A 115343-nucleotide genomic window follows, 5' to 3' on the forward strand; every position below is an offset into this window, starting at 1 on the left:
CAGCCGGACATGCCGTTTCCTTTCAGGCGGCCGATCATTTTGTCCGCCGCGGGGCGGCTGGCATAGGGACCAAGCAGGACGCGGTGCCAGCCACCTCCGCTGGTGATGCGGCTTTCAATCCCGCCAAAGGCCAGCTGGGCCCGTACCGATTCGGCCTGATCCGTGTTGCGGAAGGAGCCGCACTGGATCAGCCATTTCTGGCCGGATGCTTTCTCCGCGGGTTTCTCCACCGGTTTTTCCCGGGCGGTCTGTACCGGTGCCGGCGCGGCGCTGGTCACCGGCGCGCTGCGCTCTTTTTCTCGCTCCCGACTGACGGGCGGCGGGGTTGGCGCCTGGCTGGGGCGCGCGCTGGTCTGGGACTGGGAGAATGGGTTGCGTGGCGCCGGCGCCGGCTGACGCGCTGGCTCCTGATAGGCCGGCTGCGACGCGGGCGTTTGCTGGGCATAACGCTGCTCCGGCAGGCGGCTGTTGTGCGGCGTTACGGTCGGCGGCGTCTGGTCGTTATAGGGCACCTCCGATAGCTGGGTCGGTGCCTGGCGCATGTCGGCCTGCATCTGCTCCAGCAGCTGGCGCTGCTCATCCGTCAGCTGCGGCTGTCCCTGCAGCGTGGCCCCGCCGCTGGGTTCAGTCGGTGTCGTGACGCCAACCTGGCGATTTTCCAGCTCTTTAATATAGCGCCAGCGCTCTTCCGGTTTGGGCGGAAGACCATTTTTAGGGTGCTGCGATGCTACCGGCAACAGCGTATCGCCGTCCGGTTTATGCTGGGTCAGAAAATAGAGGCCACCGGCAAAGGTTGCCAGCACGGCCAGGGCAAGCACCATCATGGTTCTGGATACGCCGGAACCCGAACGCCGCTTTTTACCCCGGCTGTTGCTTTTGCGTTTGGCGCCCGAAGCGCGCCCACGGCTCACATAGTCTCTTTGTGCCACTGTCGTTTCGCTACAACTGAATAGTCAATATCAGGACGCCATGTTACTGAACTCAGATTCAATTCACTAGCGTTTCGGAACAGCCGTACTGCCGCGGATGATGAGCTCGCTGTCCAGCAGGCGCGAACCGCTGACCGTGCGATGGTGATGCAGCTGCTCCAGCAGTAGCAGCATGGCTTCTCGGCCAATCTGATAGCGGGGCTGCGCCACGGTCGTCAGCGGTGGATCGGCGTACTGCGCCAGTCGGATATCATCGAAGCCGATGATAGATAGCTCTTCCGGCACCTTGATCCTCAGTCGCTTTGCCTGCGACAGTGCACCTATCGCCATCACATCGCTGTGACAAAACAGCGCGGTGGGCGGCTGCGGCAGCGCCATCAGCTGCGCCAGCGCCTTAGCGCCGGCCTCGAAGGTAAAGTCGCCATGCGCCACGTAGCCCGTTTCGCTGAGGCCGCAGCGGCGTAGCGCCTGGATATACCCCTGCAGGCGGTATTGGCTCAGCGGCATGTGCTCTGGGCCGGCGAGGCAGCCTATCCGCTGGTGGCCCAGATCGTGCAGATAGAGCACGGCCTTGAAGGCGGCGGTCAAGTTGTCGATATGCACCGTTGGCAGCTCCAGCTCCGGCGCAAACTCATTGGCCATCACCATGGGCGGTAGATTACGCTGCTCTTCCTTACTGGCGTCGAAGGGAATGTTGGACCCCAGCAGCAGCATGCCGTCGATCTGCTTGGTGACGATCAGATTAACGAAGGTTTTTTCCTGCTGCATCTGCTGGGCGCAGTCGCCGAGTAGAACCAGATAGCCGTGCTCGGCGGCGGTGCGTTCGATCCCCTGGATCACTTCGGCGAAAAACGGATCGCAGATATCCGGGACGATCACCAGGATAGTGCGTGACTCGCCGCGCTTGTTGCTGCGGGCCAGCGTATGGGGAGCATATCCGACGGCCAACACCGCCTGTTCGACCTTTTGGCGGGTGGCGGCCGACACCTTCTCTGGATTCATCAGCGCTCGCGATACCGTTGCGGTTGATACGCCGGCATACTCCGCCACATCTTTCATGGTGGCGTTTATTTGCTTCTCTTCCAACGCGTTTCTCCTTGCGTCAGTCCATGCTGGCGCGATGATATGACTTCCCGATCATTATCCCGCGGCGAAGGTAACGATTGCGCCAGCGATAGTTCTGTTCTCTCCGAAGGCAGCCTCGTCCGCCGCCGACACCGGCCGCCGTCAATGGATGGCCGGTGAGTATATGATCACATATTAAACGGAACAGCGGGGGTGATAGTTACTTAATTTGCAGGGAAAGTGTGATGTGAATAGATTTTTTCGATCCCGATCGCACTTCATTTCCACGCCGACGCCCTTAGCTGTCGGTGGGATCGACGTCTAACGACCATTTCACCTTCTTATAGGCCGGCAGCGCGCTGACCTGCGGTAGAACCTCCTGCAACAAGCGCTGCAGTTTGGCGCGCGACGGATGCTGAGCCAGTAGCTGCCAGCGGTAGCGGCCGCCGCGCTTGGGCTGCAGCGCCGGAACCGGGCCAAGCAGCCACAGCGACGCGTCGCACAGCGGGCTGGCTTCTAGCCGTGCGCGCAGCTGTCGCAGAAAGTCGCCGGCGTGCCGGTTGTCGTGATCGTCGGCGCGCAGCATGACATGGTGGGTGAACGGGGGTAGAAATACGCTCTGACGCTCCTGCAGCGCCTGACGGGCAAAGGCGTCATAGCCCTGATGTAGTAGCGTCTGCAGCAGGGGATGGTCGGGGTGGTGCGTCTGCAATAGCACCTCGCCGCGTTTGCCGGCGCGTCCGGCGCGCCCGGCCACCTGGGTATATAGCTGGGCGAAGCGTTCGGCGGCGTGAAAATCGGCGGAGAACAACGCGCCGTCGACGTCCAGCAAGGCCACCAGCGTGACATTGGGAAAATGATGCCCCTTGGCCAGCATCTGGGTGCCGATCAGGATGCGCGGCCCCCCCTGATGGACCTCCGCCAGCTGTTGCTCCAGCGCTCCTTTGCGGCTGGTGGTATCGCGATCGATACGGGTCAGTGGGATCGTGGGGAACAGATCGGCCAGCTCATGCTCCAGCTGTTCGGTCCCCAGCCCGACCGGCACCAGATGGGTGGAGCCGCACTGCGGGCACTGGTGCGGAACCGGTCGCTGGCTGTCGCAGTGGTGACAGCGCAGGCTTCGCTGGCCCTGATGCAGGGTATAGAAGTGATCGCAGCGCGGACATTCGGCTATCCAGCCGCACTCATGGCACAGCAGCGCCGGGGCGTAGCCGCGGCGGTTAAGGAACAGGATCACCTGGTTTCCGGCGTCGGTGTGACGGCGGATACGCTCGATCAGCGGCGGCGCCAGCCCGGCCTTGAGGGGCAGCCCCTTGAGATCCACCAGATGTTGCGCGGCGGGTTTGGCATTACCGGCGCGCTGGGTCAGACACAGCCGCCGGTACTTGCCGACGTCGACGTTATGCAGGGTCTCCAGCGCCGGGGTCGCAGAGCCGAGCACGATAGGGATATCCTCGAGGCGGGCGCGCAGCACCGCCAGATCGCGGGCGTGATAGCGCCACCCCTCCTGCTGTTTGTAAGAGCCATCGTGCTCTTCATCGATAATGATGCCACCCAGGCGGGCGAACGGCGTAAACAGGGCTGAACGGGTGCCGATAACGATCGCGCTTTCGCCGTCGCGGGCGCGTAGCCAGGCCGCCAGCCGCTCGCCGTCGTTCAGTCCGGAGTGCAGCACATCGACCGGCACGGAGAAACGCTGGCGGAAGCGGGCGATGGTCTGCGGTGTCAGGCCGATTTCCGGGACCAGAACCAGCGCCTGACGCCCGCGGGCGAGCAGGTTTTCGATGACGCTCAGGTAGACTTCGGTCTTGCCTGAGCCGGTCACGCCGGCCAGCAGCCAGGGGCTAAAATGGTCATCGTCGGCGCGTATGGCGCCCACGGCGGTGGCCTGTTCTGCGTTCAGCGTCAGGCGCTCGGCGCAGAGGGAAAGGTCGCTGCGCCAGTCGCCGGGGGCGATCGCCTCACTCTCCAGCGCGATCAGGCCCTTACTCTTCAGCGCCTGTAGCGCGGCCGCGCTGAGATCGAACTCCTCCGCCTGATGGCGGTAGATCGCGTGGCGCTGCAGCAGCGCTAGCGCCTGCTGCTGCTTGGGTGCCCGTTTCAGGGAGAGGGGATCGGTTTGCTGCCCGAGAGACGTTAGGCTCCAGCGCCACAGGGGCGTATGGCTGGCCGTCTTTCCCTGGCGCAGCAGCATCGGCAGGGCATGAAACAGCACCTCGCCGATGGGGTGATGGTAATAGTCGGCGGCCCAGCGCAGCAGGCGCCACTGGCTGTCGCTGAACAGCGGCTGTGTATCCAGCAGGTGATTGATGTGCTTTAGGTTTTCCAGCGGAAGCTCACTCTGCTCGCCGATCGCCACCACGATGCCAATCATCTCACGGCGGCCAAAGGGCACGCTGACCCGGCAGCCCGGCAGGGCCGGCATGTCGGAGGGCAACAGGTAGTCAAAGGTGCGGGCCAGGGGTACGGGCAGCGCTACGTGGGCTACGGACATCGCTTTTTCCTGCGGCTTAACGGCGTTACAGTGTACACCGGATAGCGTCTGGATCGATGTAGGTGATTGCGTTAGGCGGCTATTTTCTGTATGATTCGCCGCCTTTGATATAATTTTGTATCAAACCCGATTTTATCAACCACGCGTGGTGTCTGGCGGAAAAGGGCCGGATAGCGACGCGGCCTTAACAGAGGTTTTCCCCATGAAAGAAGGTATCCATCCGAACTACGTTGCCATCACTGCAACCTGCTCTTGCGGCAACGTTATCAAGACCCACTCTACCGTTGGTCACGATCTGAGCCTGGACGTGTGCGACAAATGCCACCCGTTCTACACCGGTAAGCAGCGTGACGTCGCTACCGGCGGCCGCGTTGATCGCTTCAACAAGCGCTTCAACATGGTGGGTTCCAAGTAATTTGGAACCGACGAAAAAGGCACCCTCGGGTGCCTTTTTTATTGCCTGAACAACGCCGCGGTTCGCTCATGCCAAGGCAACGCCCAGGGTGAATGCATCCGGACGCTGCGCGTATCAGTATTCCCAGGTTTCCGGATCGATCCCCAGCTGGCGCATCATTTCTTTGGCCGCCTCCGGGATTTCATTGCTGCGATCTTTGCGCAGATCGTCGTCATCCGGCAGCGGTTGACCGGTAAACGCGTGCAGAAAGGCCTCACACAGCAGTTCGCTATTCGTCGCGTGACGCAGGTTATTTACCTGGCGGCGGGTGCGCTCGTCCGTGAGTATTTTTAATACTTTCAGCGGAATGGATACCGTAATCTTTTTAACCTGCTCACTCTTTTTGCCGTGCTCAGCGTAAGGGCTAATATATTCACCGTTCCATTCTGCAGCCATGAGGAGATACCTTCACAAATAATTATTCCGAGACAACGGGCTATTATGCCTGATTGTATCCCGTATCCCTAACACAATGGCGGGATCAGCGTGGATGATCACGTTTGCCGCGCTGGTATCCAGGGAGGCGATAACCACAAACAGACTGTGCCAATTTTAGCGGTTAATCCTATCTACCTCAATCCATACGCAAAGACTTTTAGATGGCTAGATGTATTGACGTCTATTTTTGCAGCGGTTACGCTCTATCCATTGTTGGCGCTATTTCAGGGAGGGCAATCAGGTGCGCTATCAACCGGCAACTCAGGCAGTGCGCTGTGGGCTGAACGACGATGAGCAGTATGGCAGCGTGGTTCCACCCATCCATCTTTCCACCACCTACAACTTTACTGATTTTAATCAGCCGCGCACGCACGACTATGCCCGGCGCGGAAATCCCACGCGTGACGTGGCCGAGCGGGCGCTGGCGGAGCTGGAAGGGGGGGCCGGTGCGGTGGTGACCGCCAGCGGAATGGGCGCGATCCATCTGATGTGTACGGCGCTGCTCTCCCCCGGCGATCTGCTGCTGGCGCCGCACGACTGCTATGGCGGCAGCTATCGCCTGCTCGACAGCCTGGCGCGCCGGGGGGCTTTCCGAGTGGTATTCGTCGATCAGGGCGATGCGCAGGCGCTGGTCCGGGCGATGGCGCTGCGTCCGAAGCTGGTACTGGTTGAGACGCCGAGCAATCCGCTGCTGCGGGTGGTGGATATCGCCGCGATCTGCGCCGCCGCGCAGCGAGTGGGCGCCCTGACGGCGGTGGATAATACGTTCCTCAGTCCGGCGCTGCAGCAGCCGCTGGCGCTGGGCGCCGATCTGGTGCTGCACTCCTGTACCAAGTACCTGAACGGCCACTCCGACGTGGTGGCCGGGGCGGTGATCGCCAAAACGGCGGCGATGGCGCAGGAGCTGGCCTGGTGGGGAAATAATATCGGGGTGACCGGCGCGTCTTTTGACTGCTATCTGCTGCTGAGGGGGCTACGCACGCTGGCGCCGCGTATCGCGCTGCAGCAGGCCAATGCGCTGCGTATCCTCGACTGGCTACGGGCGCAGCCGCAGGTCGCGCGGCTGTATCATCCGTCGCTGTCGACGCACCCCGGTCACGCCATTGCCGCCCGCCAGCAGCGGGGCTTTGGCGCCATGCTCAGTTTTGAGTTAGAGGGAGATGAGTCCCATCTACGGCGTTTCCTAAAATCCCTGCAACTGTTTACACTGGCAGAGTCTCTGGGGGGGTGGAGAGCCTGATCTCCCATGCCGCCACCATGACCCACGCCGGCATGGCGCCGGAAGCGCGCAGAGCGGCAGGCATTAGCGACAGTCTGCTGCGTATTTCCGTGGGTATTGAGGACGGTGATGATTTAATCGCTGATCTGGAACAGGCATTTCAGGCAGCAGCAACGAGGTAAGCGATGAGTGCACAAGCGGTAACGGGGCAGCAGCAGGCAGAGCGCCAGCTGCATAAGTTCGGCGGCAGTAGCCTGGCAGATGTAAAGTGTTATTTGCGCGTCGCGGGGATCATGGCGGAATACAGCCGCCCCGGCGACATGATGGTCGTGTCGGCGGCGGGCAGCACCACTAATCAGCTGATCAGCTGGCTCAAGCTCAGCCAGAGCGATCGCATCTCTGCCCATCAGGTACAGCAAGCCCTGCGCCGTTACCAGAGCGAGCTGATTGCTGGCTTGCTGCCGCCGGATATGGCGGAGCCGCTACAGACGCACTTTGTTCGGGATCTTGAGCGCCTGGCGGCGCAGCTGGATGGCGAGATCGATGAGGCGGCCTATGCCGAGGTGGTGGGCCACGGTGAGATTTGGTCCGCCCGGCTGATGGCGGCGGTGCTGCAGACGCAGGGCATGGAGTCAGCGTGGCTGGATGCGCGGGATTTCCTGCGCGCCGAGCGCGCCGCTCAGCCGCAGGTGGATGAAGGGCGCTCCTATCCGCTGCTGCTGCAGCTGCTGGCCCAGCATTCTAATAAGCGCCTGGTGGTCACCGGCTTTATCAGCCGCAGCGGCGTGGGTGAAACGGTCTTGCTTGGCCGTAACGGTTCTGACTATTCGGCGACGCAGATCGGCGCCTTGGCCGGCGTGCGGCGCGTGACTATCTGGAGCGATGTCGCCGGGGTCTACAGCGCCGATCCGCGTAAGGTGAAGGATGCCTGTCTGCTGCCGCTGCTGCGTCTGGATGAGGCCAGCGAGCTGGCGCGTCTGGCTGCGCCGGTGCTGCACGCCCGCACGCTGCAGCCAGTGTCCGCTAGCGATATCGATCTGCAGCTGCGCTGCAGCTATCAGCCGCAGCAGGGGTCGACCCGCATCGAGCGGGTGCTGGCCAGCGGCAACGGCGCCAAGATTGTCACCAGCCATGATGATGTCTGCCTGATTGAGCTGCACGTTCCCGCCGGTCATGAGTTCAGCCACGTACACCAAGAGGTGGCGCGTATTCTGACGCGCAGCCAGCTGCGCCCGCTGGCCAGCGGGATCCATCGCGATCGCGGATTGATCCAGCTGTGCTACACCGCGGAGGTGGTCGGCAGCGTATTTAAGCTGCTGGAGGAGTCGGCGATTCCGGGCCTGCTACAGCTGCGCGACGGCTTGGCGTTGGTGGCGATGGTCGGTGCCGGTGTCTGCCGCAATCCACTGCATGCCCACCGTTTTTATCAGCAGCTTAAGGAGCAGCCGGTCGAATTTATCTGGCAGTCGGAGGAGAGCATCAGCCTGGTGGCAGTGCTGCGCTGCGGCCCGACGGAGGCGCTGGTGCAGGGGCTGCACAGCTCGCTGTTCCGGGCAGAAAAGCGCGTCGGCCTGATCCTGTTTGGTAAGGGCAACATCGGTTCTCGCTGGCTGGAGCTATTCGCGCGCGAGCAGGGCAACCTGTCGGCGCGCAGCGGTTTCGAGTTTATTCTGGCCGGGGTGGTCGACAGCAATCGCAGCCTGCTGAGCTATGAGGGGCTGGACGCCAGCCGTGCGCTGGCCTTCTTCGACGATGAGGCGCAGGCGCTGGATGAAGAGTCGCTGTTCCTGTGGATGCGGGCTCACCCCTATGATGATTTGGTGGTGCTCGACGTGACGGCCAGTCCCTCGCTGGTCCAGCAGTACCGGGATTTTGCCAGCTACGGTTTCCACGTGGTTAGCGCCAACAAGCTGGCCGGCGCCGCCGACGGCCATGAATACCGCCAGATCCGCGACGCATTTGAGAAAACCGGGCGCCACTGGCTGTATAACGCGACCGTGGGCGCCGGGCTGCCGGTTAACTACACCGTGCGCGATCTGCGCGACAGCGGCGATACGATTCTGTCCATCAGCGGCATTTTCTCCGGCACCCTCTCCTGGCTGTTTCTGCAGTTTGACGGCTCGGTTCCCTTTAGTGCGCTGGTGGACCAGGCTTGGCAGCAGGGTCTGACAGAGCCCGATCCGCGGGTGGATCTTTCCGGTCAGGACGTGATGCGCAAGCTGGTGATCCTGGCACGCGAGGCGGGATATGACATTGAGCCTGCCCAGGTCCGGGTCGAGTCCCTGGTGCCGGCCGGCGGCGAGCAGGGCTCTATCGATCACTTTTTTGAGAACGGCGAAGCGCTGGACGAGCAGATGCTGCAGCGTCTGGAGGCGGCCAATGAGATGGGGCTGGTGCTGCGCTATGTGGCACGCTTTGACGCCAACGGTAAGGCGCGCGTCGGCGTTGAGGCCGTGCGCCCGGAGCACCCGCTGGCGTCGCTGTTGCCGTGCGACAACGTGTTCGCGATCGAAAGCCGCTGGTATCGTGATAACCCGCTGGTGATCCGCGGCCCCGGCGCGGGGCGCGATGTTACCGCCGGCGCCATCCAGTCGGATCTTAACCGTCTGGCGCGTCTGCTTTAGCGTAATGTCCGCCCGGCGTGCCGGGCGGGGATTTCTCCTTGCGCCCGGCCCCCGGTTGTGGGGTATACTCCCGCCGCATCGATTGGAAGATCATCGTCCCCGGTGGGGCGGCCGGACTTCAAATCCGGTTGGGGCCGCCAGCGGTCCCGGGCAGGTTCGACTCCTGTGATCTTCCGCCAATCAGCCTCTTCTGAACTCTCCCGAGCGCAACAAAATTCCTTTTAATCCTTTATGGCGTTGTTGAATAAATCAGATTTTGGATAAGCAGCCTTGCAGATGGTGGCTATTGTCAGGCAAGACGCACGCTTTCTGGCATTCCTACCTTCGTTATTTTAGCACCATGGCCATAGCCTCCGCGCCCCGACTATCGTAATCACGCAGCGTCTGCAGGAAGCTGAGCTTCTGGCTTCCACGGGAAGCACAGGTGACTCTTACGATAATACTATGGCCGAAAGTATCAACGGTCTGTACAAAGCGGAGGTGACACACCGACAGAGCTGGAAAAACTGGCAGGAAGTGGGGCTGGCCACACTGACGTGGGGGGACGGATACAATAATCGTCGGTTGCTGGAGCGAATCGGTTATCCTCCCCCCTCTGTAGAAGCAGAAAAAGCGTATTACGCTTCTATCGGGGGCAGCCTGAGTTCCCGGACTTAACTCTCTCCCATACAACCGGTACGGTGCATTGCATCATCAGACGACAACCCTGACGTAACCCGATACGATAGGCCGCCAGCAGCCAGGCGACGGCCTCGCGCTTTTGCACCGGCCTTAGAACTTTTTTGATAGCTTTCTGCAGCATCTCTTTGACCAGACTTACATCTGCCATCCGACGTTTTAAGCGTTGATTTTCTTCCTCGCGCTGGCGCAAACGATGCAACCTTTTTTTCAATTGTAAAAAATAGTCCCCAATACTTCCATTTTTCTGCAGAATTCCTCCACTCGAGTATCGGATTTCGGCTTGTTTCAGAGCAAAAGCAACTTGTTTCTCGGTATTATAATGTGCCTTTTTTATGTCAGATAATTTTTTTTCAGGAGAAAAAACGAGCAATCTACTTTACATTGGTGCTGAACAAAGGGGAGAGATCTGGGAAGAGGTCACTGCTATGACGTTTTGCATTATCGAATGTCCGTCAGAGCTTATATGTTGAAGGTCATCGTACAGAATCATTAATGGAGATACAAACCGCTTAAATGGTATTGATAGTTATTATCAATGAATATTGTCGAGATGTGTAATATTTAATTTCCTGATATTACATATATCTACTAGGTGTAAGTTTTTATATCTATTTAAATGCGTGAGAATGGCAATTAAGTCGTGGTGTCTATACCATCATCTATTATAAGACTATTCTATGATTCTTAGATTAGTCTTGTTTATGATTTGGCGATTTGTACTGAACATTATAAAAAAAAGTTTCACAATGCTTTCTTATCGTTTTCGATGTGTATGAAAAGTGATTATCTATTAACTTTTATCACACACCATAGGTTTTCCTGCAAAAATGCATCATAAAACAAAAAAGCTGATATTTTTCATTGTGTTATAATGTTCTATTTTTGTATATTTGATATGTACTTATGTAACACTTTTATTGTTTATTTGTTCTATTTCATGGCGTTACCCGTAACTCTTAATTATCATACTTATAATTATTTTTTTACTTCGTTTTATGAAATATAAGAAAGGTGAATAAATCAATCGATCAAATTTATTTATCGACTCGATAAGCAGTTGTTGTTTTATTAAATTTACGGTAAAGAATATTCTTTAAAAATTACGGAGTAGGCATGATGTGAGGTCATTGATTATAGGTGGTGGAGGCATGCGATATAGTTGTATCAATGCTTTTTAAAACGCGAATAAATTAAGATGCCAGTTGAATAGTTTCAAATTAAACTATTGCTTATAGAGTATTTATAGGTCAGGTAGATATGAATCAAATTGAACATAATATGATCAATAATAAGGTCGCTATGCACAGTGGTAATACTATTGCAAATGTGTTATCGCCGTCTGACAATGGAAAGTATCACTCAGAGTTGGAGTGTTGGATACCAGTATCTCTAATACAATATTGTAGATTTCCTCTATATTTAATTGTTGCTTTGTGGGGGCAGCAGCAGCAACGCTGGATTGATAGGAATGATATTAGTAACGCCTTTAAAATATCCGCCAGAAGGGCCTCTAGTGTATTGTTTTATTTAAGGAATAATAGGTTGATATCCACAAGGACAAAGGAACATGTATACCGCAATGGATATGTTCGTCGGATAGATTACTTTATAGATTCAGTTGATCTACAAAGTTTTTTCCCTCGGCCAGCTGCGGAGAGGATGAATGAAGCGAAGAAAAAGAAAAAGAAATTACCTTTGCATCGTATCAACTATAGCTTAGTTAATAAATTGACTTGGCAGGATGTTTTTACTTTGCGGAAGAGTATTAGGGAGGACATATGAAAAAAAAAGATGCTTGTTTGTTCACCTCAATGGCCTATTTTACAGACGTTAGATATTTTTTGTAGAGATCTATACTATAAATGTAGTGGTGAGTCGTTAGATATAATATCAACGCAGTGTGAGAGTGACGTCATTAATATGTTAAGGGCTAACAACCCTAGTCTATTCATTTGGGATGGTGAGTTACATGCTAACATTTCATTGTTGATTGAAGTTCGCCGTAGTTACCCAAATATGCCAATATTAGTCATTCAGCCATATTTTTTATTTTCAGATAAAGTTATCGCAAAGTTTATGGGGCAAGTGGGTTTACTTGACTATATAGGAGTTATGTCAGATAGTTTTCATGATGTGTTTTTAATGCTGCGTCATAATGTATTTTTTTTGAATTCATCATCATCACTCCAATTTTTTTTAGGAGTGCCTAACATTAATGAGTTTTTAACTCTTACAGAAGATGCGATTATATCTTCATTGAATCACTATCTGATTAATGAAATGTATACGATGGGGATGCCAGCAAAAGTTATAGACGTTGTAATGAAGTGGTTAGTTCATGGTGTTCCGATACGAAAATGTGCCAAGCGAATAGGCTTAAGTGAAAAAACGATTTATCATTATAGGCAGATAATTATCCGTTCGCTAGATATCCACAATGTACCAAGAAACTTTCGCAGAAGTTTGTTAATCCGCAGTAATCGGATGTCAACGGCATTCTCCTGCTCAATTTAGTTATAAGCAGCAAGAGGTCCCGATAATATACTCTAACTCTAGAATTAATGTTAATTTAAATCATATGAGCGATTATATGAGTATTTTCTATTTTATTTATTGCTATTCCTTGCATGACAATAAACATCCAGATTGAATCTCTACGTACGATGGTGATAGATTATTTTGTAATGGTTTATTCAGCGGCTAGCTCAAACTTGTGATATTTATAATGTTCACGGGTTTGTGGTGGTGTATTACGGATAATATTAATTGGCTATAGAGATTTGCAAATCAGATAAATCTCTGATGTGGTACTCTTCCAGTATAAGTAATTGCGTTAATTCAATATCTCATGATGATGAAGGATCTATATAATTAAGGTTATGGATATGAAAAAATATATATTGGTAGTATCGGTGTTGACTTTGAACATTCTGTCTACTGCTGCGATGGCTGAGATTACTCCTGGACAATTGGCCTTTAACTAGCAGGGTGTTGTTCCTACAGGTAGCATAGTTGGAAACGGGTGGGCTTCGTTGATAAACTGGATATGCCCTACAGTGTGGCTCCCGAGCAATTAAACGTTATGCTGGATAGCTTAACAAAAGATATTAGCATTTCGGGGTTGAAGCCTTATGATTTTTTTATCGTTCCAGTTAGTGGCACGGTAACACCTGGTAGTGCGGTGACCCGCGGTACTACGATTAACGCGGTTAAGGCCTATCTCGGTTCTACGTCGATCTCCGGTGGGTTCGTGGGGAATAAACAACTGGCGTTAAGCACCGCCCCTACCGTCATCGCCGAGCAGGCCGCCATACCCCTGAATGGCAAGGTATTGGCTATCACTACTGATCTGATGATAAAGCGCGTATTCAACCTATCGCTCCGGGCTTTACAAGACTTCGTTGATTCAATTTTTAGATTAATGGACCTGCCGCTACACTGTCCTGGCGACTCTTTGGTCAGCAAACGGGCAAAGCACATCAACATCAGCATAAAAACGCCAACCCGCGGTGAAATATCGCATCTGGTCGTCGACTGTTCCGGCCTGAAAGTCTTCGGCGACGGCGAATGGAAAGTCTGACAGCATGGGGAGGACAGGCGAAGGGGGGGAAACTTCATCTGGCTGTAGACAGTGCGATGCATGAGATTATCTGTGCCGATTTATAGCTCAGTGCTACAACAGGTGCGCAGGCACTTCCGGGGCAGATCAACCAGACTTACCATAAAATCAGGAAGGCGTCGGCTGCTGGCGCTTACGATACGCGCTACTGTCATAATGTCTTGCTGAGGAAAAAATCGGCCGCTCATCCCGCCCCGCGAAGCGGTGCACAACACTGGCCTGGAGCGTAACCATGTCGTGGCGAACCAGCACTTGAGCGGTAGCAATGATGTTTGGAACAAGAAAGTGAGTTATCACCGTCGATCAATAGCAGAAACAGCCAATAGCAGAAACAGCGATGTTCCGTATCAAAATCTTGTTGGGCAGTTATCTGAGCCTGCGGGGCTATGGCGCGCAGGTGGGTGAGTCAAAGTGCTAAACCGGATGACATTGCTGGGCCGCACAGCGTGCGTATCGCATAAGCGGTGTGCTCGCGGGAGCCATCCTGTCGGCAATCTCCGATTTATTCAACCGCGTCCCGTATCGCGTTTATGGCAGAATAAAGTAAGGCTGCACTCGGCTACCATCAGCATAGGATACTAAGTAGAGTGAATATTCTCTGTCTTGCGGCAAAAGGTAGCGTGGATGGCGCGTATATTTTGCATTTTCTTGGTCATGTATCAGAGCGGCTGGCGGGTACAATCCAGAAGAAGCTTACGGCGTTTAGCGTATTGGATACCATTCCCAGCGTGCGCAGCCTCAAGATTTTAAATCCCAAGATCTGGGGCTATAAGGGCACGATTTATAAACTGCGAATTGACTGTGGCGCCGAGTCGGCGCGACTCCTGTTTATGCTGGATGCCCATAACGATCTGGTGGTGTTGCATGCGTTCCTGAAGAAAACCCGGAGGACGCCGAAAAAAGAGGCGGAAACGGCGATACGCCACTTTGACGCGGTGTGTGCAAATGCGGAGTTGATGCCTTTATTTCCGTCAGCGTTGGAAAGTCGGCGCTAACGTTTTTCGCTATGGAGCGGAGGCGTCTGTGTCTCTTGACGGCTCTATTGGACAGACTCGCCGGTTTTAGCGCGTGTCTCCCTTTGGCTCCGCGGCGAGAAAAGCGATATATTCCCAGGCGCTAGCACGCTACCCTCTCTGGCAGTGGCATGATAAACCGGCGCGGCGGCAGTCCGTAGAGTGGAGGCAAGTAGATGAGTCATGATCTCTTTGAGCCAGAGATGGAGATAACGCTGGATGATAATAGCGCTATTCACTCGTTTTTTAAGAAGTTTTCTAGGGTGGCTGTGGAGATTAGGGACAATATTTACCGTGAGCTGCCGCAGATTATCCAGCGACGTCCTCATAAGATTAAGGCCGCCTGGGGATTGAAGCATCAAGGGATTACCATCCTGGAGTATAAGGTGGCGCTGAAACCGCAGAGTTTCCGTGCGGCGTACGTTCAGCAGGGAGAGGCGGTTCGGGTGATCTTTATCTCGGATATTCTGATTAAGCGTGATTTTGTTAAGGCGCTGGCCGCGACGTCGCTGGTCAATTGATCGTGCGTCGGATTGGCATCGTGTATCCGGTGCAGGGCTAAGTATATCGCGCGGCGGCGGTGAAGATATAAATAGTAGTTATATTGCCAACGCAATATTTAACACCGCTCTCTAATATGACGCTGCACACGCCGGGCCGGAATTAGCTGTCTGCTTCAGCGCACCGTCTGTCACCTATTGTTATATCACCTCGGCTATTATCTTTATTTGCGGGAAGAGAGGGCGGCATATTTATATGTTATGTCATAAACATTTACTGCATTAAATTTTATAGGTGGGGTGATGGATAATCCTATTGGCGTGACGCTCTCCCTGCGGCAGCAGAATAAAAATATCCTCTGCCTCGCGGCGGCGCAGGCGCTGGCCGGGGCGAATTCGGTAGTGTTTTATGCGATCGGGGCGATTGTCGGCCAGCGGCTGGCGCCTCATGACACGCTGTCGACGCTGCCGATCACGCTGTTTGTGACCGGCATGGCGGCCTGTATCTTGCCCTTTGGCTATTTGGCTAAGCAACGTGGGCGCAAAGCGGCGTTTATGGTGGGCACGGCGCTGGGAACGCTGGCGGGTCTGACGGCTGCGCTGGCCGTATTCATCGCCTCTTTTGAATTGTTTTGCCTGGCGGCGCCGATGGGGGGAGCCTATGCTGCGGTGACCCTTTCGTTTCGTTTTGCCGCGGCCGATGGCGTTGGGCCGGAGCGGCGCGCGCTGGCGATGTCACTGGTGATGGCGGGAGGGGTGGCGGCGGGGGTTCTCGGGCCTAGTCTGATCGGTGGATCCCTCGCGCTGTGGCCTACGTATCCGCTGGTCGCCGCCTTTATCGCTCAGGCGTTGGCCGCCGCGACGGCAGCGCTGGTATTATACCGCGTGACGGTCCCTCCCGTCAGCGCGCCGGCGCCGGCGATGCGTCGATCGCTGCGCAGTATTGCCCGTCAGCCCGGGCTCATACGTACGGTATTTTGTGCTGCGGTCTCCTATACGGTAATGAATTTTCTGATGACGGCCGCGCCACTCTCTATGCATATGCACGGGCTTTCCCTGCACGCATCGACGCTCGGTATTCAGTGGCATGTGATCGCTATGTATACCCCTGGATTTATTACCGGCAGGCTGATCAACCGCTTTGGCGCGGAGTCTATTAGTACGGCAGGGCTGGCGATCACGCTGTTGGCTATCCTGATGGGATTTTCAGGTCAGGAGGTCATGCACTATTGGCTGTCGCTAATCCTGTTGGGGCTAGGCTGGAGCCTAGGATTTACCGGCGCCTCGGCCAATCTGCTCAACTATCATCGCCCGGAGGAGCGGATACGGGTGCAGTCGCTGAATGACTTTACTATTTTTAGCCTGATGATCGTTGGCTCTTTCTTATCCGGCGTGCTGTTGAATCGCGCCGGCTGGCATGCCGTACTGTGGGGATCGCTGATCCCAGTAAGTGCCGCTCTGTGGGTGATGCTGGCTGGAATGGCGCATCGCCGCCGCACCGGCTGAACTGACGGTGAGCTAGCGTCGTCGCAGCGAAACTGACGCCGTAGAAAGCCCATTGTGCGGATGTGGCTCGGTGTGTTTACCGTGCTGCGCGGCAGCTCTCGCACAGGACCGTGGGAGGCGCCGGTCATCGCTGACCCGCGGATATTACTCATCAAAATCGGTGTAGAAGGTGTCGTTGTAGGTACACAGGCCGCAGTCGGCCAGGTTGCCGGCGTTATGATTATGCACCGCCGGGGTATGTGCGCAGCCGCTTAATATCAGTGTGGCAATCAATAAGATGATATATTTCATGATGGACTCCGATTAACCCATTAGGTATTTCTAGCGTAAAATGCCCTGCTCATCATGAGCATTTAAATTCCCTATATTATTTACTGTCGATTATAGCGTGTGTTTTTTGTGCTGTCTCCCCTCTATTTTAACGTAACGTGCGGCACAAAATGTTAAGGCGATATGCAAAGATGGTGCAATAAAAATAAAAAGGTGTTCTGTGTTTTAGCACTCCATACTTTATTCATAAAGGCACCGCTTATAATGAAAAATGGAGAAATAAAGGAGAAAGAGTAAAATAATTTTGCTTTCATTTTGTTTTTATTATTTGTCGTTGGCCGGGCGTCCTACTTGCTTATTCGTAAAGTGAAAGTAAATGGGGTTCACTCGATTGGGGAGACCTTTTGCCAATGCTCGGAGCAGGGGCGGTGCTTATGACATCGCGGGGCGGTTATTTCGCGGCGTTCTCTCTCGTCTGGGCAACATCCCCGGCCGGCGGCATAGGCATACCCCCAGGACGCCACTGCCCGGCCGAAAACGATCGCCAGACTCTGTGGTATCTCACAAAAGCGCGGTGAATTAATTCTGTCTATTCTTATCTGGCAGTATGCTGCACTGAGGGGCCATAGCACCGGGTGCGTGACCGGCTGGCGCCGGTGAGCGTGGCTCGTGCGGGACATGACGTGCTTTGAGAGTGAGCCAGGAGGGGGTTACGATGTACAAGAATATTTTGGTACCTGTCGATATCGAAGAGGATGTACTGACGCAGAACGCATTGGAGCATGTGATTTATATGGCAAAGCTGACGGATGCCGAAGTGCATTTCCTGTATGTGCTGCCGGATGCCCAGGCGTTTGTCACCGCCTACTCATTTGGTATTAAAGAGTTTGAGAACAAGGCCGTCGCTAATGCAGAGGAGAAACTGCTGACGCTGATCGATAGTATCGATCTGCCGCGTGAGCGTATGTCATATACTATCCGCTTCGGGACGCCGCGCGATGAGGCGCTGCAGCAGGCAGAAGAGATGGGGGCCGATCTGATCGTGGTTGGCTCTCATCGCCCCAGCGTGAAGACCTATCTACTGGGCTCCAATGCGGCGGCGATTGTGCGCCATGCTAAGACCAATGTGCTGGTGATCCGCTGAGTGAGGCGTTACGTAGCGCCTAAGACACCGTGTCACCGTACGTGATACGGTGTCTGGCCTGTCGATCGCGAAGGTAAAGCGATGCGCCGGATGGCGCTAACGGCACCGGTGAAATAGCATGATCAGCTAAAAAAATAGCCATTGAGAGTAAATCTCATCGTTGATTAGCCATCTTCTCCATACAATACATTGATATATCTGATTTTTCACTGAACATGCGTTGAGACATGGCATTGCATTAGCCCTGTGCCTGAATGATAATAAAAGAAGTAACGCATAATATGATTTCGTCACGTCATTTTTTTTTCTGATATGACTTATCGATGAATAATATTATGCCATGCCATTTTCGCGCGGGAGCCGTGATCATCGTCCGAAGTGCGGCATTGCGATGACCATTGGCAGATGACGGACGTTTACCGTTGTTCCTGCGTAATAACGGATTATTGTCGGTATTTCTCTGACGATAATGTAGCAAAGACATCGTAGCACAATAATAGCAAAGTAATGATTGCGCGGGGTTATCTCCGCGCTTTTTTCATTTTTATATAAATAATCGTTCTTAAAAAAATATGTTTTTTAGCGAAAAAAGTTCATTTTTCGATAGAAATGTCTCTATTTATATAATAGCGTAAAGATAATGATACATTGATATTGCGTGCGCCGTATTGAAATCACGGCATAATTCGGTATTTTGTTTTGGCATTGGATGTCAGATTTATACCTCTGTTTATGCCTTATTCAATCGTTAGGGTTTGGCTTTGATAAGGCATTTTTACATTTATGTAGGATGTTCTGCTATGAAACTTTGCTGTGATGAGTGTTGTGCGATAGTTTTAACAGAGAAAGATACAGACGTTAGATTTTGCGAGGGGGATGTCGTCAAGTTTGCTGCAAATAATCTGATGTTAGTTTCCATTGAAAATGATTCAATTGATTTTTCTACGCTTGACTCCTCTCTTATTCTCTATATTTCCCGCGATCTAATAAAAGACTATTTGCATTTTTTAAAGAAAGATCTCACTCACTATACGCCGGTATCGCGTGGATTTCCGCCCTATATGATAGAGCCTTGCCGTACGCCCCATGTATTCCGTGAGGCCGCCTACCACTCGGTGATGCGGGATGCCGATGAAATCGAGTTTGAGCGTAAGCGCTCGCTGACGTTTGCCGCTCTATCCATTTTTCTTAATAATAGAAGCTTTATTCCATTCTTAATGAGAATGGTTCGTAATAATATTAGCGCGAATGTATACAACATCATTCAGAGCGATATTCATAAGACATGGAGCTTGACGACGGTCGCTAGCTGCCTGTGTCTGAGCCCGAGTTCGTTGAAGAAGAAATTAAAAAATGAACAGACCAGCTACAGTAAAATCGTGACCGATTGCCGTATGCGCTATGCTGTGGAGCAGCTGTTGGTTTTTAATAAGAATATATCTCAGGTATCGACGCTGTGCGGCTATAGCAGTACCTCTTACTTTATTTCCGTATTCAAAGAGTATTATGGCGTGACGCCGCTGAACTATGTACACCGTTACCGGGATGGCGCCATGCTGTCATAGCTGTCATAGCTGTCATAGCTGTCATAGCTGTCATAGCTGTCATAGCTGTCATAGCTGTCATAGCTGTCATAGCTGTCATAGCTGTCATAGCTGTCCCTTTTAGTCCGATGTCGCCGACAAGGATGTCGTCCCTTTCTCCCGCTCATCCGCCGTCTCCTTTTCTGTCATCCTCCCCAGCCTATCTCGTCTCCGTGAGGTGCGGCGATCGCAGCATGATGACCTCAGTGGATCAGATTTTTATGGCTAAAGTGTTTTCGGGGGCTAAAAAGCCTGGATGCGATCGGGTATGGTAGCCATGCTCGGACGGCGCGCGCTCACGCGGGCTTGGCGTGTCGCCCGGTTTCTAGGGTGTGTTGGGGAGAAAAAGGGGTGATTGAGGTTGTTCTGGTCGATGAGTATGACGTCGTGCAGGGGCATATGGAAAAGCTGGCGGCGCACCGTCAGGGGTGTCTGCATCGCGCGCTGTCTGTCTATATCTTCAATGCGCGCGGCGGCGCGCCGGCTGCAGGAAGAGATGGGGATGCAGTGCGATCTGACTCCTGGGCTGACGTTGCGCTATCGGGTTGATGTCGGGCAGGGACTGACGGAGCATGAGTTAACCCACGTTTTTATCGGCCAGAGCGATCGGATGCCTCAGCTGAACCTGGCCGAGGCGGACGCCTTTGTGTTTCGTGAGCCGACGGCGATCCTACGGCATATGGCGCAGCAGCCAGACTACTATACGCCGTGGTTCCGGGCGTGCCTGACGCCGGTTTTGCAGCATGCCGCGGTGCATCTGCGCTGAGTCTTTGTGGGGGAGGGAGCGACGCTATTGATAGCGTGGTCGCCCTCCTTTCCCTTCTCTGGTGTCACCGTGGGGCGATAAACCGTCACTAATTGAGCGGAGCGGCCATCGTGAGCGTTAACATTATTGGCATCGATTCGGCTAAAGACGTTTTCCATGAACCATGGGGCTGACGCAATCGGACGTTGGCAGAATAACGGGATCAGGTTCGCATCATCCTGACAGTACAGACACTTTCGTGGCAAAACCGAGATCCGGAATCCTCGGCTGGCGCAGGTATCCCGACGCACTGATCGGCCATGGCGCCATCCTTCTCCGGCAGAACGGCGAAGCGATTCAGACATACGCATACGCGACCGCCCCGCGCCATTCCGAGCGTGCTACCCCACCCTCTTGATGGCTAAACAGATATTTCGGTCGATTCAATTTATTATGGATTCTATTCTCGTCCTGATGGGTATTCCGCGTTGTTACAGGAGCATCCGCTAGCGTCCGGTTATTCCCCGCCGATTAAAGAAAATGTGGAGTTATCTTTGCGTAGCCCGGGATGTGCGTATTTATCACCGTATTATTTGACAATATTATTTTTAGACTACGTCGGGCGACCTGTTTTCCAATATTTACGCGTGTAAGGGGCATCGGGTGGCATATTTTTCCACGGCGCTTGGTGGTAGGCTGACACCAGGGTGCCGGCTGCATCGGGCGCGCCTGTCTTAATGATGAATACTGGGCTGGAGGTTGTGTGGAGCAGAAAATCGGGTTTATTGGCTGCGGCAACATGGGCCGGGCCATTCTGGGGGGGCTGCTGGCCAGTCAGTTTGCGCGGCCGCAGGATATTCTGGTGTATAACCGAACCGCTGACAGCGTCAGGGCGATTGTCGATGAATATGGCGTCGGCGCGGCCGCCGGTGCGCCGGCGCTGGCCGCCGCGGTGGATATCGTGGTGCTGGGCGTCAAGCCCAGTGGGATGCGTACGTTGCTGGAGGAGATTAACGGGAGTTTGCGGGCCGAGACGATCGTCGTCTCTATTGCGGCCGGCGTGACGCTTGAGACTCTCCAGGAGGGTCTGCCTGCGCAGCAGAAGGTGATTCGGGTTATGCCCAACACGCCCTCGCTGGTCAATGCTGGCATGTCATCCATCACCCCGAACGGGCGAGTCAGCGCCGAAGAGTGCGCCCGGATCGTCGCCTTGTTCCGCAGCTTCGGGCGGGCGGAGGTCGTGCCGGAGTCGCTGATCCACGCCGTGGTCGGGGTGAGCGGATCGTCACCAGCCTATGTGTTCATGTTTATCGAGGCCATGGCCGATGCGGCGGTTCGCGCCGGGATGCCGCGGGCTCAGGCCTATCAGTTTGCGGCCCAGGCGGTGATGGGCGCTGCAAAGATGGTGCTGGAAACCGGTACGCATCCGGCGGAGCTGAAGGATATGGTGTGTTCGCCGGGCGGTACGACCATTGAGGCCGTGGCCGCGCTGGAGGAGAACGGCATGCGCGCGTCGGTGATCGAGGCCATCTCCCGCTGTATCGCGAAGTCGGAGGCGATGAGCCGCCGCTGAGCAGGGCGGTCTCCCCGGCGCGGCCGCGGCGGCGCCGATTCCTTCCGCGGCCGCGCTGCCTATCCTCTTTTTCCCTGTCTATACGCCGCTGATTTGTTTTATTGTGTGATCTGGCTCAAGTTTTTGTCCCTGTGGCCGATAAATCGAACGCTGACTTAACAGTAAACCTGGCCAAGGGATGATCCCATCATGGCGCAGTATTATTTACAGGGAATAATTAATGAATCAACGAATTACAGTCCGTGGCGGACTGCTTGTCATCATCGTTACCTATACCTTATTGTTGTTTTTTATCAGCAGCATGGGAATTTATTTCTTACGCCAGAGCAATCACTCTCTGGCCGTGGTCAATCAGCTGCAGGCCGCTGAGCTGGGCCCGCTGTCTACCGGCTTTAGCGCAACGCTGCGCGCCCGCTCCGCCGCCGCCGTGGCGGCGCGCCAGCTGACGTTGGAACATATTGCCGACGCCGACAGCAGCCGCCGGACGGTAGAGGCCCTACTGACCGAGTCCAACGAGATTATGGCTCAGTTCTCCGCGTTGAAAAAAGTTACCGTGGAGGGGCAGCGTCTGAGCACTCGCCTCGAGCAGAGCTATAACGCCTATATCCAGGATGGCCTGCAGCCGATGGTTCAGGCTCTGGCGGCGCGCAATCTGGATGCCTACTACGCCCTGCTGGAGAATCAGGTCAGCAGTCACTCCACGGAGTACGACCGCGATTTACGCGAGTTTCGGCAGTTTGCTGATACGCTGGGACGTCAGGCGCTAGAGAAGGCGCAGCGGGATTATCAGCGCGCGATGACCCTGATCATTTCCGCCTGCGTCCTGCTGCTGGCGGTCGGAGGCTTCTGCTGGTATGCCCTGCGCGGCATCATTCTGCGGCCGTTGGCGCAGCTGGATGAGCAGGTGGAGCATATCGCCGCCGGAGATCTGGCCCGCCGGCTGGTGCTGAGCGGTCGTTCGGAGATAGCCCAGCTGGGTCGACAGCTGACGCAGATGCAGCAGGCGTTGGCCGGGACGGTACGCCGGGTACGCGACGCCAGCGAGCAGGTTGACGTCGGCGCCCGTGAGCTGCGCGCCGGCAACCGCGATCTGTCGCAGCGCACCGAAGAGCTAGCGGCGTCGCTGGAGGAGACGGCGGCCAGCATGGAGCAGCTGACGGCGACGGTGCGTCAGAATGCGGCCAATGCGGAGCAGGCCAATCAGCTGGCGAGCGGCGTCTCCGACAGCGCGAATCAGGGCGCGGACATCGTCAATGAGGCGATCGTCGGCATGCGCAGCATCTCTCATAGTTCACAGAAGATCGCCGATATTATCACTGTAATCGACGGTATTGCTTTCCAAACCAATATTCTGGCGCTCAATGCGGCGGTAGAGGCGGCGCGCGCCGGTGAGCAGGGTCGCGGCTTTGCCGTGGTGGCCGGTGAGGTGCGCAACCTGGCGCAGCGTAGCGCCCAGTCGGCGAAAGAGATTAAGCTGCTGATCGAAGATTCGGTGCGTCAGGTGAGCGACGGCGAGCGGCGCGTCAGCGCGGCGGCGGAAACCATGGCGAAGATTTCCGCCGAGGTGGTACGCGTGACGGCGCTGATGGCGGAGATCTCCGGCGCCTCTCAGGAGCAGACCCGCGGTATCGAGCAGGTAAACCAGGCTATCGCCCAGATGGATCAGGTGGCGCAGCAAAACGCGGCGCTGGTAGAGGAGTCCACCGCGGCCACGGCGTCGCTGGAGGCACAAAGCGAACAGCTGATGCAGAGTATGGAGAGCTTTAAGCTCGCCTGATCTGCAGGGCGGTGAGGCGCCAGGAGCGCGCCGTCACCGTCGACGATCGCCGTTTCGGATCGCGCCGCAGGGTTGGTTGCCAGCCCTGTGGGGCGTGCGCCGGAGTTACGCGGGCGGCCCGCGAACCCCGGCCCGCATTTCCCGCCTTGATGAGGGGTTTCTGGCGCGACGCCGTTACGGGAGCCCACCGAGTATGTGTATAATCCGAGCGCTATCGTTATCCGCCGGAGCCCCTCATGACCTACCGCATTGCCTTTATCGATGACCACTATATCGTGCGATCCGGCTTCGTACAGCTGCTGGCGCTGGAGGAGGATATGGCGGTGGTCGGTGAGTTTAGCTCGGCGGCAGAGGCGCGGGCCGGCCTGCCGGGGCTGGATGTGCAGGTCTGTATCTGTGATATCTCGATGCCTGATGAAAGCGGTCTGGATCTGCTGGCCGATCTGCCCTCCGGGCTGGCGGTGATCATGCTGTCGATGCACGACAGTGCGGCGCTGGTAGAGTTGGCGCTGGATCGCGGCGCGCGCGGCTTTCTGTCCAAGCGCTGCCGTCCCGAGGATCTGGTCAGCGCGGTACGCACCGTCGCGCAGGGCGGCGTCTATCTGATGCCGGAGATTGCCCAGCAGCTGGCGCGTACCCGTATCGATCCCCTAACCCGCCGCGAGCGCGAGGTGGCGATGATGCTGGCCCAGGGGCTAGAGGTGCGGGAGGTGGCCGAACGTCTCGGCCTGTCGCCGAAAACCGTACACGTCCACCGCGCCAATCTGTTTGTCAAGCTGGGGGTAAACAACAACGTTGAGCTGGCGCACCGCCTGTTGGGACAGTGATGCAGCGTCTGATCTCCAGCATCGCCATCTTCTTTTGCTATACCATCGCCGGATTTTGCCTGTGGGCTATCGGCGCGGCCCTGGTGACTGCGCCCGTCGACGCGCTGCTGCTGTTTCCCTTCGGTCTGCGGATGGGCATTCTGCTGCAGACGCCGCGCCGCTACTGGCCCGGCATTCTGGCCGGCGACGTGGCCGTGCAGCTGTTTTTGAGCTATCAGTTGGGCGGCGGCGGCTGGCTGTGGGGAACCCTGGGGGGACTGCTGCTGTGCATGGCCCTCGCCTGGGCATCGGGAGACTGGCTGCGGCGTCAGCAGCGGCAAGAGGTTGAATGGCGCTGGCCGCTGCAGCAGGGGGCGCTGGTGGCGCTGGCGGCGCTGCTCCAGGCGCTGTCCTGGTCGCTGGCGACCGGCGCCATGCCGGGGCCGGCGCTACTGCTGGGGCTGTGCGGCGGGTTGACGGTGGCACCGACCTGCCTGCTGATTTGGCACTATTTGGCGCAGCAGATTTGGCTGCCGCTGACGCCGGGGATCCTGCATCGCCCGGTCAACCTGCGCCTGCGTCATATCGGCGGCTATCTACTGCTGTTCGCGCTGAGCCTATGGCTGCAGCACCTGGCACAGCACGCCGATCTGCGCCGCTTTGTCCCTTTCTGTCTGGCGATCCCCATCGTCTTCATGTCGTATCGCTATGGCTGGCAGGGGGCGCTGCTGGCCACGCTGCTGAACGGCGTGGTGCTGATCGCGACGGAGCCGCAGGGCGATGCCCCGCACCGCGATCTGCTACTATCGCTGCTGGCGCAGAGTCTGACCGGGATGCTGTTGGGCGCCGGGATCGAGCGGCAGCGCGATCTGAACCGTCAGCTGGCGCAGCGTCTGGCGGAGAACCGTTCGCTGGCCCGTTCGCTGGTCATGGCGCAGGAGATGACCCGGCGGGAGATCGCCCGTGAGCTGCATGATGAGGTTGGGCAGACCATTACGGTGATCCGCACCCAGGCGGGCATCATTCGGCGGCTGAGCGATGAGCCGCGCCTGCTGGCCAGCGCCGAGGCCATCGAAAACCACGCCCTACGGGTATATGACGGCGTACACGATCTGCTGGCGCAGCTGTGGCCGGCATCGCTGAGCAACCTGCCGCTGTCGGCGGCGCTCTCGGCGCTGCTGCGCGATCTGGCACCGCCGGAGCAGGGCACCACGGCGCGGCTACGCTGGCATATCGACGACGCTGCATTGGACGATACCCTGAAAATTACGCTGTACCGCCTGTGTCAGGAGGGGGTGACGAACGCCTGTCGCCACGCGCGGGCCAGTCATATCGAGGTAGAGGGCTGGCAGGACGCCGATGGCCTGCTGCACGTGAGTATCTGCGATGACGGCTGCGGGGTGGATACGCTCAGCCTGACGCCGGGATATGGACTGCGCGGCCTGCGAGAGCGGATCTGCGCCATGGGCGGGGAGCTGCGCTTGGAGAGCCATCAGGGGACCCGGCTGGCTGTGATCCTGCCCGCAGTTTTATCCGGCGAGGTGGAAAACTAGGAGATTTTCTTAGCGGCGGCGGGGGATTTGTATTAGTTATCCCGCGCGCGCGCGCCGCACCATAGCGGCTACAACGATGAGTTTTCACGCACGAGGTATTTCCCCATGTGGTCTTTTCTGAAAAGCCGCACCGACGCGCCCGAGATCCAGGATAGCGCCAAGGTTGATGCAGCCTATAAATACTGGCGCATCCAGCTGATGTGGGTCATGTATGTTGGCTACGCCGCCTTTTACTTTACCCGCAAAAGCTTCAACTTCATCATGCCGGAAATGATCAGCGATCTGGGACTGAGCATGTCCGATATCGGCATCATGGGTACGCTATTCTATATCACCTATGGCTGTTCCAAGTTCATCTCCGGGATGATCAGCGATCGCTCCAACCCGCGCTATTTTATGGGCCTGGGGCTGATCATGACCGGTATTATCAATATCGTCTTCGGGATGAGTTCGTCGCTGCTGGTGCTGGGGGCGCTGTGGATGGTTAACGCCTTCTTCCAGGGCTGGGGCTGGCCGCCGTGCTCGAAGATCCTGACCAGCTGGTATTCACGCGCCGAACGCGGCAGCTGGTGGGCCATCTGGAATACCTCTCATAACGTCGGCGGCGCGCTGATCCCGCTGCTGGTCGGCTTTATTTCTCTGCACTTCAGCTGGCGCTATGGCATGATCATCCCCGGGATTATCGGTATCGTACTGGGGCTGCTGATGTGCTGGCGCCTGCGCGACAAGCCGGTCACGATGGGGCTGCCGAGCGTCGGAAAATGGCGTAATGACGCACTGGAGCTGGTGCAGGAGTCCGAAGGCAAGGGGCTCTCCAATAAAGAGATCATCAAGCGCTATGTGCTGACGAATAAGTACATCTGGCTGCTGGCCGTCTCTTATGTGCTGGTATATATCGTGCGTACCGCGATCAATGACTGGGGTAACCTGTACCTGACCCAGACCAAGGGCTACTCGCTGATGACCGCCAACTCGGCGCTGTCGCTGTTTGAGGTGGGGGGCTTTATCGGTTCTCTGGTCGCCGGCTGGGGCTCCGATAGACTGTTCCGCGGCAACCGCGGCCCGATGAACCTGATCTTCGCTATCGGGATCTTCCTCTCCGTGGCCGCGCTGTGGCTGATGCCGGGCGGCAGCTATGCGCTGCAGGCCGCCTGTTTCTTCTCCATCGGCTTCTTCATCTTTGGTCCGCAGATGCTAATCGGGATGGCCGCCGCCGAGTGTTCTCATAAGGATGCGGCCGGCGCGGCGACCGGTTTTGTCGGCCTGTTCGCCTATCTGGGGGCGGCGCTTTCCGGTTATCCAATCGCCCGGGTGATGGAGGTGTGGCACTGGAACGGCTTTTTCGTCGTGATTTCCGTGGCGGCCTGTCTGTCTGCGCTGTTTCTGCTGCCGTTCCTGCGCGCGCAGAAGGCCGAGAGCAAAGCGCCGCCGGCGGTGCAGGTTAACGCCTGAGTTCGCTATGGTGCGATAAAAAAGGCATGGCTTCGGCCATGCTTTTTGCTATCTGAAGGCGGGAAACTGTGGCTAAAATGCAGGCAACGGGATGGATTTAGCGTCGGATGGCCGGTTTTCTCAACAAACGGCGGCCGTAATGCAAAAAGGGGGTTGACGGCGGGTGAGGCTAGCAGTAACATGCGCTCCGCATTCGGCGAGTAGCGCAGCCTGGTAGCGCAACACGTTCGGGACGTGTGGGTCGGAGGTTCGAATCCTCTCTCGCCGACCAAATTCCTGAGAAACCCAGCCTTTACGGCTGGGTTTTTTGCGTTATGGCGGCTTTACAGTCAAACGTAAAAAGCCGGGCCTCTGTGGGCGTTAAGGTGTTGACGACGGGTAGCGCTAGCAGTAACATGCGCTCCGCATTCGGCGAGTAGCGCAGCCTGGTAGCGCAACACGTTCGGGACGTGTGGGTCGGAGGTTCGAATCCTCTCTCGCCGACCAAATTCCTGAAAAGCCCAGCCTTTACGGCTGGGCTTTTTGCATTGTGGCCGGGGTGGCGCGGGTCGTCCTTAGCGCTCCTGGCGGCGAATAAAGTCGACGCAGCGCGGCGCGGCGATGCGCCGGTAGTCGGCGCAGTTTAGGATCAGCGAGCGCTCCAGCGTGCCGGCGTTAAAGGCCAGCTCCTCAAAGCGGGTAAACAGCAGCGGATCGGCGACCAGCAGCAGGTCGGGATGCAGGCTGAAGGGAGGGATCGCGCCAAAGAGGCAATCGGTCAGCGTGCTGACCTCTGCCGGACTGGCCAACGAGGCACGGGTCCCGCCGATGCCCTGCGCCAGCGCGCTGAGATCGGCCTGCTGATCGGCGGGCAGCACCGCTAGCACATGCTGCTTTACCCCATTCCCCTTGACGTGGCAGACCAGCGCCTTGGCGCCCTGGCCGAGCTGGGTACCGCGAATTTTGGCCACCTCTTCTGATTTCCCCGCGCTGGGGTGTTCAACGACGCGATAGCGTGCGCCTTGGCTGTCCAGCAGCCGCTGCAGCTGTTCAAACGTTGCCTGTGACACCGTATTTCTCCCATTGATGATGATGCCTGCGATCATAGCGCGAAGGCGTGGCTACGCCTGAGGCCGTTTCCGCAAAAATGGCCGCTGCGACGCGCGGACTCCCGTTTTCAGCAGAATTTTCCCCTGTCTTAATGGCACTTTCCCGGGTTAACTGTGCATATATTCGACATCTGAGATAAATTTTTTCGCCGGCGGCGGTAGGGAGATCGACTGGTAAAATTTTGTTACATGGTGGAATGCACGTCACAATTTCACCGTGGGCAGATTTCGACCTATCTGTGAGGTTTATTTATCCTTTTTTATACAAAAATATTGCCTATTTATTAGGCGATAAATTGTATTTTGTCATATTGACGTCAACCGGAACACTTGAGAGATTGGGGCGTATAAGGTGAAAACAGCGCTTCAGGATTGTGCATCTATTCGCTGATGGACTGCCCGATGAGTCGTTCCTCGCCGGGATATCGTCTACCCACCTTGGCCGCTCAGGCCGCCGCCGGACGGATCGTACAGAAAAAAACAGAGATCCGCCGGTCACACAACATCACAGTATGGAGTTCAATGTTATGTCTTCCAAGAATCACGTATCTACGGGGCGTGGCGCAGGCGTCGTCGCGCTGAAATGGGGCGTCGGCCTGCTCGCGCTGGCGATCGCCGGCAGCCTGCAGGCAAAGACCCTGGTGTACTGTTCTGAGGGATCTCCGGAGGGGTTTAACCCGCAGCTGTTTACCTCGGGTACCACCTATGACGCTAGCGCGGTCCCTATCTATAACCGTCTGATTGAGTTTAAGAACGGGAGCACGGAGATCGAGCCCGGGCTGGCGGAGAGCTGGGAGGTCAGCCCCGATGGCAAGACCTATACCTTCCATCTGCGCAAGGGGGTGAAGTGGCAGGGCAGCAAGCTGTTTAAGCCGACCCGCGACTTCAACGCCGACGACGTGGTGTTCTCCTTCGAACGTCAGCGCGATCCGAACCACCCGTACCACAAGGTCTCCGGCGGCAGCTATGAGTACTTTCAGGGGATGGGGCTGCCGGAGCTGATCGCCAAGGTCGAAAAAGTGAACGATAGCACGGTGCGCATTGAGCTGAATCACCCGGAGTCACCGTTCCTGGCGGATTTGGCGATGGACTTCGCATCGATCCTGTCCGCCGAATATGCCGATGCGATGATGAAGGCGGGCACGCCGGAGAAGATCGATCTGGAGCCGCTGGGCACCGGTCCCTTCCAACTGATGCAGTACCAGAAGGATTCGAAGATCCTCTATAAAGCCAACAAAGACTACTGGGGCCCACAGCCGAAGATCGACCGCCTGGTGTTCTCCATTACGCCGGATGCCTCGGTGCGCTATGCCAAGCTGCAGAAGAATGAGTGTCAGGTGATGCCGTACCCGAACCCGGCGGATCTGGCGCGCATGAAGCAGGATAAGAATATTACTCTGTTGGAGCAGCCGGGGCTTAACGTGGGCTACCTGTCGTTTAACGTCGATAAAAAGCCGCTGGATAACGTCAAGGTGCGCCAGGCGCTGACCATGGCAGTCAACAAACCGGCCATCATTGAGGCCGTCTATCAGAAGGCCGGTCAGCCGGCGAAAAACCTGATACCGCCGACCATGTGGGGCTATAACGACGCGATTAAGGATTATCCGTACTATCCGGAGAAGGCCAAGGCGCTGCTGAAGGAGGCCGGTTTGGCCGATGGATTCAGCATCGATCTGTGGGCGATGCCGGTACAGCGTCCTTATAACCCTAACGCGCGCCGTATGGCCGAGATGATCCAGGCGGACTGGGACAAGATCGGCGTGAAGGCCAAGATTGTGACCTACGAGTGGGGGGAGTACCTCAAGCGCGCTAAAGACGGCGAACACCAGGCGGTGATGATGGGTTGGACCGGCGATAACGGCGATCCGGACAACTTCTTCGCCACGCTGTTCAGCTGCGATGCGGCCAAGCAGGGCTCCAACTATTCCCGCTGGTGCTATCAGCCGTTTGAGGCGGTGATTCAGCCGGCGCGCGCCGAGGCGGACCAGGCCAAGCGCGCCGAGCTGTATCGCCAGGCCCAGGTGATAATGCATGACCAGGCACCGGCGCTGATCATCGCCCACTCCACCGTCTATGAGCCGGTGCGCAAAGAGGTGAAGGGCTATGTCGTGGATCCGCTGGGCAAACATCACTTCAATCAGGTCTCCCTGGAGTAATCCAGCCGCCCCTCAAGGGGGAGGGACTTCGTGAACCGTACCGCCGCATGGCCGTGAGGCCTGGCGGTATCCGGGGCCAGGCGCTGCGCACTCTTGCGCAGCGCAGCGGGCCGGCGGATGGGTGCCGGCCAACTACAGAGAGTTCGGGCTATGCTGCAGTTTATTCTCCGGCGTTTGGGGCTGGTCATCCCAACGTTTATCGGCATTACGTTGCTGACATTCGCGTTTGTTCACATGATCCCCGGCGATCCGGTGATGATCATGGCGGGCGAGCGCGGGATCTCCGCGGAGCGTCATGCTCAGATCATGGCTGAGATGGGGCTGGATAAGCCGCTATATCAGCAATACTTCATCTATATCGACGACGTGCTGCACGGCAACCTCGGTCAGTCCTTGAAGAGCCGAACCCCGGTGTGGCAGGAGTTTGTGCCGCGCTTTCAGGCGACGCTAGAGTTGGGGATCTGCGCCATGCTGTTCGCGGTGCTGCTGGGGATCCCTATCGGGGTGCTGGCGGCCGTCAAGCGGGGGTCGATCTTTGACCATACGGCGGTCGGCGTGGCGCTGACCGGCTACTCCATGCCGATTTTCTGGTGGGGCATGATGCTGATCATGCTGGTCTCGGTCAATCTGGATTTGACGCCGGTCTCCGGGCGCATCAGCGATACGGTCTTTCTGGACGATAGTCACCCGTTGACCGGCTTTATGCTGATCGACACCCTGCTGTGGGGGGAACCGGGGGACTTTAAGGATGCGGTGATGCACCTGATTCTGCCCTCTATCGTACTGGGCACCATTCCACTGGCGGTGATCGTGCGCATGACCCGCTCGGCGATGCTGGAGGTGCTGAGCGAGGACTATATCCGCACCGCCCGCGCCAAGGGGCTGAGCCGCCTGCGGGTGATCGTGGTGCATGCCCTGCGCAATGCGCTGCTGCCGGTGGTGACGGTGATCGGCCTGCAGGTCGGTACGCTGCTGGCCGGAGCCATCCTGACGGAGACCATCTTCTCCTGGCCGGGGCTGGGGCGCTGGCTGATCGATGGCCTGCAGCGCCGCGACTATCCAGTGGTGCAGGGCGGCGTTCTGCTGGTCGCCAGCATGATCATTCTGGTTAACCTGCTGGTCGACGTGCTGTACGGCATCGTTAACCCGCGTATCCGTCATAAACACTAGGAGGCCGCTGATGTCTGAACCAACAACGGCCGCGACGACGGCTACCTCATCCGGTGTCCCGGCACCGCGGCCGATGACGCCGCTGCAGGAGTTCTGGCACTATTTTCGCCGCAATAAAGGCGCCGTCGCAGGGCTTATCTACGTGGCGATCGTGGTGGTGGTGGCGCTGGGGGCCAATGTCATTGCGCCGCACCTGCCGCAGGAGCAGTTCCGCGATGCGCTGCTGCGTCCGCCGGTCTGGGAGACCGGCGGCAGCTGGCGCTTTATTCTGGGCACCGATGACGTGGGGCGCGACGTGCTGTCGCGGTTGATTTACGGCGCCCGTCTGTCGCTGCTGGTGGGCTGTCTGGTGGTCGCGCTGTCGCTGATCCTCGGGGTGGTGCTGGGGCTGCTGGCGGGCTACTTTGGCAGCGCGGTGGATGCGCTGATCATGCGGGTGGTCGATATCATGCTGGCGCTGCCGAGCCTGCTGCTGGCGCTGGTGCTGGTGGCCATATTCGGCCCCTCTATCGTGAATGCGTCGCTGGCGCTGACCTTTGTGGCGCTGCCGCACTATGTCCGCCTTACGCGCGCCGCGGTATTGGCGGAGGTGCATCGCGACTACGTGACCGCCTCCGGGGTGGCCGGCGCCGGTGCGCTGCGCCAGATGTTCGTCAATATCCTGCCCAACTGCCTGGCGCCGCTGATTGTGCAGGCGTCGCTGGGTTTTTCTAATGCGATCCTCGATATGGCCGCGCTGGGTTTCCTGGGAATGGGCGCCCAGCCGCCGACGCCGGAGTGGGGCACCATGCTGTCCGATGTGCTGCAGTTCGCCCAGAGCGCCTGGTGGGTGGTGACCTTCCCCGGACTGGCCATTCTGTTGACGGTATTGGCGTTTAACCTAATGGGCGACGGCCTGCGCGATGCGCTGGATCCGAAGCTGAAGCAGTAAGGAGAGGGACATGGCATTACTGGATGTAGATCAGCTATCGGTGCATTTCGGCGACGATAGCGCCCCTTTCCGTGCGGTTGACCGCATCAGCTACCAGGTTGAACAGGGAGAGGTGGTGGGGATTGTCGGTGAGTCCGGCTCCGGCAAATCGGTCAGCTCGCTGGCCATTATGGGGCTGATCGATTTTCCTGGGCGGGTGACGGCACAGCGACTGAGCTTTAACGGCGCCGATCTGCAGCGTATCTCCGAGCGGGAGCGACGCCAGCTGGTGGGGGCCGAGGTGGCGATGATATTCCAAGACCCGATGACCAGCCTGAATCCCTGCTACACCGTGGGATTTCAGATTATGGAGGCGCTGAAGGTGCATCAGGGAGGTAACCGGCGCACCCGGCGCCAGCGCGCCATCGATCTGCTTACTCAGGTCGGCATTCCCGATCCGGCGTCGCGTCTGTCGGTCTATCCGCACCAGCTTTCCGGCGGTATGAGTCAGCGGGTGATGATCGCCATGGCGATCGCCTGCCGTCCCAAGCTGCTGATTGCCGATGAGCCGACCACCGCGCTGGATGTGACCATTCAGGCGCAGATCATCGAACTGCTGCTGGCGCTGCAGCAGCGGGAAAATATGGCGCTGGTGCTGATCACCCACGACCTGGCGCTGGTGGCGGAGGCGGCGCATAAGATCATCGTGATGTACGCCGGGCAGGTAGTGGAGTCCGGGCTGGCCGGCGAGATTTTCCACACGCCGCGCCACCCCTATACCCAGGCGCTGCTGCGGGCGCTGCCCGAGTTTGCGGTGGACGGCGAGCGTCTGGTGTCGCTGCCGGGGGTGGTGCCGGGTAAGTACGATCGCCCGACGGGCTGCCTGCTCAATCCGCGCTGCCCCTATGCGACCGAGCAGTGTCGGCGCGAGGAGCCGTCGCTGCGCCGCCTGCACGGGCGGGCGGTGAAGTGCCACACCCCATTGGACGACGCCGGGAGGCCGACAGCATGAGTGAAGCCATATTACAGGCGCCGTTACTGCAGGCGGTGGATCTGAAAAAGCATTATCCGGTCAAGAGCGGGCTATTTTCCCAAGAAAGGCTGGTCAAGGCGCTGGATGGGGTCTCGTTCAGCCTGGAACGGGGAAAAACCCTGGCGGTGGTCGGGGAGTCCGGCTGCGGTAAGTCGACGCTGGGACGCCTGCTGACGATGATCGAAGCGCCGAGCGCCGGCGAGCTCTATTATCGGGGCCAGGATCTGCTGCAGCCCGATGCGCAGGCGCAAAAGCTGCGTCGCCAGAAGATCCAGATCGTGTTCCAGAACCCCTACGCCTCGCTGAACCCGCGCAAGAAGGTCGGCGCGATCCTTGAGGAGCCGCTGCGGATCAATACGCCGCTGTCGCGCGATCAGCGGCGCGAACGGGCGCTGGCGATGATGGCGCGGGTCGGTCTAAAGACCGAGCACTACGATCGCTATCCGCATATGTTTTCCGGCGGCCAGCGCCAGCGCATCGCTATTGCCCGCGGCCTGATGTTAAATCCGGACGTGGTGATCGCCGATGAGCCGGTGTCGGCGCTCGATGTGTCGGTGCGTGCCCAGGTGCTCAATTTGATGATGGATCTGCAGCGGGAGCTGGGGCTCTCCTATGTCTTTATCTCACATGATCTGTCGGTGGTGGAGCATATCGCCGATGAGGTGATGGTGATGTACCTGGGGCGCTGCGTCGAGAAGGGCAGCAAGGCGGCGGTGTTCGGCAATCCGCGTCACCCCTATACCCAGGCGCTGTTGTCGGCGACGCCGCGGCTGAATCCGCAGATGCGCCGCGAGCGGATCAAGCTGAGCGGGGAGCTGCCCAGCCCGTTTAATCCGCCGCCCGGCTGTGCCTTTAACGCCCGCTGCCGCTGCGCCTTTGAGACCTGTCGCCAGCTGCAGCCGCCGCTGCGTCGCTATGGCGATCAGATGATCGCCTGTTTTGCCGTGGAGAAGGAGGTGGGGGCCTAGCGGCCCCGGCGCGATAATAAAAAAAAGAGCCGTGAGCCGGCTCTTTTTTTATGGTGGCGTCGCCGTGGCTACTGTGGGTAGGGCACCCAGTCCCCGCCGTTGAGACGTACATAGGGTTTTCCCTGATACATCATGACGATGGCGTTATCGTTTTCCGACACGGCGGCGCTTTGGGGAAGGTTGCTGACCAGCGCCTGCCAGTCGACGCTGGGCTGGGTGAAGATCTTGCCATCCAGGCTGCGAACGACCAGCTCGGAGAGGGCCAGATAGCTGCTCGGCCGATCGACCAATACCGGCGAGGCCGGCGCCGGCGCCTTCATACCGCTGAAGATAACGCCGACCGGCACGTGGGTGATTGACATGCTGGGGATATCGCGGAGTCCGGCCATCTGCATCTTGTCACCGACTACCGCCGCGCCGTGCTCTGGTACGATCACCACCATCACCCGGCGTCCGGATCTCTCCAGATCGTCCAGAAAGCCGTTGAGCTGGTCGAGCAGGGTCTGGGCCCGCGGCTTAAAGTCGGCTCCCCGATTGGCACCGATAAAGCGGTTACCGTCGTGCAGGGCGATCAGGTTGACGAAGCTGGCCGTGCGTGCGTCGCCCAGCTTTTCGGTACTGCTCAACCAGCGTTGGAGCAGCGCCAGATCGTTGGTGATGGGTTCGCCATTGAATGCGGTCAGCTCGACCGGTAGGCCGGCGTTGGCGCTGAGGGGAGCCTGCATGTTGCCAAATTGGCGTAGGTGTGCCAGATAGTCGCCGAAAACCCCGGAATGATCCAGCGCGAGCTCTTGCCGGAAGCCCAGCCGGGCCAGGTTGGCCATCAGATCGCACTGAGTCGGAACGGGGCTGTAGAGCATCTTATGCGAGGACTGACCGCAGCTGGCGCGCATGATGCGGATGGCGGCCGGACCGCTGTAGGCGGTGGCGGAGTTAAAGTCGTTGAACAGAATATCCATCCGTTTCCACAGCGGATGATCCTGCAGGCCGGCGGCGCTGAGATCGCTCCAGGAGAGGGAGCAGATATTGAGGATCAAGAGATCGAAGGGCTGGGCATCGGCCGGCAGGGCCGCGGGAAAATGGGTTTGCCGCTGTTGTTCGCTGGCGTAAAAGCGATCCAGCCAGTCGTTCAGGCTGCTATTGTTGGGCGCGGCGCTCTGCGCCGGGATCTCCGCAGCGCTGACGGCTGAGATCGGTGTATTGCCTGGCGTGGACAGACTGCTCGCCGGGGGGCGGCCGTGGCCGCACCCTGCTGCAGGCTGAGCTGTGGAATGCCAATGCTGCCCAGATTGACCCATACCAGGGCAAGAATGGTAAACGTGGTAATCCGAATCCACTGGGTGAGAAACAGGTAGGCGACGGTGATCACCAGCGCCGCGCCGATCATGGTCCAGTTAATAAAACGCAGCGTTAAATCCCAGGCATAGGCCGCGCTGAAGTGGCTCCACTGATCGCGCTGGTGCGCAATACTGCTTAGCCCCGGTAGCCAGGTGTCGTGGTAAAACAGCGCCACTCCGATGGGGATAGCCAGCCAGCTGCGCCAGCGGTGCAGATGCGCCGAGGGCAGGGGAAACAGCAGAAAGGCTAAAAAGATAATGTTGGCGAAAGGGTGAAAATTAAGATAGCCGTACCACAGTAGCGCCAGCTTCAGTAAAAAATAGAGATTCCAGCCGCCTAGCCCGTGCCAGCGGTAGCCCCGTTCAGAGAAAACGCCCTGCTGCTCAGTGTGTTTTGCCATGCTTATCTACCCTAGCGGAGAGTGGGCGGCGGTGCAGTACCGTCACCCGTTGAAGATAACGGGTCGGGAAAATCGTCCTCCGCAGCGTTCGTAGAGGATGAGGGTAATACTTGTGCAGGTAAAAACCGCCGGGCAGCATGACCAGCGCGCACAGAACGAGGATCTGCAGAATATCCGTAATCGTCATCATGATGAGGGCTCCCGTGACGTCATCCCGAGGGTCAGCCGCCGGGGGACGCGTCGTGGCGGCGGCATCGCTGTATCCGCCGGCGCGCTGACCGGCTGTGGAGGAAGCGACTCGGGCGGCGGCCCTTGCGTGGGCGTCTCACTGCGCATACGCGTCAGCTCCAGCATCAGCTCTGCATCCTGGTGCCATAGGCGGCGGTGGATGAAGAGCTCCTCGACGGGCAGCGGGAAGATAAAGCGCAGTGCGGTGTCCAGTTCATGCGGGCGGCAGTAGGCCAGGAACAGGACCAGAGATTGCCCGTCCAGAGTGACTAAATCGCCGTCACGGCGCAGGTTGCAGAGTTTTAGCACCTGTTCGGCATCTATTCCGGAAACCGGCCGTAAGGAGGCTAGCGTGCCGCGTCCGTCGTGCGGTATCAGCGGGTTGTCCAGGAGGTCGAGCAATAGCGTGCAGAACTGCGCTTTGGTCTGGTAGCCGCGCAGCTTGAGCGGCCGCAGGGCGTCGAGCAACGTGGTGATATTGGCCGGCACGTGGCGTAAAAACGTGTGTCCCTGCAGTCCTTCCAGACTCACCAGCGCGTTGGACAGCGTGGCGTGTAGCGGGATGACCACATTGGCGCCGCAGGCCAGCAGCAGGCGTTCATCGCTGCTGCGCTGTACAACCGCCTGCTCTCGCACTGCTATTTTCAGTGCATTGCCGCGCTGGCGGCGCAGCGTGTGGATTTGCCGCGCCAGATCGTCCACCTGATCGCTTTGCATCAGTGAAAAGACCAGGGTTGCCGCCTGCGCCGCCAGCGCGGCGGTAAACAGTTCATGGTTAGACGTAAACAAGTGCCAGTGCTCAGAGAGCGGGGGGGCGCCCTCCAGGATCGCGGCGTGCGCCAGATAGCTATCTTCATCACTATGGGGCTGTGGCGGTGGCAGGGTGGTTTCTACATTGGCCTGCCAGCCCTGTGACGTGTGGGTTAGCGGAATATTCTGCTGAGCCGAAACGCCCCGCTCATTACACCAAAAGGCGACATCATAGAGCCAGCGATCCAGCTGCCAGCGTAGGCTGGCGAGCCCTGAGACGAGGCGATTCAATGGAGCTAATTGATTTCGTAGGATATCGGTTCCTGCACCGTGGCTGATGACGAGCAGCGTCGCGTTGCAGCGCTGTAGCCAACGATGGATGTGGTTTATCCAGCGGTTTATCCCATCGGCGGAGAGCGTGGTCAGGTCGGTCGCAGGGAGCAGTAGGATAAACAGCGAAGATGCTGGGCCCATTAGACGGGTTAACTCATCCGGCAGCGCCATCAGCGCCGTTAGCGTCGGCGTCAGGCGATAAACAGGCAGAGACGCAGGGCCTTGCGAATAGTCCTCCGCCAACGCTGACGTCACCTGTATATCGTGACCCGCCTCAATAAGCGTGACGTGGGTACTTTCCGGCTGGGCAAGAATCGTTTGACGGCACAGGCCAGACACATCCTGTGTGCGATCGATATTCAGCCAATAAAGGCCGTGCGTTTGCACTGTCTGGAGCTCATCCCACAGGTGTGGGATACCGAGCATAAATGATTGCGCCATGGTATATCGACTTTGTGAGAATAGAGTGTTCCACCATGCCGACATAGGCAAAATAACATTATCTATCAATTAATTATTAGATAGTAATGTGGGTTATCATCCCTCTTTTGCATTATGGCAGCGCCATTTTTCTACCTTGCTATACTCACTTAAACCATAGCTGAATTTTTATGGTTAGCAGAATGAGCGAGCAAACAAAGCATCGAACGGCGCCGACGCCGCCATCGTCGGAAGATCTTGCCGTGTTACAGCGTATCTACGGGATGATGGATATTGATTACGTCAATATCGTGCGGATAGAGCATGTAAACAAGGCGTTGGAACGCTGGCCGCTGTTGGCAGAGTGTCGCCAGCTGGCAGAACGACGGGACTAATCCATATGGTAACGGTAGCGCTACAGGGGATTCGCGGCGGTGTCGGAACTACCGGTACCGCCGCGGCGCTGGGTTGGGCGCTCAATGGTCTGGGACAGCGGGTGCTGGTGGTCGATGCCAGCCCCGGCGCTCAGCTGGGTATGCATTTCAACCTGCCGCTCGCCGATCGCGCGGGCTGGGCGGCGGCGCTGTTGGATGGCAGTGCGTGGCAGGCGACGGCCTGGCGCTATACCGAAGGGCTGGATGTTCTGCCTTTCGGCACGGTGGATCCGGCGCAGTTGCCTGCGCTAGCGGCCTGCGTAAGCCAGGCTGAGTGGCGGGCGTCCTTTGCGTCGCAAAGCGCGGCCTACGACTGGATCATCCTGGATATTGGCAGCGGGCATGCGCCCGTATCTCGGCAAATGGCGGCGTTCAGCGAGCTGTTGCTGCTGTTGATGATGCCGGATGCCAACTGCCATTTGCGCTTGCATCGTCAGGCGCTGCCCGATGATGCGCACCTGCTTATCACGCAGCTGTTACCCGGCAGCGTATTGCAAGAGGATCTCTACCTGCTGTGGAAGCAGACGCTGCCCAGATTGGTGCCGTTGGTTATGCACCGAGATGAGGCCGTCGCCGAGGCTGCCGCAGGTAAACAGCCTCTCGGTGAGTATGCGCCCTATTCCCAGGCGGCGCAGGAGGCCACCAACCTGGCCGCATGGTGCCTATTACAGCGTCTGCCAGGCCAGCGCCCAGCGCGCGCGGAGGCGACATGATACATGCGTTGGATGTGCTGCTGGCGGCGCCGGCCAGGCGGGCATGGACGCAGCGCTATCGGGCGTGCCGCACGCATGGCGCGACGTCGCCGGGTGCGATAAGCGGTTGTTTCTGGCTTACGTTAGCGTGGCTGTTTCTGCATTGGGAGTCGCCGGCTTGGCAGGCTATCCGTCAGCAGCAGGCCGCGTTGTTTCCTCATCTCGATCCGCTGCGGCCCCGTCCACTCGATCCGGTGCGATATGGGCTGCAGGCGATATGGCTATTGTTGACCCGCTGGCCGCATTCCGAAACGTTACTGGGCGCTCTCCGCCGCGTAAGCAGGCATTTCCTGCAGTGGCTGGCGGGGTTACCGGCGCGATGGGGACGGCGGAAGGGCGAATCGGTCTGGTTGGATGAGCTACCTAATGCTTTGCGCCGGGTTGTATTGACGCTGTCGGCGCTGCTGGGGGCCGCACTCGCGTTACTGTGTATTTCTCAGCCGTTTGACCTGCTGTCACAGTGTATCTTTGTGCTGCTGCTGTGGGGATGCGCGATGGTGATCCGCCATATTCCCGGGCGCTTCACCACGCTGCTGCTAGTACTGCTGTCCATTACGATTTCTTGCCGTTACATCTGGTGGCGCTATACCTCAACGTTGAATTGGGACGACCCTTTCAGCCTGATCTGTGGCCTGCTGCTGTTAGCCGCTGAAACCTATGCCTGGGTCGTGCTGCTACTGGGGTATTTTCAATCGGTATGGCCGCTGAATCGCCCGCCGGTGGCTTTGCCCAAGGCGATGGATCAATGGCCTATAGTCGATGTTCTGATCCCCACCTATAACGAAGATCTCAGGGTGGTTAAACCCACCATCTACGCTGCGCTGGGGATCGATTGGCCTCGGGATCGGATCAACATCTATCTGCTGGATGACGGCGGCCGTGACAGCTTTCGCCAGTTTGCCGAGGAGGTTGGCGTTCACTATCTTGCGCGTCCAACCCATGAGCATGCCAAGGCCGGTAACTTAAACTATGCGCTGAAGCGCATCAAAGGTGAGTTTGTTGCGGTGTTTGACTGCGATCATGTGCCCACCCGTACGTTTCTGCAGCTGACCATGGGCTGGTTTTTACACGATGCGCGGCTGGCGATACTACAAACGCCGCACCATTTTTTCTCGCCGGATCCGTTTGAGCGCAACCTAGGGAACTTCCGACGCACTCCGAATGAGGGCCAGCTATTTTATGGCCTGCTGCAGGATGGCAACGATATGTGGAATGCCACCTTCTTCTGTGGCTCCTGCGCGGTGCTGCGCCGGACGGCGCTGGATGAGGTCGGCGGTATCGCCGTTGAGACGGTGACCGAGGATGCGCATACCTCGCTGCGCCTGCACCGTAAGGGCTGGACATCTGCCTATATCCGCATTCCGCTGGCGGCCGGGCTGGCGACGGAGAGCCTGTCGGCACATATCGGCCAGCGTATGCGCTGGGCCCGCGGCATGACTCAGATTTTCCGCCTGGATAATCCCTTTTTGGGCAAAGGGTTAACCCTGGGGCAGCGTTTGTGCTACGCCAACGCCATGATGCATTTTCTCTCCGGTATTCCCCGGCTGATCTTCCTGGTCGCGCCGTTGGCGTTTCTGCTGTTTCACACCTACGTTATTTTTGCGCCGGCGATGGCGATCGTGCTGTATGTGATTCCGCATATGTTTCATTCCAGCTTGGCGCGCATTCGCCTCCAGGGGCGCCATCGTCACTCTTACTGGAATGAGATCTATGAAACGGTATTGGCCTGGTATATCGCCCGTCCGACGCTGGTGGCGCTGATCAACCCGAAGAAAGGGCGTTTCAATGTGACCCAGAAAGGGGGATTGGTCTCGCATAATCATATGGATTGGGTTATTTCGTCGCCCTATCTGTCGCTGGTGTTATTGAGCGTGCTGGGGCTGGTGTTTGGTGCCTGGCGTCTGTTTTTTGGCCCGCAGAATGAGCAACTTACCGTGCTGCTGACTGTCGGATGGGTGATCTACAACCTCGTTATTCTGGGCGGCGCAGCGGCGGTCGCCGTTGAGGTGCGCCAGATCCGTCAGGCGCACCGAGTAGACATCGCGATGCCGGCAATCCTGATGCGCCACGATGGACATCTTTACCCCTGCACACTGCACGATTATTCCGACAGCGGCGTGGGTATTGAGCTGGCGGATGAGCGTCTGTGCCTACGGGAAGGTGAGTCTATTTCTCTGCTGCTGCAGAAAGGGGAAGAGAGTTTTGTGTTTCCGGTTGCGGTAACGCGGGTCGTGGGGCGACGGGCTGGGCTGCGTTTGGATGGACTGAGCGTCGCACAGCATATTGCGTTTATCCAGTGCACCTTTGCCCGCGCCGATACCTGGGCGCTGTGGCAGCAGGCCATCCCAGAGGATCATCTGGGCGGTGGTTTTGTCGGCATTTTACGCCTGGTGGGGCGCGGTTACCGTAGCCTGGCTGAGTATGCCCCGGCACCGTGGCGCATGCCGATCATGGTGGCGGTGTGTTTGGGCGCTTGGCTGGTTTCCTTTGTACCGCGTCCGATAGCGGGACGCCAGACCACGTAGTGTGTATGCAGTATGTGGGCACTAACTTATTATGGAGCAACGGAGATACCCATGATGAAGATGATACACCTGTTGTGGGCTGCCATCGCGCTGGGCTCCAGCACGATGGCGCAGGCACAGTCTCCGTTTCCAGCGGCGTCAGATAGCGCGCCGGCGGCGGATGGCGCAGCGGCACTGGTAACGGCGCATTCTTCGGCTGCACCGGTCTCGACGCAGACGCTGGATTTGACCCGGTTAGCCTCCGGGCCGACAGTACTGCGCGGCGATAATCCCAATGCCTATATGGAGTTCGGGGTGCCGCGCGACCAGCTGGTGACCAATGCGATGCTTAACCTGGTGTTTACTCCGTCGCCGTCGCTGGTGCCGCTGGTATCTCAGGTTAAGGTATTCCTCAACGATGACCTGGTCGGCGCCGTGGCGGTCGATAAAAGTCAGTTAGGGCATGCCAATCAGGTCCAGGTGCCGCTAGATGCCCACTATATTACCGATTTTAACCGCATTCGCCTGGAGTTCGTCGGTCGCTATCAGTCTTACCGCCAGTGCGACAACGAGTGGCATCCGACCCTGTGGCTGGCCATCGGGCAGGGCAGTAGCCTGACGCTGACGACCCAGTCCCTGTTACTGCAAAACGACTTATCCCTATTCCCCCGGCCCTTCTTTGACAGCGCCAGCAAGGTGCCGCTGACGCTACCGGTGGTGTTCGCCGCCGAGCCGGATCTGGCGCAGCAGCAGGCCGCGGCGGTGCTGGCATCCTGGTTCGGTGCGCAGGCGCAGTGGCGCGGTCAGCGTTTTCCGGTGCTGTATAATCAGCTGCCGGATCGGCATGGGGTGGTGTTTGCGACTAATGCGCAGCGTCCAGACTTTTTAGCTGACTACCCGGCGGTTGATGGGCCGACGGTGGCGATGATTTCCCGGCCGGATAATCCTTATATCAAGATGCTGTTGATTATGGGGCGTGACGATCGCGACCTGATGACGGCGGTGCGGGGGATTGCCCAGGGCGATATCCTGCTGCGCGGCGATAGCGCCCGCGTCGATCGGGTCGAGACGCTCGCTCAGCGGCAGCCGTATGACGCGCCCAACTGGGTGCCGACCGACCGGCCGGTCACCTTTGGCGAGCTGCAAAGCTATCGCGATCAGCTACAGTCAAGCGGGGTGCGTCCGGCGCCGATATCCTTAACTTTGAATCTGCCGCCGGATCTGTTTTTGCTCCACAACGCCTATGTGGATATGAATCTGAAGTACCGCTATACCCAGCCGCCGTTTAATGACGGTTCGCGTATGACCGTGAATATCAATAATCAATTTTTACAGGCTTTCCCGCTACTGCCCTCGGAAGATCAAGAGCGTACATTATTACATATCCCTTTGATTCAGGGCTTGTTTGATAAGATGGATGCCGTCACTATCCCCGCGATAAAGCTGGGGGTTCAGAACCATCTGCGCTTCGATTTTGACTATGTGGTGCCCTATCTGACGCCCTCCAACGGCGAGTGCGTCTCTTATCAACCGTTGCCGAATACCGTGGCCATCGGTGACGCCTCGACCCTTGATTTCTCCGGTTTCCGTCACTTTATCGCGATGCCGGATCTGCGCAGCTTCGCCAACGCTGGTTTCCCCTTTAGCCGCCTGGCCGATCTGTCGCAAACCCTGGTGGTGGTGGCGCCTAAACCCTCGCCGGTACAGGTGAGTACCCTGCTGTCGGCGCTGGGGAACATCGGCGCGCAGACCGGCTATCCGGCGCTGGCGGTGACCCTGAGTGACGACGTTGCGCAGGCGCAGGATAAGGATCGCGATATTCTACTGATCGGGCGTATTCCACCGACGCTGCGCGACGCGGATCGGGTTGCGGCGCTGGTGAGCGCGACGCAGAGCTGGCTGGAGAGCCCGATGAATACGACGACGGACAACACGATTCCGGATCCCGGCGCGACGCGCGCCGCCGCGAAAACGACCCTCAGCGCGACGGCGCCGCTGGCCGCCATCGTCGGTTTTCAGTCTCCATTCAATGCGCAGCGTAGCGTGGTGGCGCTGCTGGCAGACGATCAGCCGGGCTATGAGTTGCTTAATAATGCCTTGATTGACAGCGGTAAAACCGAGGCGATGTACGGTTCGGTCTCTATTATTCGCACCTCCGGCGTCAATAGTTTGCGGGTGGGCGACATTTACTACGTTGGCCACCTGCCTTGGTGGGAGCGCCTATGGTATATCTTCTCCTCTCATCCGTTCATTCTGGCGGCCTTGGCGCTGCTGGCGATTGTTCTGGTGAGCCTGGTGCTGTGGCGAGTGCCGCGTATGCTGCGCCGCCGCCGTCTGGATCCCGACGATAGGAGATAAGCGCATGAAGGAGTCGGTCTGCCGTGCACTGATGGCTGCCACATTGCTGTGTGTCAGCGTCGCCGCCGTTGGCGCGCCCTGTAAATGGCATGAGTGGGAACAGTTTCGTCAGGGCTATATCAGCCCTGACGGGCGGGTTATCGATCCCAGCTCTCCCCGCCAGATAACCACCTCGGAGGGGCAAAGCTATGCGCTGTTCTTTGCCCTGGTCAATAACGATCGCGCCTTGTTCGCTAAGCTATTGGCCTGGACGCAGAATAACCTGGCGCGGGGCAGCCTGAGCCAGCGTTTGCCGGCCTGGAAGTGGGGGCTCCATGATGACGGACGCTGGCGCGTATTGGATGACAACTCCGCCGCGGATGCCGACCTGTGGATGGCCTATGTGCTGCTGGAGGCCGGACGTCTGTGGCAGGATACCGACTACCAGCATTTGGGCGTTCAGCTGCTGGAGCGGATTGCCCGGGAGGAGGTGGTCTCCCTGCCAGGGGTTGGCGTGATGCTGCTGCCGGGGCGCCAGGGGTTCCGCTCCGGCGCCCTGTGGACGGTAAATCCAAGCTATCTGCCGCCGCAGATCCTGGCCCGGCTTGCGCCGTTGCATGGGCCGTGGAATCGCCTGCAGTACAGCGCATTGCGGATGTTAGAGGCGTCGTCGCCGCAGGGTATCGTGCCGGACTGGACCAACTGGCAGCGGAATAAGGGCTGGCTGCCGACGCCGGGACGGGCCTATATCAGCGGCTATGATGCTATCCGGGCCTATCTGTGGGCGGGAATGCTGGCCGACGGCGCTCCGGCCAAACGCGCGCTGGTGAAGCACTGGCAGCCGATGGTGGCGCTGAGTGAGCGTCTGGGATATATCCCTGAAAAGGTCAGCGTGCTGGGCGCTCAGCCCCAGGGTGAAGGCAACGTCGGGTTCTCTGCCGCCATGCTACCGTTTCTGGACGCCAGCAACAGCCCGTTGTTGGCGGCGCAGCGCCAGCGGGTAAAAGACAACCTGCCGGGGAACAATAACTACTACAGTTCAGTCCTGACGCTGTTTGGCCTGGGATGGGATCAGCGGCGTTACCGTTTTAATCTACAGGGCGAACTGGTGCCAAACTGGGGTGCCGTATGCGATGTTTCCGACTGAGTCTGACCGCCCTGCCGGTGACGTTGGCGCTGAGCGCGCCACTGTGCGCCAGCGAGGTAAATGCGACTGACTGGCTGCTGCAGCAGGTGCGTATAGGCGAGTCTTCGCAGCGTTACGATCTGGTAACGCAGTCGCTCAACCGTCTGATGATGATCGCGCCCGATGATCCCGAGGTGATCCTGGCGCGTATTCGCATGCTGCTGCGCCAGGGGGATATGGCTGCAGCCAGCCAGCTTGTCGAGACGTCGTGCCGTCCGGCACCGGATGCCGCCGTGTGCCAAACGGCGCGGATGCAGGTGGCGCTGAGTATGCCGGAGGGACATCAGGGGCTGCAGCAGGCGCGCCTGCTGGCGTCCGGCGGCCAGTATGCGGCGGCCGTCGCAGCCTATGACAAACTGTGGCACGGCATGTCGCCTCCGCTGGAGTTTGCGCCGGAGTACTGGCGTACGGTCGCCCGTCTGCCGGGGCAGACTGCGCGGGCGATAGCGGCGCTGCAGGCCGTTAATCAGCGCTATCCCAACAGCGCTGCGCTGCAAACGACATTGATTGGTCTGCTGTTTGCTGACGGAAAAGAGGCGCAGGCCTACGCCTTGCTGACGCAGATGGCGGCAGACGGTGCCACCCGCGATAGCGCCGCCTCTCTGTGGATGGCGCAGATCCAGCGTATGCCGCTGGGCGAGCAGAGCGTGGCGGCCCTGCAGCGTTATATTCAGGTGTTTCACGATGCGCCGCAGGCCGTAGCCGACGCACAGGCTCTACTGCAGACGCAGCAAGCCCAGCTGGCGGATCCGCTGTATCGGGCGCGCAGTACGGGGCTGGCGCAGGCTGCCGCCGGAAATGACAGCAAGGCCCAGCCGCTGCTGCAGCAAACGCTGCGTCAGCATCCCAACGATGCGGAGACGCTGGGCGCGCTGGCGCAGACCTATTCACAGCAGGGCGATCGTCAGCGGGCGATCGCCCTGTTTGAACGCGCTATCGCGGCCGATCCACACAGCGATCAGCTGAGCAAATGGCAAAGCCTGCTGAAGACGAATCGCTACTGGCTGCTGATTAAACAGGGGGATGAGGCGTTGGCGGCGCATCAATACGCCCTGGCGCAGCAGCGATATCGTCAGGCTCAGGCGCTGGATGGCGAGAATGCCTACGGGCCGATCGGTCTGGGGGATGTGGCCGCGGCGCAGGGGGATTTAGCGCTGGCGGAGCACTCATATCGCCTGGCGCTACGGCACGATCCGCTGAATGGCAGTGCGCTGAGAAAGTTAGTGAGTCTTTACCAGCGGCAGTCGCCGGAGAAGGCGCTGGCCTACCTGCAGCAGCTGCCGGCGGCGCAGCGCCGGGCCATGCAGTCGGCGTATAGCGAGCTGCAAAGCGATGCGCTGCAGCAGCAGGCGGCGGCCCTGGCGGGGCGTCAGGCCTGGGGCAGCGCGCTGGAAAAGCTGAATGAGGCGCAGCGTCTGACGCCGGACGATGTCTGGCTGAACTACCGGCTTGCCGGTACGCTGGTCAGCGCCGGACAGCCTGAGCGGGCCGATGCGCTGATGCAGCGCATGGACCAGCGTTTCTCCCACAGCGGCGACCAAGTGTACGCCCGCGCGCTGTATCTCTCCTCCCGAGGTCAGCCCGATCAGGCTCAGGCGGTGCTGCGCCGGATCCCCGCGGCGCAGTGGAGCGACGGCATGCGCGCGCTGGATCTGCGCCTGCAGGCCCAGCATATAGTCGACTACGCCAACGGTCTGCGCGACGGCGGCCATGAGCAGCAAGCGATCGCTTACTTACAGCGCCAGCCCGCCACCACGGCGATTGATCTGACGCTGGCCGACTGGGCGCTGGCCCGGGATGACTATACGGATGCCCTGACGGGATATCAGGGCGTCCTGGCGCGCGATCCGCAGAACAGCGATGCCCGTTTAGGGGTGATTGAAACGCGGGTGGCGCAGGGCGATCGCCGCGCGGCCGAGGAGGCGCTGCGGCGCCGGCCGCCGCAGGCGGCGGCGGACGATCTTAACGTACAGCGCCGGCTCGCCAATGCCTGGGCCGCCAGCGGGGATCCGCAGCAGGCCCGGCGCATCTTTGACTCGCTCCTGCCGGCGGCGCGCCGAACGCCGGGCATGGCGGGGGCGCTGGTGCTGCGTGACGATGCGCGTCTGGCGGTACAGTCGCGCCAAACCGCGCGGGCGCAGAACGATCTGCGTTCGGCCATGGTCGCCACGGGTATCAGTGAGACGCCGCCGCAGGATAATGATGCGTTTACCCGCCTGACGCGCACTGTGCCGCAGGATGACTGGTTAAAACGCAGCGTTCGCGCCGACGGCGCCGATCTCTATCGTCAGCAGGAGGTCCGCTTTACCCTTGAGCACGACTACTGGGGCTCTAGCGGCACCGGAGGCTATTCCAATCTCAAGGCCCATACGACGATGCTGCAGGCCGATATGCCGCTGTACGATGGCCGCCTTTTCCTCCGCGGCGATCTGGTCAATATGGATGCAGGCCGCCTATCGGGCGGCGCCTACCAGGATAAGTTTGGCAGCTGCTATGTTACGGGATGTCCGGCCGGCGAGGGGCAGCGTGGCGCCGGAACCAGCCTAGCCGTTGGCTGGCATAATGGGGCCTGGCAGATGGATATCGGGACAACGCCCATCGGCATGAAGGTGGTGGACTGGGCGGGCGGTATCGCCTACAGCGGTAGCTGGGATCATATTGGCTGGACGCTGGAAGCCCACCGCCGCCCGGTCTCCAGCTCCCTGCTGTCGATGGGGTGGCGTCCGACGCAACGGCGTCGCGCTGAGCGGCAGCTACGATCGCGGCGGGCCGCACGGCCTGTGGGGCACGCTGAGCGCCGACTATCTGGAGGGCAAGAACGTCGAGAGCAACAGCAGCATGCGCTGGATGGGGGGCTACTACTACAAGCTGATCAATGAAGATAACCGTCGAGTCAGCGTTGGGCTCAGCAATATGCTCTGGCATTACGACAAGGATCTCAGCGGTTATACCCTGGGACAGGGCGGCTACTACAGTCCGCAGCAGTATGTGTCGTTCGGGATACCCGTCAACTATCGCCAGCGCACGGAGAACTGGTCGTGGGAGCTGGGCGGATCGGTCTCCTGGTCCTACGCCAACACGGCACGGCAGGCGCGCTACCCGCTGCAGAATCTGGTCGACAGTACGACGGTGCCTGACTATGCCGCATCGGACGACGGCGGCGGCAGCAATGGCTTCGGCTATACCCTGCGGGCGATCGTGGAGCGGCGGCTGAGCAGCCACTGGTTCGTCGGCGCCGGGGTCGATATTCAGCAGGCGAAGGACTATACCCCCAGCCATGCGCTTATCTATGTGCGCTACTCAATGCAGGGGTGGCAGGGCGACATGGATCTGCCGCCGCAGCCTCTGCGGCCCTATGCCGATTTCTAGAGCGGAGGCAGATACGCCGCGCGCGGACGAATAGGCCGCTGCGCGGCGTTTTTTTTACGTAATATTATGTGGATATGGAGCATGATGGTTCTCACTTATCCCAGGGATGGAATGGGAAAGGCGCGAAACGATCTTTTGGTATAGTTAATAACATTGGCTAATCCAGTATACTCGGCCGGTTTGAGGCCTGTGGGCGCCGCCGACGCGGCGGCGGGCCGTCAGCAAATTTTGTGTGCGGAGAGAGAGTTTGCGAGTCAGTCGTTCCTTAACCATAAAACAGATGGCGCTGGTCTCCTCGGTGGCGCTGGTGACCGTCTGTATCTTCACGGTGATTCAGCTGTTTCACTTTGTGCAACAGCGTAAGGATGACTATGGCCAGCAGATGCAGAGTATTGCCCAGTCGGTGCGCCTGCCGCTGGCCGACGCGATGCTGAACATGGATGTCGCCAAGACCCAGCAGATCCTGGACGGCCTGCGGGCGAGCGGGATCCTGGCGCGAGCTGATATCGTATTGCCCCATCATGAGGTTCAGGTGCTGCGCGGTCACTTTCCCGCGGCACGTCCCGTGCCGCGCTGGGCGGGCCGGCTTTTCCACCTGCCGCTGCAGCTCTCTACTCCGCTGTATGGCGTGGATCGCGGCCGTGCGACGCCGGATCATCCGCTGGGCTATCTGATCCTGCAGGTGGACTCGTTCCGTCTGTACCGTTTTATTCTCACGACCTTCGCGACCATGGTGTCGACCTACCTGCTGCTGGCGCTGATCCTGACGGTGGCCGTCAGCTGGTGCATGAACCGCCTGCTGGTGCATCCGCTGCGGGCGCTGGCGCGTGAGCTGCGCAGCATGCCGCTGGAGGCGCCGCACTACCATCAGCTCCCCCTGCCGCCTCACCACGGCGATGATGAGCTGGGGCTCTTGGTGCGTACCTATAACCGTAATCAGCAGGCGCTGGAGAGGACGCGCCAGACCATGGGCCAGCTGTCGACGCGCTATCCCCAGACTAACCTTCCCGGTCAGGCGCTGTTTGTGTCGCTGCTGGAGCAGCAGTGCCAGACCGGGCGTGAGGGACAGTGCGTGATGATGGTCAGCATCCCGACCCTGCAGGAGGCGATGGGGGTGTTGGACTGCGGGCAGCGCGACATGTTGCTGATGACGCTGGTGGAGCGCCTACATGAGGGGATCTCACCGGCCAGTCTGCTGGCGCAGGCGAGTCAGGACGGCTTTTGGATCCTGGCGTGCGATGCGGCGCGCCCGAGTGACGCGATGCAACAGGCGCAGCGTCTGATGAGCCTGCTAACGCAGCCGGTGACTCTGGACAATCTGGCGCTGCGGCCAACGGCGGCGATCGGGATCGCGATGCGCCGGCCGTCGCTGGAGGCGACAGAGGAGGTGGGTGGGCTTAGCCAGACGGAGCGGCTGCTGACGCAGGCTCGCTCGGCGCTGAATATGGCGCTGACGGACGGGAAGAATCGGGTGCTGTTTTTTGAGCCACAGCTGGCGGAGCGTGTTAAGGCGCGCCTCACCCAGGAGAATGAAATTCTGAACGCACTGCGTCAGGGCGATTTTGAGTTGTACCTGCAGCCGCAGATCGATCTGCGCAGCCAGCGGCTAGCGGGGGCGGAGGCGCTGATCCGCTGGCATCGTCAGGACGGCGGCTGCAGCGAGCCATCTCAGTTTATTCCGCTGGCCGAGGAGCAGGGCGGTATCGTGGCGCTGGGCGAGTGGGTGCTGGAAGAGGCGGCGCGGATCTTAGTTGACTGGCAGCGACGGGGGCTGACGATACCGCTGTCGCTGAATGTCTCTGCGCGGCAGCTGGCCGACGTCCGCTTTGGTCAACGCCTGGAGACCCTGCTGCAGCAGTACGCGATTTCAGCGCAGCGTCTGCATCTGGAGATTACCGAAACCGCCTATATCAGCGATATCCACAGGGCGGCCAATACGCTGGATCGCCTGCGTAACCAAGGTGTGCGCGTGGCGCTGGATGATTTCGGCATGGGGTATGCCGGGCTGAACTACCTGCGTCATTTGCCCGTCGATATTCTGAAAATTGATAAAAGCTTTATCGATCAGATCCCGTTGGACGGTGCGCTGGTGCGCATTGTCGGTTCGATTGCCGAGGTGCTCTCCCTGGACGTGGTCGCGGAAGGGGTGGAGACTCAGGGGCAGTGCGATTGGCTGCTGGCCAACGGCATTCACTATGCCCAGGGATATTTCTTCTCGCCGGCGCTGTCCCTGCGTGATTTCCTGGCGAAGTACCCCGTGGCCGCGGCGGCGGCCCCCTCCGTTTAGCGTCGGTGATATCCCTGCTAGAAATAAGGATAACTCTTGCAGGGTCTTATGCGTTTCAGCTCATAGAATTGATTAAATAACTTTTATAATTGAAATACTGCGTTTCCATATTGTTAACTCAATGTTATTTTTAGCCGTATGCAATACCCGCCATTCGGGATGCAGAAGCAGCGCGTTCGTACCCGACCAGGAATACAAATCATGAAAAAAAGCATCTTCACGAGCCTCTATCTACAGGTGTTGGTGGCCATCACTATTGGTATTTTGCTCGGCCATTTCTATCCCGAGCTGGGTGCCCAGATGAAGCCGCTGGGCGATGGCTTTGTCAAACTGATTAAGATGATCATCGCGCCGGTGATCTTTTGTACCGTAGTGACCGGCATCGCCGGTATGGAGAGCATGAAAGCGGTGGGGCGCACCGGCGCCATTGCACTGCTCTATTTTGAGGTAGTCAGTACCATCGCGCTGATCATCGGCCTGGTGGTGGTGAACGTACTGCAGCCGGGCGCGGGCATGAACGTCGACCCGAACGCGCTGGACGCCAAGGCGGTCGCGGTCTATGCCGATCAGGCGGCGCAGCAGGGCATTGTGGCTTTCCTGCTCGACGTGATCCCCAGCAGCGTTATCGGCGCCTTTGCCAGCGGCAACATCCTGCAGGTGCTGCTGTTTGCGGTGATGTTTGGCTTTGCGCTGCACCATCTGGGTGAAAAGGGGCAGCTGATCTTCAACGTGATCGATAGCTTTGCCAAAGTGATTTTTGGCGTGATTAACATGATTATGAAACTGGCGCCCATCGGTGCCTTCGGCGCCATGGCGTTCACCATCGGTAAGTATGGAGTGGGGACGCTGGTACAGCTGGGGCAGCTGATCCTGTGCTTCTATATCACCTGCATCCTGTTTGTGGTGCTGGTGCTGGGCAGCATCGCCAAGGCGACGGGGTTCAGCATCTTCCGCTTTATCGCTTACATTAAGGAAGAGCTGCTGATCGTACTGGGCACCTCCTCCTCGGAGTCGGCGCTACCGCGGATGCTGGACAAGATGGAGAAGGTTGGCTGCCAGAAGTCGGTGGTGGGGCTGGTGATCCCCACCGGCTACTCCTTTAACCTGGACGGAACCTCTATCTATCTGACCATGGCGGCGGTATTTATCGCCCAGGCAACCAACGCCCACATGGATATCTGGCACCAGGTGACGCTGCTGGTGGTTCTGCTACTCTCTTCGAAGGGCGCCGCCGGCGTGACCGGCAGCGGCTTCATCGTCTTGGCCGCAACCCTGTCGGCGGTAGGGCATCTGCCGGTGGCCGGGCTGGCGCTGATCCTGGGCATCGATCGCTTCATGTCGGAGGCCCGGGCCCTGACTAACCTGATTGGTAACGGCGTGGCGACGATCGTTGTCGCCAAGCGCTGCCGTCAACTGGATGAAAAACAGATGCGGGCCGTACTCGGCGGCCGTGACAGTGCGCTGAGGGATCCCGTCGCGTAGCGCCTCTCCCGCGCGGCGACGGGTGTGCGCCGCCGCGTTTCTCCCCATTCCGCCCCTGCCCCCGGCTTTTTGTTACCGGGGGTGAATGTTCGCCCCCTGCGGCTTGATGCTGCCGGGGGCGCCTTTATAATGAGCCCATCTATTTCCCGCCGCGCAGCGTTACGCGGAATTTTTTTTAAGCGTGGGCGACTTTGGCCGTTTTCCGTGGTCTAACGGAACAACGCCTATATGCGTGGGCTATGCTTTTGTCCGATTTGAGTAGGGGTTCACATGCAATACACCAAATTGCGTCTGATGGTTGGTGGGCTGGCGCTGGCCATGGTCGGTACCAGCGTGCATTCTGAAACGCTACAGCCCGATCCTGCCTGGCAGGAGGGCAAGCTGCCAAACGGTTTTTCCTGGCAGATACTGGCGACGCCGCAGCGTCCATCCGATCGTATTGAGCTACGTATGATCGTCAACACCGGCTCGCTGTCGGAGTCTCCTCAGCAGATGGGGTATGCCCACCTGCTGCCGCGCCTGGCTCTGGCGCAGGGCAAGGGGCTTGACGCGACCGCCCTGCAGTCGTTTTGGCAGCAGGCAATCGATCCCGTCCGCCCGATGCCGGCGGCGATCACCTCGTACGATTACACCAGCTATAACCTGAGCCTGCCCAATAACCGCCCCGATCTGATGAAGGATGCCCTGCGCTGGCTGGCCAATACCGCCGGTGATCTGCAGGTGAATGTCGAGACGGTCGGTGAGGCGCTGAAAGGCACCGACAGCCGCGTGATGGCGCTGCCCGGCGAGGCCGGCGATCCCTGGTGGCGCTACCGCCTGAAGGGGTCCAACCTGCTAGGTCATGAGCCGGGGCGGACGGCGGCGGTTCCGCTGGCGCCGGCGCAGCTGAACTCTTTTTATCATCAGTGGTATACCCCCGATGCGATGACGCTGTATGTGGTCGGCAACGTGGATGCCCGGGCGCTGAGCGAACAGATTAATCAGACCTTCGGCCCTCTGAGCGGCAAGCGGGAGACGCCTGCCACCGTGCCGGCGCTGCCGGCGCTGGCCGCGGCACCGGTGAGCCTGATCGCCGATGGCGCCAAACAGGATATTCTGTCGCTGGTCTGGGATACGCCGTGGCAGCCGATCCGTGACTCTCAGATGCTGCTGCGCTATTGGCGTAGCGACTTGGCGCGCGAGGCGCTGTTCTGGCATCTACAGCAGGTGCTGGCCAACAGCGCGCTGAAGGGCAGCGTGAGCCTGAGCTTTAACTGCCAGGTGCAGTATCAGCGCTCGCAGTGCGCAATCCATTTAGAGACGGCCCAGGCATCGTTGAGCAAAACGCTGGCGTTTATCGCCGATGAGATGTCCGCGCTGCGTGACGATGGGATTACCCAGCCGGAGTTTGACACCCTGCTGGGGCAGAAGAGCGAGCAGCTGAGCCACCTGTTCGCCACCTATGCGCGGACCAATACCGATATCCTGATGAGTCAGCGCCTGCGCTCACAGCAAAGCGGCGTGGTGGACATCGCCCCGGAGGCCTATCAGAAGCTGCGTCAGACGTTCCTGAGCGGCCTGTCGTTGGACGATATTAATCAAGAGCTGCATATCATGCTGTCGCGGGAGCCCGCGGTGGTGCTGCGTCAGCCGCGCGGCGAGGCAGAGGAGAACGTCGGCCGGCTGCTGGAGGAGTATAACCGGGTGATGGGGCTCGGTGGTGAAGACGCCGTCGCCGCGGAGGCGGTAGAGCCGCCGTCCCAGCCGGCCGCCGCAGAAAACCCGGCCCACGAGACCACGCCGCCCCAGCCGCTGGCGCAGTAGGTACGCTGCGCTAGGTGCGACAGAACAACGCCGGCTTACGCCGGCGTTGTTCTGTGTGGCCTACCGAGGGGGGTTAGGCGGGCATGACGTCGCGGGGAATGATGGCACCGCGGTGCTGGATCACCGTACTGGCCGTCAGGTGCCCCCGGGCCGCAGCCGTCTGTACATCGCCGCCCAGCAGGCGGACGGACAGATAGCCCGCGCTGAAAGAGTCTCCGGCCGCGGTGGTGTCAATGACCTGCTCTTTGGCCAGTCTGACCGCCGGGATCTCATCGCGCCGGTCGCCGATGGAGACCAGGCAGGCGTCGGCGCCGCGCTTGATGACGACCTCGCTGACCCCCAGGGCGTGAGTGCGCTCCAGTACGGCATCCAGCGGCTGCTGGCCCCACAGTAAATCCTCATCGTCCAGCGTCAGAAACGCGATGTCGGTGCAGGCGAGCATCGCGCGATAGGCACTGCGGGCCTGCTCGATCCCCTGCCACAGGCGCGGGCGATAGTTATTATCAAAGATAACCTTGCCGCCGCTGTTCCGGCAGCGCTGCAGCAGCAGCATCAGGCGCTCGCGGCTGACGTCATCCAGAATGGCCAGGCTGATGCCGCTGAGATACAGGTAGTCAAACTGCGCCAGGCGATCGCAGATGGCATCGGCCTCGACGCTCTGCAGCCAGTAGCGGGCGGCGGCATCATTACGCCAGTAGTAGAACGTCCTCTCGCCGTGCGCGTCGGTTTCGATCACATACAGCCCCGGCAGCTTATCGCTCATGCGCTGAACCAGGCCCGTCTGTAGACCCTCCTGCTGCCAGGCATCGATCATTTCACCGCTGAAGCTGTCGCAGCCCAGCGCGGTGACATAGTGCACGGACAGGCGATCGGCCGGCACCTGACGGGCCAGATAGACGGCGGTATTCAGGGTATCGCCGCCGAATCCGCGCGTCAGATCCGCGCCTTTCTGTGACAGTTCAATCATGCATTCGCCAATAATGGCAATTTTCGCGCTCGTCATGGGAAATCAGCCCGTGGTAACCAGAGAAAATGGCCTCTAGTGTGTCGATGGGAAATACCCTCGTCAATAAAAATAAAACAACGTTCTGTTTTTATATGATTTGGATCTAAAAACCTCCCGCAGAACGGGGGCCAGGGGCCTGCTGCGCCCGGGGTTAAAGCTTTTGTCATACATGCCGATAAACACAGCAGTACGGGAGGATATGCCCCACCGCGGGGCTCCCCGTCGCAGGGGCACAGAGGCTGCCGTTATTCAGAGATCAACGGATGGGAAATGCATGAACATTGGCAATATCGTATCCGGTGGCCCGGGAGCCGTGCCGTTGCTGCACAGCGATGCCTTGGGCAGTGCCTACTGGCAGGCCTGTGAACGGGAATACACTTTTCAGCCGATCTACTCTACCTGCGGCCGCCCGCTGGCCATTGAGCTGCTCACCCAGGTGGTTCACCCGGATCAGCTGACGCGGCGGCTTTCGCCGGAGCACTACTTCGCCAATATTCCGCTGTCGCTGCGTTTACAGGTGCTGCTGGAGCAGCTGCGCCTGATACACCGCTGGCGCGCCTTTTTCGGGCAGCGCGATCTGTTTGTCTCTATCAATGTAGATGGTCAGGCGCTGCATGCGCTACAGAAGAAGGCGGAGGCGGCGACGCTGATCGGCGAACTGCCGTTTTTGCGTTTTGAGGTGCTGGAGCACGTACATGGCAGCGCGCCGATCCAGGGGCTGCCGGATCTGCATCGCCTGTGGCTGGATGACTTTGGCAGCGGCCTGGCAAACTTCTCTTCGCTCATCGATGTTCGCTATGAGTTCGTCAAGCTGGATCGCGCCGTGTTTGCCCTGCTGTGTCAGACCCAGGAGGGAACCGAGCTATTTATGGCGCTGGTGGCGATGATGCGCCAGTATTCACGCGGGGTGATTGTGGAAGGGGTGGAGACGGCTCAGGCCTGGCAGCTGGTGCAACGCTCAGATGCCTGTGCGGCCCAGGGCTACTACCTATCACGACCGCTCCAGTTTGAACGTCTTCCCCTGTTGCCTCAGCGCTTCGCCGGGTAATCGGTGTGCGGTGCCGAGGGGTACAGCTGCGGGCAGCGGTGGTCCTGAATCTCCTCGATCGAGGCCAGACTGCCGCGCCACAGCGACCGGCGGGTCGCCAGCAGGATCAGCTGACCGTCCGGCGCCGGCAGCAGCGCCAGCCCATAGGCCGCCATATTATCGCGCGCCCCGCTTAAGCGGGAGAGCAGAATAAAAGGGCTCTCCCGCGCCAGCGTTTCATTGCTCAATCGCCTTGCCCAATAGGGGTGACCATTGATCCCATTGCTGACCGCCTGCCACTGCGTTCCGAGCGTGGGATAGATTTTCCACAGCTGGGAGACGACCGCCTGACGGGTGCAGGAGATATGGATATGCAGCTGATCCTGGGTACGTCCCGCCCGCGAGTTGATGGTCAGAGAGAGGCGGCTATCGGCTATCGGTTGGCCGTAGCGCTGGCTTAACAGCGGGCGGCTGTACCACGCCAGCGCCATATAGTTGGGCGTCGCCGGGTTGAGCAGCTGCGGGTCGTCGATGCCGCTGCTGCGGACGGTGGGCAGCAGCAGGTACTGCAGCGCCCCCCGGCGATCCTTGAACAGGGCGTAGCCCTGGCGGCGGTCCAGATAGGCACAGAGGGCGGGATCGCCGGTCGTCTGCTGGTGGGGGAGGCACTGCTGGCTGACAATGCGCCACAGCGCATCGCTCTGCGGATGATACAGCAGCAGCGCGACGGCGGCGCCCAGCAGCAGCAGCGTTGCCGCAAGGCCATAGGTGTAGCGGTGACGGATCTGCATGATGTTACCTGTTTACAGCGGTGTAAAATTATGGACGCTCGTCCTACGAGGGCCGCTTGGCGCCGGACGTCGGCGTCTTAATTTATGATACGGATAAATATTCTATTTATCCGCTGTATCAGATTGATGACGGCGCATTTTAACGATGAACTCTGTCGCCCGCATAGGGTAATTGCATAAAAAATAGCATGAATTTACAATGGCCGTTTCAATATGCGGATCCTGCTCGGTAGCCGACCAAAGGTAAAAATATGCTCGATGTTGATGTGAGTGTTATCCGGACTTTTCTGACCGTGATGGATACGCGTAGTGTGACATTGGCTGCAGAGTTGTTGGACAGCTCTACGGCTTCGATTAGCCGCGCTCTGAAAAAAATGCGTGACGCATTTAACGATCCGCTGTTTATCCGGACCAAGCAAGGGTTAGAGCCGACGGCGTTGGCGTACAATATTACGCCTAATCTGGCGCAGGCATTAAATAATATTCAGAACGCCGCGAATCTAACCAATGGTATTCATCAGGGCGATCGTCGTCAGACCCGATTAAAGCTCAGTATGTCCCCGCTGCTGGAGTTTTATCTGACCCGTTTGCTGCAGCGTTACCATTATCCATTTGACAGTGTGGCGCTGATGACGGAAGCCCATGATGGTGATTTAACCCGGGATATCAGTCGGCTGCGCTCGCGGAAAATCGATATCAGCTTTACGCCGCAGAAATACGCAGACTGGATGATTACCAATGTGCCCGTATTCGATGTACAGCCCGCGGTGCTGTGTCGGGTGGGGCATCCCCGCATCGGCCCGGGGTTTACGCTGGAGCAGCTGGCGCAGGAGGACTATCTGAGCTTGACGATGTGGCCATCGCTGTTTGAGGATGATGAGGTGCTTAATCCCCATCGCAAGGCGCCGATCTACTCCAGCTCATCGCTGCTGAATCTGATGATGATGGTGGCCTCCAGCGATTATGTCCTGCTGTGTGGCAAGGGGTTTGCCCAGGAGTTTGCGCGTCTGGTTGAGATTCAGGTATTGGATCACCCCCTGGGACGCTCCACGGGAACCCTATATGCGCACTATCATAAAAGTCGGACGACCGATCCCTGCATTATCGAATTGATAGATATTCTACATACCCGCGGCGGAGAGTAGTTCCCCTACGCAATGAAAAAATAGGCTACCGCCTGTTTTTTCATTTCTTAATGACCCCCATCCTTTTATTTATCCATCTCCTGGCGTGCACCGTCATTACGATGGTGGTTCTGGTTTGTCTAATTTATTATCGGCGCCATAGAAATGGGAAACATTATTATACACTTAATGTTAATCATCGCTGTCAATATGAAGCCCCGTGCGGCTCATGGTTGACTGTTCTGTGTAGGGTTTTATCCGATTAACTCAATCACTTTTCGATTTGTGCAAAGTGTATTTTCGAAAGGGAGTGTTGTTGTATCACGTACGGCTGATTTTAAATAGCATAATAATATGCAGTTAAACGGTATTTGATATCGCGGGTAAAGTAATAGAGATGCATCGATAGAGGATAACAATTGGTGCGATCCCTATATACCCGTTAGTCAAGCTTCACCATTTTGGTCAGTTTATGCCGCTGACGCGCTTTGGCGGTTCTCTCAGCGTCCGATAAGGGTAACTCACCATTCTGGTATCGACAGGGATAAGATTATGCATTCATTATCAACGTGTTTATCTGAAGCGGCAATGATTAACACCGATCGCGCAGCGATTCACATCCTCTCCGGCGATGAGATGTTTATTTCCGGCGTTCGCGCGCTGCTGTCGCACATTGCGCCGAGAGGACAGGGCGCCGTACTGGACGATCGACGTGAAAGAATGCTGTTTATCGATCTGAACAGCCAGAGCCACTCACTGTTTCAGCTGGTGCGCAATTTGGCGGCGCAGTCCGGCTATCAGGCCTATCGGGTGGTGTTTTGGACCGCGCGGCAGCCCGCGCATATCCTTAATTTTCTGCGGCTGATCGATAACGCCAGCTTTATCCATAAAAAGGCGCCCCTGAGCGCCATCGAAGGGGCCCTGCGCCAGATCCTGAGCGGACAGCGGTTCATCACCCCGCAGGTGAGACAGACGTTTATGTCGTCTAATGGACCGGGACGGGTGACGGAGGAGACATTCACCATTCTGGATAATATGATGAGTGGAGTCCGAGTGAAGTGCATCGCGGCCAAGATGCATACGGCCGATAAATCAGTCTACAGCAAGCTTCGTCAGTTCCGGGAGAAGCTGTCGCTGCTGCGTAAGAGCGATTTCTTAAGCTTTATTCACGATATCTCGTAAAAAAAGAGCCTGCAACGCAGGCCCTGAAGCGCAGGATTAGAGGCTGCCCGTCGCCCGGCACAGCTGGCTGTCCGCGCGGTGGCGCTCTAGCGCCAGCTCGATCAGCCGGGTGATCAGCGCCTGGTAGCCGATACCGCTGGCCTGCCACAGCTTGGGATACATGCTGATATTGGTAAACCCAGGCAGCGTGTTGATCTCATTGATAATGACTTCATTCTCTGCGGTCAGGAAGACATCGACGCGCGCCAGACCGCGGCACTCCAGCGCCTGAAACGCGCGTAGGGCAGTATGGCGGACACGCTCGCTGACCTCGGGCGTCATCGCCGCCGGCACAACGACCTGAGCGCCCTGCGCGCTGATGTACTTGCTGTCATATGAGTAAAAGTCGCTGTGCAGGATGATCTCGCCACAGACGCTGGCCTGTGCCGCCTGGTTACCGAGGATGGCGCATTCAATCTCACGCCCAACCACGCCGCGTTCGACGATCACCTTATGATCGAAGCGCAGCGCGTCGGCAATCGCGCGCTGATACTCATCTGCGTTACGAACCTTGCTGACACCGACGGAGGAGCCCTGGTTGGCCGGCTTGACAAACAGCGTCTCGCCCAGCTGGCTGCGCAGCGTTTCATAGTCGTAGTTGGCCTGCGTGGTACGGGTCAGCGTGACGAAGGGGGTGATCGGCAGGCCCGCGTCGCGCAGCAGGCGTTTGCACACTTCTTTATCCATGCAGGCGGCGGAGCCGATGACATCGGAGCCGACGAAGGGCAGGTTCAGCATTTTCAGCATGCCCTGCAGGCAGCCGTCCTCGCCCTGGGTACCGTGTACGATGGGAAAAATAACGTCCAGCGAGGGCAGCTGTTCACCGCTGATGCTATCGATCAGCTGTCCCTGGATCGCGCCGGGGATTACCGCCAGACGGCGTTCTGAATGATTCAGGGCGATGTGCTGTGGATCCTGGGCATGGTTCAGGTAGTCCTGCCCGCCGCACAGATGCCAGTATCCCTGCTTGTCAATGCCGATAAGCGTCACGTCAAAACGTGATTTATCGATCGCTTCAACAATATTTTTTGCTGATTGAAGAGAAACCTCGTGCTCGCAGGATTGCCCGCCGAACACGATGCCAACGTGAATTTTTGCCATTACCCAACCCGTATAACTCACCAAAAATAAAATAGGTTTCACCATATCGCTGAACCGGGTAAACGCCAACCCTTTGTCGCCGCTCCCCGCGTAAATTGGCGCATTTTATGGGCGGGCGCGCCGGAAACGGTACGGAGTGCGCTGAGATTGATACGCGGTTAATCTGCAGTGGCATATGCTGGTGCTGTCGAAATGGTGCGGAGCAGGAGCGAGATATGAGACGATCGGGATGTATGCTGGGATTGGCGATGCTGTTGGCGGGGTGCAGCGATACGACGCCGGAGCCCGCTTTTCGCGGGATGTACAGCGAGGGCTTCGAGGTGAGTGGATTCACGCCCTGCGGCGGCGGGCGCGATGCCTGGCTGTATGACAACGATGACCAGCTGCACGCGGCGAAGAGTCTAATAGCAGGTCAGCGAAACCGGTTCAACCAGCCCTATCCCCACGTGTATGTTGAGTTCGACGGGGTGGATGAGGGGAAAGGCAGCGAAGGCTTTCCGGCTGACTACGATCGGGTGATCCGGGTGACGCGTCTGCGCACCGTCTCTCCTGATGCACCGGCGGGGTGCGTCTATTCCCTCGAGTAAACTGAACGATGAGTGATGGTTTTAATAAATTTAATTATACTTAATTGATTAACCGGATTAAAACCATATGTTTTAGCATAACTTATTGTATTTAAATTGATAATTTTAATGACTTATCCGCCTGCGGTGAGATTATGCCAAGGGCGTTATGCAACCGAATGATTTTTCGGTAAAAACAATATATTACCCTGTTTTTAAAACTAAAAAAAAACACCGAACATGTGTTTATGTGATTAATATCGCGAATTTTCTCCCGCTCCTGCCGATATATCCTTGTCAGATACATACCATTAAAGGACTTAGGAAACGGCATGTTTAAAAACGTCAGGGTTATTACGGGGATTATCGTCTTATTGGCTATATTTACCCTGCTACAGGGACTTTCCGGGCGTCTGTTCTATACGGCGATTGCGCAGGATCGGGACAACTTCTCGCAGTCGCGGGCGCTGAGCTATCAGCAGGAGCAGCTGGCCGATGGCTGGCAGACGCTGGTGATGACGCGAGTGACCATTAACCGGGTCGCGATCCGCTACCTGAAGCAGCAAAATGCCGGGGTGGCGCAGGCTGAAATCGGCCCGTTGCTGGATGCGGCGAACGCGTCGCTGGACAGCGCCGAAGGCTACTTCAAAAACTACCGCGCCGCGCCGCGGCTGCCCGGGCAGGACGCCGCCCTCGCGGCGGAGGTTGAGCGTCGTTTCACGGCGCTGTATAGCCTGCTGCGCGATTCCTCGCGCTATCTGCGCGCCGGCGACTATCCGGCCTACGGCAACCTGGAAACCCAGGCGGCGCAGGATGCCATGGCGGAGATTTATGCGCAGTGGCGCGCCCAGAATCACGGCCTGCTGCAGCAGGGGATCGACGCCAACCAGCGCAGCTTTGAGCGCATGGTGTGGACATTGGCCGGGATCGCGCTGGCGGTTGTGCTGTTAATCATCCTGGCCGGGGCGGCGGCGCGCGGGATCCTGCTGCGGCCGCTGGCCGAGCTGCACGCGCATTTGCGCCGCCTGACCGCCGGCGATCTGTCGGCGACGCTGGCGGGTGGGCGCAACGAGCTGGGGAGCCTGGCGCGCAGCATCAGCGAAATGCAGCAGGCATTGATTTCGATCGTCGGCCAGGTGCGCGGCGGCGCCGATGCCCTGCTGCACGGCAGCGGTGACATTACCGTCGGCAATGCGGATCTGTCGTCGCGCACCGAGCAGCAGGCGGCGGCTTTAGAGGAGACGGCCGCCAGCATGGAGCAGTTAACGGCCACGGTGCGTCAGAATGCCGATAACGCTCGCCAGGCTAGCCAGCTGGCCAGCAGCGCCTCCGCTACGGCGGATCAGGGCGGGACAGAGGTCGGCCAGGTCGTTACGACGATGGGCGAGATCGCCGACAGCTCACGTAAAATCGCCAGCATTACCGGGGTGATTGACTCCATTGCCTTCCAGACCAATATTCTGGCGCTCAATGCGGCGGTAGAGGCGGCGCGCGCCGGAGAGCAGGGGCGTGGCTTTGCCGTGGTGGCCGGCGAGGTGCGCAGCCTGGCTCAGCGTAGCGCCCAGGCGGCGCGTGAGATCCGCACGCTGATCGAGGATTCGGTTCGGCGCATCGATACCGGCTCCCAGCAGGCGACGCAGGCGGGAGAGACGATGCAGTCGGTGGTCGGGGCCGCTCAGCGGGTCACCGGGATTATTGCCGAGATCGCGGCGGCTTCTGACGAACAGAGCCTGGGGATCGCGCAGGTGAGTCAGGCGGTGAGCGAGATGGAGCAGGTCACCCAGCAGAACGCCGCGCTGGTACAGCAGTCCGCCGCGTCCGCCACATCGCTGGAGGAGCGGGCCTGCGGCCTGTCCCAGGCGGTGGCTCTCTTTACCCTGCCGGGGGACAACACCGGCCGCGGAGCCAGGGCCTGATGGCTGCTCTTCACATGAAATAAAACGGGCCGGCATAGGCCGGCCCGTTGATGACGTTCCCCGAGCTTAACGCATGGTAACAAACTCTTCCGAGGCCGTCGGATGGATGGCCACGGTGTTGTCGAAGTCCCGCTTGGTCGCGCCCATCTTCAGCGCCACGGCGAAGCCCTGCAGCATTTCATCCATACCGAAGCCGATCCCGTGGATCCCGACGATCCGCTCATCCGCCCCCTGGCATACCAGCTTCATGCGGCACGGCTGACGGTGCTGGGTGACCGCGCTGTACATGGCGGTAAATGAGGAGGTGTAGGCCTTAATCTGCTCATCGCCGTACTGCGCGCGCGCCTGCGCTTCGGTCAGTCCCACGGTGCCGATCGGCGGGTGGCTGAAGACCACGGTGGGAATATTGCTGTAGTCCAGGTGCTCCTGCGGCTTGTTGTTGAACAGACGCTCAGAGAGGCGGCGCCCGGCGGCGACGGCGACCGGCGTCAGCTCGACGGCGCCGGTATTGTCCCCGACGGCGTAGATGCCGGGAACGTTGGTATTCTGGAACGCATCCACCGGAATATAGCCGTTGGCGTCGGTGGCGACCCCGGCGGCCTCCAGGTTGAGGCGGTCGGTATTCGGATCGCGGCCAATGGCCCAGATCAGGCAATCGACGGTCTGGCTATGGCCATTTTCCAGCGTTAGCGTCAGGCTGCCGTCCGCGTGCTTAACCACCGACTGCGGCACGCTGTGGGTGTGCAGCTGAGGCCCTTCGCTGTGCATCACCTCCAGCAGAGTATCGACGATCAGGCTGTCGAAGCTGCGCAGCGGCGCATGCCTGCGGACAAACAGGTGAGTTTCGGCGCCCAGCGCGTTGAGCACCCCGGCGATCTCGACTGCGATGTAGCCCGCGCCGACGATGGCGACGCGCTGCGGCAGCGCGTCAAGGGCAAAGAAGCCGTCGGAGTCGATGCCATATTCTGCGCCTGGGATATCCGGGCGCGCTGGCCGTCCTCCGGTGGCGATGAGGATATGGTCGGCGCTGATGCGCTCGCCGTTGACCTCGACCGTGTGGGCGTCAATAAAGGTGGCAAATCCTTGGATAACGTCGACGTTATTATTTCCCAGACCGCGCTGATAGGACTGATGAATCCGCTCGATATAGGCGCTGCGGCTGTCGATCAGGCGCTGCCAGTCGAAGCGGTTGAGCGTGGTATCAAAGCCGTAGTCCGGGCCATACAGCTTGATGGCCTCGGCGATCTGCGCGGCGTGCCACATCACTTTTTTCGGTACGCAGCCCACGTTGACACAGGTGCCGCCCAGCGCTTTGGCTTCGATCAGCGCGCACCTGCGGCCGTACGTCGCCGCGCGGTTGATGGAGGCGATACCGCCGCTGCCGCCGCCGATGGCGAGATAGTCATAATGTTTAGTCATAGGGATGTCTCAGCGTTATCAACAAGTCGGATTTGCCCCGCAATGTCCCTCTGCCGGAGACAGAATGGCGAGATACCGCCGCTATTTGCAGGATTGCCCTGGAGTGTAACGCTGCGGTGGGCCGACGGCAAAATCTTGCCGTCGGCAGGGCACAAATTCCGTATGAAGCGCGTGGAATTACTCTGGGACGATCCAGCTGACGCTGGCGTGGCCGGTTCCCTGCGGAACTAGCGCTTGGTGCAGCCAGGGCAGCAGGCTACGCATCTGCTCCTCCAGTTTCCACGGTGGATTGATGACGATCATCCCGGAGGCGGTCATCCCGCGCTGATCGCTGTCCGGGCGTACCGCCAGCTCAATCTGCAGGATACGGCGGATGCCGGTCTCCTCCAGGGCATGGATCATTCGCTTGATGTTCTGACGCAGCACCACCGGGTACCACAGCGCATAGGTGCCGGTGGCAAAGCGTTTGTGCCCCTCCTGGATTCCTTTCACCACGTCCTGATAGTCGCTCTTCAGCTCATAGGGCGGGTCGATCAGGATCAGGCCGCGCCGTGTCGCCGGCGGCAGCTGGGACTTGAGCTGCTGATAGCCATTTTCACGGACGACCCGGGCGCGCTCGTCTTTCTGGAATTCGGCGCGCAGCAGCGGAAAGTCGCTGGGATGCAGCTCGCTCAGGTGCAGGCGATCCTGCTCGCGCAGCAGCTGACGGGCGATCAGCGGAGAACCGGGGTAATAGCGCAGTTGACCGGAGCGGTTGAAGTGACGCACGGCGTCCATATACGGCGTCAGCGCCTCCGGCAGATCGTCGCGCTGCCATAGACGGGCGATCCCCTCCAGGTACTCGCCGGTCTTCTCGGCATGCTCGCCGCTGAGCAGATAGCGCCCGGCGCCGGCGTGGGTATCGAGGTACAGGAACGGTTTGTCCTTCTCCTTCAGCGCCGCGATGATCAGGCTTTGGACGGTGTGCTTAAGAACGTCGGCGTGGTTGCCGGCATGAAAACTGTGACGGTAACTTAACATAGGGTGATTTGCTTCTGGTGAGTCGTTCGTGTTAAAAATGAAGCCTGACTGATGCGGCCGTGGCAGGCAGAGACCGGCGTGGCGCGATATTGGATAAAGTATACCCCATTTCATGAGCCGAGGCGTGATAAACCCGCGCGCCGCCGTTGAGGAGATGCGAAGACGATGAGCTGTATTTTTTGTCAAATCGTGCGCGGCGAGGCGCCGTGCCATAAGATCTGGGAAGATGACGGGCATCTGGCCTTCCTGTCTATCTATCCTAATACGGACGGGTTCAGCGTGGTGATCCCCAAGCGCCATTATCCCAGCTATGCGTTCGATATGCCTGATGAGGCGCTGACCCGCCTGATGCTTGCGACCAAGAAGGTGGCGCGGCTGCTCGATGCCGCCTTTGAGGACGTGGGCCGCTGCGGCATGTTCTTTGAGGGGTTTGGCGTGGATCACGTTCACAGCAAGCTGTTCCCGATGCACGGCACCGCCAATATGGACGAATGGCGGCCGATAGAGGCGCGTAGCCAGCGCTTCTTTACCCGCTATGAAGGATACCTCTCCTCCCACGATGCCCAGCGCGCCGATGACGCTCGACTGGCCGAGCTGGCGCGGCATATTCGGTGCGTTGCGGTCGCCGAGACGCCCTAGACCGTGCGCGCAGAGATTGATTTTCTGCGCCGCAGTCCCCATCCTAGCTTCATTACGCCTTATTTTATCCGCGGCGTCACGCGGCGGATATCCCGATTTCAGGGCTGCTGCGTCAGCCCTGCCGACCATAGGACACTTGCTGATGACCAACCCTTTGCTGACTCCCTTTGTGCTTCCGCCCTTTTCTCGCATTACGCCGCAGGACGTGGTGCCGGCGGTGAGCGCGGCGCTGGCCGACTGCCGTGCCGCGGTGGAACGTGTGGTGGCGCAGCCCGGCCCCTTTACCTGGGAGAACCTGATACAGCCGCTGGCCGAGGCCGACGATCGTTTGGGACGTATTTTTTCGCCGGTCAGCCATCTCAACGCGGTAAAAAACAGCCCGGAGCTGCGGGCGGCCTATGAGCAGTGCCTGCCGCTGCTGTCAGAGTACGGTACCTGGGTCGGCCAGCATCAGGGGCTGTATCAGGCCTACCGCCAGCTGAAGGCGGGAGAGGGCTATATGGCGCTGGACAAGGCCCAGAAGCGGGCGGTGGATAATGCGCTGCGCGACTTTGAGCTGTCCGGTATCGGCCTGCCGCCGGAGGCGCAGAAGCGCTACGGCGAAATCGTCATGCGCCTGTCCGAGCTGGGCTCCGCCTTCAGCAACAATGTGCTGGATGCGACCATGGGCTGGAGCAAGCTGATGACGGAGAAGGCGGCGCTGGCCGGCCTGCCGGAGAGCGCGCTGGCGGCGGCCCATGAGCTGGCATCGTCACGTGGCCAGCAGGGGTGGCTGTTGACGCTGGATATGCCGAGCTACCTGCCGGTGATGACCTATGCCGACAACCGCGAACTGCGCTATGAGATGTACCGCGCCTTTACCACCCGAGCCTCCGATCAGGGGCCGAACGCAGGTGAATGGGACAACGGCGCCATCATGAACGAGACGCTGGCGCTGCGCCATGAGCTGGCTCAGCTGCTGGGCTTTGCCAGCTACGCCGACAAGTCGCTGGCGACCAAGATGGCTGAAAATCCGCAGCAGGTGCTGGGGTTCCTCAACGATCTGGCGCAGCGCGCCCATAAACAGGGGGCGGCGGAGCTGGAGCAGCTCAGCGCCTTCGCCCTGCGCCACTATGGCGTCAGCGAGCTGGCACCCTGGGACATCACCTACTACAGCGAGAAACAGAAGCAGCATCTCTACGCCATCAGCGACGAGGAGCTGCGCCCCTACTTCCCCGAGCCGACGGTGCTGAGCGGGCTGTTTGAGGTGGTGCATCGCATCTATGGTATTACGGCCAAAGAGCGTCACGACGTGGATGTCTGGCACCCGGAGGTGCGTTTCTTTGAGCTGTACGGCAGCGACGGTGAGCTGTGCGGCAGCTTCTATCTGGATCTGTACGCGCGCGAACACAAGCGCGGCGGCGCCTGGATGGACGACTGCGCCGGGCGTCTGCGCCGCGCCGACGGCAGCCTGCAGAAGCCGGTGGCCTACCTGACCTGTAACTTTAACCGTCCACTGGGCGATAGCCCGGCGCTGTTTACCCACGGCGAAGTGACCACGCTGTTCCACGAGTTTGGCCACGGCCTGCACCACATGCTGACCCGTATCGAAACCCCGGGGGTTTCCGGGATAAACGGGGTGCCGTGGGATGCGGTCGAGCTGCCGAGCCAGTTTATGGAGAACTGGTGCTGGGAGCCGGAGGCGCTGGCCTTTATCTCCGGGCATTATCAGAGCGGCGAGCCGCTGCCGCAGGCGATGCTGGATCGGATGCTGGCGGCCAAGAACTATCAGTCCGCGCTGTTTATTCTGCGCCAGCTGGAGTTCGGGCTGTTTGATTTCCGTCTGCACACCGAATTCGACCCGTCGCAGGGCGCGCAGATTCTGGAGACCCTGCGTCAGGTCAAGGCGCTGGTGGCGGTCGTGCCGTCGCCGGAGTGGGGGCGTTTCCCGCACGCGTTTAGCCACATCTTCGCCGGCGGCTATGCGGCCGGCTACTACAGCTATCTATGGGCTGAGCTGCTGTCGGCGGACGCTTTCTCCCGCTTTGAGGAGGAGGGGATCTTTAACGTTGATACCGGGCGTGCCTTCTTGGATAACGTGCTATCGCAGGGGGGCTCCGATGAGCCGATGACCCTGTTTAAAGCGTTCCGCGGGCGTGAGCCGCAGATCGATGCCATGCTGCGTCATTACGGGATCAAGGGCTGATGGCGACGGTTCAGCTGCTGGCGGAGGAGGGTGCCGATGCGGCGGCGCTGAGCGCGCTGGCGCAGCGCTGGGAGCTGTGTCATGACGCCGACGCTGTACTGGCGCTGGTGCTGACGCCGCAGCGCCTGGAGCTGCGCAAGCTGGACGAGCCGAAGCTGGGGGCCATTTTCGTCGACTTCGTCGGCGGGACGCTGGCGCACCGTCGCCGCTTTGGCGGCGGGCGCGGTGAGGCGGTGGCCAAGGCGGTTGGCATCAAAGGCGGCTACCTACCCGATGTGGTCGATGCCACCGCCGGTCTGGGGCGTGACGCTTTCGTGTTGGCTGCGCTGGGCTGTCGGGTGCGCATGTTAGAGCGTCATCCCGTGGTGGCGGCGTTGTTGGACGATGGTCTCCAGCGCGGCTATGCCGATGCGGAGATCGGCCCCTGGCTGCGCGAGCGCCTGACCCTGCTGCACGCCTCCAGTATCGAGGCGTTGGCGACATTGACGCCCCGCCCCGAGGTGGTCTATCTCGATCCGATGTTTCCTCACCGGCAGAAAAGTGCGCTGGTGAAGAAAGAGATGCGGGTGTTTCAGGCGCTGGTCGGCGCCGATGACGACGCCGACGCCCTGCTGGCGCCGGCGCGCCGTTTGGCGACCAAGCGGGTGGTGGTCAAGCGGCCAGACTATGCGCCGCCGTTGGCCGGCGTCGCGACCCCTAACGCGACCCTGACCAAAAGCCACCGCTTCGATATCTACGCGCCGCTAGCCTGATCGTCCGCGCTACGGCGCAGGCTTAGCCCCACGTCTCCGCCGGGATGCACGCTCAGCAGCGTATGGCGATCGTAGCCGCTGCGCTGCATCAGACAGGCGCAGGCGGCATCGAACAGGGCCAACACCAAGATGATGGAGGTGGTGGCCAGCATGTTGAGCGGGTCTATCTCGCGCTGTACCCCGGTCGCCAGCGTCAGCTGCGCCGCGCGGGCGATGGCCGAGTGCGGATTCTCCGTGACGGCGATCAGGGGAACCCCCTTTGCCTGTAGCGCCGGCAGCAGGCGCGTCAGTTCGTCGGAATTGCCGCCGCGCGAGATGAGGATCACCAGATCGTCGCCGCGCAGAAAGCCAAGGTCGCCATGGGCCGCGTCGGTGGCGCTGAGGTAGATGGCCGGGCGCTCCACGCAGGCCAGCATGTGCGCGACTTTACGTGCGGCGATCCCCGAGGTACCGACGCCGCTGACCACGATCTTGCCACGACAGCCGTCGAGCCGATCCAGCAGCTGCTGCCACTGCTCGGCGTCCAGCCGCTGCGCCAGCTGTGTCAGCTCGGCGCTATAGATTTGCCAGGCAGCCTGCGCCTGATGCCATTGTGCTGTCATTCTGCCTCCTGCATCAGCTGGCGATACTTCATATGGTCCTGATACATTTCATGGAACACCCGGTATTTGCGATCATAGTAGCGCTTGATGCTGTTGGTCTGCGGCGTTACGGTCTTGCCGATGCGGCTCATGGCACCCATCGCCTCCGGCAGAGTGTCAAAGACGCCGGCCGCGACGGTGCCCATCATGGCGCCGCCCAGCAGCATCGCTTCGCCCTCGACGGGCAGCAGCATGGCGCAGCCGGTGGCGTTGGCGTGCTCCTGAACGAAGATCGGGTTCTTGGTGCCGCCGCCGCTGGCCATGATGGTGTCGATGCGGTAGCCGCTCTGGTTCATCGTTTCGATGATGTGGCGGGTACCCAGCGCGATCGCCTGGATGGTCGCCAGATACTGTAGAGCCAGATCCTCCGGGGTTCGTGACAGCTTCAGACCGCTCATGACGCCGCTCAGGGTCGGGTCGGCGCGCGGCGAGCGGTTACCGTGAAAATAGGGCAGAACGTGGATATCACGGGTCAGGAACGCGATGTTTTCCGGCTCTCCCGCCATTTTGCGTAGCAGGGCGTTGAGCACTTCATAGATGGTCTGGCCGTTGGACTTGGCCTGCGCCAGCAGCGGGGCGTAGCAGGGATGGGACTGGATGACGTGATCGATCAGGGCGCCGGTCGCTGACTGTCCCCCCTCGTTCAGCCAGTAGCCCGGCAGGATTGCCGAATAGTAAGGCCCCCATACGCCGCCAATAAAGCGCGCGGTGGGCGACATGGCCATATGGCCGGTGGAGGTGCCGCCGATCAGGGCGATGCGGCGATCGAAGTCGGCCAGGTCACCGCTGACGCCGCTGGCGCCCAGGGTTCCCAGCGTACCGGCATGGGCGTCGATGATCGAGACGCTGACCGCCGTGCCGGGGATCAGGCCCATCTCTCGCGCCGCGCGCTCGGTTAGGCCATAGCCCAACGGCTCTCCCATGGTTTTGACTTCACGGCCGATCTTGGCGGCATCGTGCGCCAGCAGATCCTCCAGCCCGATTTCGCGGAAATAGCTCTCATCCCAGCGGTTTTCGTGTCCCAGATAGGTCCACTTGCATACGGTGGAGCAGAGGGAGCGGGTGTCATCCTGAGTGGCGCGCCAGGTTAAAAAGTCTGGAAGGTCAAAGAAGTAGCCTGCATTGGCCCAGGTGGTCGGCATATGCTGTTTTAACCACAGCAGCTTGGGTGTCTGCATTTCCGGCGAGATGATACCGCCGACGAAGTCCAGCACCCGGTGGTGGGTGGTGTTGATGCGCTGCGCCTGGGCGATGGCGCGGTGATCCATCCAGACGATGATGTTCTGCTCGCTGCGCCCGGAGGGGCTGATGGTCAGCGGTTTGCCTTCGCTGTCCAGCACCACCAGCGAACAGGTGGCATCGAATCCCATCCCTTTGATTTGAATTGGGTTAATGTCGGCCTGGCTCACGGCGTCGCGCACCGCGTTACACACCGCCTGCCAGATGTTGTCGGACGACTGTTCGACAAAGTCGGCCTGGGGACGGTAGAGGTCGATTTCGCGCGTTGCCTGGCCGACCATGCGCCCGCTGAGGTCAAAGACACCGGCGCGAGCGCTTCCGGTTCCCACATCTACGCCAATAAAGTAGCTTGCCATGAATTTTCTCCTGAAATCAGGCTGTTCGATTCTGTAATGCAATAAACAGGATCAGCACACCGCCCCACAGGGCCATGGTCAGATAGCTGCTGACGCCCAGCAAATTGAGCCCGCTCTCCAGCATCTGCAGCACGATCAGCGCCAGCACCAGCCCCAGAATACGGCCAAATCCGCCGTCCGGGTTAATCCCGCCGAGCACCGAGGCCAGAATGGTGACCAGCAGATAGGACTCCCCGTAGCCGGCCTTGGCCGAGTTGAACTTGGCCATCATCAACAGCGCCGCGGCCCAGCCGAGCAGGGCCGAAATGATATAGACGGCGATCTGTACGCGGGCGGTGTCTACCCCGCTGAAACGGGTCGCCTGCTGGTTGGAGCCGATCAGATACAGGCTGCGTCCCAAAGTGGTGTGCTCCAGCAGGAGCCACAGCGCGGCGGCGACGGCCAGAAACAGCAGCATGGCCAGGGGGATCCCCAGCAGGGTGGCGCTGCCGAGCTGCTGGATCAGCGGCGGGAAGCCGGCGATCACCGCGCCGTTGGAGAGCAGGATATTGAGTCCGGTGAGCAGCGTCATGGTGCCCAGCGTCGCCAGGATCGGCGACACGCCGACCCAGGCGATCAGGGCGCCGTTGAGTGCGCCGATCGCGACGGCCACCAGTAGACCCGCCAGCAGCGCCAGCACCAGGAAGGCCGGCTGCTCGGGATGGCTGACGATAATGGCGGCCATGACCAGCGAGCAGGCGTTGGCGCCGGCGATGATCGACAGGTTAATGCCGCCGGTCAGCATAGTCACGCCCATACCGAGCGCCAACATGCCCAGGATCGGCAGCTGGGAGGCGATGGATTGAAAGTTGGCTACGCTGAAGAAGCGGGTGCCGAGCAGCGCGGAAAACAGCAGCGCGACGACAACGATGATCAGGCACTGCAGGCGAATGATGCGATCGCCAGGCAGCAGGCGCGCAAAGGCGTTCATGCTATAGCTCCTTGGCCAGTTTGCGTTTTTCGTTCCAGGCGGTGCTGCTGATGCTGATCAGGATGATCAGCCCGCTGAGTACCGTATGCCAGTAGGAGGAGACGCCGAGCAGCGTCAGACCGTTCTGCAAAAAGGCCAGCAGAATGACTCCCAGCAGGGTACCGGTGAGGGTACCGCGCCCGCCCGCCATGCTGGTGCCGCCGAGCACCACCGCCGCCAGCACCGTCAGCTCAAAGCCGAGCAGCGAGTTAGGCGCCACCGACTGGGTGATCTGCGCCTGTACCACCGCCGCAATGCCGGCCAGGATCCCCATATAGCCGTAGACATAGAAGTGCAGACGCAGCAGGTTCATGCCCAGGCGGGAGGCGGCGTCGCGGTTGCCGCCCATGGCATAGATCTGACGCCCGAGGCGGGTGTGGTTCATCAGCACGGCGGTCAGCGCGACGGTACCGCCCAGGCACAGCAGCGGCAACGTTAGGCCATAGTCATAGCCGTCTGTGCCGGTAAAGGAGAGGTAGTTGACCCCCTCCATAAACCAGTCGGGAAAACCGTATAGCCAGGTGCCCTTGGTCAGGTAGACCAGCAGCCCATAGTAGAGATTCAGGGTGGCGATGGTAATGATGATCGCCGGCACCCGCAGCCAGTAGACCAGGAAGCCGTTACACAGCCCCAGCAGCAGCCCCACGGCGATGGCCATGACGAAGGCCAGCGGAAAGCTGCCGCCGTGGGTGATGATCCAGCTGGCCATCACGTACTGGGCGATGGCGGTCATCGCCGGGAAGGAGATATCGATCCCGCCGGCGATCAGCACCACGAACAGACCGCAGGCGAGGATCCCGAGAATGGCGTAGCTGGTGGCAACGTCGGTCAGGTTGCCCAGCGAGAAGAATTCATCGGTCGCCAGCGTGAGGCCCAGCGCCAGGGCGATGACCAGCAGCCCGAGATAGGCTTCGTGTCGCCCCGTCAGGCGGGAAAGGAAGGCGTTATGCATTGACCACCTCGGCAATATCCTGTTCGCAGCAGCGCTGCGGTAAAAATTCGGCCACCAGGGCGCCCCGGCGCATCACCAGGATACGGTGGCTGTTGTAATAGGCCTCCGGGATCTCGTCGCAGATCATCAGCACCGCCATGCCCTGCTGCGCCAGATCGCGGGCGATCTGGTAGATCCCCTCTTTATTGGCGATATCGACACCAACGGTCGGCGAGTCGAGGATCAGAATGCGGGGGCGGGTCGCGACCCACTTGGCGATGGCGATGCGCTGCGCATTGCCGCCGGAGAGCGTCTTGACCGGCAGCGCGCTGTCGGCCACCTTGATATTCAACTCACGGATCAGCCGCTGAACCAGCGCATTGGCACGGTGATGATCGAGCAGCCCGGCCTTGGTGTGCAGCTGGTCGAAGACGGTGACGATGGTGTTGTCATAGATCGACTGATCCATAATCAGCCCCTGAGTCAGGCGATCCTCCGACACGTAGCCGATACCGTGGCGGATGGCGTCGCGGTTGCCGTTCAGGGTGACCGTCTGGCCGTCGATGCGGATCTCGCCGCTGTCAGGACGGGTCATGCCGAACAGGCTCAGGCACAGCTCCGTGCGTCCGGCGCCCAGCAGGCCGACGATGGAGACGATCTCGCCCTGATGCAGCGTCAGGCTGATATCGTGGTACTTGCCATGCCGGGTGAGGTTACGCAGCGCCAGGCGCGGCGCAGCCGCTGGGGCATCGTAGGCCGGCAGCGGCGTATAGTGGAAGCGCTGGCCGGTCATCAGGAAGGCCAGCTCGTGGCTGTCCAGCTCGCTGGCGGGCCAGGTGCCGACCAGCTTGCCGTCGCGCATCACGCTGATGCGATCGGCCACCTCCATCACCTCATCCAGACGGTGGCTGACGAAGACCACGCAAATTCCCGCGCTCTTCAGCTCATTGACTACGCGCAGCAGACCGTTGACCTCCTGGCGGGTCAGGGAGGCGGTGGGCTCATCCATGATCACCAGTCGGGCATCGGCGGCGATGGCGCGGCAGATGGCGACCAGCTGGCGATCGGCGATCGACAGCTTTTCCACCTTCTTGTCCGGATCGAGCGTCACGCCGATGCGCTGCATCGCCGCCAGCGCCTGCTGCCGCATGGCGCGGCGGCGGACCCACAGATCGCCGCCCGGCTGGTAGCGATGAATGGCGATGTTTTCCGCCACGCTGAAGTTGGGAAACAGCGACAGGTCTTGATAGATAACCTGCACGCCGTAGTGGGCGGAGAGTGGGGGGGTGAGCTGGTGGAACAGTTTGCCGTCGATCAGGAGGCGGGCTCCCTTTTCCGGCTGATAGACGCCGGAGATGATTTTGATGATGGTACTTTTGCCACAGCCGTTCTGGCCGGCCAGGCAGTGTACCTCGCCTTTATTCAGCGTCAGGCTGACCCGATCCAGAGCCAGCACGCCGGGAAACTGTTTACTGATGTTTTCAAGCGTGATGAATGCGCTGCTGTTCATGGGCAATACTCCGCCGGACGCCCCCGGAGGGGCGTCGTCGTATAACGATGGAGAAAAGATTCCTGAGCGCCGGCCCGCGCGGCCGGCGGCGTTGGTTTCCCTGGTGATGGCGGCCGTGAGCCGGAATCAGAAACCGAGTGACTGGGCGTTATCTTTGGTCACTTCTAATATTTTATTGAAGCGGATGACGTGATCTTTCGTATCTACATCCGCCTTGCCCAGTCCTTCAATGCTCAGGTCCGGTTTGACCTCCTGGCCCTGCAGCAGGCGATCGGCCACGGTCACCAGCGCATAGCCCGCGTCTTTCGGATCCCACAGCAATACCTGCTTGATATCGCCGCGAATCAGATAAGGCGTCGCCTGGGATGGCATGGCGATCCCGACGACGGCCACTTTATCCTTGGCGCGTTTCTTGGCTACCGCCTGACCTGCGCCGATGGGGCCTAGGGAGCCAAAGCCGATAATCCCCTTCAGCTGGGGATAGGTCTTCATCAGATCCAGGGTGGTGGCATAGGATTTATCGATGCTTTCGGCCACCGGTAGGCGCGAGGTGACTTCGAACATCTCTGGATACTTCTCTTTCTGGTACTTCACGGCGTAGTCGGCCCAGGTATTGTGCAGCGGTACGGTCAGGGAGCCGACGTAGATGGCATAGCCCCCTTTGCCGCCCATCGCCTTGGCCAGCGCGTCGACGTTGGCCTGCGCGTATTTCTGGCTATCGATGGTTTCGATATCCCACTGGCCGATCTGCTGATCCGGTGACTCATGGGTCAGTACCACGATCCCCTTGTCCCGCGCTTTCTTCAGCACCGGCTCCAACACCTTGGCATCGTTTGGCACCACGATGATGGCATCCACGTTTTTGGCGATCAGATCCTCGATAACCTTGACCTGCTGGGCCGGGTCAGGCGTGGCGGGGCCGGTCTGATAGGCGTTGACATCCAGCTGCTGCGCCGCTTGGTTTACCCCTGTTTCCATGCGGTTGAACCACGGAATACCGGTGACTTTAGCGACCACGGCAATGTCATGCTTTTCTGCCTTTTCTGCGGCAAACGTCGGGGCTGAAAACATGCACGCAGAGGCAAGGGCGGTAGTGAGCAAGGCGAGTTTGAATTTCATGGCTGAACCTTTGTTGTTGTAAGAGCCCGGGAAAATTCATGACGGAAAGGGTAATGAAGAATGGAAACGATTTGCTGCTCATGGGTGATAAAACGTGATTCATACCCATTATTGTAAAATAATGGAAAAATAACGGTTAAAAAACGGTATGAGTTAACGGTCTCCGTAATTTTATTACCCGAAAAATGTTAAATATCATGCTATTAGGATCATTTTATTATCAATCAATTAACATTTCAGACCTCAGTGGTACGCAAAAAGTATGCATCGGATGAGCGATGATCGGTGAATGTTTATATTTGTGAGATGAAACGATAATGCAATTCAGATTCATGAAAATTATTGCGGTAGCGAATGCTATCTATCACCCCACTCGCGGTGTGCGCCTCCGTCAAGCGGGAGCGTTTTCCGTTGCTTTGACTGAAAGTAAACACCATATCGTCGGGGGATGGGGTTATAAACAAAATGTGATAACTCGTCCCCGGCAGGCCATGTAGACTGGAAAAAACGTTGATGGGGGAGCGGTGATGACGGGAAAACGAATTCTGGTGGTAGAGGATGATACGCTGATTGCCGAACTGCTGACGCTGCATCTGTGCGATGAGGGATACCAGGTGACCCACGCCGCCGACGGCGATCGGGGAATGGCGCTGGTTGAACAGGGCGGATGGGACGCGCTGATCCTCGATCTGATGCTGCCGGGCGTGGATGGGCTGGATATCTGCCGTCGGGTGCGCGCCATGACCCGCTATACCCCGATCATCATCACCAGCGCCCGATCCAGCGAGGTTCACCGGGTGCTGGGGCTGGAGCTGGGGGCCGACGACTACCTGGCCAAGCCGTTTTCCATGATTGAGCTGGTCGCCCGCGTAAAGGCGCTGTTTCGTCGCCAGGAGGCGATGGGCCGCAACCTGATGCTGGAGGGGGGACGCCTGAGCTATGGCCCGCTGACCATCGACCCCATGGCGCGGGCGGTGTGGGTGGGCGAGCGGCCGATCGAGCTCACGCCGCGCGAATTCGATCTGCTGTACTTCTTTGCCCGTCACCCCGGGCAGGTATTTTCACGCCTGCAGCTATTGGACAAGGTATGGGGATACCAGCACGACGGCTACGAGCATACGGTCAATACCCATATTAACCGCCTGCGCACCAAGATCGAGGCCGATCCCGCCGAGCCGGCGCTGATCCTGACCGTCTGGGGCGCCGGATACAGGTTCGCCGACGCAGGGGGGGCGGCATGAGCCGCCTGAGCCTGTCGCAGCGTCTGGCGCTGGTGTTTGCCCTGCTGCTGCTGGTGTGCAGCGCCCTGACCGGCTGGCTGCAGCTGCGCAGTAATACGCAGTATAGCCAGCAGGTGATCCAGCGTCTGTCCGCGAACCTGGCGCGTCATATCGCCGAGCATAACCCGCTGCTGCAGGCCGACGGCCTGAACCCGGCGTCGGTAAAAAACCTGTTCGATCAGCTGATGGCGGTGAACCCCAGCGTGGAGGTCTATCTGCTGGATGAGCAGGGGCGGATCATCGGCGACGCGGCGCCGCCGGGGCGTATCGTGCGCCATCAGGTCAGTCTGGCGCCGATCGCGGCGTTTCTGGCGGGAAAACCGCTGCCGCTGTACGGCGACGATCCGCGCAGCCCGGACGCCCGTAAAGTGTTTAGCGCCGCGCCGCTATCGCTGAACGGCCATACGCGCGGCTATCTGTATGTGGTGCTGCTGGGAGAGAACTATAGCCGGCTGAGCGACGACGTCCGGTTCGGTTCCGCCTGGCGCATGGCGGGCTGGTCGATAGCCCTGATCCTGATCTGTGGGCTGCTGGCCTGGCTGCTGGTCTACCGCTGGGTCACCCGCCCGGTTCACGCCCTGATGCGTCAGGTGGGGCGTCTGGAGCACGAGGGACTGGAGACCGTACAGCCTGCGACGCTGGCCGCGCTGCAGCAGATCCGCGGCGAGGATGAGGTCGCCCAGCTGCAGCGGGCGTTTGGCCGCATGGCGCGGCGGATCACCGAGCAGTGGCAGCGCCTGGCCGATCAGGATCGCCAGCGGCGCGAGTTTATCACCACCGTCTCTCACGATCTGCGCACGCCCCTGACGTCGCTGCATGGCTATCTGGAGACGCTGAGCCTGAAGCGGGATACCCTGAGCGCCGCCGATCGACGGCGTTACCTGGATACGGCGCTGGCCCAAAGCCAGAAGGTCGGGCGTCTGGCGCAGCAGCTGTTTGAGCTGGCGCGCCTGGAGTACGGTGCGGTGAAGCCGCAGCGCGAGCCTTTCTCTTTTAGCGAGCTGCTGCAGGATGTGTTTCAAAAGTTTGAGCTGGCGGCCGAGGCCCGCGGCCTGACGCTGAGCGCCGACGTAGCGACCGGCCTACCGCTGATTTCGGCTGATATCCATATGATGGAGCGGGTACTGACCAACCTGCTGGATAACGCCGTGCGCCATACGCCGCAGGAGGGGCGCATCGTCGTACGCCTATGGCAGGAGGAGCGGCGGCTGTGGGTTGAGCTGTGCGACAGCGGCCCCGGCGTACCCGATGGGCTGCGCAGCGCGCTGTTCCAGCGGCCGCTGTCATCCAGCGGGGCGCGTTACGGCACCGGCGGGCTGGGGCTGCTGATTGTGAAACGGATGCTGGAGCTGCACGGCGGAGATATCGCCCTGATCGCGCGGCAGCGACAGGGCGCCTGCTTCCGCCTGTCGCTGCCGCTGTAGGGCTGTGGGCTACAGCACGCCCTGCGCCAGCATGGCGTCGGCGACCTTCACGAAGCCCGCGATGTTAGCGCCGCGCACGTAGTGCACCGGCCCGCTCTGACCGCCGCTGTAGTCGACGCAGGCCTGGTGGATATCCAGCATGATCTGCTGCAGACGGCGATCGACCTCCTCCGCGCGCCAGCCGAGGCGGGCGGCGTTTTGCGCCATTTCCAGCCCTGAGGTCGCGACCCCGCCGGCGTTGGCCGCCTTGCCGGGAGCAAACAGGACGCCGGCCTCTAAAAACCGGTCGGTAGCCTCAATGGTGGTGGGCATGTTGGCTCCCTCGGCCACGGCGCGCACGCCGTTGGCGATCAGGGTGCGCGCGGCGTCGGCATCCAGCTCATTCTGGGTGGCGCAGGGCAGCGCGATATCGACCGGCACGTGCCAAGGCTGGCACCCCTCCTGATAGATCAGGCCAAACTCGCGGGCGTAATCGGCGATCCGCCCATCCGGGGTCGCCTTGATCGCACACAGGCGGGCCAGCTTCTCCGGGGTAAATCCCGCCTCATCGACCACGCAGCCGTTGGAGTCCGATGCGGTAATGACCCTGGCGCCCAGCGCCATCGCCTTCTCGATGGCGTACTGCGCCACGTTACCGGAGCCGGAAACGGCGATGCGCATGCCCTCCAGCCCCATGGCATGGCGCTGGAGCATGGCATCGGTAAAATAGACCAGCCCATAGCCGGTGGCCTCTGGGCGCATCAGGCTGCCGCCGAAGGAGAGTCCCTTGCCGGTAAATACGCAGGCGGTGCTGTTGGCAAGCTTTTTCATCATCCCCGCCATATAGCCGACCTCGCGCCCGCCGACGCCGATATCTCCCGCCGGCACGTCGGTATCGGCGCCGAGATGGCGATACAGCTCGGTCATCAGCGCCTGGCAGAAGCGCATGATCTCACCGGCGCTTTTCCCTTTGGGGTTAAAATCGCTGCCGCCTTTTCCCCCGCCCATCGGCAGCGTGGTAAGCGCGTTTTTAAAGGTCTGCTCAAAGCCGAGAAATTTGAGGATCGACAGATTGACCGAGGGATGAAAGCGCATTCCGCCCTTGAATGGCCCAATGGCCGAGCTGAACTGCACGCGCCAGGCCCGATTTACCTGCACCTGGTTACGGTCGTCCACCCAGCTGACGCGAAATTGGATCACTCTCTCCGGCTCGATCAGCCGCTCCAGCAGGGCGCTGTCGCGGTAGTGGGGATGCTGCTGCAGAAAGGGCCACAGGGTTGTCATGACCTCACGGACGGCCTGTGCAAACTCCGGCTGATGGGGGTCGCGCAGCTGGACACGCTGCATGAATTGATCGACTGATGCGAGGTGAGCCATAAAAACTCCTTGTTATTATAGAATTGCATTCGTTGTGTCGCAGATGCCTGCCGGCAGCCTAAAAAATAGGCTGTTTGGGACTATAGCATCGCAGCACGCGGGCAGCGCAAGGAGTTTTATCGGGAGAAAAAAAGAACAACGCCCTGTGCTGTCAGGGCGTTGTCGAGAAGTGAATAATTAGGCGTTTTGGCCATCGGCCGGTGTGTTCATCATCCGGTTAAGCCAGGGCACCATCGCCGCCATCACCAGCGTGACGATCAGCGTGGCGATACCGATCTTTCCGAAGACGCCGGTATAGATGGGCAGGGTCTGCAGCGGATCGTGGATCCCCGCCGGCACCGCGGTGAAGGTCGCGACGTAGCCGCCGAGCAGGAAGGCGGCGGCCTGGGTCAGGAACCACATCCCCAGAATAAAGCCCATCAGGTACTGTGGCACCAGCGCGGCGACCATCGCCAGCCCCAGCGCGCTGATCATCAGCTCCCCGAGGCTCTGGAACAGGTAGACCAGCACCACAAACCAGGGAGAGGTTAACCCCTGGGCGTCAGCAAACCACATGCCCGCGGCGGCGGCGGTGAGGAAGCCCAGAGAGCACAGCAGCATTCCCAGAGTAAATTTAGTCGGCATGGTCATGTCGCGGCCGCGGCTGCCCAGGCGGGTGTAGATCGAGGCCAGGATCGGGCTGGCCACCACGACCCAGAACGGGTTGAGCGCTTGGAAGCTGACCGGGTTAATGGCGAAGCCGAGCAGCTCGTGACGGACATTATTGATGGCGAAGAAGTTAAGCGAGGTCGGCATCTGCGCATAGAGAATGTAGAACAGGACGGCTTCGACCATCAGGATGAACGCGACGAACATCCGATTGCGCTCGGTTTTATCCTGCTTAAAGGCTTCGCGGAAGAAGAAGTACAGCACCACCGCGGAGACCGCGATTAGCACGATGTTGGCGACGCCGACGTTGTGCATCAGCCAGGCGCAGAGAAAGATCATTACGACGGCCCCGGCCAGCACCAGCAGCAGCTTGCCATAGTTCAGCGGCTGATGATCCGGCGCTGAGCCGATGTTGCGTACCATGCCGCGGCAGGCGAAGTAGACCAGCAGGGCGATGATCAATCCCAGGCCGCACAGGTTATAGGTCACCGCATAGCCGAAGCGTTCGGCGATGATCGGCGCCAGGGAGAGGGAGAGCAGCGACCCGATGTTGATGGACATGTAAAACAGAGTGAAGGCGCCATCCAGGCGCGGATCCTTCGGCGGGTAGCATTTGGAGAGCAGACTGGCCGGGTTCGCCTTGAACAGGCCATTGCCGACGGCGATGGTACCCAGGGCGATGAAGATCATCTCTGGCTTCAGCAGCGACATGCCGGTCATAAAGTAGCCCAGCGCCAGCACGATAGCGCCGAGCACCATGGTGCGCTTGGTGCCCAGCAGATGGTCGCCGACGTAGCCGCCGATAGAGATCAGGCCGTAGACCAGCGCGGCAAAGGCGCCGAAGGTGATGAAGGCCTGCTCCTGAGAGAAGCCCAGCTGTTTGACGAAAAAGACGGCCAGAATGCCCTGTACGCCGTAATAACCGAAGCGCTCCCACAGCTCAACGAAGAAGATCATGAAGAAGGGCTTGGGTTGGTGAAGTAAACCGGGCGCGGTGTTGTTCATTGTGGTTGATCTCGGATTATTGTTATGTCGTGAAAAGGGTCGGCGTGGCCTGTCACGCCACGATACCGTGAAATAGAATGCCATTTTATAAGCAGATGGGCTGCATTAAATGCGGCATGTACGGCTATTTTATAGTTTATTGTTTTGAAATGGCGCGAATTTGGTGGCGGATCACACTATCCTGATGGGCGGGGGATACGCTGCGGCCAAAATAAAAAACGCCGGCGCGTAGAGACGCGCCGGCGTGGTAAAGAAAGCGTGGAACGAGCGACGTGACGTTAGTCGTCCTCTTCATCCTTCAGCGGAACGATCAGCATGTCGATATGAACGGTATTAATCAGCTGGCGGGCGGAGGACATCAGCTTGCTCCAGAAGTCCTGATGGTGGCCGCACAGGACTAAGTCCATATCGTATTTCTTGATGGCATCCACCAGCACCTGACCAAGATCGCCGCTGCCGCTCAGGGTTTCGGTAATCGGATAGCCTGCGTTTTGCGACAGTTCGGTCAGCGCATGGTGCGTTTCATCGGAGATGCGTTTTTGCATATCGCCCAGGTTAACGTCGATCAGGCCGGTATACAGATCGGAATAGTTGACGTCTACGTGGATCAGCGAAACCTTGGCATCGTAGGGGCGTGCCATGGATACGGCTTTTTCGACCAGTATGTTACTTTCCGGGGAAAGGTCTACAGCAACCAGGATGTGTTTATAAGCCATAAGATAGCTCCTTCCTAAAGCCGATTAACGGTGATGACAGGTTTCGTCCGCCCCGGTGGGTGCGCTGGCGATGCCTGTATATTAGCACTGTCCGGACAGCGAGATGTGTCGTGCGGCTCACAGGGTAGTTTTTTGTATGACCATCCCGGAGAAGACCGTGACCGGAGTCAGTTGTAAACGGCGCCCCGTGACTGCAGGAGCGTGCCAGGTAATATAATTAACCCATTTTTTATAAGGATAGCCGCAGGGTAAATCAAGCACTGTTTCCCTATTACGTGGAAAAGTTGATTTATCCCCGGAATCCCCATGCCTATGGTGCTATTTTTGTGGCTGATTTCGCGAATATATAATGAAATCTATAACCTATAGCGTAGAGAACTCCGGCGTGCCACGCGATATATAAATAATTTTTGTGATCTCTGTACGGGTTGCCGCCAGATTTCCTACACTAAGAACTGGAGACCCCGCACGCCGGGGCTCGCCGTCTCTTCATAACAACACCGTGGGCCGGGGCGAGTCAGCTGTGCCGGCGTTGTCTGTCTGGATAGGGCGTCCACGGCAGGGAGGTTACGCCGTGAGGATGCCGGGAGGGGAAACCATGATTAATACCGTCGCGTTATTTTGGGCGTTGTTTATTGTGTGCGTGGTCAACATGCTGCGTTATTACTCTTCCCTGCGCGCCCTGCTGGTGGTGCTGCGCGGCTGCGATCCGCTGCTGTACCAGTACGTGGACGGCGGCGGCTTCTTTACCAGCCACGGCCAACCCAGCAAACAGCTGCGCCTGGTGCGCTATATCTATGAGCGCCGTTACTGCGATCACCATGACGGGGAGTTTATCCGCCGCTGCGAGCGTCTGCGCCGTCAGTTTATGCTGACCAGCGCCCTGTGCGGGCTGGTGGTGGTCGCGTTGATTGCGCTGACGCTCTGGCACTGAGGGGAAACGGGCGTTGCCTAATGCCTGGGATTGTTATAGGGTGGAGAGGAACTTTTCATGATGGATTCGATGACCATGTCAACCCAGCGTCGCCTGCTAAACCTACTTCTTCTCCTTAGCACCTAGGGCGGCCTGCGCACACCATTCATTCTTTCAGGGCCGCCGGATGGCGGCCTTGTTGCAGATACCCTCAAGACGAACTCCGGCGATCCGTAATTCAACCGGAGCGATGTTATGAGTCAAATGTTAGCCAGTGGCCAGACGGCCGCCCGCGGTCCCCAGTGGTCATCGCGGGTGGGGCACATCCTGGCCGCCGCAGGATCGGCGATCGGTATCGGCGCCATCTGGAAATTTCCCTATGTGACGGCCACCAACGGCGGCGGAGCGTTTCTGCTGCTGTTTCTGCTGTTTAGCTTTACTCTGGGGCTGGCGGTGTTCATGGCAGAAACGCTGCTGGGCAGCCATAGCCGCCAGAGTGTAGTGAAGGCGTTCAGTCAGATGTGCGGCCGCCGCTGGGGATGGGTGGGTATCCTGGGTATCGTGACCAGCGGATGTATCTATAGCTTTTACAGCGTGGTCGGTGGCTGGACCGTCGGCTATACGCTGCTGGCCGGCGCCGGCCGCTTGCAGAGCGGCGATGCGTCTGCGCTCCAGGCGCTGTTTAGCCGCTACATCAGCGATCCCTACTGGCCGGTATTGACCCACCTGCTGTTTGCCGCCCTGACCGGCTATGTGGTGCTGGGCGGCGTACAGCGCGGCGTCGAGAAGGCGGTGAAGGTCATGATGCCACTGCTGCTGCTGATCATGGTGGCGCTGATCGCGATCGGCGTGACGCTGCCGGGCGCCGGTGCCGGCCTGCGGATGTTCCTGCAGCCCGACTTTAGCCATCTGAGCGGGAAAAGCGTGCTGGATGCGCTGGGCCTGGCCTTTTTCTCCCTGTCGGTGGGGCTGGGGATCCACACCACCTATGGCGCCTATCTGCCGGACAGCCGCGGCGTGGCCCGCTCCAGTCTGTGGGTGGTGGCGCTCTCTTGCCTGGTGTGCGTGTTGGCCGGGCTGATGATTTTTCCCGCGCTGAGCGCGGCCGGGCTGGACCCCAGCGCCGGGCCGGGGTTGACCTTTATGACGATGCCGGTGTTCTTTTCCCATCTGCCGTTTGGCAGCCTGTGGGCACTGGCGTTCTTTGTGCTGCTGCTGCTGGCGGCGCTCTCCTCGTCGATCTCCCTGCTGGAGCATATCGTGGCATTTGCCTGTGGACGCTGGGGGTGGTCGCGGCGTAACGCCACCCTGCTGGTCAGCGCTGGCATCATGACGGCGGGGATCCCGGTGACCCTCTCGTTTGGGCCGCTGGCGCGCTACACTCTGGGTGGGCGTACTCTGTTCGATTGGCTGGACTTTCTGACTTCTAACCTGATGATGCCGCTGTTCGCCATCGCGATCTGTCTGCTGTTTGGCTGGTCGTCGCGCCTGGAGGCGCTGCTGCCGGAGACGTTGCCGGCGCACTGGCGTCACGCCCTGCGCTTTACCTGGCGCTACGCCGCGCCGCTGTGCATTGGGGTTATTCTGCTGCATGGCGTGGTGTAAGGCGCGGACGCATGCGGCCCAGCGCCTATCGGCCAAAAAAAGCCCGCATTCGCGGGCTTTTTTATCGCTTAGCGGGCCGTTAGACCACGAAGGTGAGCGCCAGCCAGTACAGCAGGCTGGAGATGATGATCGCCATGGGCAGCGTCAGCACCCAGGCCAGCAGGATGTTCTTCACCGTTTTGCCCTGTACGCCGCCGCCGTCGACCAGCATGGTGCCGGTGACCGCAGAGGAGAGTACATGGGTGGTGGAGACAGGCATCCCGGTGTAGCTGGCCACGCCGATGGAGACCGCGGCGGTCATTTGCGCGGAGACCCCCTGCGCGTAGGTCATCCCTTTCTTCCCGATCTTTTCGCCGATGGTGGTGGCGACGCGACGCCAGCCGACCATGGTGCCCAGCGACAGGGCGAGGGCAACGGCGACGATGATCCACATCGGAGCATATTCCACCGTTGCCAGCAGATCTTTGCGCAGATCGGTCAGGAAGCGCTTATTGGTTTCGTTGGTTTCCGGCAGCTTGGCTACCTTACCGGCCGTGTCGGCGACGCACATCAGCAGGCGGCGCATATGGCTGCGCTGATCGACGCTCAGCTGATCGTAGCTTTGCAGATCGGTCAGCATACCCTGCGCGCTGGCGATGGCGACCTGGGCCCGGGCGGGGTCGCAGTGGAAGATCTTGCTGCCGTTGGCCTCTTCGCTGGCCGGGACTTCCGGCTCCGCGCTGATGACGTGGCTCAGCTCAGCTTGATGCTGACGATAGTACTGGTCCAGGTGGGTAATGGCATCGCGCGTGCGGGCAATATCGTACCCCGTCGCGTCCATGTTCATCACGAAACCGGCCGGGGCGACGCCGATTAGCACCAGCATCAGCAGACCGATCCCTTTCTGTCCATCGTTCGCACCATGGGAAAAGCTGACGCCGATAGCCGATACGATCAGGGCGATACGGGTCCAGAACGGCGGCTTGCGTTTGCCATCGATCTTTTCACGCTCGGCCGGCGTCATATGAATACGGCGACGTTTTTTGGTTCCGCTCCAGTAGCGGCGCAGCATCCAGACGATCAGACCGGCCAGCAGCAGGCCGACGATCGGCGAGATGATCAGCGAGAGGAAGATCTCAATCATCTTCGGGATGTTCAGCGCATCCACCACGGAGGTATGGGTCATGAGCGCGTTGGTCAGCGCGATGCCGATGATGGCCCCGATCAGGGTGTGGGAGCTGGAGGCCGGCAGGCCGAAATACCAGGTTCCCAGGTTCCAGATGATCGCCGCCAGCAGCAGGGAGAACATCATGGCCAGTCCATGGGCGGAGCCCACGTTCAGCAGCAGGTCGGTCGGCAGCAGGTGAACGATGGCATAGGCCACGCTCAGGCCGCCCAGCATGACGCCGAGGAAGTTAAAAATACCGGACATTACCACGGCGATCTGCGAGCGCAGGGCACGGGTGTAAATCACGGTTGCGACCGCGTTGGCCGTATCGTGGAAGCCGTTGATGGCTTCGTAGAACAGCACAAAGAGCAGCGCGAGGACTAACATTAGGCCAGTATGGAAATCTAGCCCTGCAAAGAGATGTAGCATATGCGTTACGCCAGTTTGTGGACATGAACGCGGCGCATTATCGGCGAGAAGACTGGGTGGGGAAAAGTAAAATATGACGTTTTTTTGATTTGTCGGCGGCAAAAGCGGGCGGGAAGTTAAGACTACTCTTAGTATTTCATAAAGTTATAAGAATTATGCTGCTAAAAATATTTTATAAGCTGATGGGGTTTTCTATGGCATTTCCTTGTTTATCAGCACCATCCCGGCGTATTTTTACCCGAGCAATCGCGGCACGCTGCGTGATATGGCAGCGCGCCGCGGGGGTTAGAACCACTGACCGAAGCGGTGAATATAGAAACGCTTCATCAGCTGCGTCAGGATGCAGTAGCTCAGCAGGATGGCGACCAGCCACGGGAAGTAGGTCAGCGGCAGCGGCTGCAGGCCGATAAAGTGTCCCAGCGGCGAGAAGGGAATATAGATCCCGAGCGCGATGATGATTCCGGTAGTCAGCATTACTGGCAGGGCGGCGCAGCTCTGAATGAACGGGATCTTCTGGGTGCGCAGCATATGCACGACCAGCGTCTGCGACAGCAGTCCCTCGATGAACCAGCCGGACTGGAACAGCGACTCATGAGTAACGCTGTTGGCAGAGAACACATACCACATCAGGGCGTAGGTGGCGATATCAAATAGGGATGAGGTCGGCCCGATCCACAGCATGAAACGGCCGATGTTTTTGGCGTCCCACTTCCGCGGTTTACGCAGAAACTCCCTGTCCATCCGGTCCCACGGCAGGCTCATCTGCGACAGATCGTACAGCAGGTTCTGCAGCAGCAGTTGAATGGCCAGCATCGGTAGGAACGGGATGAAGGCGCTGGCGACCAGCACGGAGAACACGTTGCCGAAGTTAGAGCTGGCGGTCATGTTCAGGTATTTGATGATATTGCCGAAGGTCTCACGGCCGGTGATCACCCCCTGCTCCAGCACCATCAGATCCTTCTCCAGCAGGATGATATCCGCCGACTCTTTGGCGATATCCGTTCCGGTATCGACGGAGATGCCGACGTCGGCGTCGCGCAGCGCCGGGGCGTCATTGATGCCATCGCCGAGAAATCCGACGGTGTGGCCATTATTCTGCAGCGCTTTGAGTACCCTGGATTTTTGCAGCGGGCTCAGCTTGGCGAAGACGGTACGCTGCTCCGCCTCCTGCGCCAGCTGTTGGTCGTCCATGCTTTCGATATCGCTGCCCAGCAGGATCTCGCCCGGCGTCAGCCCCACCTCTTGGCAGATCTTGCCGGTGACGGTCGGATTATCGCCGGTCAGCACTTTGACCACGACGCCGTTTTCGCGCAACGCGTCCAGGGCGGTGGCGGCGGACTCTTTCGGCGGATCCAGAAACGTCAGCAGGCCACACAGGGTCAGGTCGCGCTCGTCGGCAATGCTCAGAGGAAACGCGCAGCCATCGCGGCCGAGCTCGCGGGTGCCGAGCATCAGCACGCGGAATCCCTGACGGTTATACCCCTCCGCCAGCGACTGCAGCGCGGCGCGGCGCGCCTTATCCAGCGGCTGCACCTGGCCCTGCTCTTCAATGTGGCTGGCGATGGCCAGCATCTCTTCGACGGCGCCCTTACAGATCAGCGTATGGTTCTGCTGCTCATCACTGACCACGATAGAGAGACGGCGCCGGCTGAAGTCAAACGGTAGCTCGTCGATTTTGCTGTAGCCGGCCATCGCCTCAATGGCCGGTTTATCCTGGCCGCAGCGGATCACCGCTTTGTCCATCAGGTTCTTCATACCGCTTTGGTGATAGCTGTTCAGCCAGGCCAGCTGCAGAACGCGAGGATTTTCGACGCCTTGGGTATCCAGATAGTGCTCAAGAATAATACGATCCTGAGTCAGGGTACCGGTCTTATCGGTGCACAGCACGTCCATGGCGCCAAAGTTCTGGATGGCGTTGAGGCGCTTCACAACCACCTTACGCCGCGACATGGTGATGGCGCCTTTGGCCAGGTTGGAGCTGACGATCATCGGCAGCATCTCCGGCGTGAGTCCGACGGCGACGGCCAGGGCGAACAGCGCGGCATCGGTCCAGTCACCCTTGGTAAAGCCGTTGATCAGCAGCACGATCGGCACCATGACCAGCATAAAGCGGATCAGCAGCCAGCTGACGCTGTTAACGCCGCGGTCGAACGCGGTCTGCGAGCGTATGCCGACGATGGATTTGGCCAGCGAGCCGAAGTAGGTGCGGTTGCCGGTGGCGACCACGACCGCCCGGGCCGTACCGCTGGAGACGTTGGTGCCCATCAGGCAGACGTTGGCCAGCTCCAGCAGGCTGCCTTCGGCGCCGCAGGGTGCGCTGGACTTTTCACGCACGCTGGCAGTCACATCATATTTTTCGATCGGTAGGGATTCTCCGGTCAGCACGGCCTGGCTGATAAACAGGTCGCGCGACTCAATCAGCTTTACGTCAGCCGGTACCATATCGCCGGCGGAGAGCAGAATGATGTCGCCCGGCACCAGCTGCTGCATCGGTATCTCGTGGCATTCGCTCTGGGCAAACGGGTGGGCGCGCCGCAGCACGGTCGCCGTGGTGCGAACCATGGACTTCAGCGCCTCGGCGGCCTTATTGGTGCGAAACTCCTGCCAGAAGCGCAGCAGCCCGCTGAGGGAGACCATCACCAGAATGATGATCACCCCGGTCAGATCGGTCGGCTCGCCATGACGCAGCGGGAGCCAGTAATCGGTGAAGAAGCTGATCAGCGCCAGCGCGATCAGCACGTAGATAAAGGGGTTGTTGAACGCCATGAAGAACTGAATCAGCGCCGGCGGCGCCTTTTCATGGGCGACCTGGTTGGGGCCGTGCAGCTGCAGGCGCTCGTGGGCGTCGTCCTCCTCCAGCCCCAGCGTATTGGCGGAGAGGTTGGCCAGGGTGGCGTCCAGGCTGACGCGGGCTTCATCGGCGATAGCGTGGCGCTTTGTCTGTTTTTCCCGGCGGCCGTTAAGAACCGCGGTGTTTTGATCGATCATCTGAGTCATAATGCGCTACTCATGTGCTGTTTTTAAGCACACCCCTGCCGCCCGGCAAAAGGTGTCTGTACGTGTGAGGCGTAGGGAAACGCTGGGCGTGACCTATCTTGTGTCGTTATGCGCAGCGCTTCAGGGGTGCGACGGCATAATGCACGCCGCGGCGAAGCTTATTCGCCCGGAGGAAACAGTGCCTGGGTATAAAACAGCATGATAACTGTCCGCATTTACGCGAGCGCGGTGCGCAGCGCGCGTGTCATTACTAAGGGTATGCAGCAGTTCGATATGAAGTGTTGCTGCCCGCCTGGGTTCGGCAAGCAGCACATCGTGAAGATGGTCAGCTTGCCAAGGATAAGTGCGTGTTGTCCTGATGACTCTGACTGTCCAAAGAGGGTATCTCCACCAACTAAAAAGTGGGCTAACTATAGTTCTGCCCGCGAGAGCTGTAAACCGTACAGAGTTAAACCAATGGTTAACAAAGTTATCCTTTCCATCCCTTCGCGGGAGCAAAAACAGATAAAATTATTAAGTATCAATAGGTAGTGATGTATTGCATGGCTCGCACTTTCTTACAAAAGCGCTTTACATCATCACATGATAATGATTATCATTAACTTGTTTTTCGGGTGGTGGCTTCACCTCCACCGGGAAGGCACGACATTGCTCACATTGCTTCCAATTTTTTAGCCAGCGTCGGGTGCTGGCTTTTTTTTTGTCTACGATCGCGCAGCGGCGGGCAGTGCGCCGGCCTACAATGGTGACGCACCGTGGCGAAGGAGGGGGTATGGGCGTCAGCCAGATGGATTTGATCTTGTCTCTGCTGCAGCAAATGTGTGTCTATCTGGTGATTGCCTATCTGCTGAGTAAAACACCGCTGTTTATTCCGCTGATGCAGGTGACTATCCGTCTGCCGCATAAGCTGGTGTGCTACCTCACCTTCTCCATGTTCTGCATCATGGGGACCTACTTTGGCCTGCATATTGATGACTCCATCGCCAACACCCGGGCTATCGGCGCGGTACTGGGCGGGGTACTGGGCGGGCCGGGCGTCGGCTTTCTGGTGGGGCTGACCGGCGGCCTGCACCGCTATTCGATGGGAGGAATGACGGCGCTGGCCTGCATGATTTCCACCGTGGTCGAGGGGCTGGTCGGGGGGATACTGCACCGCTACATGCTGCGCCATCACCGTCTTGATCTGCTGTTTACGCCTTGGGTAGTCGGTGCGATCACCCTGCTGGCCGAGTGTCTGCAGATGGGGATTATCCTGGCGATCGCCCGCCCGTTCTGGGAGGCCGAAGCGCTGGTCGAGCACATTGCGCTACCGATGATGATCACCAATACCGTCGGCGCGGCGATGTTCATGCGCATTCTGCTGGATCGGCGGGCCATCTTTGATAAATACACCTCGGCCTTTTCCGCCAAGGCGCTGCAGATCGCCGCCCGGGCCGAGGGGATACTGCGTCAGGGCTTCGATCGCCAGAACAGCATGAAGGTGGCGCGGATCCTGTATGAGGAGCTGGGCGTCGGTGCGGTGGCGCTGACCGATCGCCAGCGCCTGTTGGCCTTTATCGGCATCGGTGATGATCACCATCGGGTCGGCTCGCCGATCACCTCGCACCATACCCACCGGGCCATCGAGCAGAACCAGGTGGTGTACGCCGACGGTAATGAGGTGCCTTACCAGTGCTCCATCACCCCGCACTGTAAGCTGGGATCGTCGCTGGTGATCCCGCTGCGCGGTGAGGATAACCGGGTCATGGGCACGATTAAGCTCTACGAGCCTAAGAACCGGCTGTTTTCCAGCATCAACCGAACCCTGGGGGAGGGGATTGCGCACCTGCTGTCGGCGCAGATCTTGGCGGGCAAGTATGAGCAGCAAACCCAGCTGTTGGCCCAGTCGCAGATTAAGCTGCTGCACGCGCAGGTGAATCCCCATTTCTTATTTAATGCCCTGAATACCCTGTCGGCGGTGATCCGCCGCGACCCGGACCATGCGCGGCGCCTGGTGCTGTCGCTATCGACGTTCTTTCGCAAGAATCTCAAGCGCAACGGTGATGAAGTGACGCTGGCGGACGAGCTGGAGCACGTGAACGCCTACCTGGAGATAGAGAAGGCGCGTTTCGCGGAGAATCTGGTGGTCGCGGTGTGCTCTGACGCCGCGCTGCGGGAGGTTCGCCTGCCGGCGTTCTCCCTACAGCCGATCGTTGAGAATGCGATTAAGCACGGTACGGCGCAGCTGTTCGGCGTGGGACGGGTCGAGATCCGCAGCTGGCGTGAGGGGGAGCGGGTCTCTATCTGCGTGGAGGACAACGCCGGGCTGTATCGGCCGACGCCGGGCGGCGATGGATTGGGAATGAACCTGGTCGATCGGCGGATCAAGGCGCGCTATGGCGAACGCTATGGGGTGCAGGTCGACTGTGTGCCGGAGCGTTCGACCCGGGTGGTGGTGTGCGTGCCGTGGTCACCGCCGACGGAGGCCTTATCCCCGTCGACGGCGCCTGCGCCGCATCAGGGCACGGACTAGAGCAGCAGCCTCAGCATACGGCGCAGCGGCTCGGCGGCGCCCCACAGCAGTTGATCGCCCACGGTAAAGGCGGACAGATACTGCGGTCCCATGTTCAGCTTGCGCAGACGGCCAACCGGGGTGGCCAGCGTGCCGGTGACGGCGGCCGGCGTCAGCTCACGCATGCTCAGCTCGCGATCGTTGGGGATCACCCGCACCCATTCATTATGGCGGGCCAGCAGCTGCTCCACCTCTGGAATAGCGATATCGCGCTTCAGCTTGATGGTAAAGGCCTGGCTATGGCAGCGCAGAGCGCCGACCCGGACGCACAGACCATCGATCGGAATCGTCTGGGGGCTCGCCAGGATCTTATTGGTTTCGGCCTGTCCCTTCCACTCCTCGCGGCTCTGACCGTTATCCAGCGCCTTATCGATCCACGGGATCAGACTGCCGGCCAGCGGTACGCCAAAGTTATCCGTCGGCAGGGTACCACTGCGCATCAGATCGGTGACCCGGCGCTCGATATCCAGGATCGCGCTGGCCGGGTTTTCCAGCGCTGGCGCGACCTGGCCGTGCAGCATCCCCATCTGGGTCAGCAGCTCGCGCATATGGCGTGCGCCGCCGCCGGAGGCGGCCTGATAGGTGGCGACGGAGACCCACTCCACCAGATCGGCGGCGAAAAGCCCGCCCAGGGACATCAGCATTAGGCTGACGGTACAGTTGCCGCCGACAAAGGTTTTTACGCCGCTCGCCAGGCCTCGATCGATCACCGCGTGGTTGACCGGGTCAAGGATAATGATGGCGTCATCCTGCATCCGCAGCGCCGAGGCGGCATCGATCCAGTATCCTTGCCAGCCCGCCGCCCGCAGCCGCGGATAGATGGCCTGGGTATAATCGCCGCCCTGACAGGTGATGATAATATCCAGCGCCTTGAGCGCGTCGATATCGGAGGCATCCTGCAGCGTGCCGCGGTGGCCGCCGAACGTCGGTGCCGGCTGGCCATGCTGCGAGGTTGAAAAAAAGACCGGGCGGATAGCGTCGAAGTCGCGCTCTTCGCTCATGCGTTGCATAAGCACCGAGCCAACCATGCCGCGCCAGCCGATAAAACCAACGTTTTTCATATGCACTCCTGCCTTGGATGGTGACGAGTTGTGGATCGGCCGCCGCGCGCCGGCGCGACGCGCAACGGTGTGATAATCATCAAACTTACAAGATGTGCCGCGATGCGCAAGTGAATTTATTCGATGGCGGCGGCGGGATCGGCGCGCGGGACTCATAATAGCGGCGCCGCGCGCCGCAGGGGGAGAGCTCCCCGCAGGCCACTTTTTATGCCACAATAGCCCGCAGTGACGGCGCACCGCGCTACCCTTATTTTCCTGCGCGATACCATGACAATGACACCGATGTCTTCCATGATCCACGGCTGGCTGACGCGTGAGCGCAGCTTTGCTGCGTTTACGACCGGTCCGCTGCTGGATTTTTGGCAGCGGCGTCGGGAGGCCGAATTCTGCGGCGTTGACGGCATTGCGATCCGCTACGTGGCTTTTTGCGATGCGCGGCACACCCGCGCGATACTGATCGCCCCGGGTCGCATTGAAAGCTATATGAAATATCCGGAGCTGGCCTACGATCTGTTTGTGAGCGGCTATGACGTGGTGATCATCGACCACCGCGGCCAGGGAACCTCCGATCGGATGCTGGCCGACTCGCACCGCGGCCACGTGGAGCGCTTTGACGACTACGTGGATGATCTGCAGCAGCTGTGGCAGCGCGAGCTGCTGGCGCGCCCCTATCGGCAACGTTTCTTGCTGGCGCACTCGATGGGCGGCGCTATCAGCGCCCTGTTTCTGGCCCGCCGCCCCGCGGGGCTGACCGCCGCGGCGCTGTGTGCGCCGATGACCGGGATCCGCCTGCCGCTGCCGCGCTGGCTGGCGAATGGCATCCTGAGCTGGGCCACGCGGCGCCGTGCGCGCCGTACCCGCTATGCCCTGGGCACCGGCTACTGGCGTCCCCTGCCATTTATGGTTAACGAACTCACGCACAGCCGGGTGCGGTATCGTCGTTTTTTGCGCTATTATTCTGACTATCCACGGCTGCAGGTGGGCGGGCCGACCTATCAGTGGGTCGCCGAAAGCCTGACCGCTGCCGAACGGATCCAGCGCGTGGCGCCGGAGATCGTCACGCCGCTGCTGCTGCTGCAGGCCGCAGAGGATCGCGTGGTGGATAATGCGTCACAGCTGCGTTTCTGTCAGACACTCGCCGCCGCCGGCAACGCCCCCTGGGGCGGTGCGCCGCTGGTCATCAAGGGTGCACGCCATGAGATCCTGTTTGAACGGGACAGCCAGCGTGCCGAAGCGTTAACCGCTATCATGCGGTTTTTTAAACAATTTTCTGAATCGCCGGCACCTATTGCCGCCAACCCCTGCTGAGGTTAGAACATACTCTATGTATCATATCGTAGCTTCGGATATGGACGGCACCCTGCTGTCGCCCGCTCATACCCTGACACCCTTTGCCCGGGAAACTCTGCGCCTGTTGACCCAGAAAGGGGTGCACTTCGTCTTCGCCACCGGGCGTCACCATATCGATATCGCGCAGGTGCGCGACAGCCTGGGGATCAAGGCGTTTATGATCACCTCCAACGGAGCCCGGGTGCACGACCCGCTAGGTGAGTCGATCTTCAGCCACAACGTGGATCCCGATATCGCCCGCGATCTCTTCTCGATCGTGCACGACGATCCGCAGATCCTGACCAACGTTTACCGTAACGATGACTGGTTTATGAACCGGGAGGATCCCGCTCAGCGGGCGTTCTTCCAGGAGTCGGTGTTCCATTACCATGTCTTTGAGCCGGCGATGCTGCCGACGGACGGCATCTGTAAGGTCTATTACACCTGCGCCGATCACGATCGGCTGCTGCCGCTGGAGGAGGCGATCAATGCCCGCTGGGGCGATCGGGTGAACGTCAGCTTCTCTCTGCCCACCTGTCTGGAAGTGATGGCCGGTGGGGTGTCGAAGGGGCATGCGCTGGAGTTTGTGGCGCACCGTTTGGGCTATGGTCTGAAAGACTGCATCGCCTTTGGCGACGGCATGAATGACATGGAGATGCTGAGCATGGCGGGCAAGGGGTGCATCATGGCTGATGCGCATCAGCGCCTGAAGGATCTGCTGCCGCAGATGGCAGTGATCGGCAGCAACGCGGACGATGCGGTACCGCACTATCTGCGTAAGATGTACCTGTAAGCGGAAGCGGAATGGCCGGGCGCGCTGCGCCCGGCACCGAGTCTTATTCTCCGGGGAACAGGAAGGGGTTAAGACTGCTGCGGGCGAAGCCCGCCTCTTCCATTTTGGCATCCAACAGCAGCGTGGCGAGATCGTCGGCCACGGCATCGATGCCGCTGTCTTTTTCCTGGTATAGGATTTTCAGATAGCTGCCGCAGTCGCCGCAGCTCTCGGCCTTTACCGCCGCCTGCTCGCTCTCCAGCGACCAATAGCTCAGATCACGGCTCTCCTCGCAGTTACTGCACTTCACGCGCACCATATGCCATTCGCTTTCGCACAGACCGCAGTGCAGATAGCGCAGTCCGTTGCTACCGCCGATGTGCACGACGCTGCTGACCGGCATACTGCCGCACACCGGGCAAACATGGCGCTGTTCGCCGTACTCCGCCTGCGCTCGTCCGGGCAGCTGGCTGGCCATTTGGGCCCAGTAAAGCGAGAGGGCGGCCCATAGGAACAGCGCCCTGTCGCTGCCGACGGCGGCGTAGTCGCCCGCCAATAGGGCGCCGGCCAGCGCCTCGCGCTCACCGGCGGCGCACTTCTCTAGTCCCTCCAGCACCGGCAGGACGTGCGCCGGCGCCTGGGGACGCAGCTCGGCGATGATGGCCAGCAGCAGCCGCTGCCAGTGGGGTGTCCGGGCGAAGGTTTGCGTCGCCAGCGGCGGGGAGCCGTTGGCGGCGGCGTTGGCGACGATCGGCGCCAGATCCAGCGTTAGCGGGTTATCGAACAGCGCCTGCTGCTGCGCGTCGGCCAGCGTGGCGGCAAAACACAGGTAGTCGGCTAGCGGGTGCCCGCCTGCCAGCGTGCGCAGGCGCTCTGCGCGCTGGCTGTACAGTCGCTGCAGGTTAGGCAGCAGCAGCGGTGCGATCGGTCCCAGCGCGCCTGCGCGACGTTCGGCGTCGATCTGCTCCTGGGGATGAATTCGAATGCTCATAGGGTTTCGTCTGATGTGTTGTGAATACATCGCGGACTCCCGCCGCCCGAGAGACGACGGGAGTCCGCGACAGAATGGGGGATCAGCCCGGCTTCTTACCGGACTGGGCCTCCTTTTCTTCCACTTCCTCTAGCCAACGCGGGTGGTGTTTTCTGGCCCAGCGACGGCTGACCTTGCCTTCCACCATCCCTTTGATCGAGCCTTTGACCCAAAATGCCATGTAGATATGGATCAGGATGGCATGGATCAGCACGATGGCGGCGACGGCGTGCAGCAGCAGCGAGTAGCGCACCAGCGGGATCGGGAAGCGATCGGCGAAGTAGGGGCGCCAGATGATGATGCCGGTGATCAGCAGCACCAGGATCAGGCTCATGATGCTCCAGAACATCGCTTTCTGCCCTGGGTTATATTTACCCACGCGCGCCACCAGGTGCTCGTTGCCCTTCAGCACCTCAATGATCCCCTTAAACCAGGGAATATCCTGGCGTTCGAACAGGTTATGCCTTACGAAGCGGAAGAACATAACCAGCAGGGTAACAAAGATCAGCACGCCGAAGAAGGGGTGCAGAATCCGCCCCATCTGCGGTGTTCCGAAGGTTTCAGTCAGCCACTGTAGCGTGGGGAAGAACAGCGCTATCCCGGATAGCGCGACCAGGAAGAAGCAGATCACCACCGTCCAGTGACACGCCCGGTCAATAAACCGGGTGCGCAGGATCAGATTATTTTTGCTCATGGTGATTCTCCTCTGCATGTCCTTGCTTCTGGCTATGCTCCTGCCCGTCAACGTTCCCCCGCGGCGTATCGTCGTGATCGTCTTCGTCCTCCGTGTTAGGGCCGACGGCGATGTAGTGGTACAGCAGCCCGATAAAGGTAGCGATAAAACCGGCGAAGGCGACCGGCTTGAGCACATCCTTCCACAGCGTGATGGGGGTATCGATATGCGGATCCTTCGGCAGCCCGTGGTACAGCTCGGGTCGGTCGGCATGGTGCAGCACATACATCACGTGGGTGCCGCCGACGCCCGGCGGATCGTACAGACCGGCATCGGTGAAGCCGCGCCCCTGCAGCTCGCTGATGCGCTCGGCCGCCAGCGTCTTCATCGCCGCCTTGGTGCCAAAGTGGATGGCGCCGGTCGGACAGGTTTTGACGCAGGCCGGCTCCTGACCGACGGCGACGCGGTCGACGCACAGAGTGCACTTGTACACCCGTTTGTCTTCCGGATTCATGCGCGGCACGTTGAACGGGCAGCCGGCGATGCAGTAGCCGCAGCCTATGCAGTGCTCGGACTGGAAGTCGACGATACCGTTGGCGTACTGGATGATGGCGCCCGCCGACGGACAGGCCTTCAGGCAGCCCGGATCGGCGCAGTGCATGCAGCCATCCTTACGGATCAGCCACTCCAGCTTGCCGTTTTCCTCGACCTCCGAGAAGCGCATCACCGTCCAGGACTTGGCGCTCAGATCGGCGGGGTTGTCATACACCCCGACGCAGTGTCCGACCTCATCCCGGATATCGTTCCACTCTGAACAGCCTACCTGGCAGGCTTTACAGCCGACGCAGGTGGTCACGTCGATCAGCTTGGCCACTTCCTCCTGGTGATTGCGCCCGTTGGGGGGCGGCGTCAGGGAATTGGTGGCCGAACGCTTAATAATGTCTTGGGATTGCAGTGACATGGTTAGCCTCCGTTACACCTTTTCCACGTTAACCAGGAACGCCTTGTACTCCGGCGTCTGCGTATTGGCATCGCCGACAAACGGCGTCAGCGTGTTGGCCAGGAAGCCGGGACGCGCCACGCCCAGGTAGCCCCAGTGGATCGGGATCCCGATGGTATCGACCGCCTTACCGTTGACCTGCAGGGTACGGATGCGCTTGGTGACTACCGCCTTGGCCTTGATATAGCCGCGGTTGGAGCTGACCTTTACCGTATCCCCGTTGGCAATGCCCTTACTGCTGGCCAGCCGCTCACCGATTTCGACGAACTGCTCCGGTTGGATGATCGCATTCAACAGCGCATGCTTGGTCCAGTAGTGGAAGTGCTCGGTCAGACGGTACGTGGTGCCGACGTAGGGGAACTGCTCCGCCTTGCCCATCTGCGCCAGGTCGTCCTTGAAGACGCGCGCCGCCGGGTTGGAGACCACGTTGGGGTGCAGCGGGTTGGTGCCCAGCGGCGTTTCGAACGGCTCATAGTGCTCCGGGAATGGGCCTTCGGCCATCTTGTCGATGGCGAACAGGCGCCCCATCCCCTCTGGCTGCATGATGAACGGCCCGACGCCGCTGTTGGGCGGGGCATTGCTGTAGTCCGGGATATCGATGCCGACCCACTTGGCGCCGTCCCAGTGCAGCAGCTCGCGCTTGGGATCCCAGGGTTTCCCTGCCGGATCGGCCGAGGCGCGGTTGTACAGGATGCGACGGTTAAGCGGCCAGGCCCAGGCCCAGCCAAGGGTGTTACCCAGGCCGGAGGGGTCGCTGTTGTCGCGGCGCGCCATCTGGTTGCCTGCTTCGGTCCAGCTCCCGGCGAAGATCCAGCAGCCGCTGGCGGTGCTGCCGTCGTCGCGCAGCTGGGCGAAGGAGCTGAGCTGCTGTCCCTTCTTGACGATCACTGCGCCGCTGACCGGATCGGTCAGATCGGCCAGCGCCCGGCCATTGTTCTCCCGAGCCACCTCTTCCGGATGTGGGTTTTCCGGCGTTAGATAGTCCCAGGACATGTTGAGCACCGCCTCCGGCAGCGCGCCGCCCTCTTTGGCGTACATCTCGCGCAGACGTAGGAAGATCCCGGAGAGGATCTCGCCGTCGTTACGGGCGATCCCCGGCGCATCGGCGCCTTTCCAGTGCCACTGCAGCCAGCGGCCCGAGTTGACGATAGAACCCTCCTCCTCGGCGAAGCAGGTCGATGGCAGGCGGAACACCTCGGTCTGAATGGTGGATGGATCGACCGCGTTCAGCTCACCGTGATTCTGCCAGAAGCTGGCGGTCTCGGTGTTCAACGGATCGATGGTCACCAGGAACTTCAGCTTGGAGAGACAGTCGATTACTTTGTTTTTGTTCGGGAACGAGGCGACCGGGTTAAAGCCCTGACAGATATAGCCGTTGACCTTACCCTGCGACATCATCTCGAAATACTGTAGGACGTCATAGCCCTTGTCCCACTTGGGCAGCCAGTCAAACCCCCAGCTGTTTTGCGCCTGCGCCTTATCGCCATAGAAGGACTTCATCAGGCTGACGAAGAACTTGGGCGTATTGCCCCAGTAGTTGACCTGACCGGGCAGGGTCGGCTTCGGGGTGGTGGCGGCCAGGTAGCTGGCGAGATCCGGTTGTTTCTCCGACGGCAGGCTCAGGTAGCCCGGCAGGCTGGTGGAGAGAAGCCCCAGGTCGGTCAACCCTTGAATGTTAGAGTGACCGCGCAGGGCGTTGACGCCGCCGCCGGCCATTCCCATGTTGCCTAGCAGCAGCTGGATCATCGCCATGGTACGGATGTTTTGCGCGCCGACCGTATGCTGGGTCCAGCCCAGAGCGTACAGGAAGGAGGTGGTCTTGTCCGGCGCGCTAGTCTCGGCGATGTATTCACACACCTGGAGGAAGTCGGCGCGCGGGGTGCCGCACAGATTTTCGACTACCTCTGGGGTGTAGCGTGACACGTGGCTCCGCAGCAGATTCCATACGCAACGGGGATCCTGCAGGGTATCGTCGCGTTTGGCGAAGCCCTGTTCGTCCAGCTGGTAGTTCCAGCTACTCTTATCGTAACGGCGCTTCTCGGCGTCGTAGCCGCTGAACAGGCCATCCTCAAAGGCAAAGTCCTCCCGCACCAGCAGGCTGGCGTTGGTGTAGTTCTTCACATACTCGGCGTTGATCTTGTGGTTATCGATCAGATAGAGCAGCACACCGGAGAGGAAGGCGATATCGGTGCCCGAGCGGATCGGGGTATAGAAATCGGCCACAGAGGCGGTGCGGGTAAAGCGCGGATCGATAACGATCAGCTTGGCGTTGTTATGGATCTTGGCTTCCATCGCCCAGCGAAAGCCGACCGGGTGGGCTTCGGCGGCGTTACCGCCCATCACCACGATCAGGTTGGCGTTCTTGATGTCGACCCAGTGGTTAGTCATGGCACCGCGACCAAATGTTGGAGCAAGACTTGCTACCGTTGGTCCGTGTCAGACACGTGCTTGGTTATCGACTGCCAGCATCCCCAGTGAACGGCTGAATTTTTGCGTCAGGTAGCCAGTTTCGTTGCTGGAGGCCGAGGCGCACAGCATCCCGGTACTCAACCAGCGGTTGACGGTGACGCCCTGATCGTTGGTGGCGATGAAGTTGGCGTCGCGGTCCTGCTTGATCAGGCGCGCGATGCGGGTAAAGGCCTCATCCCAGCTGAGGCGCTGCCAGACGTTGGAGCCGGGCGCACGGTATTCCGGATACTGCAGTCGGGATTCGCTGTGGATAAAATCGAGGAGACCGGCGCCCTTCGGACACAGCGCGCCGCGGTTTACCGGATGATCCGGATCCCCTTCAATATGAAAAATATTCTCCTTTGCGTTTTTGGCTCCATCCCCCAGGCTGTACATCAACAGCCCACAGCCAACGGAACAGTATGTACAGGTATTACGGGTTTCTTTGGCGCGCAGTAGCTTGTACTGCCGGGTTTGCGCCAAAGCCAGCGACGGGGCGAAGCCCAGCACCGCTGCCGTTGTTCCTGCCATACCGCCAGCGCAGATCCTGAAGAATTGTCTTCTGCTGACTTGCATGGATTGCTCCTCGAATAGCCACATTGTTTGTTGAAATACGCCGGCGGGTCCGAAGCTGCCGGTGTGTTTCCTTTTCATTGTTTATTATTGCGTGTCGCTTTTTTGGGTATTATTTCCCTACTCGCAGTGTACCATGAAAGTATATTAAAATGTTAATGAGAGGTTTTAAAACAGGGTGCGTTTTGCTAGGGAAATGCGCTGTTTTTAGCTTCTTTTTTCCATTTTTGTAATGTGATTCAAATTACTGGGTTGCCCTTTCGGTCGAACTGCGCTACGCGGCGGTCATGTCGGTGAAAATTGATCGTCATGGATATAGAGGCTGGCGAGGGGGGCTGGTTTTTTCCCTTATCGGTCAATTTGATGGGAATAGTACGTGAATAAGAGAGCGTCTCTACTGCCGCAGAGCGTGTGCGGCGCGACGACCGTTCCGGTCTGGTCGCGCACCGAACCGAGCGAGCAGCGTCCTGACTGGGTCGCCAACGAGGTCCCGGTCGCACTGGTCTATAACGGTATTTCCCACGTGGTGATGATGGCGTCGCCAAAAGAGCTGGAGGCGTTTGCCCTGGGCTTCTCCCTGTCAGAGGGGATCATCCGTTCGCCGCAGGATATCTACGGCATGGAGGTTCAGGCGGCCTGCCATGGGCTGGAAGTTCAGATAGAGCTTTCCAGTCGCTGTTTTATGGCGCTGAAGGTGCGCCGTCGCTCACTGGCCGGCCGCACCGGCTGCGGCGTGTGCGGCGTGGAGCAGATCGGCGACGCGCTGCGTCCGCTGGCGCCGCTGCCGTTTAGCCAGCGTTTCGATCTAGCTGCGCTGGACGGTGCGCTGGCGCGTCTGCGCGAGGTGCAGACGATCGGTAACCTGACCGGCTGTACCCACGCCGCCGCGTGGCTTGACGGGAGGGGCGCGCTGCAGGGCGGCTGCGAGGACGTAGGGCGTCATGTGGCGCTGGACAAGCTGCTGGGCCTGCGTGCCCGCCAGCCCGAGTGGCAGGCCGGCGCGGCGCTGGTGTCCAGCCGCGCCAGCTATGAAATGGTACAGAAGGCGGCGATGTGCGGGGTGGAGATCCTGTTCGCCGTCTCCGCGGCCACCACCCTGGCTATTGAGGTGGCTGAGCGCTGCAACCTGACGCTGGTGGGGTTCTGCCGCCCCGGCAAGGGGACTATTTTCACCCATCCTCAGCGCCTGCGCGCGGTATGAGTCATGCCGCATGCGCCGTGGCACGCGGCGGTTTTCTCCGTCGCCGTTGCCCGCTATAGTGGCGGGTGACACATCCTTTTTCCCTCATCTGGAGCTATCGTCATGCGCTATCCCGAAGTCTACGTTGGTCGCTGTGCATCTTTTATCGGCGGTAAAAGCAGCGCCATCGTTAAGCGTCAGATGACCGATGCCCTGGCGCTGCTGCGTCTGGGGCTGGCCGGGGATGAGCAGGCGGAATTGCGGGTACACGGCGGCGCCGATCGGGCGCTGTGTCACTATCCGCGCGAGCACTATGACTACTGGCGTCAGGCGTATCCGCAGCAGGCGGAGCGCTTTGAGGCCGCGGTCTTCGGTGAAAACCTATCGACCACCGGGATGGATGAGGCCTCGGTCTTTATCGGCGATATTTATCGCTGGGGTGAGGCGCTGATTCAGGTGACTCAGCCGCGCTCCCCCTGCTACAAGCTGAATCAGATGATGGAGATAGGCGATCTCTCCCTGCACATGCAGCACAGCGGCCGCTGTGGCTGGCTGTATCGCGTAGTGGCGGAGGGGCGCGTCGGCGATCGCTGCCCGCTGGAGCTGGTGTCACGCAACGGCGATATCAGCGTGGCGCAGTGTATCGCCATTGTTTTCCACATGCCGTTCGATGAAGCGGAGTACCGCCGCTTGCTGGCCTGCGCCGGGCTCTCCGCCAGCTGGTGCAAGACATTGCAGAATCGCCTACTGCACGGGCGCATTGAAGATATGAACCGGCGTTTGTACGGGCGGGGGTAGCGCCGGCCCCGCGCGAGGCAGGCCGGCGGCGAATCAGAGATACAGGGAGCGGACGATCAGAAAGTGCCCGACGAAGTAGCCGAAGGCGATGAGCGCGCCGGCGGCGCGGAAGTGGGTGCGGAAGCGGTCGATAAGCCAGACGGCGTTGGCCAGCAGCAGCAGCCAGGCGCCGAGCAGCAGAGAGAATCCCTGATCGTCGCCGCGGACGAAGTACTGGGCCCCGGCGATCCACACCATTACCAGCATCATCGCCACATAGGTGACCACGGGCCAGCGCAGGGTCTCCAGGGGGCCCCAGATGATGGCCAGCAGCACTGCGCCGATGGCCAGCAGGATCAGCAGCGGCGGCCAGTATAGCGCCAGGGTCATGGCGCTGGCAAAGCTGATGGTATACAGCAGCTGGGAGAGAAACAGCGCGCCGATGGCATACAGCATCCGCTCACGCGGCAGCAGCAGCAAGGCATCCGCCGCCAGGGTGGCCAGCAGGCCCAGCAGAATGAAATAGCCGCCGGGTCCCAGATGCGGCGCATTCCAGCCCAGCAGCAGCAGCAGCAGCAGGGTCAGGGGTTTAAATAGCCAGCGCTGCCAGCTTGGACCACGGTAGCTGGCGTCGACGTACAGCCAGCCGGAAAATAGAACCGCCAGAAATGCCCAACTCATGCAGCCTCCTAACCTAGGGTGTGGGGATCGGCGCCGTGCGCCAAAGAGTCCATGGTCTGAGTGTAGGGGATGGCGTCGGGAGCGACAATGGTTTCCCGCTGCCGATGCAAAGGCGATGCTCCCTATGTTAGGCTGTGGGCGCGCCCGTCGGGCGGATCGTGTTAAATGTCTTAACGGAGGAGTCGACGCCGTACCATGTCCAGTCAGCCGCTATACCGTATCCAGTTCATGAATAACGGAAAAAATTATCAGCTGTACGTTCGGGAAATCATACAGAGTCCGCTGTTTGGCTTTATTGAGATCGCGGAGTTCGTCTTTGACAGCCACGGCTCGCTGCTGGTCGATCCGAGCGAAGAGAAGCTGAAGAGTGAGTTCGCCGGTGTGACGCGCAGCTATATCCCGATTCAGGCGGTGATCCGTATCGACGCCGTGACCGAGCGCGGCAGCGCCCGTATCTCCGATCTGGCGGATAACGTGGCGGTATTTCCGCTGTTTAACGGGAAGAAGCCCTGATGGGACGCCCGCCGCTGTTTTTTATCATCGTGGTGGTCGCGATCGCGTTGCTGGCGACTCAGCGCTTTGTTCAGCAGCGGCGCCAGGATGCCGCCAACGATGCCGCGCCACCGCAGAGGCTGCGGGCGACCCTGACGGAGAAGCGTGCGCTGCCGTCGCCGCTGCGCTCGCGCCAGCGGGAGGAGATCGTCGCTGAAATGGTACGTTATTCGCTTCAGTTTACGCCACTGGGGGGAGGAGAGACGCTGCGCTTTACTCTGCCGGAGCGTGACTGTGCGACGCTGACGCCCGGAATGCGGGGGACGCTGCGCGTGCAGGGCACCCGCTTCGTCGGTTTTTCCCCCGATGCGGCTTAAGTCACGCGCCGGGATGTATTTCGCGGCGCCCTAGAGCGCCGGCCTTATTGCTTCGGGCGCGGCGGCTGTTTCTTTTGCCAGGCGAGCAGCTCAAATACGCCGAACAGAAAGATACGCAGCTCCAGCCAAAAGCCGAGCTTGCGCTGCTCCAGCGGTAGGGTGCTCTTCAGCATGGTGACCTGCAGGCCGTGCATCAGCACCATAAAGACCATCGCCACGTTGACGAAGATGTTCAGCGGTCGCGGAAACGCGTGCAGCAGGTTAGCCAGCATGAATCCCCATACGCCCAGCATCAGCAGGCGGCCAATATTAATCCACATGGTTGTCTTCCTCGTGTTGCTCCGTCGCCTGGCGTCGGTACAGCCGATAGGCGACCTGTCCGGCGACCTTTTCACGCTGTAGCGCCCAGCTGGTCGGAATGGGCAGGGCAGGGCCGTCGGCCTCACACTCGATATAAATCCAGGCGTCCGCCGCCAGCCAGCCGTTCTGCTCCAGCAGCGTCAGGGTGTCGTTCAGCAGCCCCTTGCGGAAGGGGGGATCGAGAAACACCACCTGATACGGCGTTCCTCGTTGTGCCAGAAAGCGTAGCGTATCGGTGTGGATCACCTCAATCTGGGACGCGTTGAGCAGGGCCGCGTTTTTGCGCAGTCCCGCCGCCACCTGACGATCGGCCTCCAGCAGGGTCGCGCGCGCCGCGTACCGCGAGACGGCTTCGAACCCCAAGGCACCGCTGCCGGCGAAGGCGTCCAGACACTGGGTATCGTGCAGGATCGGCGCCAGCCAGTTGAACAGGGTTTCACGTACCCGATCGGTGGTGGGACGGAGTCCCGGGCTGTCCGGCACCGGCAGCTTGCGGCCGCGCCACTGTCCGGCGATGATGCGGATCTGGCCGCAGGGTTGTGCGTGAGGTTTTTTTGCCATGTAATCTGTTAGTGTCGTTGGGGAAACTGTGAGCGGAGTCAGACGGATGTCCGTCCTACGGCTCGCCCGCCATCGGCGGCAGAGCGGATGCGTGCGCGGCGCAGGCCGTGCCATACTGTTTAACGGTCCGCCTCGCCGCTTTCGATAGGCGCGCCGGCCAAAGATGCCGCCTGCGGTGCTCTCGGGCGCAGGCGAAACACAGCCTAATCCTTTATTGATTGAAATGCCACCCGAAACCCGGTTACATCCATGTTGCGAGCGATGGTTAAGTGATAAACTCAATCTTTGATATTTTTTAAATCGAATTGGTGTCTCTCGCCGCGCGGCCTTGCCCGCGCCAGCTAACGGCGGGAGTTCGCTTATAGCCTTGATTTGAGGCGGGAGTAGAGTCGTAAGATGGCAAAAGATAAGAAACGTGGATTTTTCTCCTGGCTGGGATTTGGCCGACAGCAGGAAGATCAGCCCCAGGAGCACGCCCCGGCGCAGTCGCCCGAGCACGCGCCCGAGCCGGCCGTTCCGGCCGCCGATCCCGCGTCTGTTCCCGAACCTTGCGCAGAGATAGCCCCCGCCGAGACGCCGGCGCTTGACATCGCGCCCGCCGAGACGCCGGCGCTTGACATCGCGCCCGCCGAGACGCCGGCGCTTGACATCGCGCCCGCCGAGACGCCGGCGCTTGACATCGCGCCCGCCGTGACGACGCTTGCTGCAGAGCAGGCAGAGCAGGCAGAGCAGGCAGAGCAGGCAGAGCAGGCAGAGCAGGCAGAGCAGGCAGAGCAGGCAGAGCAGGCAGAGCAGGCAGAGCAGGCAGAGCAGGCAGAGCAGGCAGAGCAGGCAGAGCAGGCAGAGCAGGCAGAGCAGGCAGAGCAGGCAGAGCAGGCAGAGCAGGCAGAGCAGGCAGAGCAGGCAGAGCAGGCAGAGCAGGCAGAGCAGGCAGAGCAGGCAGAGCAGGCAGAGCAGGCAGAGCAGGCAGAGCAGGCAGAGCAGGCAGAGCAGGCAGAGCAGGCAGAGCAGGCAGAGCAGATGGAGCAGGAGATCATCGTCGCCCGCGCGGCCGCCATGGCGACCGCAGCGCTAGATGCCTCCCCGGTACCCGTGGATGCGGCAGTAGAGACGCCGGCGGTGGCGCCTATCGTGGATCTGGCCGAGGTCGCGCGCTCGCAGGAGACCGCCGATCTGCAGGATATCGACGCGGAAGAGAAGGCGTCGCCCGCGCCGATCAGCGTGCGTGAACAGGAGAAGCCGATGAAGGAGGGCTTCTTTGCCCGCCTGAAGCGTAGCCTGGTCAAGACGCGTCAAAATCTGGGATCCGGCTTCTTTGGCCTGTTCCGCGGCAAAAAAATCGATGACGATCTGTTCGATGAGCTGGAGGAGCAGCTCATCGTGGCCGATGTCGGCGTGGAGACTACGCGCAAGATCATCGACTCGCTGACCGCTCACGCCAGTCGCAAAGAGCTGAAAGATGCCGAGGCGCTATACGGTAAGCTGAAGGAGGAGATGGGCGAGATCCTGCAGAAGGTGGATGCGCCGCTGGATATCAGCGGGCATCAGCCGTTCGTTATTTTAATGGTTGGCGTTAATGGCGTGGGTAAAACCACCACCATCGGCAAGCTGGCCCGTCAGTTCCAGGCGCAGGGAAAATCGGTGATGTTGGCGGCGGGTGACACCTTCCGCGCGGCGGCGGTGGAGCAGCTGCAGGTCTGGGGCGAGCGTAACCATATTCCGGTGATTGCCCAGCATACTGGCGCCGATTCGGCCTCGGTGATTTTCGACGCGATCCAGGCGGCGAAGGCGCGTAAAGTGGACGTTCTGATCGCCGATACGGCGGGGCGTCTGCAGAATAAATCGCACCTGATGGAAGAGCTGAAGAAAATCGTGCGGGTGATGAAGAAGCTGGATGAGCAGGCACCCCACGAGGTGATGCTGACCATCGACGCCAGCACCGGGCAGAACGCCGTCAGTCAGGCGCGCCTGTTCAACGAGGCCGTTGGATTGACCGGTATTACCCTGACCAAGCTGGACGGTACCGCCAAGGGTGGGGTGATCTTCTCCGTCGCCGATCAGTTTGGCATCCCGATTCGCTATATCGGCGTCGGAGAAGGCATTGAGGATTTGCGTCCCTTTAAGGCTGATGATTTTATTGAGGCACTTTTTGCCCGAGAGGATTAAAACGGATGATTCGCTTCGAACAGGTCAGTAAAGCGTATCTGGGCGGACGTCAGGCCCTGCAGGGGGTGGATTTTCACCTGCGGCAGGGCGAAATGGCGTTTTTGACCGGCCACTCCGGGGCGGGGAAGAGTACCCTGCTAAAGCTGATTTGTGGTATTGAGCGCCCGAGCGCCGGGCATATCTGGTTTGGCGGTCACGATATCAGTCGGTTGAAGAACCGTGAGGTGCCGTTTTTACGCCGCCAGATCGGGATGATCTTTCAGGATCATCACCTGCTGCTCGATCGCACCGTATATGACAACGTGGCGATGCCGCTGATCATCGCCGGCGCCAGCAGCGAAGACATTCGCCGCCGGGTGTCGGCGGCGCTGGATAAGGTCGGCCTGCTGGATAAAGCGAAGAACTTCCCCATCCAGCTGTCCGGCGGTGAGCAGCAGCGCGTCGGGATTGCCCGCGCGGTGGTGAATAAGCCGGCGGTGCTGCTGGCTGACGAGCCGACCGGTAACCTGGATGAGGCGCTGTCCGAAGGCATTCTGCGCCTGTTTGAAGAGTTTAACCGCGTTGGGGTCACGGTGCTGATGGCGACCCATGATATGACGCTGATCGCCCGGCGTCGCTACCGTATTCTGACGCTCAGTCAGGGGCGCATGGCTGGAGGGGTGCAGCATGAGCAATAAACCCAATGCCCGGACTCGACGCCCGGACAAGAGCAAGGCCCTGCGCGGCGGCTGGCGTGAACAGTGGCGCTATGCCTGGGTCAACACTCTGGCCGATATGCTGCGTCAGCCGCTGGCGACGCTGCTGACGGTGATGGTTATTGCGATCTCGCTGACCCTGCCGAGCGTGTGCTACCTGGTCTATAAGAACGTCAGTGAGGCTGCGACCCAGTGGTATCCCACGCCGCAGCTGACGGTGTATCTGGACAAGGCGCTGGATGACGACGCCGCCAGCCAGGTGATCGCGACCCTCAAGCAGCAGGACGGCGTGGCCAAGGTCAATTACCTATCGCGTGAAGAGGCGCTGGGCGAGTTCCGCAACTGGTCTGGCTTCGGCGGCGCGTTGGATATGCTGGAGGAGAACCCTTTGCCGGCGGTGGCGATCATTACGCCGAAGCTGAACTTTGAGAGCAGCGCCACCCTGAACACCCTGCGCGATCGCGTGGCGGCGGTGAAGGGGGTGGATGAGGTGCGCATGGATGACAGCTGGTTTGCCCGCCTGGCGGCGCTGACCGGACTGGTCGGCCAGGTGGCCGGAATGATCGGGGTGCTGATGGTGGTCGCCGTATTCCTGGTGATCGGCAACAGCGTCCGTCTGAATATTTTTAGCCGCCGCGATACCATCAATGTGATGAAGCTTATCGGCGCGACCGATGGCTTTATTCTGCGGCCGTTTCTCAACGGCGGCGCGCTGCTGGGGTTCAGCGGCGCGCTGCTGTCGCTGATCTTGTCCCAGACCATGGTCTGGCAGCTGGGCAGCGCGGTCGCGCGGGTGGCCTCGGTATTTGGTACCACCTTTACCCTGCACGGCCTCAGCTGGGATGAGTGTCTGCTGCTGCTGCTGGTCGCGACCATGATCGGCTGGATCGCTGCCTGGCTGGCGACTGTCCAGCATTTACGCCGTTTTACACCGCAGTAACACGACGTCATATCGCCTTATGCTATACTCTCCCCCCGTTGAGTCCGAGACGGGGGGAGAGCCAGCGGCCTGACCCAAACTTGGTTTCCCGCCTGATATGGTTTTATTCCTCCCCCGGTGCGCCGAAGCGGCGTATGCTTCTGTGAAGCCACTGTTGCAGATTTGTGTAATAATATCCGCTATAATAGTGAACTTGTGGGATAACTCACGGTCAAATTATGCAGAATCGTGCTAGTTTTCGTTGTTTGGCCCTTTTGCCCGGCCGAAAGCTGTAACGCACGGACTGTTATCGTATTGAGAGGGTTTGATGACCAAAGAAATGCAAACTTTAACCTTGGTTCCCCAGGGCAGTCTGGAGGCCTACGTGCGGGCTGCCAACGCCTATCCGATGCTGACGGCAGAGGAAGAGCGGGCGCTGGGGGAACGGCTGCATTACAAGGGAGACCTGGATGCCGCCAAACAGCTGATCCTGTCGCACCTGCGCTTTGTGGTTCATGTCGCCCGCAACTACGCCGGCTACGGACTGCCGCAGGCAGACCTGATCCAGGAGGGCAATATCGGCCTGATGAAGGCCGTGCGCCGTTTTAACCCCGAGATGGGGGTGCGCCTGGTATCGTTCGCCGTACACTGGATCAAGGCCGAGATCCATGAATATGTGCTGCGCAACTGGCGTATCGTTAAGGTCGCGACCACGAAGGCTCAGCGTAAGCTGTTCTTTAACCTGCGTAAAACTAAGCAGCGCCTGGGCTGGTTTAACCAGGACGAGGTCGAGCTGGTGGCCCGAGAGCTGGGCGTGAGCGAGAAGGACGTGCTGGAGATGGAGTCGCGCATGGCCGCTCAGGACATGGCGTTCGACCTGCCCGGTGACGACGAGCAGGAGGGCGCACCGGCGGCGCCGGTGCTGTTCCTGCAGGATAAGTCCTCTGACTTTGCCAATGAGATCGAGGATGACAACTGGGAAAGCCACGCAGCGGATAAGCTGAGCGTCGCCCTGGAGGGGCTGGACGAACGTAGTCAGCACATCATTCGCGCCCGTTGGCTGGACAGCGACAATAAGGCCACTCTGCAAGAGTTGGCCGATCGCTATGGCGTTTCCGCAGAGCGCGTGCGTCAGCTGGAAAAAAATGCTATGAAGAAGCTGCGTGCGGCGATAGAAGCCTGAGCGCGGTAACGGCAGGATAAAGGGCGATGCGACGGCATCGCCTTTTTTGTGTCCGTACGTCGGCGTCGCCGCGCCGGGCGTACGATGGAGGATGTATGGACGGCAGCGATCTCAGCGAAGCCGTGGCCCGACAGATAGTTCACCGGGCGATGGAGATTATCGGCCACTCGGTCAACGTGATGGATGCCCGCGGCGTGATCATCGCCTCTGGCGATACGGCCCGCCTACATCAGCGTCATGAGGGGGCGGTGCTGGCGCTGGCAGAAAATCGCCTCATCGAAATCGATGAGGCGGCGGCCCGTCAGCTGCGCGGCGTGCGCCCCGGGATCAATCTACCGATCACGTTCCACCGCCGTCTGGTCGGCGTGGTGGGGATCTCCGGTGCTCCGGGCGAGGTGCGTGCCTATGGCGAGCTGGTGCGTATGGCGGCGGAGCTGATTCTGGAGCAGGCGGCGCTGCTGGAGCAGAGCCAGTGGGAGAAACGCTATCGCGAGACCCTGGTACAGCAGCTGATCGCCGACGAGCGCGATGAGGCCCAGCTGGCGGCGACGGCGGCCTATCTGGGCGTTGACGTCGCGCAGCCGCGCATTGCGCTGCTGTTTACGCTGCAGGATGCCCATCATGAGACGCTGCGCGCTCTGCTGGAGGCCCTGACGACGCTGCACCGCGAGGCGCTGATCGGGGTGCAGGGCTTTGGCCAGCTGGTGATGCTGCTGCCCTGCGGCGACGGCGCGACGGAGAGCCCGGCGCTGCGCCGGACGGTGCGTCAGCTGACCCGCGGTATCGCGGCGCGTTTCGCGCTGCATATCTATGTCGGGGGGGCGTTCTCCGGCGCCGGCGCCGTCTGCCGCTCCTACCGCAGCGCGCAGGCGCTGCGGGCGCTGGCGCGTCGCCATGCCCTGTCCGGGACGGTGATTTATTACCAGGATCATGTGCTGCCGACGCTGCTGGAGCATCTGGCCGGCAGCTGGCAGGCGGATGAGCTGGGGCAGGCGTGGCGGCGGCTACAGCGTCAGGATAGCCGCGGGGTGCTGTGCCGTACCCTACGGACATTTTTTGCTCAGAACTGTGAGCTGTCTCAAACCTCAAAACTGCTGCACATTCACGTCAATACCCTGCGCTATCGTCTGCAGCGGATCTCTGATATTACTAATTTAAATATCAACCAGTTACAGAGCGTCATTCAGCTTTATCTCGGTATGCAGCTGCACGGATAATTTGGCCTTTCCTACAAAAACGGCGCCGATCCACGGCGCGTTTTCTGTCCGTTTCCCCCAAGCTTTTCCCCGCCTATTTTTCATAATGGCTCGGTATCGAGGCTCTCCCGCCTGGCGGGAGAGCACTGAGTACCCTTTGCCGCCCTCGGCGGCCATACCGATAAAAATAACAAGAGGAGTCATTCTATGGTGACCGTATCCGCAACGGGGGCGCTGGTGGCGCTGATCGTTGCCATCGTTTTGATTTTACGCAAGGTTCCGCCAGCCTACGGTATGATTGCCGGCGCGTTGGTCGGGGGATTGGTCGGCGGTGCCGATCTGGTGCAGACCATCGCCCTGATGATAGGCGGGGCGCAGGGGATCACCAGTGCAGTGCTGCGTATTCTCGGCGCGGGGATCCTGGCCGGGGTGCTGATTGAGTCCGGCGCCGCCAGCGCCATCGCCGAGACGATCGTACGCCGCGTCGGCGAGGGGCGGGCGCTGCTGGCGCTGGCGGTGGCTACGCTGCTGCTGACCGCCGTCGGCGTCTTTGTCGATGTGGCGGTGATCACCGTGTCGCCGATTGCCCTGGCTATCGCTCACCGGGCCGACATCTCTAAAATGGCCATTTTGCTGGCGATGGTCGGCGGCGGCAAGGCGGGAAACGTCATGTCGCCCAATCCCAACACCATCGCCGCGGCGGAGGCCTTCAACGTGCCGCTGACCTCTCTGATGATGGCCGGTGTCGTGCCCGGGCTGTTCGGCCTGGCTCTGGCTTACCTGCTGGCGCGGCGCCTGCGCGGGTACGGGAGTAAGGTTCAGGCCCATGAGCTGGTGGCCGCCGATCACGTCAGTCAGCCGGGCTTCATGGCCGCGCTGACCGCGCCGCTGGTGGCCATTGTGCTGCTGGCCCTGCGCCCCGTCGCAGGCATCGCCATCGATCCTCTGCTGGCCCTGCCGCTGGGAGGGCTGATCGGACTGCTGGCCATGGGGCAGTGGCGTCACGCCAACCGCTACATGGTCTCCGGGCTGTCGCGCATGGCGCCGGTCGCGATTATGCTGCTGGGGACCGGTACGCTGGCCGGCATCATCGCCAACTCCGGATTGAAAACGGTGCTGATCGACGGCCTGGGCGCATCCGGTTTGCCCTCTTATCTGCTGGCGCCGGTCTCCGGCGCGCTGATGTCGATGGCCACCGCGTCTACGACGGCGGGCACCGCCGTGGCCTCCGCCGTCTTTAGCGCTACCCTGCTGGAGATGGGGATCACGGCGCTGGCCGGGGCGGCGATGATCCATGCCGGTGCGACCGTATTTGATCACATGCCGCACGGCAGCTTCTTTCATGCCACCGGCGGCAGCGTCAACATGCAGGTGCATGAGCGCCTGAAGCTGATCCCTTATGAAACCGCGATCGGCCTGATGATCGCGCTGATTTCCACGCTGATGTTCGGCGTATTCCACCTGGCGGGTTAACGGAGAAGAGAGAGTATGAAAGTTGTGATCGCCCCCGATTCGTTTAAAGAGAGCCTGAGCGCTATGCAGGTGGCACAGGCGATTGAGCAGGGGTTTCGTGAGATCTATCCCGATGCCGATTACCTGCTGTTGCCGATGGCGGATGGTGGCGAGGGCACCGTCGATGCCATGGTGGCGGCGACCGCTGGACGGCGCATCGCGCAGACGGTAACCGGCCCGCTTGGGCAGCCTGTGGCGGCCTTTTTTGGCTGGCTGGGCGACGGCGAAACCGCGGTGATCGAGATGGCGGCCGCTTCCGGTTTGCATCTGGTGCCGCACGGTCAGCGCGACCCGAGCATCACCACCTCCTACGGCACCGGCGAGCTGATCCTGGCGGCGCTCGATCACGGCGCACGCCGATTGATCCTGGGGATCGGCGGTAGTGCGACCAACGACGGCGGTGCCGGAATGATGCAGGCGCTGGGCGCCAGACTCAGCGATGCGCAGGGACAGGCGCTGACCTATGGCGGCGGCGCCCTGGGTGAGCTGGCGCACATCGATCTGACGGGGCTCGATGTCCGGCTGGCGCAAACCGATATCCTGGTGGCCTGCGATGTCGATAATCCACTGTGCGGCCCGCAGGGGGCATCGGCGGTATTCGGCCCGCAGAAAGGGGCTACGCCGGAGCAGGTGCGCCGTCTGGATACGGCTTTACATCGCTATGGCACGCTGCTGGAGCAGGTCAGCGGCCGATCGGTGCTGACGGTGGCGGGAAGCGGCGCGGCCGGTGGTATGGGCGCGGCGCTGTGTGGCCTGCTGAATGCCCGTCTGCGTCCCGGTATTGAGATCGTCACCGATGCGCTGGATCTGGCGCAGGCGGTACAGGGGGCCAGCCTGGTGATCACCGGCGAGGGACGTATCGACAGCCAGACCGTACACGGCAAGACGCCGATCGGTGTGGCGCGGGTAGCGAAGGCCGCCGGCGTACCGGTCATCGCATTAGCCGGAGGGATGACGCCCGACTATGGCGTGGTGCATGCCCATGGGTTGGATGCGGTATTTTCGGTACTGTGCCGCGTTTCCCCCCTGGAGGAGGCGCTGGCACAGGCGCACGATAATCTGCGCGTTACGGCGCGCAACGTTGCGGCGGTCTGGCGTGCCGCACGCGGTTAACGGCGCCAGCCCTCCGGCCGGCGGCTGAAGCCGCAGGCGCGCATAAAGCCGTCCATGATGGCGAGCTGTGCTGGCGGAATATCGCCAAGCGGCAGTTGCCAGGCGTGAATGTCTGGCAGCTGGCGCAGCGTATCCTCCACCAGGTACAGGCCGACGCCGCGCCGCCGGGTGACCTCGCGAACCATCAGGTCGCGCAGGGTCGCGATGCCGTTATCCTGCGTCACCTTCACGGCCGCCAGCAGACGATCGTTAAAGCGGGCGACAAACAGCGCGCCGCCGTTGTCCAGCCCGCGCTGCCACGCCTGCGGCGTTTGCTGCGGCCAGATTTTTTGCAGATCGCCCAGATCGGCGGCGTTGAGGGTATGCAGACGTTCAATGGTGAGTTTCATGGGCCTTCCATTAGGTGATGGGGGTACGCAGGCGGCGTGCCGTTCATTGTACGGCATTCCCGACGCGGGCGCAGGAGGGCGCGCGTGATGCCGCCGGTTCCCTATCCCCCTGTGCGCGGTCTCTCGCCCTGATAGCGCCTCTCGGCGCTGCGCCGGGTGTCACGGTCACGTCATTTTTATTTCATCCTGCGGTTATTTTTCTGTCATACGCACGTGGCATGGTACGCAGCGCAAGCAATATGTTGTTTTTCACTCAATTAGTTGCGCGCCGATGAGCGTTTCACCACGGAGAGATGGAATGGTTAACAAGGTAACACTGACGCTGGCATCGCTGGCGATGACCCTGACGCTGAGCGGTCCGGGATGGGCGGTCACCGAGATCCCGTTCTGGCACTCAATGGATGCCGAGCTGGGCAAAGAGGTGGATAGCCTGGCGGCGCGCTTTAACCAGTCACAGAGCGACTACAGGGTGGTACCGCTCTACAAGGGCGACTACGAGCAGAGCATGGCGGCTGGCATCGCGGCCTTTCGCAGCGGTAAGGCGCCGGCGATCCTGCAGGTGTATGAGGTCGGAACGGCGACGATGATGCAGGCGCGCCAGGCGGTGAAGCCGGTTTACCAGGTCTTTCAGGAGGCTGGGATCGCCTTTGATGAGGAGCAGTTCGTGCCGACGGTCGCCGGGTACTACGCCGATGGCGGCAATGGGCATCTGCTGTCCCAGCCGTTCAACAGCTCGACGCCGGTGCTCTACTATAATAAAGATGCCTTCAGAAAGGCGGGACTGGATCCGCAGAAGCCGCCGCAGACCTGGCAACAGCTG

At 59.9% G+C, this 115343-nt stretch carries 88 protein-coding genes, 3 tRNA genes and 7 pseudogenes (2 of these 98 cut by a window edge); 62 read left to right on the forward strand and 36 right to left on the reverse strand.

All coding sequences use genetic code 11. From position 1 onward, the window contains the following. The 3 genes from ftsN to priA form a co-directional block, all read right to left on the reverse strand. Positions 1 to 929, reverse strand: partial view of a cell division protein FtsN gene (gene ftsN / locus QY76_RS03405; protein WP_071844103.1) — the 5' portion only. Its footprint begins 25 nt before the window's first position; the window shows 929 of its 954 coding nt (coding positions 1-929); it begins with the start codon at positions 927 to 929; the stop codon falls past the left edge of the window. A gap of 66 nt (positions 930 to 995) precedes the next feature. Then, a complete protein-coding gene (gene cytR / locus QY76_RS03410) occupies positions 996 to 2015 on the reverse strand; it encodes a DNA-binding transcriptional regulator CytR (RefSeq protein ID WP_045425948.1) in 1020 nt (339 codons plus the stop codon). Positions 2016 to 2292: 277 nt separating this feature from the next. After that, positions 2293 to 4488, reverse strand: a complete 2196-nt coding sequence (gene priA, locus QY76_RS03415) for a primosomal protein N' (protein ID WP_034164041.1) — start codon at positions 4486 to 4488, stop codon at positions 2293 to 2295. A 202-nt stretch (positions 4489 to 4690) separates the two neighbouring features. Between priA and rpmE the strand changes: the two genes are divergently transcribed. After that, positions 4691 to 4903 carry a 50S ribosomal protein L31 gene (rpmE, locus tag QY76_RS03420; RefSeq protein WP_012850227.1) on the forward strand — a complete coding sequence of 71 codons (213 nt, stop codon included), beginning with the start codon at positions 4691 to 4693 and terminating at the stop codon, positions 4901 to 4903. 114 nt (positions 4904 to 5017) lie between these two features. On the opposite strand, the gene metJ is transcribed toward rpmE, so the two are convergent. Further along, positions 5018 to 5338, reverse strand: a complete 321-nt coding sequence (gene metJ, locus QY76_RS03425) for a met regulon transcriptional regulator MetJ (RefSeq protein WP_012850226.1) — start codon at positions 5336 to 5338, stop codon at positions 5018 to 5020. A 283-nt stretch (positions 5339 to 5621) separates the two neighbouring features. On the opposite strand from metJ, the pseudogene metB reads away from it, so the two are divergent. The 4 genes and pseudogenes from metB to QY76_RS17575 all read left to right on the forward strand — a co-directional run. Beyond that, positions 5622 to 6781: pseudogene (gene metB / locus QY76_RS03430) on the forward strand (cystathionine gamma-synthase). A 3-nt stretch (positions 6782 to 6784) separates the two neighbouring features. Continuing rightward, positions 6785 to 9223: a bifunctional aspartate kinase/homoserine dehydrogenase II gene (locus QY76_RS03435; RefSeq protein WP_045425955.1), complete on the forward strand. Its 2439-nt coding sequence runs from the start codon at positions 6785 to 6787 to the stop codon at positions 9221 to 9223. Between the two features lie 84 nt (positions 9224 to 9307). Then, positions 9308 to 9402, forward strand: a tRNA-Sec gene (locus QY76_RS03440). A gap of 184 nt (positions 9403 to 9586) precedes the next feature. After that, positions 9587 to 9880: pseudogene (locus QY76_RS17575) on the forward strand (integrase core domain-containing protein); the annotation flags it as partial. Positions 9881 to 9908: 28 nt separating this feature from the next. On the opposite strand, the pseudogene QY76_RS18375 reads toward QY76_RS17575, so the two are convergent. Further along, positions 9909 to 10238: pseudogene (locus QY76_RS18375) on the reverse strand (IS3 family transposase); the annotation flags it as partial. Positions 10239 to 11203: 965 nt separating this feature from the next. Here QY76_RS18375 and QY76_RS19660 point away from each other — a divergent pair. The 6 genes and pseudogenes from QY76_RS19660 to QY76_RS03465 all read left to right on the forward strand — a co-directional run bounded on the left by QY76_RS19660 (position 11204) and on the right by QY76_RS03465 (position 16542). Continuing rightward, positions 11204 to 11686: a CaiF/GrlA family transcriptional regulator gene (locus QY76_RS19660; RefSeq protein ID WP_371201603.1), complete on the forward strand. Its 483-nt coding sequence runs from the start codon at positions 11204 to 11206 to the stop codon at positions 11684 to 11686. A 138-nt stretch (positions 11687 to 11824) separates the two neighbouring features. After that, complete coding sequence (locus QY76_RS18595) at positions 11825 to 12418, forward strand: hypothetical protein (protein WP_144418091.1); 594 nt, start codon at positions 11825 to 11827, stop codon at positions 12416 to 12418. Positions 12419 to 13235: 817 nt separating this feature from the next. Further along, positions 13236 to 13961: pseudogene (locus QY76_RS18380) on the forward strand (IS5 family transposase); the annotation flags it as partial. 149 nt (positions 13962 to 14110) lie between these two features. Next, on the forward strand, positions 14111 to 14518 hold the full coding sequence (locus QY76_RS03455; RefSeq protein WP_034164035.1) for a type II toxin-antitoxin system RelE/ParE family toxin: 408 nt from the start codon (positions 14111 to 14113) through the stop codon (positions 14516 to 14518). 194 nt (positions 14519 to 14712) lie between these two features. After that, the gene (locus QY76_RS03460; RefSeq protein WP_045425958.1) at positions 14713 to 15057 is read left to right on the forward strand and encodes a hypothetical protein; all 345 of its coding nucleotides are present in this window, start codon (positions 14713 to 14715) and stop codon (positions 15055 to 15057) included. 282 nt (positions 15058 to 15339) lie between these two features. Next, positions 15340 to 16542 carry an MFS transporter gene (locus QY76_RS03465; protein WP_034164033.1) on the forward strand — a complete coding sequence of 401 codons (1203 nt, stop codon included), beginning with the start codon at positions 15340 to 15342 and terminating at the stop codon, positions 16540 to 16542. Positions 16543 to 16686: 144 nt separating this feature from the next. Here QY76_RS03465 and QY76_RS19040 read toward each other — a convergent pair whose 3' ends face one another. Continuing rightward, positions 16687 to 16833 carry a hypothetical protein gene (locus QY76_RS19040; protein ID WP_167549807.1) on the reverse strand — a complete coding sequence of 49 codons (147 nt, stop codon included), beginning with the start codon at positions 16831 to 16833 and terminating at the stop codon, positions 16687 to 16689. Positions 16834 to 17527: 694 nt separating this feature from the next. Here QY76_RS19040 and QY76_RS03470 point away from each other — a divergent pair. Both QY76_RS03470 and QY76_RS03475 read left to right on the forward strand, forming a co-directional pair. Next, the gene (locus QY76_RS03470) at positions 17528 to 17956 is read left to right on the forward strand and encodes a universal stress protein (protein ID WP_034164031.1); all 429 of its coding nucleotides are present in this window, start codon (positions 17528 to 17530) and stop codon (positions 17954 to 17956) included. An 800-nt stretch (positions 17957 to 18756) separates the two neighbouring features. After that, on the forward strand, positions 18757 to 19521 hold the full coding sequence (locus QY76_RS03475) for an AraC family transcriptional regulator (protein WP_034164029.1): 765 nt from the start codon (positions 18757 to 18759) through the stop codon (positions 19519 to 19521). On the opposite strand, the gene QY76_RS18945 is transcribed toward QY76_RS03475, so the two are convergent. Continuing rightward, on the reverse strand, positions 19494 to 19667 hold the full coding sequence (locus QY76_RS18945; protein ID WP_158409685.1) for a hypothetical protein: 174 nt from the start codon (positions 19665 to 19667) through the stop codon (positions 19494 to 19496). The two genes, QY76_RS03475 and QY76_RS18945, sit on opposite strands and share 28 nt — an antisense overlap. 223 nt (positions 19668 to 19890) lie before the next feature. Between QY76_RS18945 and QY76_RS03480 the strand changes: the two are divergent. The 8 genes and pseudogenes from QY76_RS03480 (at position 19891) to QY76_RS03515 (ending at position 27931) form a co-directional block, all read left to right on the forward strand. After that, positions 19891 to 20305: pseudogene (locus QY76_RS03480) on the forward strand (isopentenyl-diphosphate Delta-isomerase). A 742-nt stretch (positions 20306 to 21047) separates the two neighbouring features. Then, on the forward strand, positions 21048 to 21857 hold the full coding sequence (proC, locus tag QY76_RS03485) for a pyrroline-5-carboxylate reductase (protein WP_034164027.1): 810 nt from the start codon (positions 21048 to 21050) through the stop codon (positions 21855 to 21857). Between the two features lie 220 nt (positions 21858 to 22077). Then, a complete protein-coding gene (locus QY76_RS03490; RefSeq protein ID WP_034164026.1) occupies positions 22078 to 23634 on the forward strand; it encodes a methyl-accepting chemotaxis protein in 1557 nt (518 codons plus the stop codon). A 236-nt stretch (positions 23635 to 23870) separates the two neighbouring features. After that, complete coding sequence (uhpA, locus tag QY76_RS03495; RefSeq protein WP_012850195.1) at positions 23871 to 24461, forward strand: transcriptional regulator UhpA; 591 nt, start codon at positions 23871 to 23873, stop codon at positions 24459 to 24461. Then, complete coding sequence (gene uhpB / locus QY76_RS03500) at positions 24461 to 25993, forward strand: signal transduction histidine-protein kinase/phosphatase UhpB (RefSeq protein WP_034164025.1); 1533 nt, start codon at positions 24461 to 24463, stop codon at positions 25991 to 25993. Before uhpA ends, uhpB begins: the two co-directional genes overlap by 1 nt. A gap of 105 nt (positions 25994 to 26098) precedes the next feature. Beyond that, the gene (locus QY76_RS03505) at positions 26099 to 27445 is read left to right on the forward strand and encodes an MFS transporter (RefSeq protein ID WP_034164024.1); all 1347 of its coding nucleotides are present in this window, start codon (positions 26099 to 26101) and stop codon (positions 27443 to 27445) included. Between the two features lie 194 nt (positions 27446 to 27639). Then, positions 27640 to 27716 (forward strand) — tRNA-Pro (locus tag QY76_RS03510). A gap of 138 nt (positions 27717 to 27854) precedes the next feature. After that, positions 27855 to 27931 (forward strand) — tRNA-Pro (locus tag QY76_RS03515). A gap of 68 nt (positions 27932 to 27999) precedes the next feature. Here QY76_RS03515 and QY76_RS03520 read toward each other — a convergent pair. Beyond that, on the reverse strand, positions 28000 to 28494 hold the full coding sequence (locus QY76_RS03520) for a YbaK/prolyl-tRNA synthetase associated domain-containing protein (protein ID WP_034164085.1): 495 nt from the start codon (positions 28492 to 28494) through the stop codon (positions 28000 to 28002). Positions 28495 to 29060: 566 nt separating this feature from the next. Between QY76_RS03520 and dppA the strand changes: the two genes are divergently transcribed. From dppA to dppF, 5 genes are all read left to right on the forward strand, one after another. Next, positions 29061 to 30689 (forward strand): dipeptide ABC transporter periplasmic-binding protein DppA, encoded by a 1629-nt coding sequence (dppA, locus tag QY76_RS03525; RefSeq protein ID WP_045425968.1) that lies wholly within the window; start codon positions 29061 to 29063, stop codon positions 30687 to 30689. 150 nt (positions 30690 to 30839) lie between these two features. After that, positions 30840 to 31859 (forward strand): dipeptide ABC transporter permease DppB, encoded by a 1020-nt coding sequence (dppB, locus tag QY76_RS03530; RefSeq protein WP_012850190.1) that lies wholly within the window; start codon positions 30840 to 30842, stop codon positions 31857 to 31859. Positions 31860 to 31869: 10 nt separating this feature from the next. After that, positions 31870 to 32790 carry a dipeptide ABC transporter permease DppC gene (dppC, locus tag QY76_RS03535; protein WP_045425971.1) on the forward strand — a complete coding sequence of 307 codons (921 nt, stop codon included), beginning with the start codon at positions 31870 to 31872 and terminating at the stop codon, positions 32788 to 32790. Positions 32791 to 32800: 10 nt separating this feature from the next. Next, on the forward strand, positions 32801 to 33781 hold the full coding sequence (gene dppD / locus QY76_RS03540; protein WP_034164021.1) for a dipeptide ABC transporter ATP-binding protein: 981 nt from the start codon (positions 32801 to 32803) through the stop codon (positions 33779 to 33781). After that, the gene (dppF, locus tag QY76_RS03545; protein WP_034164019.1) at positions 33778 to 34770 is read left to right on the forward strand and encodes a dipeptide ABC transporter ATP-binding subunit DppF; all 993 of its coding nucleotides are present in this window, start codon (positions 33778 to 33780) and stop codon (positions 34768 to 34770) included. The genes dppD and dppF overlap by 4 nt, the downstream gene beginning before the upstream one ends. A gap of 68 nt (positions 34771 to 34838) precedes the next feature. Here dppF and bcsG read toward each other — a convergent pair. The 3 genes and pseudogenes from bcsG to bcsE all read right to left on the reverse strand — a co-directional run bounded on the left by bcsG (position 34839) and on the right by bcsE (position 38260). Then, positions 34839 to 36508, reverse strand: a pseudogene (gene bcsG, locus QY76_RS03550) (cellulose biosynthesis protein BcsG). Next, positions 36492 to 36698, reverse strand: coding sequence for a cellulose biosynthesis protein BcsF (bcsF, locus tag QY76_RS03555; RefSeq protein WP_012850185.1), 207 nt, complete (start codon positions 36696 to 36698; stop codon positions 36492 to 36494). The pseudogene bcsG and the gene bcsF overlap by 17 nt, the downstream one beginning before the upstream one ends. Further along, positions 36695 to 38260 (reverse strand): cellulose biosynthesis protein BcsE, encoded by a 1566-nt coding sequence (bcsE, locus tag QY76_RS03560; RefSeq protein ID WP_045425982.1) that lies wholly within the window; start codon positions 38258 to 38260, stop codon positions 36695 to 36697. The genes bcsF and bcsE overlap by 4 nt, the downstream gene beginning before the upstream one ends. A 182-nt stretch (positions 38261 to 38442) precedes the next feature. Between bcsE and bcsR the strand changes: the two genes are divergently transcribed. The 9 genes and pseudogenes from bcsR (at position 38443) to QY76_RS03605 (ending at position 54393) form a co-directional block, all read left to right on the forward strand. Then, positions 38443 to 38634 (forward strand): cellulose biosynthesis protein BcsR, encoded by a 192-nt coding sequence (gene bcsR / locus QY76_RS03565; protein WP_034164084.1) that lies wholly within the window; start codon positions 38443 to 38445, stop codon positions 38632 to 38634. Between the two features lie 5 nt (positions 38635 to 38639). After that, the gene (gene bcsQ, locus QY76_RS03570) at positions 38640 to 39386 is read left to right on the forward strand and encodes a cellulose biosynthesis protein BcsQ (RefSeq protein ID WP_034164016.1); all 747 of its coding nucleotides are present in this window, start codon (positions 38640 to 38642) and stop codon (positions 39384 to 39386) included. Next, positions 39383 to 41950, forward strand: a complete 2568-nt coding sequence (gene bcsA / locus QY76_RS03575) for a UDP-forming cellulose synthase catalytic subunit (protein WP_045425985.1) — start codon at positions 39383 to 39385, stop codon at positions 41948 to 41950. Before bcsQ ends, bcsA begins: the two co-directional genes overlap by 4 nt. A 51-nt stretch (positions 41951 to 42001) precedes the next feature. After that, a complete protein-coding gene (bcsB, locus tag QY76_RS03580) occupies positions 42002 to 44287 on the forward strand; it encodes a cellulose biosynthesis cyclic di-GMP-binding regulatory protein BcsB (protein ID WP_045425988.1) in 2286 nt (761 codons plus the stop codon). A 4-nt stretch (positions 44288 to 44291) separates the two neighbouring features. Beyond that, the gene (gene bcsZ, locus QY76_RS03585; protein WP_034164012.1) at positions 44292 to 45413 is read left to right on the forward strand and encodes a cellulose synthase complex periplasmic endoglucanase BcsZ; all 1122 of its coding nucleotides are present in this window, start codon (positions 44292 to 44294) and stop codon (positions 45411 to 45413) included. Next, positions 45395 to 48821, forward strand: a pseudogene (gene bcsC / locus QY76_RS03590) (cellulose synthase complex outer membrane protein BcsC). Before bcsZ ends, bcsC begins: the two are co-directional and overlap by 19 nt. 247 nt (positions 48822 to 49068) lie before the next feature. After that, positions 49069 to 51108, forward strand: coding sequence for a biofilm formation regulator HmsP (gene hmsP / locus QY76_RS03595; RefSeq protein ID WP_081854094.1), 2040 nt, complete (start codon positions 49069 to 49071; stop codon positions 51106 to 51108). A gap of 201 nt (positions 51109 to 51309) precedes the next feature. Then, positions 51310 to 52590, forward strand: coding sequence for a dicarboxylate/amino acid:cation symporter (locus QY76_RS03600; RefSeq protein ID WP_034164009.1), 1281 nt, complete (start codon positions 51310 to 51312; stop codon positions 52588 to 52590). Positions 52591 to 52860: 270 nt separating this feature from the next. Next, positions 52861 to 54393, forward strand: a complete 1533-nt coding sequence (locus QY76_RS03605) for a pitrilysin family protein (RefSeq protein ID WP_034164007.1) — start codon at positions 52861 to 52863, stop codon at positions 54391 to 54393. Positions 54394 to 54466: 73 nt separating this feature from the next. Here QY76_RS03605 and QY76_RS03610 read toward each other — a convergent pair whose 3' ends face one another. Continuing rightward, positions 54467 to 55396, reverse strand: a complete 930-nt coding sequence (locus QY76_RS03610) for a sugar kinase (RefSeq protein WP_034164005.1) — start codon at positions 55394 to 55396, stop codon at positions 54467 to 54469. A 277-nt stretch (positions 55397 to 55673) separates the two neighbouring features. Between QY76_RS03610 and pdeH the strand changes: the two genes are divergently transcribed. After that, on the forward strand, positions 55674 to 56447 hold the full coding sequence (gene pdeH, locus QY76_RS03615; protein WP_045425994.1) for a cyclic-guanylate-specific phosphodiesterase: 774 nt from the start codon (positions 55674 to 55676) through the stop codon (positions 56445 to 56447). On the opposite strand, the gene QY76_RS03620 is transcribed toward pdeH, so the two are convergent. Next, positions 56429 to 57217, reverse strand: coding sequence for a CDP-diacylglycerol diphosphatase (locus QY76_RS03620; RefSeq protein ID WP_045425997.1), 789 nt, complete (start codon positions 57215 to 57217; stop codon positions 56429 to 56431). The genes pdeH and QY76_RS03620 overlap by 19 nt on opposite strands. A gap of 251 nt (positions 57218 to 57468) precedes the next feature. Between QY76_RS03620 and QY76_RS03625 the strand changes: the two genes are divergently transcribed. Both QY76_RS03625 and QY76_RS03630 read left to right on the forward strand, forming a co-directional pair. Further along, complete coding sequence (locus QY76_RS03625; protein WP_034164002.1) at positions 57469 to 58362, forward strand: LysR family transcriptional regulator; 894 nt, start codon at positions 57469 to 57471, stop codon at positions 58360 to 58362. 567 nt (positions 58363 to 58929) lie between these two features. Then, on the forward strand, positions 58930 to 59523 hold the full coding sequence (locus QY76_RS03630; RefSeq protein WP_081854095.1) for a response regulator transcription factor: 594 nt from the start codon (positions 58930 to 58932) through the stop codon (positions 59521 to 59523). Between the two features lie 36 nt (positions 59524 to 59559). On the opposite strand, the gene ddlA is transcribed toward QY76_RS03630, so the two are convergent. Next, complete coding sequence (ddlA, locus tag QY76_RS03635) at positions 59560 to 60663, reverse strand: D-alanine--D-alanine ligase (protein ID WP_045426003.1); 1104 nt, start codon at positions 60661 to 60663, stop codon at positions 59560 to 59562. A gap of 215 nt (positions 60664 to 60878) precedes the next feature. Between ddlA and QY76_RS03640 the strand changes: the two genes are divergently transcribed. After that, positions 60879 to 61250, forward strand: coding sequence for a short-chain dehydrogenase (locus QY76_RS03640; protein WP_117026438.1), 372 nt, complete (start codon positions 60879 to 60881; stop codon positions 61248 to 61250). A 311-nt stretch (positions 61251 to 61561) separates the two neighbouring features. Continuing rightward, a complete protein-coding gene (locus QY76_RS03645; protein WP_045426009.1) occupies positions 61562 to 63145 on the forward strand; it encodes a methyl-accepting chemotaxis protein in 1584 nt (527 codons plus the stop codon). Between the two features lie 66 nt (positions 63146 to 63211). Here QY76_RS03645 and gorA read toward each other — a convergent pair whose 3' ends face one another. Both gorA and QY76_RS03655 read right to left on the reverse strand, forming a co-directional pair. Continuing rightward, the gene (gene gorA, locus QY76_RS03650) at positions 63212 to 64564 is read right to left on the reverse strand and encodes a glutathione-disulfide reductase (RefSeq protein WP_045426012.1); all 1353 of its coding nucleotides are present in this window, start codon (positions 64562 to 64564) and stop codon (positions 63212 to 63214) included. Between the two features lie 177 nt (positions 64565 to 64741). Further along, entirely contained in the window at positions 64742 to 65584 is an 843-nt protein-coding gene (locus QY76_RS03655) for a 23S rRNA (adenine(2030)-N(6))-methyltransferase RlmJ (RefSeq protein ID WP_034163995.1), read from the reverse strand. 165 nt (positions 65585 to 65749) lie between these two features. Here QY76_RS03655 and QY76_RS03660 point away from each other — a divergent pair, with 165 nt between their 5' ends. The 3 genes from QY76_RS03660 to rsmJ all read left to right on the forward strand — a co-directional run bounded on the left by QY76_RS03660 (position 65750) and on the right by rsmJ (position 69160). Beyond that, entirely contained in the window at positions 65750 to 66223 is a 474-nt protein-coding gene (locus tag QY76_RS03660) for an HIT family protein (RefSeq protein ID WP_045426015.1), read from the forward strand. A 142-nt stretch (positions 66224 to 66365) separates the two neighbouring features. Next, entirely contained in the window at positions 66366 to 68408 is a 2043-nt protein-coding gene (gene prlC, locus QY76_RS03665) for an oligopeptidase A (RefSeq protein WP_034163993.1), read from the forward strand. Then, the gene (gene rsmJ / locus QY76_RS03670) at positions 68408 to 69160 is read left to right on the forward strand and encodes a 16S rRNA (guanine(1516)-N(2))-methyltransferase RsmJ (RefSeq protein ID WP_045426018.1); all 753 of its coding nucleotides are present in this window, start codon (positions 68408 to 68410) and stop codon (positions 69158 to 69160) included. Before prlC ends, rsmJ begins: the two co-directional genes overlap by 1 nt. Here rsmJ and QY76_RS03675 read toward each other — a convergent pair. The 6 genes from QY76_RS03675 to QY76_RS03700 form a co-directional block, all read right to left on the reverse strand. Continuing rightward, positions 69142 to 69762 carry an SIS domain-containing protein gene (locus QY76_RS03675; RefSeq protein WP_045426021.1) on the reverse strand — a complete coding sequence of 207 codons (621 nt, stop codon included), beginning with the start codon at positions 69760 to 69762 and terminating at the stop codon, positions 69142 to 69144. The two genes, rsmJ and QY76_RS03675, sit on opposite strands and share 19 nt — an antisense overlap. Further along, the gene (locus QY76_RS03680) at positions 69759 to 71396 is read right to left on the reverse strand and encodes an FGGY-family carbohydrate kinase (protein ID WP_034163989.1); all 1638 of its coding nucleotides are present in this window, start codon (positions 71394 to 71396) and stop codon (positions 69759 to 69761) included. Before QY76_RS03680 ends, QY76_RS03675 begins: the two co-directional genes overlap by 4 nt. A 16-nt stretch (positions 71397 to 71412) precedes the next feature. Next, positions 71413 to 72366 carry an ABC transporter permease gene (locus tag QY76_RS03685; protein ID WP_034163988.1) on the reverse strand — a complete coding sequence of 318 codons (954 nt, stop codon included), beginning with the start codon at positions 72364 to 72366 and terminating at the stop codon, positions 71413 to 71415. Between the two features lies 1 nt (position 72367). Further along, positions 72368 to 73357, reverse strand: a complete 990-nt coding sequence (locus tag QY76_RS03690) for an ABC transporter permease (protein ID WP_034163987.1) — start codon at positions 73355 to 73357, stop codon at positions 72368 to 72370. Beyond that, entirely contained in the window at positions 73350 to 74846 is a 1497-nt protein-coding gene (locus QY76_RS03695) for a sugar ABC transporter ATP-binding protein (RefSeq protein ID WP_045426024.1), read from the reverse strand. Before QY76_RS03695 ends, QY76_RS03690 begins: the two co-directional genes overlap by 8 nt. Positions 74847 to 74972: 126 nt before the next feature. Next, on the reverse strand, positions 74973 to 75965 hold the full coding sequence (locus QY76_RS03700; protein ID WP_045426027.1) for an autoinducer 2 ABC transporter substrate-binding protein: 993 nt from the start codon (positions 75963 to 75965) through the stop codon (positions 74973 to 74975). Between the two features lie 527 nt (positions 75966 to 76492). On the opposite strand from QY76_RS03700, the gene QY76_RS03705 reads away from it, so the two are divergent. Beyond that, positions 76493 to 77206 carry a response regulator transcription factor gene (locus QY76_RS03705; RefSeq protein WP_034163984.1) on the forward strand — a complete coding sequence of 238 codons (714 nt, stop codon included), beginning with the start codon at positions 76493 to 76495 and terminating at the stop codon, positions 77204 to 77206. After that, positions 77203 to 78669: a HAMP domain-containing sensor histidine kinase gene (locus QY76_RS03710; protein WP_045426031.1), complete on the forward strand. Its 1467-nt coding sequence runs from the start codon at positions 77203 to 77205 to the stop codon at positions 78667 to 78669. The genes QY76_RS03705 and QY76_RS03710 overlap by 4 nt, the downstream gene beginning before the upstream one ends. 9 nt (positions 78670 to 78678) lie before the next feature. On the opposite strand, the gene gdhA is transcribed toward QY76_RS03710, so the two are convergent. The 3 genes from gdhA to uspA form a co-directional block, all read right to left on the reverse strand. Continuing rightward, positions 78679 to 80025 carry an NADP-specific glutamate dehydrogenase gene (gene gdhA, locus QY76_RS03715; RefSeq protein WP_045426034.1) on the reverse strand — a complete coding sequence of 449 codons (1347 nt, stop codon included), beginning with the start codon at positions 80023 to 80025 and terminating at the stop codon, positions 78679 to 78681. A 177-nt stretch (positions 80026 to 80202) separates the two neighbouring features. Next, on the reverse strand, positions 80203 to 81678 hold the full coding sequence (dtpB, locus tag QY76_RS03720) for a dipeptide/tripeptide permease DtpB (protein WP_034172537.1): 1476 nt from the start codon (positions 81676 to 81678) through the stop codon (positions 80203 to 80205). Positions 81679 to 81956: 278 nt separating this feature from the next. Beyond that, positions 81957 to 82394: a universal stress protein UspA gene (uspA, locus tag QY76_RS03725; RefSeq protein ID WP_012850148.1), complete on the reverse strand. Its 438-nt coding sequence runs from the start codon at positions 82392 to 82394 to the stop codon at positions 81957 to 81959. Between the two features lie 598 nt (positions 82395 to 82992). Here uspA and uspB point away from each other — a divergent pair. After that, positions 82993 to 83328 carry a universal stress protein UspB gene (gene uspB / locus QY76_RS03730; protein WP_034163979.1) on the forward strand — a complete coding sequence of 112 codons (336 nt, stop codon included), beginning with the start codon at positions 82993 to 82995 and terminating at the stop codon, positions 83326 to 83328. A 234-nt stretch (positions 83329 to 83562) separates the two neighbouring features. Next, positions 83563 to 84912, forward strand: coding sequence for a sodium-dependent transporter (locus tag QY76_RS03735; protein ID WP_174434931.1), 1350 nt, complete (start codon positions 83563 to 83565; stop codon positions 84910 to 84912). A gap of 79 nt (positions 84913 to 84991) precedes the next feature. Here QY76_RS03735 and pitA read toward each other — a convergent pair whose 3' ends face one another. Then, entirely contained in the window at positions 84992 to 86488 is a 1497-nt protein-coding gene (gene pitA, locus QY76_RS03740) for an inorganic phosphate transporter PitA (RefSeq protein WP_034163977.1), read from the reverse strand. A gap of 285 nt (positions 86489 to 86773) precedes the next feature. Next, positions 86774 to 89485 carry a magnesium-translocating P-type ATPase gene (gene mgtA / locus QY76_RS03745; RefSeq protein ID WP_045426042.1) on the reverse strand — a complete coding sequence of 904 codons (2712 nt, stop codon included), beginning with the start codon at positions 89483 to 89485 and terminating at the stop codon, positions 86774 to 86776. A 772-nt stretch (positions 89486 to 90257) separates the two neighbouring features. On the opposite strand from mgtA, the gene QY76_RS03750 reads away from it, so the two are divergent. Then, the gene (locus QY76_RS03750) at positions 90258 to 91997 is read left to right on the forward strand and encodes a sensor histidine kinase (protein WP_045426045.1); all 1740 of its coding nucleotides are present in this window, start codon (positions 90258 to 90260) and stop codon (positions 91995 to 91997) included. Here the strand turns inward: QY76_RS03750 and asd are convergent. Next, positions 91994 to 93097: an aspartate-semialdehyde dehydrogenase gene (gene asd, locus QY76_RS03755; protein WP_034163973.1), complete on the reverse strand. Its 1104-nt coding sequence runs from the start codon at positions 93095 to 93097 to the stop codon at positions 91994 to 91996. The two genes, QY76_RS03750 and asd, sit on opposite strands and share 4 nt — an antisense overlap. A 273-nt stretch (positions 93098 to 93370) precedes the next feature. On the opposite strand from asd, the gene pldB reads away from it, so the two are divergent. Next, a complete protein-coding gene (pldB, locus tag QY76_RS03760) occupies positions 93371 to 94405 on the forward strand; it encodes a lysophospholipase L2 (protein ID WP_071844105.1) in 1035 nt (344 codons plus the stop codon). A 16-nt stretch (positions 94406 to 94421) separates the two neighbouring features. After that, on the forward strand, positions 94422 to 95219 hold the full coding sequence (gene yigL, locus QY76_RS03765; protein WP_034163971.1) for a sugar/pyridoxal phosphate phosphatase YigL: 798 nt from the start codon (positions 94422 to 94424) through the stop codon (positions 95217 to 95219). A 43-nt stretch (positions 95220 to 95262) separates the two neighbouring features. On the opposite strand, the gene fdhE is transcribed toward yigL, so the two are convergent. The 4 genes from fdhE to fdnG form a co-directional block, all read right to left on the reverse strand. Continuing rightward, positions 95263 to 96189, reverse strand: coding sequence for a formate dehydrogenase accessory protein FdhE (fdhE, locus tag QY76_RS03770; RefSeq protein WP_034163970.1), 927 nt, complete (start codon positions 96187 to 96189; stop codon positions 95263 to 95265). Positions 96190 to 96271: 82 nt separating this feature from the next. Further along, a complete protein-coding gene (fdnI, locus tag QY76_RS03775) occupies positions 96272 to 96922 on the reverse strand; it encodes a formate dehydrogenase-N subunit gamma (protein ID WP_034163969.1) in 651 nt (216 codons plus the stop codon). Beyond that, complete coding sequence (fdxH, locus tag QY76_RS03780; protein WP_034163968.1) at positions 96909 to 97862, reverse strand: formate dehydrogenase subunit beta; 954 nt, start codon at positions 97860 to 97862, stop codon at positions 96909 to 96911. The genes fdnI and fdxH overlap by 14 nt, the downstream gene beginning before the upstream one ends. Positions 97863 to 97874: 12 nt before the next feature. Next, positions 97875 to 100925 carry a formate dehydrogenase-N subunit alpha gene (fdnG, locus tag QY76_RS03785; protein ID WP_117026439.1) on the reverse strand — a complete coding sequence of 1017 codons (3051 nt, stop codon included), beginning with the start codon at positions 100923 to 100925 and terminating at the stop codon, positions 97875 to 97877. 373 nt (positions 100926 to 101298) lie between these two features. Between fdnG and fdhD the strand changes: the two genes are divergently transcribed. Together fdhD and yiiM are read left to right on the forward strand one after the other, a co-directional pair. Continuing rightward, the gene (gene fdhD / locus QY76_RS03795; RefSeq protein WP_045426050.1) at positions 101299 to 102123 is read left to right on the forward strand and encodes a formate dehydrogenase accessory sulfurtransferase FdhD; all 825 of its coding nucleotides are present in this window, start codon (positions 101299 to 101301) and stop codon (positions 102121 to 102123) included. Between the two features lie 102 nt (positions 102124 to 102225). Next, positions 102226 to 102900, forward strand: coding sequence for a 6-hydroxyaminopurine reductase (yiiM, locus tag QY76_RS03800; protein ID WP_034163962.1), 675 nt, complete (start codon positions 102226 to 102228; stop codon positions 102898 to 102900). A 33-nt stretch (positions 102901 to 102933) separates the two neighbouring features. Here yiiM and QY76_RS03805 read toward each other — a convergent pair whose 3' ends face one another. Next, positions 102934 to 103560 carry a lysoplasmalogenase gene (locus QY76_RS03805; RefSeq protein ID WP_034163960.1) on the reverse strand — a complete coding sequence of 209 codons (627 nt, stop codon included), beginning with the start codon at positions 103558 to 103560 and terminating at the stop codon, positions 102934 to 102936. Positions 103561 to 103755: 195 nt separating this feature from the next. Here QY76_RS03805 and QY76_RS03810 point away from each other — a divergent pair, with 195 nt between their 5' ends. Beyond that, the gene (locus QY76_RS03810; protein ID WP_034163959.1) at positions 103756 to 104073 is read left to right on the forward strand and encodes a DUF1820 family protein; all 318 of its coding nucleotides are present in this window, start codon (positions 103756 to 103758) and stop codon (positions 104071 to 104073) included. Then, positions 104073 to 104429 (forward strand): DUF2500 domain-containing protein, encoded by a 357-nt coding sequence (locus tag QY76_RS03815; RefSeq protein WP_034163958.1) that lies wholly within the window; start codon positions 104073 to 104075, stop codon positions 104427 to 104429. Before QY76_RS03810 ends, QY76_RS03815 begins: the two co-directional genes overlap by 1 nt. Positions 104430 to 104473: 44 nt before the next feature. On the opposite strand, the gene QY76_RS03820 is transcribed toward QY76_RS03815, so the two are convergent. Both QY76_RS03820 and rsmD read right to left on the reverse strand, forming a co-directional pair. Beyond that, positions 104474 to 104749, reverse strand: coding sequence for a DUF1145 family protein (locus QY76_RS03820; protein ID WP_034163956.1), 276 nt, complete (start codon positions 104747 to 104749; stop codon positions 104474 to 104476). Continuing rightward, a complete protein-coding gene (rsmD, locus tag QY76_RS03825; protein WP_034163954.1) occupies positions 104739 to 105350 on the reverse strand; it encodes a 16S rRNA (guanine(966)-N(2))-methyltransferase in 612 nt (203 codons plus the stop codon). Before rsmD ends, QY76_RS03820 begins: the two co-directional genes overlap by 11 nt. Before the next feature lie 396 nt (positions 105351 to 105746). Here rsmD and ftsY point away from each other — a divergent pair, with 396 nt between their 5' ends. The 7 genes from ftsY (at position 105747) to QY76_RS03860 (ending at position 114134) form a co-directional block, all read left to right on the forward strand. Further along, entirely contained in the window at positions 105747 to 107516 is a 1770-nt protein-coding gene (gene ftsY, locus QY76_RS03830; protein ID WP_049648755.1) for a signal recognition particle-docking protein FtsY, read from the forward strand. Between the two features lie 5 nt (positions 107517 to 107521). After that, positions 107522 to 108193, forward strand: a complete 672-nt coding sequence (gene ftsE / locus QY76_RS03835) for a cell division ATP-binding protein FtsE (RefSeq protein ID WP_015462466.1) — start codon at positions 107522 to 107524, stop codon at positions 108191 to 108193. Beyond that, the gene (ftsX, locus tag QY76_RS03840) at positions 108183 to 109151 is read left to right on the forward strand and encodes a permease-like cell division protein FtsX (RefSeq protein WP_034163953.1); all 969 of its coding nucleotides are present in this window, start codon (positions 108183 to 108185) and stop codon (positions 109149 to 109151) included. Before ftsE ends, ftsX begins: the two co-directional genes overlap by 11 nt. Before the next feature lie 307 nt (positions 109152 to 109458). Further along, a complete protein-coding gene (gene rpoH, locus QY76_RS03845; RefSeq protein ID WP_034163952.1) occupies positions 109459 to 110313 on the forward strand; it encodes an RNA polymerase sigma factor RpoH in 855 nt (284 codons plus the stop codon). Between the two features lie 95 nt (positions 110314 to 110408). After that, complete coding sequence (locus QY76_RS03850) at positions 110409 to 111530, forward strand: sugar diacid recognition domain-containing protein (protein ID WP_045426059.1); 1122 nt, start codon at positions 110409 to 110411, stop codon at positions 111528 to 111530. 186 nt (positions 111531 to 111716) lie between these two features. Continuing rightward, positions 111717 to 112982, forward strand: coding sequence for a GntP family permease (locus tag QY76_RS03855; protein WP_034163950.1), 1266 nt, complete (start codon positions 111717 to 111719; stop codon positions 112980 to 112982). Between the two features lie 15 nt (positions 112983 to 112997). Beyond that, positions 112998 to 114134 carry a glycerate kinase gene (locus QY76_RS03860; RefSeq protein WP_045426062.1) on the forward strand — a complete coding sequence of 379 codons (1137 nt, stop codon included), beginning with the start codon at positions 112998 to 113000 and terminating at the stop codon, positions 114132 to 114134. Here QY76_RS03860 and panM read toward each other — a convergent pair. Continuing rightward, entirely contained in the window at positions 114131 to 114523 is a 393-nt protein-coding gene (panM, locus tag QY76_RS03865; protein ID WP_034163947.1) for an aspartate 1-decarboxylase autocleavage activator PanM, read from the reverse strand. The genes QY76_RS03860 and panM overlap by 4 nt on opposite strands. Positions 114524 to 114821: 298 nt before the next feature. On the opposite strand from panM, the gene ugpB reads away from it, so the two are divergent. Then, positions 114822 to 115343, forward strand: partial view of a sn-glycerol-3-phosphate ABC transporter substrate-binding protein UgpB gene (gene ugpB, locus QY76_RS03870; RefSeq protein WP_034163945.1) — the 5' end (the start) only. The gene runs 798 nt beyond the window's last position; 522 of the gene's 1320 nt are visible here — the first part of the coding sequence; the start codon lies at positions 114822 to 114824; the stop codon falls past the right edge of the window.

The sequence above is a fragment of the Edwardsiella sp. EA181011 genome (genome assembly GCF_000800725.1).
Classification (GTDB): Bacteria; Pseudomonadota; Gammaproteobacteria; order Enterobacterales; family Enterobacteriaceae; genus Edwardsiella; species Edwardsiella anguillarum.

Coding starts and splice junctions, on each gene's coding strand:
- pldB (WP_071844105.1), top strand. CDS start 93,371: ATGACACCGATGTCTTCCATGATCCACGGCTGGCTGACGCGTGAGCGC.
- QY76_RS03460 (WP_045425958.1), top strand. CDS start 14,713: ATGAGTCATGATCTCTTTGAGCCAGAGATGGAGATAACGCTGGATGAT.
- prlC (WP_034163993.1), top strand. CDS start 66,366: ATGACCAACCCTTTGCTGACTCCCTTTGTGCTTCCGCCCTTTTCTCGC.
- bcsB (WP_045425988.1), top strand. CDS start 42,002: ATGATGAAGATGATACACCTGTTGTGGGCTGCCATCGCGCTGGGCTCC.
- QY76_RS18945 (WP_158409685.1), bottom strand. CDS start 19,667: ATGAGCGGGAGAAAGGGACGACATCCTTGTCGGCGACATCGGACTAAA.
- QY76_RS03640 (WP_117026438.1), top strand. CDS start 60,879: ATGAGACGATCGGGATGTATGCTGGGATTGGCGATGCTGTTGGCGGGG.
- QY76_RS03435 (WP_045425955.1), top strand. CDS start 6,785: ATGAGTGCACAAGCGGTAACGGGGCAGCAGCAGGCAGAGCGCCAGCTG.
- dppB (WP_012850190.1), top strand. CDS start 30,840: ATGCTGCAGTTTATTCTCCGGCGTTTGGGGCTGGTCATCCCAACGTTT.
- bcsA (WP_045425985.1), top strand. CDS start 39,383: ATGATACATGCGTTGGATGTGCTGCTGGCGGCGCCGGCCAGGCGGGCA.
- QY76_RS19660 (WP_371201603.1), top strand. CDS start 11,204: ATGCACAGTGGTAATACTATTGCAAATGTGTTATCGCCGTCTGACAAT.
- QY76_RS03680 (WP_034163989.1), bottom strand. CDS start 71,396: ATGGCAAGCTACTTTATTGGCGTAGATGTGGGAACCGGAAGCGCTCGC.
- uspB (WP_034163979.1), top strand. CDS start 82,993: ATGATTAATACCGTCGCGTTATTTTGGGCGTTGTTTATTGTGTGCGTG.
- rsmD (WP_034163954.1), bottom strand. CDS start 105,350: ATGGCAAAAAAACCTCACGCACAACCCTGCGGCCAGATCCGCATCATC.
- QY76_RS03750 (WP_045426045.1), top strand. CDS start 90,258: ATGGGCGTCAGCCAGATGGATTTGATCTTGTCTCTGCTGCAGCAAATG.
- bcsZ (WP_034164012.1), top strand. CDS start 44,292: ATGAAGGAGTCGGTCTGCCGTGCACTGATGGCTGCCACATTGCTGTGT.
- QY76_RS03815 (WP_034163958.1), top strand. CDS start 104,073: ATGGGACGCCCGCCGCTGTTTTTTATCATCGTGGTGGTCGCGATCGCG.
- QY76_RS03810 (WP_034163959.1), top strand. CDS start 103,756: ATGTCCAGTCAGCCGCTATACCGTATCCAGTTCATGAATAACGGAAAA.
- dtpB (WP_034172537.1), bottom strand. CDS start 81,678: ATGAACAACACCGCGCCCGGTTTACTTCACCAACCCAAGCCCTTCTTC.
- QY76_RS03475 (WP_034164029.1), top strand. CDS start 18,757: ATGAAACTTTGCTGTGATGAGTGTTGTGCGATAGTTTTAACAGAGAAA.
- QY76_RS03700 (WP_045426027.1), bottom strand. CDS start 75,965: ATGAAATTCAAACTCGCCTTGCTCACTACCGCCCTTGCCTCTGCGTGC.
- QY76_RS03710 (WP_045426031.1), top strand. CDS start 77,203: ATGAGCCGCCTGAGCCTGTCGCAGCGTCTGGCGCTGGTGTTTGCCCTG.
- QY76_RS03850 (WP_045426059.1), top strand. CDS start 110,409: ATGGACGGCAGCGATCTCAGCGAAGCCGTGGCCCGACAGATAGTTCAC.
- QY76_RS03705 (WP_034163984.1), top strand. CDS start 76,493: ATGACGGGAAAACGAATTCTGGTGGTAGAGGATGATACGCTGATTGCC.
- QY76_RS03630 (WP_081854095.1), top strand. CDS start 58,930: ATGATTAACACCGATCGCGCAGCGATTCACATCCTCTCCGGCGATGAG.
- QY76_RS03625 (WP_034164002.1), top strand. CDS start 57,469: ATGCTCGATGTTGATGTGAGTGTTATCCGGACTTTTCTGACCGTGATG.
- ftsX (WP_034163953.1), top strand. CDS start 108,183: ATGAGCAATAAACCCAATGCCCGGACTCGACGCCCGGACAAGAGCAAG.
- dppF (WP_034164019.1), top strand. CDS start 33,778: ATGAGTGAAGCCATATTACAGGCGCCGTTACTGCAGGCGGTGGATCTG.
- gdhA (WP_045426034.1), bottom strand. CDS start 80,025: ATGGCTCACCTCGCATCAGTCGATCAATTCATGCAGCGTGTCCAGCTG.
- QY76_RS03685 (WP_034163988.1), bottom strand. CDS start 72,366: ATGAACGCCTTTGCGCGCCTGCTGCCTGGCGATCGCATCATTCGCCTG.
- QY76_RS03820 (WP_034163956.1), bottom strand. CDS start 104,749: ATGTGGATTAATATTGGCCGCCTGCTGATGCTGGGCGTATGGGGATTC.
- QY76_RS03605 (WP_034164007.1), top strand. CDS start 52,861: ATGCAATACACCAAATTGCGTCTGATGGTTGGTGGGCTGGCGCTGGCC.
- bcsR (WP_034164084.1), top strand. CDS start 38,443: ATGAGCGAGCAAACAAAGCATCGAACGGCGCCGACGCCGCCATCGTCG.
- QY76_RS03505 (WP_034164024.1), top strand. CDS start 26,099: ATGTGGTCTTTTCTGAAAAGCCGCACCGACGCGCCCGAGATCCAGGAT.
- fdnI (WP_034163969.1), bottom strand. CDS start 96,922: ATGAGCAAAAATAATCTGATCCTGCGCACCCGGTTTATTGACCGGGCG.
- gorA (WP_045426012.1), bottom strand. CDS start 64,564: ATGACTAAACATTATGACTATCTCGCCATCGGCGGCGGCAGCGGCGGT.
- yigL (WP_034163971.1), top strand. CDS start 94,422: ATGTATCATATCGTAGCTTCGGATATGGACGGCACCCTGCTGTCGCCC.
- QY76_RS03855 (WP_034163950.1), top strand. CDS start 111,717: ATGGTGACCGTATCCGCAACGGGGGCGCTGGTGGCGCTGATCGTTGCC.
- priA (WP_034164041.1), bottom strand. CDS start 4,488: ATGTCCGTAGCCCACGTAGCGCTGCCCGTACCCCTGGCCCGCACCTTT.
- bcsE (WP_045425982.1), bottom strand. CDS start 38,260: ATGGCGCAATCATTTATGCTCGGTATCCCACACCTGTGGGATGAGCTC.
- asd (WP_034163973.1), bottom strand. CDS start 93,097: ATGAAAAACGTTGGTTTTATCGGCTGGCGCGGCATGGTTGGCTCGGTG.
- bcsQ (WP_034164016.1), top strand. CDS start 38,640: ATGGTAACGGTAGCGCTACAGGGGATTCGCGGCGGTGTCGGAACTACC.
- uhpA (WP_012850195.1), top strand. CDS start 23,871: ATGACCTACCGCATTGCCTTTATCGATGACCACTATATCGTGCGATCC.
- yiiM (WP_034163962.1), top strand. CDS start 102,226: ATGCGCTATCCCGAAGTCTACGTTGGTCGCTGTGCATCTTTTATCGGC.
- uspA (WP_012850148.1), bottom strand. CDS start 82,394: ATGGCTTATAAACACATCCTGGTTGCTGTAGACCTTTCCCCGGAAAGT.
- QY76_RS03805 (WP_034163960.1), bottom strand. CDS start 103,560: ATGAGTTGGGCATTTCTGGCGGTTCTATTTTCCGGCTGGCTGTACGTC.
- QY76_RS03465 (WP_034164033.1), top strand. CDS start 15,340: ATGGATAATCCTATTGGCGTGACGCTCTCCCTGCGGCAGCAGAATAAA.
- QY76_RS03660 (WP_045426015.1), top strand. CDS start 65,750: ATGAGCTGTATTTTTTGTCAAATCGTGCGCGGCGAGGCGCCGTGCCAT.
- QY76_RS03735 (WP_174434931.1), top strand. CDS start 83,563: ATGAGTCAAATGTTAGCCAGTGGCCAGACGGCCGCCCGCGGTCCCCAG.
- pitA (WP_034163977.1), bottom strand. CDS start 86,488: ATGCTACATCTCTTTGCAGGGCTAGATTTCCATACTGGCCTAATGTTA.
- QY76_RS18595 (WP_144418091.1), top strand. CDS start 11,825: ATGTTAAGGGCTAACAACCCTAGTCTATTCATTTGGGATGGTGAGTTA.
- QY76_RS03610 (WP_034164005.1), bottom strand. CDS start 55,396: ATGACGAGCGCGAAAATTGCCATTATTGGCGAATGCATGATTGAACTG.
- QY76_RS03675 (WP_045426021.1), bottom strand. CDS start 69,762: ATGACAGCACAATGGCATCAGGCGCAGGCTGCCTGGCAAATCTATAGC.
- QY76_RS03860 (WP_045426062.1), top strand. CDS start 112,998: ATGAAAGTTGTGATCGCCCCCGATTCGTTTAAAGAGAGCCTGAGCGCT.
- QY76_RS03620 (WP_045425997.1), bottom strand. CDS start 57,217: ATGCAGATCCGTCACCGCTACACCTATGGCCTTGCGGCAACGCTGCTG.
- metJ (WP_012850226.1), bottom strand. CDS start 5,338: ATGGCTGCAGAATGGAACGGTGAATATATTAGCCCTTACGCTGAGCAC.
- QY76_RS03695 (WP_045426024.1), bottom strand. CDS start 74,846: ATGAACAGCAGCGCATTCATCACGCTTGAAAACATCAGTAAACAGTTT.
- ddlA (WP_045426003.1), bottom strand. CDS start 60,663: ATGGCAAAAATTCACGTTGGCATCGTGTTCGGCGGGCAATCCTGCGAG.
- dppC (WP_045425971.1), top strand. CDS start 31,870: ATGTCTGAACCAACAACGGCCGCGACGACGGCTACCTCATCCGGTGTC.
- QY76_RS19040 (WP_167549807.1), bottom strand. CDS start 16,833: ATGAAATATATCATCTTATTGATTGCCACACTGATATTAAGCGGCTGC.
- QY76_RS03600 (WP_034164009.1), top strand. CDS start 51,310: ATGAAAAAAAGCATCTTCACGAGCCTCTATCTACAGGTGTTGGTGGCC.
- fdxH (WP_034163968.1), bottom strand. CDS start 97,862: ATGTCACTGCAATCCCAAGACATTATTAAGCGTTCGGCCACCAATTCC.
- dppA (WP_045425968.1), top strand. CDS start 29,061: ATGTCTTCCAAGAATCACGTATCTACGGGGCGTGGCGCAGGCGTCGTC.
- rpmE (WP_012850227.1), top strand. CDS start 4,691: ATGAAAGAAGGTATCCATCCGAACTACGTTGCCATCACTGCAACCTGC.
- ftsY (WP_049648755.1), top strand. CDS start 105,747: ATGGCAAAAGATAAGAAACGTGGATTTTTCTCCTGGCTGGGATTTGGC.
- uhpB (WP_034164025.1), top strand. CDS start 24,461: ATGCAGCGTCTGATCTCCAGCATCGCCATCTTCTTTTGCTATACCATC.
- QY76_RS03690 (WP_034163987.1), bottom strand. CDS start 73,357: ATGCATAACGCCTTCCTTTCCCGCCTGACGGGGCGACACGAAGCCTAT.
- QY76_RS03655 (WP_034163995.1), bottom strand. CDS start 65,584: ATGTTAAGTTACCGTCACAGTTTTCATGCCGGCAACCACGCCGACGTT.
- dppD (WP_034164021.1), top strand. CDS start 32,801: ATGGCATTACTGGATGTAGATCAGCTATCGGTGCATTTCGGCGACGAT.
- rsmJ (WP_045426018.1), top strand. CDS start 68,408: ATGGCGACGGTTCAGCTGCTGGCGGAGGAGGGTGCCGATGCGGCGGCG.
- pdeH (WP_045425994.1), top strand. CDS start 55,674: ATGAACATTGGCAATATCGTATCCGGTGGCCCGGGAGCCGTGCCGTTG.
- mgtA (WP_045426042.1), bottom strand. CDS start 89,485: ATGACTCAGATGATCGATCAAAACACCGCGGTTCTTAACGGCCGCCGG.
- fdhE (WP_034163970.1), bottom strand. CDS start 96,189: ATGAGCATTCGAATTCATCCCCAGGAGCAGATCGACGCCGAACGTCGC.
- ftsE (WP_015462466.1), top strand. CDS start 107,522: ATGATTCGCTTCGAACAGGTCAGTAAAGCGTATCTGGGCGGACGTCAG.
- bcsF (WP_012850185.1), bottom strand. CDS start 36,698: ATGATGACGATTACGGATATTCTGCAGATCCTCGTTCTGTGCGCGCTG.
- QY76_RS03490 (WP_034164026.1), top strand. CDS start 22,078: ATGAATCAACGAATTACAGTCCGTGGCGGACTGCTTGTCATCATCGTT.
- QY76_RS03470 (WP_034164031.1), top strand. CDS start 17,528: ATGTACAAGAATATTTTGGTACCTGTCGATATCGAAGAGGATGTACTG.
- rpoH (WP_034163952.1), top strand. CDS start 109,459: ATGACCAAAGAAATGCAAACTTTAACCTTGGTTCCCCAGGGCAGTCTG.
- panM (WP_034163947.1), bottom strand. CDS start 114,523: ATGAAACTCACCATTGAACGTCTGCATACCCTCAACGCCGCCGATCTG.
- QY76_RS03645 (WP_045426009.1), top strand. CDS start 61,562: ATGTTTAAAAACGTCAGGGTTATTACGGGGATTATCGTCTTATTGGCT.